This window comes from Variovorax multivorans (assembly GCF_051216835.1).
Classification (GTDB): domain Bacteria; phylum Pseudomonadota; class Gammaproteobacteria; order Burkholderiales; family Burkholderiaceae_C; genus Variovorax.
In genome coordinates this window covers 1-114080 of the sequence record NZ_JBPJZL010000008.1, presented here as the reverse complement: position 1 = coordinate 114080, position 114080 = coordinate 1, and the positions used below count along the sequence as shown (strand labels likewise).

The 114080-nt window shown below is 66.7% G+C and carries 100 protein-coding genes, 1 tRNA gene and 1 pseudogene (1 of these 102 running past the window's edge); 40 read left to right on the top strand and 62 right to left on the bottom strand.

The window, feature by feature from the left end:
• Window positions 1-241, bottom strand: partial view of a surface-behavior sensor histidine kinase ShkS gene (gene shkS, locus ACSFCA_RS22125; RefSeq protein WP_093058602.1) — the 5' end (the start) only. Its footprint begins 1175 nt before the window's first position; the window shows 241 of its 1416 coding nt (coding positions 1-241); the start codon lies at window positions 239-241; the stop codon falls past the left edge of the window.
• 101 nt (window positions 242-342) lie between these two features.
• Between shkS and ACSFCA_RS22120 the strand changes: the two genes are divergently transcribed.
• The 3 genes from ACSFCA_RS22120 (at window position 343) to ACSFCA_RS22110 (ending at window position 2197) form a co-directional block, all read left to right on the top strand.
• Entirely contained in the window at window positions 343-741 is a 399-nt protein-coding gene (locus ACSFCA_RS22120; protein WP_435461195.1) for a VOC family protein, read from the top strand.
• Window positions 735-1136 carry a phage holin family protein gene (locus ACSFCA_RS22115; protein ID WP_093058600.1) on the top strand — a complete coding sequence of 134 codons (402 nt, stop codon included), beginning with the start codon at window positions 735-737 and terminating at the stop codon, window positions 1134-1136. Before ACSFCA_RS22120 ends, ACSFCA_RS22115 begins: the two co-directional genes overlap by 7 nt.
• A 116-nt stretch (window positions 1137-1252) precedes the next feature.
• Entirely contained in the window at window positions 1253-2197 is a 945-nt protein-coding gene (locus tag ACSFCA_RS22110; protein WP_435461194.1) for an alkaline phosphatase D family protein, read from the top strand.
• A 36-nt stretch (window positions 2198-2233) separates the two neighbouring features.
• Here the strand turns inward: ACSFCA_RS22110 and ACSFCA_RS22105 are convergent, their stop codons facing one another.
• The 4 genes from ACSFCA_RS22105 to ACSFCA_RS22090 are packed head-to-tail and all read right to left on the bottom strand — an operon-like array spanning window position 2234 to window position 6909.
• Entirely contained in the window at window positions 2234-3349 is a 1116-nt protein-coding gene (locus tag ACSFCA_RS22105) for an ABC transporter substrate-binding protein (RefSeq protein WP_258353425.1), read from the bottom strand.
• Between the two features lie 28 nt (window positions 3350-3377).
• Window positions 3378-4466, bottom strand: a complete 1089-nt coding sequence (locus tag ACSFCA_RS22100) for an ABC transporter permease (RefSeq protein WP_258353424.1) — start codon at window positions 4464-4466, stop codon at window positions 3378-3380.
• On the bottom strand, window positions 4463-5989 hold the full coding sequence (locus ACSFCA_RS22095; RefSeq protein WP_435461193.1) for a sugar ABC transporter ATP-binding protein: 1527 nt from the start codon (window positions 5987-5989) through the stop codon (window positions 4463-4465). Before ACSFCA_RS22095 ends, ACSFCA_RS22100 begins: the two co-directional genes overlap by 4 nt.
• Window positions 5986-6909: an SMP-30/gluconolactonase/LRE family protein gene (locus tag ACSFCA_RS22090; protein WP_435461192.1), complete on the bottom strand. Its 924-nt coding sequence runs from the start codon at window positions 6907-6909 to the stop codon at window positions 5986-5988. The genes ACSFCA_RS22095 and ACSFCA_RS22090 overlap by 4 nt, the downstream gene beginning before the upstream one ends.
• Before the next feature lie 278 nt (window positions 6910-7187).
• On the opposite strand from ACSFCA_RS22090, the gene ACSFCA_RS22085 reads away from it, so the two are divergent.
• Window positions 7188-8198, top strand: coding sequence for a LacI family DNA-binding transcriptional regulator (locus tag ACSFCA_RS22085; protein ID WP_435461364.1), 1011 nt, complete (start codon window positions 7188-7190; stop codon window positions 8196-8198).
• Window positions 8199-8217: 19 nt separating this feature from the next.
• Here ACSFCA_RS22085 and ACSFCA_RS22080 read toward each other — a convergent pair whose 3' ends face one another.
• The 3 genes from ACSFCA_RS22080 to ACSFCA_RS22070 are packed head-to-tail and all read right to left on the bottom strand — an operon-like array spanning window position 8218 to window position 20874.
• Window positions 8218-8520, bottom strand: a complete 303-nt coding sequence (locus ACSFCA_RS22080; RefSeq protein WP_435461191.1) for a hypothetical protein — start codon at window positions 8518-8520, stop codon at window positions 8218-8220.
• 13 nt (window positions 8521-8533) lie between these two features.
• Complete coding sequence (locus ACSFCA_RS22075) at window positions 8534-12808, bottom strand: OmpA family protein (RefSeq protein WP_435461190.1); 4275 nt, start codon at window positions 12806-12808, stop codon at window positions 8534-8536.
• Window positions 12805-20874 carry an SdrD B-like domain-containing protein gene (locus ACSFCA_RS22070; RefSeq protein ID WP_435461189.1) on the bottom strand — a complete coding sequence of 2690 codons (8070 nt, stop codon included), beginning with the start codon at window positions 20872-20874 and terminating at the stop codon, window positions 12805-12807. The genes ACSFCA_RS22075 and ACSFCA_RS22070 overlap by 4 nt, the downstream gene beginning before the upstream one ends.
• A 224-nt stretch (window positions 20875-21098) precedes the next feature.
• On the opposite strand from ACSFCA_RS22070, the gene ACSFCA_RS22065 reads away from it, so the two are divergent.
• On the top strand, window positions 21099-21959 hold the full coding sequence (locus ACSFCA_RS22065; protein WP_435461188.1) for a response regulator: 861 nt from the start codon (window positions 21099-21101) through the stop codon (window positions 21957-21959).
• Between the two features lie 18 nt (window positions 21960-21977).
• On the top strand, window positions 21978-24305 hold the full coding sequence (locus tag ACSFCA_RS22060; protein WP_435461187.1) for a sensor histidine kinase: 2328 nt from the start codon (window positions 21978-21980) through the stop codon (window positions 24303-24305).
• A gap of 26 nt (window positions 24306-24331) precedes the next feature.
• Here ACSFCA_RS22060 and ACSFCA_RS22055 read toward each other — a convergent pair whose 3' ends face one another.
• The gene (locus tag ACSFCA_RS22055) at window positions 24332-25405 is read right to left on the bottom strand and encodes an L-idonate 5-dehydrogenase (RefSeq protein ID WP_093058588.1); all 1074 of its coding nucleotides are present in this window, start codon (window positions 25403-25405) and stop codon (window positions 24332-24334) included.
• 19 nt (window positions 25406-25424) lie between these two features.
• On the bottom strand, window positions 25425-26378 hold the full coding sequence (locus ACSFCA_RS22050; RefSeq protein ID WP_435461186.1) for a 2-hydroxyacid dehydrogenase: 954 nt from the start codon (window positions 26376-26378) through the stop codon (window positions 25425-25427).
• A gap of 133 nt (window positions 26379-26511) precedes the next feature.
• On the opposite strand from ACSFCA_RS22050, the gene ACSFCA_RS22045 reads away from it, so the two are divergent.
• The 4 genes from ACSFCA_RS22045 to ACSFCA_RS22030 are packed head-to-tail and all read left to right on the top strand — an operon-like array spanning window position 26512 to window position 29135.
• Complete coding sequence (locus ACSFCA_RS22045; protein WP_435461363.1) at window positions 26512-27291, top strand: SDR family oxidoreductase; 780 nt, start codon at window positions 26512-26514, stop codon at window positions 27289-27291.
• Between the two features lie 4 nt (window positions 27292-27295).
• The gene (locus ACSFCA_RS22040) at window positions 27296-27853 is read left to right on the top strand and encodes a gluconokinase (RefSeq protein ID WP_435461185.1); all 558 of its coding nucleotides are present in this window, start codon (window positions 27296-27298) and stop codon (window positions 27851-27853) included.
• Entirely contained in the window at window positions 27850-28749 is a 900-nt protein-coding gene (locus ACSFCA_RS22035) for an NAD(P)-dependent oxidoreductase (protein WP_435461184.1), read from the top strand. The genes ACSFCA_RS22040 and ACSFCA_RS22035 overlap by 4 nt, the downstream gene beginning before the upstream one ends.
• A 47-nt stretch (window positions 28750-28796) precedes the next feature.
• A complete protein-coding gene (locus ACSFCA_RS22030) occupies window positions 28797-29135 on the top strand; it encodes a putative antibiotic biosynthesis monooxygenase (protein WP_435461183.1) in 339 nt (112 codons plus the stop codon).
• Here the strand turns inward: ACSFCA_RS22030 and ACSFCA_RS22025 are convergent.
• Window positions 29022-31043 carry a glycoside hydrolase family 15 protein gene (locus tag ACSFCA_RS22025; RefSeq protein ID WP_435461182.1) on the bottom strand — a complete coding sequence of 674 codons (2022 nt, stop codon included), beginning with the start codon at window positions 31041-31043 and terminating at the stop codon, window positions 29022-29024. The genes ACSFCA_RS22030 and ACSFCA_RS22025 overlap by 114 nt on opposite strands.
• A 265-nt stretch (window positions 31044-31308) precedes the next feature.
• Between ACSFCA_RS22025 and ACSFCA_RS22020 the strand changes: the two genes are divergently transcribed.
• On the top strand, window positions 31309-31965 hold the full coding sequence (locus ACSFCA_RS22020) for a hypothetical protein (RefSeq protein ID WP_435461181.1): 657 nt from the start codon (window positions 31309-31311) through the stop codon (window positions 31963-31965).
• Between the two features lie 30 nt (window positions 31966-31995).
• Here ACSFCA_RS22020 and ACSFCA_RS22015 read toward each other — a convergent pair whose 3' ends face one another.
• From ACSFCA_RS22015 to fliE, 24 genes are all read right to left on the bottom strand, one after another.
• Window positions 31996-32730, bottom strand: a complete 735-nt coding sequence (locus ACSFCA_RS22015; RefSeq protein ID WP_435461180.1) for an RNA polymerase sigma factor FliA — start codon at window positions 32728-32730, stop codon at window positions 31996-31998.
• A gap of 34 nt (window positions 32731-32764) precedes the next feature.
• On the bottom strand, window positions 32765-33571 hold the full coding sequence (locus ACSFCA_RS22010) for a MinD/ParA family ATP-binding protein (protein WP_435461179.1): 807 nt from the start codon (window positions 33569-33571) through the stop codon (window positions 32765-32767).
• 10 nt (window positions 33572-33581) lie between these two features.
• Window positions 33582-36017: a flagellar biosynthesis GTPase FlhF gene (flhF, locus tag ACSFCA_RS22005; RefSeq protein ID WP_435461178.1), complete on the bottom strand. Its 2436-nt coding sequence runs from the start codon at window positions 36015-36017 to the stop codon at window positions 33582-33584.
• Window positions 36014-38113: a flagellar biosynthesis protein FlhA gene (flhA, locus tag ACSFCA_RS22000; RefSeq protein WP_093058577.1), complete on the bottom strand. Its 2100-nt coding sequence runs from the start codon at window positions 38111-38113 to the stop codon at window positions 36014-36016. The genes flhF and flhA overlap by 4 nt, the downstream gene beginning before the upstream one ends.
• Window positions 38110-39252 carry a flagellar biosynthesis protein FlhB gene (gene flhB, locus ACSFCA_RS21995; protein ID WP_435461177.1) on the bottom strand — a complete coding sequence of 381 codons (1143 nt, stop codon included), beginning with the start codon at window positions 39250-39252 and terminating at the stop codon, window positions 38110-38112. The genes flhA and flhB overlap by 4 nt, the downstream gene beginning before the upstream one ends.
• A gap of 143 nt (window positions 39253-39395) precedes the next feature.
• A complete protein-coding gene (cheZ, locus tag ACSFCA_RS21990; protein WP_258353406.1) occupies window positions 39396-40037 on the bottom strand; it encodes a protein phosphatase CheZ in 642 nt (213 codons plus the stop codon).
• A 1-nt stretch (window position 40038) separates the two neighbouring features.
• Window positions 40039-40434 (bottom strand): chemotaxis response regulator CheY, encoded by a 396-nt coding sequence (gene cheY, locus ACSFCA_RS21985; RefSeq protein WP_172839779.1) that lies wholly within the window; start codon window positions 40432-40434, stop codon window positions 40039-40041.
• A 31-nt stretch (window positions 40435-40465) separates the two neighbouring features.
• The gene (locus ACSFCA_RS21980) at window positions 40466-41551 is read right to left on the bottom strand and encodes a protein-glutamate methylesterase/protein-glutamine glutaminase (protein WP_435461176.1); all 1086 of its coding nucleotides are present in this window, start codon (window positions 41549-41551) and stop codon (window positions 40466-40468) included.
• Window positions 41548-42186 (bottom strand): chemoreceptor glutamine deamidase CheD, encoded by a 639-nt coding sequence (gene cheD / locus ACSFCA_RS21975; protein ID WP_375338440.1) that lies wholly within the window; start codon window positions 42184-42186, stop codon window positions 41548-41550. The genes ACSFCA_RS21980 and cheD overlap by 4 nt, the downstream gene beginning before the upstream one ends.
• Complete coding sequence (locus ACSFCA_RS21970; protein ID WP_375338439.1) at window positions 42183-43022, bottom strand: CheR family methyltransferase; 840 nt, start codon at window positions 43020-43022, stop codon at window positions 42183-42185. The genes cheD and ACSFCA_RS21970 overlap by 4 nt, the downstream gene beginning before the upstream one ends.
• Before the next feature lie 94 nt (window positions 43023-43116).
• Window positions 43117-44436 carry an EAL and HDOD domain-containing protein gene (locus tag ACSFCA_RS21965; protein WP_435461175.1) on the bottom strand — a complete coding sequence of 440 codons (1320 nt, stop codon included), beginning with the start codon at window positions 44434-44436 and terminating at the stop codon, window positions 43117-43119.
• A 29-nt stretch (window positions 44437-44465) separates the two neighbouring features.
• Complete coding sequence (cheA, locus tag ACSFCA_RS21960; protein ID WP_258353402.1) at window positions 44466-46532, bottom strand: chemotaxis protein CheA; 2067 nt, start codon at window positions 46530-46532, stop codon at window positions 44466-44468.
• Window positions 46533-46557: 25 nt separating this feature from the next.
• Window positions 46558-47433: a flagellar motor protein MotB gene (gene motB / locus ACSFCA_RS21955; RefSeq protein WP_435461174.1), complete on the bottom strand. Its 876-nt coding sequence runs from the start codon at window positions 47431-47433 to the stop codon at window positions 46558-46560.
• A 44-nt stretch (window positions 47434-47477) separates the two neighbouring features.
• Window positions 47478-48338 (bottom strand): flagellar motor stator protein MotA, encoded by an 861-nt coding sequence (gene motA, locus ACSFCA_RS21950; protein ID WP_258353400.1) that lies wholly within the window; start codon window positions 48336-48338, stop codon window positions 47478-47480.
• Window positions 48339-48417: 79 nt separating this feature from the next.
• The gene (gene flhC, locus ACSFCA_RS21945; RefSeq protein ID WP_093058567.1) at window positions 48418-49005 is read right to left on the bottom strand and encodes a flagellar transcriptional regulator FlhC; all 588 of its coding nucleotides are present in this window, start codon (window positions 49003-49005) and stop codon (window positions 48418-48420) included.
• The gene (flhD, locus tag ACSFCA_RS21940; protein ID WP_258355248.1) at window positions 49002-49376 is read right to left on the bottom strand and encodes a flagellar transcriptional regulator FlhD; all 375 of its coding nucleotides are present in this window, start codon (window positions 49374-49376) and stop codon (window positions 49002-49004) included. The genes flhC and flhD overlap by 4 nt, the downstream gene beginning before the upstream one ends.
• Window positions 49377-49698: 322 nt before the next feature.
• Window positions 49699-49974, bottom strand: a complete 276-nt coding sequence (locus ACSFCA_RS21935) for an EscU/YscU/HrcU family type III secretion system export apparatus switch protein (RefSeq protein ID WP_258353399.1) — start codon at window positions 49972-49974, stop codon at window positions 49699-49701.
• Window positions 49971-51266, bottom strand: a complete 1296-nt coding sequence (fliK, locus tag ACSFCA_RS21930) for a flagellar hook-length control protein FliK (RefSeq protein WP_435461173.1) — start codon at window positions 51264-51266, stop codon at window positions 49971-49973. Before fliK ends, ACSFCA_RS21935 begins: the two co-directional genes overlap by 4 nt.
• Before the next feature lie 34 nt (window positions 51267-51300).
• Window positions 51301-51633 (bottom strand): flagellar protein FliT, encoded by a 333-nt coding sequence (locus ACSFCA_RS21925; RefSeq protein ID WP_258353397.1) that lies wholly within the window; start codon window positions 51631-51633, stop codon window positions 51301-51303.
• Between the two features lie 30 nt (window positions 51634-51663).
• Window positions 51664-52083 (bottom strand): flagellar export chaperone FliS, encoded by a 420-nt coding sequence (gene fliS, locus ACSFCA_RS21920; RefSeq protein WP_258353396.1) that lies wholly within the window; start codon window positions 52081-52083, stop codon window positions 51664-51666.
• 30 nt (window positions 52084-52113) lie between these two features.
• A complete protein-coding gene (gene fliD, locus ACSFCA_RS21915; RefSeq protein WP_435461172.1) occupies window positions 52114-53559 on the bottom strand; it encodes a flagellar filament capping protein FliD in 1446 nt (481 codons plus the stop codon).
• Between the two features lie 55 nt (window positions 53560-53614).
• Window positions 53615-53977: a flagellar protein FlaG gene (locus tag ACSFCA_RS21910; protein WP_258353394.1), complete on the bottom strand. Its 363-nt coding sequence runs from the start codon at window positions 53975-53977 to the stop codon at window positions 53615-53617.
• 181 nt (window positions 53978-54158) lie between these two features.
• On the bottom strand, window positions 54159-55817 hold the full coding sequence (locus tag ACSFCA_RS21905; protein WP_258353393.1) for a FliC/FljB family flagellin: 1659 nt from the start codon (window positions 55815-55817) through the stop codon (window positions 54159-54161).
• Between the two features lie 175 nt (window positions 55818-55992).
• Entirely contained in the window at window positions 55993-56316 is a 324-nt protein-coding gene (fliE, locus tag ACSFCA_RS21900) for a flagellar hook-basal body complex protein FliE (protein WP_093077280.1), read from the bottom strand.
• A 285-nt stretch (window positions 56317-56601) separates the two neighbouring features.
• On the opposite strand from fliE, the gene fliF reads away from it, so the two are divergent.
• The 17 genes from fliF (at window position 56602) to ACSFCA_RS21815 (ending at window position 71625) form a co-directional block, all read left to right on the top strand.
• Window positions 56602-58338 carry a flagellar basal-body MS-ring/collar protein FliF gene (gene fliF, locus ACSFCA_RS21895; RefSeq protein WP_435461171.1) on the top strand — a complete coding sequence of 579 codons (1737 nt, stop codon included), beginning with the start codon at window positions 56602-56604 and terminating at the stop codon, window positions 58336-58338.
• Window positions 58331-59329, top strand: a complete 999-nt coding sequence (fliG, locus tag ACSFCA_RS21890; RefSeq protein ID WP_093058557.1) for a flagellar motor switch protein FliG — start codon at window positions 58331-58333, stop codon at window positions 59327-59329. Before fliF ends, fliG begins: the two co-directional genes overlap by 8 nt.
• A complete protein-coding gene (gene fliH / locus ACSFCA_RS21885) occupies window positions 59316-60104 on the top strand; it encodes a flagellar assembly protein FliH (protein WP_435461170.1) in 789 nt (262 codons plus the stop codon). The genes fliG and fliH overlap by 14 nt, the downstream gene beginning before the upstream one ends.
• A gap of 5 nt (window positions 60105-60109) precedes the next feature.
• A complete protein-coding gene (fliI, locus tag ACSFCA_RS21880) occupies window positions 60110-61573 on the top strand; it encodes a flagellar protein export ATPase FliI (RefSeq protein ID WP_435461169.1) in 1464 nt (487 codons plus the stop codon).
• Window positions 61570-62025, top strand: a complete 456-nt coding sequence (gene fliJ, locus ACSFCA_RS21875) for a flagellar export protein FliJ (protein WP_258353389.1) — start codon at window positions 61570-61572, stop codon at window positions 62023-62025. The genes fliI and fliJ overlap by 4 nt, the downstream gene beginning before the upstream one ends.
• A 42-nt stretch (window positions 62026-62067) precedes the next feature.
• On the top strand, window positions 62068-63480 hold the full coding sequence (locus tag ACSFCA_RS21870; protein ID WP_435461168.1) for a flagellar hook-length control protein FliK: 1413 nt from the start codon (window positions 62068-62070) through the stop codon (window positions 63478-63480).
• Between the two features lie 152 nt (window positions 63481-63632).
• Complete coding sequence (gene fliL / locus ACSFCA_RS21865; RefSeq protein ID WP_258353387.1) at window positions 63633-64145, top strand: flagellar basal body-associated protein FliL; 513 nt, start codon at window positions 63633-63635, stop codon at window positions 64143-64145.
• A 27-nt stretch (window positions 64146-64172) separates the two neighbouring features.
• Window positions 64173-65174, top strand: a complete 1002-nt coding sequence (gene fliM / locus ACSFCA_RS21860; RefSeq protein ID WP_093058551.1) for a flagellar motor switch protein FliM — start codon at window positions 64173-64175, stop codon at window positions 65172-65174.
• Window positions 65167-65619, top strand: a complete 453-nt coding sequence (fliN, locus tag ACSFCA_RS21855; protein WP_258353386.1) for a flagellar motor switch protein FliN — start codon at window positions 65167-65169, stop codon at window positions 65617-65619. The genes fliM and fliN overlap by 8 nt, the downstream gene beginning before the upstream one ends.
• Window positions 65616-66032, top strand: coding sequence for a flagellar biosynthetic protein FliO (fliO, locus tag ACSFCA_RS21850; protein WP_435461167.1), 417 nt, complete (start codon window positions 65616-65618; stop codon window positions 66030-66032). Before fliN ends, fliO begins: the two co-directional genes overlap by 4 nt.
• Window positions 66029-66790, top strand: a complete 762-nt coding sequence (fliP, locus tag ACSFCA_RS21845) for a flagellar type III secretion system pore protein FliP (protein WP_435461166.1) — start codon at window positions 66029-66031, stop codon at window positions 66788-66790. Before fliO ends, fliP begins: the two co-directional genes overlap by 4 nt.
• A gap of 10 nt (window positions 66791-66800) precedes the next feature.
• Window positions 66801-67070, top strand: a complete 270-nt coding sequence (fliQ, locus tag ACSFCA_RS21840; protein WP_093178182.1) for a flagellar biosynthesis protein FliQ — start codon at window positions 66801-66803, stop codon at window positions 67068-67070.
• A 33-nt stretch (window positions 67071-67103) separates the two neighbouring features.
• Window positions 67104-67889: a flagellar biosynthetic protein FliR gene (fliR, locus tag ACSFCA_RS21835; protein ID WP_435461362.1), complete on the top strand. Its 786-nt coding sequence runs from the start codon at window positions 67104-67106 to the stop codon at window positions 67887-67889.
• Between the two features lie 96 nt (window positions 67890-67985).
• Window positions 67986-68669, top strand: coding sequence for a GntR family transcriptional regulator (locus ACSFCA_RS21830; RefSeq protein ID WP_435461165.1), 684 nt, complete (start codon window positions 67986-67988; stop codon window positions 68667-68669).
• A 77-nt stretch (window positions 68670-68746) separates the two neighbouring features.
• The gene (locus tag ACSFCA_RS21825) at window positions 68747-69538 is read left to right on the top strand and encodes a transporter substrate-binding domain-containing protein (protein ID WP_435461164.1); all 792 of its coding nucleotides are present in this window, start codon (window positions 68747-68749) and stop codon (window positions 69536-69538) included.
• Between the two features lie 14 nt (window positions 69539-69552).
• A complete protein-coding gene (locus tag ACSFCA_RS21820; RefSeq protein ID WP_435461163.1) occupies window positions 69553-70965 on the top strand; it encodes an amidase in 1413 nt (470 codons plus the stop codon).
• 345 nt (window positions 70966-71310) lie between these two features.
• Window positions 71311-71625: a hypothetical protein gene (locus ACSFCA_RS21815; RefSeq protein ID WP_435461162.1), complete on the top strand. Its 315-nt coding sequence runs from the start codon at window positions 71311-71313 to the stop codon at window positions 71623-71625.
• Between the two features lie 147 nt (window positions 71626-71772).
• On the opposite strand, the gene ACSFCA_RS21810 is transcribed toward ACSFCA_RS21815, so the two are convergent.
• The 21 genes from ACSFCA_RS21810 to flgB all read right to left on the bottom strand — a co-directional run bounded on the left by ACSFCA_RS21810 (window position 71773) and on the right by flgB (window position 96083).
• Entirely contained in the window at window positions 71773-73350 is a 1578-nt protein-coding gene (locus ACSFCA_RS21810; protein ID WP_435461161.1) for a fascin domain-containing protein, read from the bottom strand.
• 18 nt (window positions 73351-73368) lie between these two features.
• Complete coding sequence (gene flgL / locus ACSFCA_RS21805; protein WP_435461160.1) at window positions 73369-74580, bottom strand: flagellar hook-associated protein FlgL; 1212 nt, start codon at window positions 74578-74580, stop codon at window positions 73369-73371.
• A gap of 38 nt (window positions 74581-74618) precedes the next feature.
• Window positions 74619-76583 carry a flagellar hook-associated protein FlgK gene (gene flgK / locus ACSFCA_RS21800; protein ID WP_435461159.1) on the bottom strand — a complete coding sequence of 655 codons (1965 nt, stop codon included), beginning with the start codon at window positions 76581-76583 and terminating at the stop codon, window positions 74619-74621.
• A 102-nt stretch (window positions 76584-76685) separates the two neighbouring features.
• Entirely contained in the window at window positions 76686-78401 is a 1716-nt protein-coding gene (locus ACSFCA_RS21795; RefSeq protein WP_435461158.1) for a methyl-accepting chemotaxis protein, read from the bottom strand.
• Between the two features lie 19 nt (window positions 78402-78420).
• Window positions 78421-80139 carry a methyl-accepting chemotaxis protein gene (locus tag ACSFCA_RS21790; RefSeq protein WP_435461361.1) on the bottom strand — a complete coding sequence of 573 codons (1719 nt, stop codon included), beginning with the start codon at window positions 80137-80139 and terminating at the stop codon, window positions 78421-78423.
• A 10-nt stretch (window positions 80140-80149) separates the two neighbouring features.
• Window positions 80150-82090 carry a methyl-accepting chemotaxis protein gene (locus ACSFCA_RS21785; protein ID WP_435461157.1) on the bottom strand — a complete coding sequence of 647 codons (1941 nt, stop codon included), beginning with the start codon at window positions 82088-82090 and terminating at the stop codon, window positions 80150-80152.
• Window positions 82091-82167: 77 nt separating this feature from the next.
• Window positions 82168-83835 (bottom strand): methyl-accepting chemotaxis protein, encoded by a 1668-nt coding sequence (locus ACSFCA_RS21780; protein WP_435461156.1) that lies wholly within the window; start codon window positions 83833-83835, stop codon window positions 82168-82170.
• Between the two features lie 63 nt (window positions 83836-83898).
• Window positions 83899-84423, bottom strand: a complete 525-nt coding sequence (locus ACSFCA_RS21775) for a chemotaxis protein CheW (RefSeq protein WP_435461155.1) — start codon at window positions 84421-84423, stop codon at window positions 83899-83901.
• A gap of 77 nt (window positions 84424-84500) precedes the next feature.
• Window positions 84501-86219 (bottom strand): methyl-accepting chemotaxis protein, encoded by a 1719-nt coding sequence (locus ACSFCA_RS21770; RefSeq protein WP_435461154.1) that lies wholly within the window; start codon window positions 86217-86219, stop codon window positions 84501-84503.
• A gap of 18 nt (window positions 86220-86237) precedes the next feature.
• Window positions 86238-86519 (bottom strand): hypothetical protein, encoded by a 282-nt coding sequence (locus tag ACSFCA_RS21765; RefSeq protein WP_093057943.1) that lies wholly within the window; start codon window positions 86517-86519, stop codon window positions 86238-86240.
• 7 nt (window positions 86520-86526) lie between these two features.
• Window positions 86527-88092, bottom strand: a complete 1566-nt coding sequence (locus tag ACSFCA_RS21760; protein ID WP_093178598.1) for a methyl-accepting chemotaxis protein — start codon at window positions 88090-88092, stop codon at window positions 86527-86529.
• A gap of 64 nt (window positions 88093-88156) precedes the next feature.
• The gene (locus ACSFCA_RS21755) at window positions 88157-88639 is read right to left on the bottom strand and encodes a chemotaxis protein CheW (RefSeq protein ID WP_435461153.1); all 483 of its coding nucleotides are present in this window, start codon (window positions 88637-88639) and stop codon (window positions 88157-88159) included.
• A 34-nt stretch (window positions 88640-88673) separates the two neighbouring features.
• Window positions 88674-89654, bottom strand: a complete 981-nt coding sequence (gene flgJ, locus ACSFCA_RS21750) for a flagellar assembly peptidoglycan hydrolase FlgJ (protein WP_093057945.1) — start codon at window positions 89652-89654, stop codon at window positions 88674-88676.
• A 10-nt stretch (window positions 89655-89664) separates the two neighbouring features.
• Complete coding sequence (locus tag ACSFCA_RS21745) at window positions 89665-90756, bottom strand: flagellar basal body P-ring protein FlgI (RefSeq protein ID WP_093178601.1); 1092 nt, start codon at window positions 90754-90756, stop codon at window positions 89665-89667.
• A 119-nt stretch (window positions 90757-90875) separates the two neighbouring features.
• Window positions 90876-91595 (bottom strand): flagellar basal body L-ring protein FlgH, encoded by a 720-nt coding sequence (locus ACSFCA_RS21740; protein ID WP_435461360.1) that lies wholly within the window; start codon window positions 91593-91595, stop codon window positions 90876-90878.
• Window positions 91595-92377 (bottom strand): flagellar basal-body rod protein FlgG, encoded by a 783-nt coding sequence (gene flgG, locus ACSFCA_RS21735; RefSeq protein WP_093077317.1) that lies wholly within the window; start codon window positions 92375-92377, stop codon window positions 91595-91597. Before flgG ends, ACSFCA_RS21740 begins: the two co-directional genes overlap by 1 nt.
• A gap of 54 nt (window positions 92378-92431) precedes the next feature.
• Window positions 92432-93178 (bottom strand): flagellar basal-body rod protein FlgF, encoded by a 747-nt coding sequence (gene flgF, locus ACSFCA_RS21730; protein WP_435461152.1) that lies wholly within the window; start codon window positions 93176-93178, stop codon window positions 92432-92434.
• 43 nt (window positions 93179-93221) lie between these two features.
• Complete coding sequence (flgE, locus tag ACSFCA_RS21725) at window positions 93222-94442, bottom strand: flagellar hook protein FlgE (RefSeq protein ID WP_093057949.1); 1221 nt, start codon at window positions 94440-94442, stop codon at window positions 93222-93224.
• 49 nt (window positions 94443-94491) lie between these two features.
• Complete coding sequence (locus tag ACSFCA_RS21720) at window positions 94492-95175, bottom strand: flagellar hook assembly protein FlgD (protein ID WP_258353362.1); 684 nt, start codon at window positions 95173-95175, stop codon at window positions 94492-94494.
• Between the two features lie 50 nt (window positions 95176-95225).
• The gene (gene flgC / locus ACSFCA_RS21715; protein ID WP_093057951.1) at window positions 95226-95648 is read right to left on the bottom strand and encodes a flagellar basal body rod protein FlgC; all 423 of its coding nucleotides are present in this window, start codon (window positions 95646-95648) and stop codon (window positions 95226-95228) included.
• 24 nt (window positions 95649-95672) lie between these two features.
• Window positions 95673-96083, bottom strand: coding sequence for a flagellar basal body rod protein FlgB (gene flgB, locus ACSFCA_RS21710; RefSeq protein ID WP_258353361.1), 411 nt, complete (start codon window positions 96081-96083; stop codon window positions 95673-95675).
• A 219-nt stretch (window positions 96084-96302) separates the two neighbouring features.
• Here flgB and flgA point away from each other — a divergent pair, with 219 nt between their 5' ends.
• The 6 genes from flgA (at window position 96303) to ACSFCA_RS21680 (ending at window position 100249) form a co-directional block, all read left to right on the top strand.
• Window positions 96303-96995: a flagellar basal body P-ring formation chaperone FlgA gene (gene flgA, locus ACSFCA_RS21705; RefSeq protein ID WP_435461151.1), complete on the top strand. Its 693-nt coding sequence runs from the start codon at window positions 96303-96305 to the stop codon at window positions 96993-96995.
• 74 nt (window positions 96996-97069) lie between these two features.
• Window positions 97070-97405, top strand: coding sequence for a flagellar biosynthesis anti-sigma factor FlgM (gene flgM / locus ACSFCA_RS21700; protein WP_435461150.1), 336 nt, complete (start codon window positions 97070-97072; stop codon window positions 97403-97405).
• Window positions 97402-97860 carry a flagella synthesis protein FlgN gene (locus ACSFCA_RS21695; protein WP_435461149.1) on the top strand — a complete coding sequence of 153 codons (459 nt, stop codon included), beginning with the start codon at window positions 97402-97404 and terminating at the stop codon, window positions 97858-97860. Before flgM ends, ACSFCA_RS21695 begins: the two co-directional genes overlap by 4 nt.
• 5 nt (window positions 97861-97865) lie before the next feature.
• Window positions 97866-98288 (top strand): YadA-like family protein, encoded by a 423-nt coding sequence (locus ACSFCA_RS21690; RefSeq protein ID WP_435461148.1) that lies wholly within the window; start codon window positions 97866-97868, stop codon window positions 98286-98288.
• A gap of 50 nt (window positions 98289-98338) precedes the next feature.
• Window positions 98339-99178: a winged helix-turn-helix domain-containing protein gene (locus ACSFCA_RS21685; RefSeq protein WP_435461147.1), complete on the top strand. Its 840-nt coding sequence runs from the start codon at window positions 98339-98341 to the stop codon at window positions 99176-99178.
• A 279-nt stretch (window positions 99179-99457) separates the two neighbouring features.
• The gene (locus ACSFCA_RS21680; protein ID WP_435461146.1) at window positions 99458-100249 is read left to right on the top strand and encodes a 4'-phosphopantetheinyl transferase family protein; all 792 of its coding nucleotides are present in this window, start codon (window positions 99458-99460) and stop codon (window positions 100247-100249) included.
• Here the strand turns inward: ACSFCA_RS21680 and ACSFCA_RS21675 are convergent, their stop codons facing one another.
• Window positions 100250-101077 (bottom strand): DUF7822 domain-containing protein, encoded by an 828-nt coding sequence (locus tag ACSFCA_RS21675; protein ID WP_258353354.1) that lies wholly within the window; start codon window positions 101075-101077, stop codon window positions 100250-100252.
• A 438-nt stretch (window positions 101078-101515) separates the two neighbouring features.
• On the opposite strand from ACSFCA_RS21675, the gene ACSFCA_RS21670 reads away from it, so the two are divergent.
• From ACSFCA_RS21670 to ACSFCA_RS21655, 4 genes are all read left to right on the top strand, one after another.
• Window positions 101516-105694: an ESPR-type extended signal peptide-containing protein gene (locus tag ACSFCA_RS21670; RefSeq protein ID WP_435461145.1), complete on the top strand. Its 4179-nt coding sequence runs from the start codon at window positions 101516-101518 to the stop codon at window positions 105692-105694.
• 32 nt (window positions 105695-105726) lie between these two features.
• Window positions 105727-106596 carry an OmpA family protein gene (locus tag ACSFCA_RS21665; RefSeq protein WP_435461144.1) on the top strand — a complete coding sequence of 290 codons (870 nt, stop codon included), beginning with the start codon at window positions 105727-105729 and terminating at the stop codon, window positions 106594-106596.
• A 129-nt stretch (window positions 106597-106725) separates the two neighbouring features.
• Complete coding sequence (locus ACSFCA_RS21660) at window positions 106726-107697, top strand: Bug family tripartite tricarboxylate transporter substrate binding protein (protein ID WP_435461143.1); 972 nt, start codon at window positions 106726-106728, stop codon at window positions 107695-107697.
• Between the two features lie 137 nt (window positions 107698-107834).
• Window positions 107835-108884 carry a porin gene (locus ACSFCA_RS21655; RefSeq protein ID WP_435461142.1) on the top strand — a complete coding sequence of 350 codons (1050 nt, stop codon included), beginning with the start codon at window positions 107835-107837 and terminating at the stop codon, window positions 108882-108884.
• A 121-nt stretch (window positions 108885-109005) separates the two neighbouring features.
• On the opposite strand, the gene ACSFCA_RS21650 is transcribed toward ACSFCA_RS21655, so the two are convergent.
• Together ACSFCA_RS21650 and serS are read right to left on the bottom strand one after the other, a co-directional pair.
• A tRNA-Ser gene (locus ACSFCA_RS21650) sits at window positions 109006-109095 on the bottom strand.
• Between the two features lie 58 nt (window positions 109096-109153).
• Window positions 109154-110485, bottom strand: a complete 1332-nt coding sequence (gene serS, locus ACSFCA_RS21645; protein ID WP_093057963.1) for a serine--tRNA ligase — start codon at window positions 110483-110485, stop codon at window positions 109154-109156.
• Between the two features lie 61 nt (window positions 110486-110546).
• Here serS and ACSFCA_RS21640 point away from each other — a divergent pair, with 61 nt between their 5' ends.
• Window positions 110547-110948 carry a VOC family protein gene (locus ACSFCA_RS21640; RefSeq protein WP_435461141.1) on the top strand — a complete coding sequence of 134 codons (402 nt, stop codon included), beginning with the start codon at window positions 110547-110549 and terminating at the stop codon, window positions 110946-110948.
• A 7-nt stretch (window positions 110949-110955) separates the two neighbouring features.
• On the opposite strand, the gene ACSFCA_RS21635 is transcribed toward ACSFCA_RS21640, so the two are convergent.
• The 3 genes from ACSFCA_RS21635 to ACSFCA_RS21625 are packed head-to-tail and all read right to left on the bottom strand — an operon-like array spanning window position 110956 to window position 113326.
• On the bottom strand, window positions 110956-111921 hold the full coding sequence (locus ACSFCA_RS21635) for a threonine/serine dehydratase (RefSeq protein WP_258353348.1): 966 nt from the start codon (window positions 111919-111921) through the stop codon (window positions 110956-110958).
• Window positions 111918-112886 (bottom strand): 4-hydroxy-3-methylbut-2-enyl diphosphate reductase, encoded by a 969-nt coding sequence (gene ispH / locus ACSFCA_RS21630; protein WP_435461140.1) that lies wholly within the window; start codon window positions 112884-112886, stop codon window positions 111918-111920. Before ispH ends, ACSFCA_RS21635 begins: the two co-directional genes overlap by 4 nt.
• Complete coding sequence (locus ACSFCA_RS21625) at window positions 112883-113326, bottom strand: FKBP-type peptidyl-prolyl cis-trans isomerase (RefSeq protein WP_258353346.1); 444 nt, start codon at window positions 113324-113326, stop codon at window positions 112883-112885. Before ACSFCA_RS21625 ends, ispH begins: the two co-directional genes overlap by 4 nt.
• Before the next feature lie 109 nt (window positions 113327-113435).
• Here ACSFCA_RS21625 and radC point away from each other — a divergent pair.
• Window positions 113436-113966, top strand: a pseudogene (radC, locus tag ACSFCA_RS21620) (RadC family protein); the annotation flags it as partial.
• Window positions 113967-114080 lie beyond the last annotated feature (114 nt).

Here is a 114080-nt window from a genome sequence, read left to right as displayed (position 1 = left end):
GCGCGCCCCATGCGCGGCACGCGGTGGCGATGAGGCCGGCCACGAGCCATGTGAGCAGCTCCCACCGGGGCACGTAGGCCCAGTTCAGGCCGACCATCGCGGGCATGAGCGCGGCCGAGACAAAATACGAGCCCCGCGCGGAGCGCATCAGGCTGCGGATGAGCTCGCCGCGCACCCACGATTCGGCCTCGTCGGCCGAAGCCGGGGCGGGGGTCATGCTGGCGATAGACGCGTTGGCCATAAGAGCGGCGATCTTAACGGCCAGCCCGCAATTGTTTCCCGGGGTGACAATCGAAAACAACGCTCAACAATTCAAAGGCTAACCAGGAAGAATTCACTCGCATGCTGTCTCACGTCTACATCGGCGCGAACGACTTCGAGCGCGCCTTCTCCTTCTATTCGGCGCTCATGAATGAGCTGGGCCTCAAGCTGAGGTTTCGCGATGACGGCAAGCCCTGGGCCGGTTGGCAAAGCCCTGATGCGCCCCGCCCGCTCTTCCTGGTGGGTACCCCGTACGACGACCAAGCCGCTTCGCCCGGCAACGGACAGATGGTGGCGCTGATGGCCGCCGACCGGGCCACGGTGGACCGCGCCCATGCCACCGCCCTCGCGCATGGCGGCGTGTGCGAAGGCCCGCCCGGCCTCAGGCCGCACTACCACCCGGACTACTATGGCGCCTACTTCCGCGATCCGGACGGAAACAAACTCTGCATCTGCTGCCACACACCAAACCCATGCTGAACAACCTGACCCCCTTCCTCATCCACTGGGCCATTACCGCCATCTCGCTGTGGGTGGCCAGCCACCTGTTTCGCGGACTCAAGTTCGACAGCACCGGCGCGCTGGTGGTCTCGGCGCTGCTGCTGGGCCTGGCCAACGCCGTCGTCAAGCCGCTGCTGATCGTGCTCACGCTGCCGCTGACGCTGGTGACCTTCGGGCTGTTCCTGCTGGTCATCAACGCGCTGATGATCCTGCTGGTGGCGGCACTGGTGAAGGGCTTCAAGGTGTCGGGCTTCTGGACCGCGCTGTTCGCAAGCATCTTCATCTCGCTGCTGAGCATCGCCATCGGCTCGTTCGTGACCAGCGACGACCCGGCCGAGAAGGTGCAGATGCCGCAAAGCGGCAACTGGCTCTGAACTGAGCGCGCACGCCTGAGCACACGGCGCCATCCCATGTTTTGCGGAGAGACAACGCGCAAGGGCTGCCTATGATCCGCCTCACCCGGCATACAGACCGGTGAATGAGGAGCCCCATGAAGATCGCCTTCACGTCGTGCATGAACTTCGAGTCCGGCCCCGGCGGCTACCAGCATGTCTGGGACCGCATTGCGCAGGAGCAGCCGGACTACCTGTTCCTGCTGGGCGACCAGATCTACATGGATTTCTTTCCCAAACTTGGCGAACCGTCCAAGTGGGACGCCGCCAAGTTCGCCGACGTGATGCAGGGAAAGTACGAAGCGCAATGGAACGTGCCGAATTTCAAGGCGCTGCGAACCGCGCTGCGCCAGCGGCAGGACAACGGCGGCGGCGTGTACGGCACCTGGGACGACCACGACTTTGCCTGGAACAACGCGCACGGCTCGGACGTCAAGGCGCCGGTGAAGCAGGAAACCCGCCGGCTGTTCACCAAATACATGGAGATCGAGCAGCTGCGCAACCCCGCGCACCTCGACCCCAAGACCGACGGCATCTACTACTCGGTGCCCCTGATGCACCAGCAGCAGCGCGTCGGCAGGGCGATCTTTCTCGACACCCGCTGGTACAGCAAAGACCCCGGCGACGCGAGCCCGTTGCTCGGGCAGAAGCAGCTCGACTATCTCAAGCAGGAACTGGCCAACGAGCAAGGCTACGTGCTGATCTGCGCCGGCATGCCGATCCGCGCAACCGGCAACGGCTGGATGCGCTACCGAGACGACTACGCGAAATTCCGCGAAATCATCTACAAGCGCAACGTGATCTTCCTGACCGGCGACATCCACGAGAACGCGTTCCTGCCGCCAGCCGGCGAGACGAAAATGTTCGAGGTCGTCTCCTCGGGCGCCTTCGTCACCAAGTACTACTACACCGGCGAACGCGAGAACTTCGGCATCCTCGAATACTCGCCAGCGAGCACCGACATCAAGCTGTTCAACAAGCGCGGGCTCGAGAGGCACAACGTCATCGACAACACCACCTTCGTGCACAAGGAGATCCGATGAAGGCACCTGGGGTGCCTCTCGGCACCCTTGCGGCAGTTACTTGCCCCACACGGTCTTGTACTGCGTGCGATAGCCGTTGTCCGGGTCGAACACGTTCTTCGGCCCGCCGTCCTTGCCCACATTGCCCACCGTCACAAGGTGCACCTTGGGCACGTAGCCCGACCACTTCTCCTTGGCGAAGGCGCGGTTGAGTTCGTCCACGATCTGCCAGCCCTGCATGTTCAGCGGCTCCGGCACGGTACCGGCCTGGAAGCGCTGCGTGCGGATGCGCTGGTAGGCAGCCTCGGAGCCGTCGCCGGCCGACACGGCCTTGGGCGAACCGTCGCCCTTCTTGCCTGCCGCCGTGAGCGAGGGGCCCATGAAGTCGAAGTACAGGTCGTTGATGGCCAGCGAGTGCGTCCACTTGTCGCCGAAGCGCTGCAGCAGCGAGGTGGTGAGCTGCGGCATGCGGGTGGAGCTTTCGGCGATGGGGCTGTCCTCGAAGCTCAGCACGGTGCAGCCGCCGCACTTCTTGATGACGGCCTCCATGGCGCGCGCCTTGTACAGCGCAATGGCGTACTGCGAGTCGGTGAAGATCACCACGCCGGCCTTGCCGCCCGAATCGGCCACCACCCACGAGGCGGCGACGTCGGCCACGTCGTCGGTCACGGTGGTCACGTTGGCGTACAGGCCCGCCTTGTCGTTCGGGCCCGGCTGCTCGCCCGAGTGCCAGCCGACCAGCGGAATGCCCGACTTCGCGGCGCCCGCGAACGCAGCCTTCTGCTCGGTGGTGTCGAAGCCGCCGACCACGATGCCCGCGGGCTTGACGGCCAGCGCCTGATTGAGCGCGGCGGTGCGCCCGCTCACGGTGCCCTGCCCGTCGATGACGCGCACCGTCCAGCCGATGGCGCGGGCTGCTTCTTCCACGCCCTTGCTGACGCCGACGATGCCGCCGTTCTTCATGTCGCCCGCGACGAAGACGATGGTCTTTCCGGCGCTGGCCTTGGGGCCGGTGGTGGGGCCGTCCCACTTTTCCTTGGTCATGGTCGCGATCTCGACCTTCTTCTTCGCAGCATCGAGAAAGTCATCGGCCATGGCCTTGGGTGCCAGCGTGGCGGCGCACAGGGCCAGCACGGCAGCGGCGACGGTGCGTGCGGGAACACTCTTCTTCATGCTTGTCTCCAGTCGTTGTGATGAACCGTCATTCCGACGGCGTTGAGGGAACGGGTTGCGCGTGATCGAGCTGCCGCTCGGCAATGCGCCGCTTGATCGAACGGTTGCGCCGCTGCTGCGCCCAGCCCGCGATGCCGATGGACACCAGCAGCGTCAGGCCGTTGAAAAGCGGCTCCACATAGAAGGCGCCGCCGAACTGCTGGATGCCCGAGATGCCGATGGCAAGAATCGCCACGCCAACCAGCGTGCCCCACACGTTCACGCGACCGGGCCGGATGGTGGTCGAACCAAGGAACGCACCCACCAGCGCAGGCAGCAGGAATTCGAGCCCCACGCTCGCCTGCCCGATCTGCAGCCGCGAAGCCAGCAGCACGCCCGCAAAGCCCGACAGCAGCCCCGACGCGACGAACGCGCCCATCACATGCCTGCGCACCGAAATGCCGTTGAGCTGCGCCGCCTTCGGGTTCGCGCCAATCACGTACAGCGCGCGGCCCAGCGGCGTGAACTCGGTGACGACCCACAGCGTGACGCTCACCGCAAGCACATAGAACGCGCCCACCGGCAGCCCCAGCAGGTTGCCGCCCGCGATGCCGACAAAACCGTCGGGCAACTCGCCCACCACCTGCCGCCCGCCGCTGTGCCACATGGCCACCGCGTAGATCACGGTGCCCGTACCCAGCGTGGCGATGAACGAATCGATCTGCGCCAGTTCGACCAGCAGTCCGTTGAGCACGCCGAACAGCGCCGCGCACGCCAGTACCACCAGCACTGCCGCCGGCCACGGCAGGCCGAGCTGCGTCTGCAGGCTGATCGCGAGGATGTGCCACAGCACAATGCCGTAGCCCACCGTGAGATCGATCTTGCCGGTGATCATCGGGATGGTCGCGGCCAGTGCCAGCAGTGCAATCACCGACTTGTCGGCCAGGATCGCGCGCAGGTTGAACAGCGTCGGAAAGGTGTCGGGCAGCAGCACCGAGAACAGCAGCGCCAGCGCCACCATCAGCACCACGAGCCCGTAGACCGGCATCGCGCGGCCGATGCTCTGCGCAAGGGAAATGGCCTCGCCGTCGAGGGACTTGTCGGGCTCCAGCGCCGTGGACCGGATGGAACTGCTCATGCGTGAATCTCCTCGCGCGTTGCCGCGCCTGCTGCCAATGCCAATAGCTTTTCGACCGTGATCGCGTCGCCCGTGAGTTCGGCCGCGATCAGGCCGTCGCGGAACACGAGCACGCGGGTACACACGGTCGCGATTTCCTCGAAGTCGGTGGAGACGACGACCAGCGCCGTGCCGGCCTCGGCGCGCTCACGCAGCACGCCGTAGATCTGCCGCTTGGCGCCAACGTCCACGCCTGCGGTGGGTTCTTCGAGCACTACCAGCGGCTTGTCCAGGTGGAACCAGCGCGCCAGCACCACCTTCTGCTGGTTGCCGCCGGAGAGCTGCTGCACTTCGGCGGACGGCGCGGGCGGATTGACGTCGAAGCGCCGGATGAGCGCGAGTGCCTGGTCGTTCTCCCGGCGCGGGCGGTCGAAGGCAAGGCCGCGGTCGCCATGCAATGCGGCGTTGGGAAAGAGGTTCTCCAGCACGGTCATCGAACCGGCAAGGTTTTCTTCAAGGCGCTCGCCGGCAACGTAGGCCACGCCGGCGCGAATGGCGTCGGCGGAACACGTGAAGGCGCATGCGTTGCCGAGCAGTCGCATGCGGCCGGCCGACAGCGGCTCGCGGCCGAAGATCGCGCGGCTGATGGCCTCGTGGCCCGCGCCGCGCAGGCCGACGAGGCCCAGCACTTCGCCGCGGTGCACGTCGAGGCTCAACGGGCCGGCGTTGCCGCTGGCCGCGCCGTCGAGCTGCAGCACAGGCTCGCCGCTCCCGGGTTCAGGTGCCTTCGCCTTCTGCACCGAAGCCGACAGCGCCTTGCCCACGATCAGCCCGACGAGTTCGCCCTCGTTCGTCTGCGCCGTGTCCTTCACCGCCACCAGCTTGCCGTCGCGCATCACGGCCGCGCGGTCGGAAATGGCCATCACCTCGTCGAGCCGGTGCGACACGTACAGCATTGCCATGCCCTGCCGGCGCAATTCGCGCAGCACGCCGAACATGCGCTCCACGTCGCTCATCGGAAGGCTGGCCGAGGGCTCGTCGAGCACCAGCAGCCGCGCCTTCACTTCAAGCGCGCGGCCGATGGCCAGCAGCGACTTCTCGGCGCGCGTGAGCGAGAACACGCGGCGGCCTGGATCGATGTCGCAGCCCACGCGCGCCATCACGCGGCGCGCCGTGTCGTTCGCGGCGGACCAGTCGATGAGGCCGAAGCGGCACGGATAACCGGTGCCCAGGCCCACGTTCTCGGCAACCGTCATCCATTCGACAAGGCCCAGGTCCTGGTGGATGAACGCAACCGGCTGCTCGCGCCGGTCGCTGCGCCGCCAGTCGGCTTGCGGTCGGCCGTCGAAAAGAATCTCGCCCTGGTCCGCGGGATAGATACCCGCGAGCAGCTTGATGAGCGTGGACTTGCCCGCACCGTTCTCGCCGAGCAGCGCGAGGATTTCTCCGGCGCGCACGTCGAGCGTGACGTTGTCGACCGCCTGCGTGCCGCCGAAGCGTTTGCTGATGCCCTGGAACTGCAGCAAGGCAGAAGCGGTGCTCATGCGCGCACCGCCCCGCGGGTGTTCAGGCGAATGCGGTAGAGCGATGTCGAGGCGCACACGAACAGCTCGTTGCCGTCATTGCCACCGAAGGTCAGGTTGCCCACCTTCTCCGGCACCGCAATGCGCGCCATGCGCGTGCCGTCAGGGTGATAGACCTGTACGCTGTCGGCGCTGCTCGTGTAGACGAAGCCGTGCACGTCGACGCGAAAGCCGTCCGCAAGCCCCGGGTTCACGACCGCGAACACGCGCGGGCTGGCAAGGTCCTGCCCGCCGATCACCTCGAAGGCGACGATATGGTGATGCCCCGAGCCGTCGGTGCGCAAGGCGGCCGATGTGTCGCTCACATAGAGGATGCTTTCGTCGGGCGAGAAGGCCAGCCCGTTGGGCTCTTCGACGAAATCGCTCACCGAGCGCAACGCGCCGCTTGCGGGGTCGAAGCGGAACACATGGTTGCGGCCCAGTTCGCTCTGGGCCTTGTGCCCTTCATGGTCGGACACGATGCCGTACGGCGGATCGGTGAACCAGATGCTGCCGTCGCGCTTCACGACGATGTCGTTGGGCGAGTTGAGCCGGCGGCCCTGATAGCGGTCGATCACCACCTCGTCGGCCAGCGGCAGCAGGCCCGGGCCGAAGCGCGTGCGCACGATGGCGCGCTGGCCGTGTGAGCAATGCAGCAAAGCGCCGTCGGCCTCGCGGGTGTGGCCGTTGGTGAACTCCGCGCCCTCGCGCCACACGCTCATGCCGCCTTCGGCATGCCAGCGCAGCATGCGGTTGTTGGGAATGTCGCTCCACAGCACCGCGCCGTCTTCGCGTATCCACACCGGGCCTTCGCTCCAGGCGGCGCCGGTGCACAGGCGCTCGAGCGGGCCGGCATCGCGGGCCACGGGGGCAAAACGGGAATCGAAGACTTCGATGGTCATGGCCACGGCGCTGGTTTCCCTGAACTTGGGGCTCGCAGTGTGGCACCGTAAAAGATACCGGTAACTTAGGCTTTTCCCGTACGCTGATTGCGCTATTTTTCATTCTTGTAAAAGAATCAATCGCTGTATTCTTTACATACCTAAATCGGCGATTTGCATGTTATCGGTATCTGACCCCGCGTCGCATATCCTCGAACCCGCATTTCCGAGAGAGAAAGAAGCCCTTGCCTCCAAACAAAGCCACCGCTGCTGCCGCCCCCCTCACCCGCCCCGCGACGATGGCCGACGTGGCCGCGCGCGTCGGTGTGTCGAAGATGACGGTGTCGCGCGCGCTCAACCGCGGCGCGAGCAGCGACCGCGTGACCTCCGAGGCGCTGCGCCAGCGCATCCTGCAGGCCTGCGAGGAGATGGGCTACGTCATCGACCAGACGGCACGCACCTTCTCCAGCAAGCGCTCGGGCTTCATCGCGGTGCTGATTCCGTCGCTCAACAACTCCAACTTCTCGGAAACCGCGCAGGGCATCACCGCGGCGGTGGAAGCACGCGGCCTGCAACTGCTGCTGGGCTACACCGACTACCGCGTGGAAACAGAAGAGCGCCTGCTGCGCGCCATGCTCGCGCGCCGGCCCGAAGGCGTGATCCTCACGGGCGGCTCGCACACGCCCGCCGCGCGCTCGATGCTGCAGGCCGCCGGCGTACCGGTGGTCGAGACCTGGGACCTGCCCGTCACGCCCATCGAACACACGGTCGGCTTCTCGAACGCGCAGGCTGCGGCCGCGATGGTGCGCCACCTGCACGGCAAGGGCTACCGGCGAATCGCCTTCATCGGCGGCACATCGAACCGCGACACGCGCGGCGCGGACCGTCAGCGCGGTTACGCGGAGGCAATTCGCGAACTCGGGCTGCCCGACGGCCGCGTCATCAGCTTCGGCCAGCCGCCGATCTCGATGGCGCAAGGCGGCGAGGCGGTGGTGCAGCTGGTGCGTCAGTGGCCCGACGTGGATGCGGTGATCTGCGTGTCAGACCTCTCGGCCTTCGGCGCGCTGATGGAATGCCAGCGCCGAGGCTGGAACGTGCCGGGCCGCATCGCGATTGCGGGCTTCGGTGACTTCGAAGTGGCGCGTGCCTGCCATCCGCGCATCACCACCGTGGCGGTGGATTGCGTGGGCATCGGCAAGGCGGCGGGCGAACTGCTGCTGCGCGTGATCGACGGTGCGCGCGAGGGCCATCGGCCGCCTGCGGAGACAGTGTTGATCCCGTTCCGCATCGAGCAGCGCGAAAGCTCCTAGGTACCGGGTTCTTCCAGGGTCAGCGAACGCCGGCAACCAGCCGTGCCTCGCTGCACAGCCGTGCGCCGAAGTCCTCGCAGCGCGCGTCGAACCCGTAGGCCGCCGCCCGGCGCAACGCGAAGGCCGTCACGTCGTGCAGGTAGGTGCGCTCCGGCTTGCGGCCGGCCGCGGTGCGGGCCTCGAAGTCGGCCTGAAAATCGCGCGCCCACTCCTCGTAGAGCCGGTAGCGGTCGCAACGGTTGCCGGGGCAGCCCGCCCGCGCCAGCGCCTGCGCGATGTCGACCAGCGGAACCGTGATGGGCATGTCGTGTCCTTCGCGCATGGCACGGGCTTCGTCAGAACTTGCCGAGCACGTTCAGGAACCACCCCTTGCTGCGGTAGCTCATGTCGGTGAGGTTGTCGGAGTAGTCAGTGAAGTTGTAGCCCACGCCCACCTTCAGGTTCTCGTTGACGTGGTAGTACGCGGCGGTGACCCAGCCGCTCTTGCGGTCCTTGAGTTCCTTGGCGCGCAGCGTGCGCCACTCGAGCATCCAGTCCCAGTTGCGCACCAGCTTCCAGTCGACGCGCAGCACGGCGAGTTCGGCCGAGCTCTTGAACCACGGCGACGAGTTGTCGCGGCTCGCACGCAGTTCGCCGCGGCGCCAGGCGTACTTGCCGCCGATGGTCCAGCGCGGGTCGATGTCGTAGGTGGCGTCGATCGCGAACACGTGGCTGCGCTGCTGGTAGTCGATGCCGGTGGTCGACACGGTGCCCAGGCTCGAGTCGACACCGCTCGACACCACCTGCCCCGGCGACGACAGGTCGTACAGGTAGGTGTACTTGAAGAGCAGGTTGAGCCGGTCGTTCAGCGCCGGGCGCAGTGCGTAGCCGAGCATGGCTTCGGTGTACTTGGCGGCGGCCAGCGTGCCGGTGGTGCTGTCGCTGTCGGCCCAGTTGAACTTGCCGACCCAGCGCGCGTCGTCGTCCACCTTCCAGCTGAAGGAGTTCTTCACCAGCCAGCTGGTGCGCGTCTCGGCCGTGGTGCGGTCCTTGCGGTATTCGAGGCCGCCGCTGTACTTCATGCGCTCGCTCGAATAGCCGGTGGTGAAGGCCACCGCCTCGCGGCGCGTGGCGCCCAGGGTCTCGGCGCCGATCCAGCCGTTCTCGAAGTTGACGCCGAAGGTCCAGCGCGTGTCGGGCGCGTACTGCACGCCGTAGGCATGCGTGAGGCCCGGCTGCGTGCCGGTGGCCTGGCGGTGCTCGGTGAACATGGTCAGGCCGTCGCCCACGCGGGAGCGCACGCCGGTCACGAGGCTGCCGCCGCGGCCGATGAGGTTCTCGTCGGTGCGGCCGGTGTCGGCCACGTAGGTCATGTAGAGGTTGGAGCGGTCGTCGTACTGGTAGTCGACGCCAGCCTTGCCGGCCAGTCCGCCGTCGCCGGTGGAGACCTCTCCGCGCAGCGCGAGCTTGTCGTTGACGCGGTAGCGCCCGCCGAAGCCCAGCCGGTCGTTCTCCAGCCGCGTGCCGGTGCGCCGCAGCGTCTTCTGCGCAAAACCGTAGGCGCTCCAGCGGTCGCTGCCGGTGTATTCGAGCTGCACGGCCGCATCGGCGCGCTCGCCCGACACCGCCTGCGTGGTCGGCAACGACGGGCTGGTGATGAGCGCGTCGCCGGTCTTGTCGTCGTAGCGCAGGCCGAGGCCGAGCTTCCACTCGGGCGACAGGGTCAGGGCGTACTGCGCGTCGAGCACGCTGCTGTTGTAGCCGTCGCGCTCGTCGCGGCGGTCGGCCTTCAGGCGCAGCTCGCCCGCTCCGCTCTGGCCCTTCTCGCCGAAGGGCACGGTGGCCTGCACGCCGGTCTGGCGCGTGGCGTTGCTCGCGTACTGGCCCGGCGCCGAGAAGCCGGCGTCGCGCGACTGCGCGTAGGCACTCACGCGCCCGCCGCCGCGGATGTCGAAGTCGCCCAGATCGGCCTGGCCTTCGAGGCGCCATGCGTTGGCGTTGCCGGTGGGTCCGTTGCCCAGCGTATTGCCGATGGCACCGTTGCGCCCCGTGAAGCTGAAGCCGCCGTCCAGCGAGTCGAGCTGGCTGGTGCCCGGGCCCTTGCTGCGCGCGAACTCGCCCTTGAAGTAGGTGTTCTCGGTCTTGCGCAGCGTGATGTCGGCGCCGGCCAGGCGCTGGTCGCCGCCGATCTGGTCCTGCCTCGACGCGGTCACGCCCACGCCCACGTGGTCGTTGGCCCACCACGACACGCGGCCGCCCACGGCGAGCGTGTCGGGCGAGGAGGTCAGCGGCGTGTATTCGTAGTCCACCACCAGGTAGGTCGGCATGCCGGTGAAGCCGCCGGCGCGCACCAGCGAGCCGTCGTCCGACAGACTGGGCAGCGGCGCCGACAGCAGCACGCGGCCCTGCAGGTAGTCGATCTCGTAGTCGGAGCTCGGCACGAGCTGCGTGCGCTTGAGCACGAAGCCGGAGTCGCGGTCGCGGATCTCCAGCGTCACGCGTTCGGCGCCGCGCGTGATGTCCTGGTTGCGCAGGTAGTAGAGCGAGCCGCCAGTGCCGCGGAATTCCTCGCGCGCTGCCAGCGTGCCGGGCTCGGCCGCGAAGGCGTCGACCTTCAGGCGCGCCTCGCCGAAGGCGGTCGACTCCTCGCCCAGGTAGCGGCCATGAAAGCCGTAGAGGCCGCGGCTCACGCGGGTGAGTTCGGTGTCACCGAAATTGAGCTTGAAGTTGCCCCACATGGCCTGCGAGCGGCCGTCGTCCACGCGCAGGTAGAAGCGGCCCTGCGTGGGCGCGTCTTCGATGGTGGTGGAGTCGTCGCCGAAGGTGCTCCACGAGTCCTCGGGGTCGAACCGGCGGAACAGCGAGGTCGGGTCCTTGCGGTCGAGGTTGCGGAACAGTTCCTTCAGCGGGCGTTCTTCAGTGTCGACGCTGGCCGTGAGCGTCCAGCGGTCGTTGAGCTGGCCCTTGGCGTAGCCGGCGATGCGGCCTTCGCTCCAGCCGCCACCGCCGTAGCGGTTCTTGTCGTTGGTCATGATCGCGGCCGGGCCGCTCACGCTGTTGCTGCCCACGGTGAGGTCAGCCTGGCCCACGAAGAACCAGTCGCTCGCGGGCAGTTCGAAGTCGCGGCGGTAGGCACGCGTGGCGCCCTGCGCGTCGGTAACGGCGATCTCGCCGGTTTGCACGCGGCGCGGCACCAGCTGCTGGAACACGAAGCGGCCGCTTTCGTCCACCGGCACCGCAAAGCCGAGCGCGCGCACGCTCTCGCCGGGGCGAATGGCCGCGCCGCTGGCGGTAACGGTGCCGGCGCTCAACGGAATGTTGGCAATGGCGATGTTGTTCTGGCCATAGCCGCGCAGCAGCTCGCGCGCCGGATCGGGCGGCGTGCCGGTCTCGGGCTTGTGGCGCTGGGCCAGCGTGAGCGAGAGGTCGTCGGTTTCGTCGAAGCGGCCCTGGCGGTCGTACACGCGCACGCGGTAGTACAGCTTGCCGCTCGCGCCTTCGGCGAGGCGGTTCAGCAGCCCTTCGGGCACCTGCCATTCGCCGCGCAATGCGGCGTCCAGCGGCACGGTTGCGACCAGGCGGCGCTGCATCACGTCGTTGGCGGTGAACACGCGCAGCTCCGCCTTGCTGGTGAACAGCAGGTAGTTGCTGTAGCCGGCAAAGCGCACGGTGTCGCCCGCCACCACGGTGGTGGGCCAGGCGCTGGCGCTCAGGCGGCGCGGCTGCGAGAGGTTGTCGTATTGCAGGCGCAGCTGGTTGCGCTCGAGCTGCACGTCGACGCAGCGCTGGCGATCGGCACTCGTCGTGCCTTCGGCGGACGGGAGCTTGCCGTCGGCGGACAGCAGCTGGCCGTCCACGCTCAGGCGCAGCGGCGCGTCGTCGGTGCCGAAGGCGGTGAAGGTGCGACACACACCGGGGTCGGCCGGTGCGGGTGACGGTGCCACGATTGCATCGCGCCAGTACACGCGCACTTCCACGCGCCTGTTGGCGGCCCAGTTGCCGGGGTCGGCGGCGGGAGTGGCCACGGGTGCGTCGGGGCCGCGCGAAGTTGCGGAGGCCGCGGCCTCCGGCAAGCCCAGGCGCTGCGTGAGGTAGCGACCGGCCTGCTGCGCGCGGGCCAGGCCCAGCGCGTGGTTGTCGGCGAAGCGCTCGCGCGACTTCGCGCTCAGGGGCTGCGTATCGGTGTGGCCGACGATCTCGAAGCGCAGGCCGTCGCGGCCCTTCACCTGGTCGGCGATGCGGTCGAGCTGCGCGCGGTCGGCGGGCAGCAGGCCGTCTGCACCGGAATCGAAATGCGGCGTGCTGGTGTCGCTGCGCTCGTTGGGCGATGCGGCCACGGCGGCCGTCGCCGCGCGGGGCTCGACCGCATCGCCGAGCACGAAGGTCGCCTTCGGCAGCTCGCGCTCGCTGCTGCGCGGCAGGCGACGTGCGCCGTCGATATCCACGGCGCGCGGGTCGGCCGTGGCCTGGTCGAGCATGCGGCCGCGCACCGCGGTCTCCTGCGCGGCGGCCAGCCCCATGTTCAGGCAGGCGGCGGTCACGGCACCTGCAAGGGCCATGCGCTTCGGAAGCGTCTTTCTTCTTCTCATGTTGGCTCGCTGGATCGGGTTCGGTGTCTGTGGGCGGGTCATGGCTTCGCCTCGTCCGAGGCGGCGGTGGCAGGCACCAGCTCGACCTCGATGTCCAGGTTGAAAAGCGGCGGCTCGTTGCGCCCGGCGCGTTGTTCGCCAAGCTGCTTCCAGCGCGCGAGCACCGCGGCCTTCACCGCGTCGGTGCGCTGACGGCCCAGCGATGCGGGCTCGCCCGGCGCGGCCTTGTAGGCCAGCCGCAGCACTGCCGTCTTCTCGGCCAGCACGCTCACGGTGCGGTCGAGTTCGCCCGCGAAGCCGGCGCGCAGTGAGCTGTTGCCGTCTTCGAAGGCCGCACCCTGCAGCGCGAGCCGCACCACGCGGTGCACGGTGGCGCCGAAGTTGATCTTCAGCACCTTGCCGCGCGTGGCGCGCTCGGCCGCCGGGTTCTCGCTGGTGGTGCGATAGCCCGAGGGCAGCGTGCGCTCGTCGAGCTTGAGCACCAGGTTGCTGCCGGTGCCTTCCTTCGGAATGGCGGCGCAGGCGATGTGGTAGCGGCCTTCGGCGTCGGTGGTGGCCAGCACGCCGTTGACCGTTGCGATGCGCACGTTGGCCAGGCCCGGTTCACCGTCGTCCTGGTAGCCGTTGGCGTTCTTGTCGTCGTAGACCTTGCCGATCACGTCGGTGCAGTCGAACAGCGCATCGGGCACCACGCGCACGGTGGCCGTGGCAAGGTTCGACAGCGTTCGGCCGCCCACGCCCTGCAGGGCGACGACCTGGTTGACGAACTCGCCCTCGCCCACGCCGACCCCCACGCCCGCGACCATCAGGTATTCCTTGGTCTCGTTGGGCGCGAAGTTCTGGCCGGGCACCACGACCTGGCGGCCGTTGATCTGCGGCACCAGCGGCAGTGCCACGCCGCCGGGCATGGTGCGCACGGTGAGCGAGCCCTGGATGTAGCGGAAGCCCGGCGGCAGCGTGTCGACCACGGCCACGCCCGGCACGGGGTTGCCGCGCGTGTTGCGCGCCGTGATGCGGTACGGCAGCAGCTCGCCCTTCTTCACGGTGAGCTTCGATGTCGTCTTGCGCAGCTCGATGAGCGTGGCGTCCGACGGGTCGAGCGGGATGTTGTTGGCCACCACGTGCTGGCCGCCGCCACCCGGCATCTTGAACAGCAGGTAGTAGCCCGCGCCGGTGACCAGCGCCGCGCCCGGGCTCACCACGCAGGGGTTGGTCTGCGCGGGTGCCGGGCCGTTGGCCGGCGCCGCGCACGACTGCGTGCCCAGCGCGCCGGCCGCGGCCGGGTACATCGACGACGGCAGGTAGGCGCCCGGCGGCGTGATGGCCAGGCGGTAGTCGCCGGCCGGCGCGCCCGGCAGCAGGAAGAAGTCGTAGTAGCCGTTGGGGCCGGTCGTGTAGCTGTCGCGCCCGTCCAGCAGGTGCTGCGCGGGGTCGAAGCCGGGCGGGCCGACCAGGCGCACCACGGCGCCCGGCACCGGCGTGCCGCTGACGCTGTCGTACACCACGCCGCCCGGGTCGTACGGCAGGTCTTGCTTCTGCACGTTGGCGCCTGCGTTCACGCGCACCTTGATGGTGAAGCGCGGATCGCTCGCGGCGGGCGTGGGATACGGTCCGCTCGCGCCGTTCTGCGACGCGTCGGTCGGCCACACGCCGCCCACGACGCGGCCGTCAGGCGCGCGGAAGCGCACGCGGTATTCGCCGGGCACGAGGTCGCCGAAGCGGTAGCTGCCGTTGGCGCTCGTGGTCACGGTGTAGAGCACGGTGGCCGCGGTTTCCGCGCAGGCGTTGCCGCCGTCGGCGCAGCGCAGCAGCTCGACCGTCCAGCCTTCGCCCTGGCCCTCGCCCGACTCGCGAGTGCGGTTGTGGTTCTGGTCGAACCACACGGTGCCTGTGAGCGAGGCGGGCTGGTTGCTGTGCTCGTTGAAGTCGTAGCCGGTGCCGTGGGCGTCCAGGCCAGTGAAGTTCACGCGGATCTGGTTCGGTCCCTGCGCGGTGCCGCCCAGCGTGCCGGGCACGGCAATGCCTTCGTCGTAGCCGGTGGGCTGCGTCTCGGTGACGGTGTAGCCGCCGCTGCCGGGCAAGGGCAGGCCGGGCAGTTCGTAGCGGCCGTTGGCGTCGGTGACGGCGGTGCGCGTCACCGGCTGGCCCGCGGCATCGGTGCCGGTGAGCGTGATGGTCACGCCCGGGATCGGCAAGTCTTGCGGCTCGCGCGTGCCGTTGCGGTTGGCGTCGTTGTAGACGGTGCCCGCCAGCGATGCGCCGCGTTCGCCGAAGTTGTAGTTGTCGCCGTTGCCGCCGCGGTACGCAATGGCGCCGATGACGTCGTTGCCCAGCGTGCCGCTGGCCGTGCCCTCGAGCGTGCCCACGGCGTCGAGGCCGTCGGCATACGTCACGGGCTGCGTCTCGCGGATGGTGTAGCCCGCGGCGTCGGCCGGCAGCAGGCCGGTGAAGACGTAGCGGCCGCTGGCGTCGGTGACCACGGTGGCGTTCACCACCAGGCCGCTGGCCGAGCGGCCGGTGAGCGTGAGCGTCACGCCGGCAATGCCGACCTCGGTGGGCTGGCGAACGCCGTCGTTGTTGGTGTCGACGTACACCCAGCCGGCAATCTGGCCGCCGCGCTCGCCGAAGTTGTAGTCGATGCCCACGTCTTCCGACACCAGCGCGAGGCCGCCGAAGCGGTCGTTGGTGCCGCCGGGGTTGACGGTGCCGCGCGCGGCGCCGCCCACGGTGCCGAGCGACTCGGGGCCGTCGGCCACGCCGGCGGGTTGCGTCTCGTCGATCTGGTAGGTGCCGGGCGTCAGCGCGTCGACCAGGTAGCGGCCGTCCGCAGCGGTCTGCACCGTGCGATCGACGGCGTTGCCCTGGAAGTCGGTGCCGGTCACGCGCACGGTGGTGCCGGCGATGCCGGGCTCGCCGCTGTCCTTGGTGCCGTTGGACGGCGCCACGTCGGCATACACGTAGCCCGAGAGGCTGGCCGGCTTCACGGCCGAGAAGTTGTTGCCGGCCGAGCCCGCGCCCGCGGCGCCGAGCACGATGTTCTGGATGACGTTGGCCGTCGAGCCGTTGGGGCCGTTGGTCACGCCGGTTCCGCCGGTTGGCACGGCACCAGGCGTGCTGCCTGCGCCGCTGACGTTGCCGGCGCGCGTGATGCCGGGCAGGTAGCCCGTGGGCCGCGTCTCGGTCACGGTGTAGCTGCCGGGCGCGAGGTTCGGAAAGCTGTAGTCGCCGCTGGCGTCGGTGATGGTGGTGCGCGACACCGTCTGGCCGTTGACGTCGGTGCCCGTGAGCGTGATCGTCACGCCCGCCAGGCCCGGTTCGGTGGCCGGCGCGCCCTGCGCGCCGCTGCCGTCGCGGTCGTAGTACACGCGGCCCGAGATACCGCCGGGCAGCAGCTCGCCGAACCAGTACTCGCCCTGCGTGGTCGGCACGCTGGTGCCCGAGACGGTCACGCCGGTGATGACGTTGCCGCCGCCTTGCGGCGTGCCGGGTTGGCCGTTGTTGTTGGCCTTGCCCGGCGCGTAGTTGGCCGGCTGCGTCTCGGTGATGGTGTAGCCGCCCGCGCCCGACGGGGGCACGTTGCGGAACTCGTAGCCGCCGACCGTGCCGGTGGGCACGGCCAGGATATTCACCGCGTTGCCCGCGGCGTCGGTGCCCGTGAGGCGCAGCTCGACGTTCGGGATGCCGGTGTCGCCGGCCTGCGGCACGCCGTCGTTGTTGGCGTCGACGAACACCCGCGTCGTGATGCGGGTGAGCAGCTCGCCGAAGTCGTAGCCGGTACCCGTGACGTTGGAGCGCAGCGCGATCGCGCTCACCACGTCGTTGCCTGCGGTGCCGCCTGCGGTGCCGGCCGCGTCGCTGCCATCGGCGAAGGCCGCGGGCTGCGTTTCGGTCAGCGTGTAGTTGCCGGGCGTGAGGTTGTTGAAGGCGTAGTTGCCGGTGGTCGCGGCCGTGGTGGTGGTCAGCGACACCGGGTTGCCGAACATGTCGGTGCCGGTGAGCGTGACGGTCACGCCGGCGATGCCGGGGTCGCCCGCGCTGGCGGCGTTGTTGTAGTCGGCGTCCTGGTAGACGCGGCCGGCCAGGCTGGACGCGCGCACTTCACCGAAGTTGTTGGCAGTGGAAGCACCGCCCGTGCCGAGCACGATGTTGTCGATGCGGTTGGCATTGGAGCCGTTCGGGCCGTTGCTGGTGCCGGGCGGCACGGTGCCTGCCGTGCTGCCCACGCCGCTGACGGTGCCCGCGCGCGTGATGCCGGGCTGGTAGGCCGCGGGCTGGTCTTCCACCACGCTGTAGGTGCCTGCGGGCACGGTAAAGCCCCAGTTGCCGTTGGCATCGGTGGTGGTGGTCATGACGACCGCGTTGCCCGCGCTGTCGGTGCCGCTCAGGCGCATGGTGACGCCGGCGATGCCGGGCTCGCCGCTGTCGATCAGGCCGTTGCCGTTCAGGTCTTCGTACACGCGGCCGGACAGCGCGCTGTTCTGCACCGTGACCTGGCCGTCGTTGAAGTTGTTGCCGGCGTCCGGATCGGCGCCGCCGTTGGTGTCGCCCGAGCCGGTGGTGACGATGTGCGCGCGGTTCGTGAGCACGGTGCCGTTGGCTGGCGCCGCGCCGCTGAAGCGCACCGGAATGCGCACGGTGGCCGTGCCGTTGGCCGGCATCGAGGTGATGGCACAGCTCACGGCGGTGCCGCCGGCAACGCCGGTGCAGGTGGGCGCGGCGGGCGTGAAGGCGCCGCTCGTGACGGTGAACACCGGCGTACCCGTCAGCACCAGCGGCGCGGGCAGCGTGTCGGTGAAGCTGGTGGTCTCGGCGCTGTCGGGGCCGTTGTTGCGCAGCTGCACGAGCCAGTCGAAGGTCTGGGCCGACGACACGGTGGCCAGCGGCGTGGCGGTGCCGGTCGTGACGGCGGCCTTGGAGACCACCTGTACGTCGGCCTTGAAGCGGAAGGTGGTGTTCTCTGCCACCGCGTTGTTGCCCTGCGCGGTGTCGAAGGCGTTGCGCGTGGCGTCGAAGAAGTCGACCTTCGCGTTGTTCTGGAAAGTGCCGCGCGACGTGCCCCTGAGCACCACGCGGAACTGCAGCGAACTGAGCTCGCCTGTAGACGTGGGGCCCGTGCCGCCCAGCGTCGGGATGGTGAACACGATCTGCCCGCCGGCAGAGCCGACGGCCGCGCCGCCGGCCAGCGCGAAGCTGGTGCCCGCCGGGGCATTCGACGGAATGCTCACCGACACCAGCGTGGGCGGTGTCTCGCCGCCGGGGCCGGGCAACGGCAGCGTGTCGATCAGGCGCACGTCTTCCGCGGTCGACGCGCTGTTGTTCGACACGGTGATGGTGTAGCCCACGTCGTCGCCCACGTTCACCGGGTCGGCGTCGTCGCGCTTGGTCACGACCAGGTCGTACACCGGCGCGGTAACGGTCGCGGGCACGGTGGCGTCGTTGTTGGTGGTGAGCAGCTCGGGCGTGTCGGTGGCAACGTGCGCGCCGTTGGTCACCGCGGTGCCGTTGAGCGCGTACAGCGGCCGCACGCGCACCGTGACGGTCTGCTGCACATTGCGGTTGAGCGAGTTCCAGCTGCACACGAGCTGGTTGTTGGTGGTGCCGGTGCCCGTGGGCTGCGTGGTGACCGGCGTCGTACCGCAAGTACCTCCGCCGGAGGCGACGGCCGTGAGGAACATCAGGTTGGCCGGCAACGTGTCGGTCACGCTCACGGCATACGCACGGCTCAGGCTGTTCGGTACGTTGCGGTTGACGACGGTCAGTGTGTAGGTGAGCAGCTGGCCGACCGGCACCGAGGCCGGGCTGGCCGACTTGGTGACCGTCACGTCGCTGCGCGCCACCAGGTAAGCAATGGTGCTGCCGTCGTTGTTGGCCAGGTTCGGGTCGGCCGGCGTGACCGCCAGGGCGTTGGCCGTGTTGTTGATCTCGAAGCCGTGGTCGGTGGCCGAGCGGCCGTCGCCGTAGTGTGACGCGACGACGCGTATCACCGGGCACAGCGGCAGCGCGCTGGCGGCGTCGGTGCTCGCGCGGCAGACCGGCAGGGTCGACAGCGTGCAGTTGGACAGCGATGCCTGGCCGAAGCCGCCGCCGTTGGCCGGCAGCGCGCAGGTGCCGGCGAAGGTGCCGCCGTTGGGCGTCTGCGTAACGTTGCCGGCGCCGATCACCTGCGCGAAGCTGTCGGTGACGACCACGTTCTGTGCTTCGGAAGGACCGGTGTTGACCACCTCGATTTCCCAGGTCACGGGCTGGCCCGCGATCTGGCGGTTGCCGGCGCTGTCGCCGATGCCCACCACGCGCTTGAGCACCTTCACGTCGGCGGCGGTGGCTGTGTCGTCCACGCCGGTGCCGAGGTTCACGCAGTCGTTGCCGGTGTTGGCGTCCGGGTCGGTGCCGAGCGTGGGCGCGCTCGCGGGCAACGCCACGTTCACGCACATCCTGTTGACGATCTGGCCGCCGCCCGACGGCAGCGCCGGGATGGTGGCGTTCACGATGATGTAGCCGCCGTTGCGCGCGCTGGCACCGTTCGACAGGTCGACATCGATGTCGGTGGCGAGCGTGCGCGTGCAGGTCACGGTCGCGGGGCCGGGCACCGGCGTGGCGGGCGTCGGGACGACGGTAGTGCCGCCCTGGGTCACCGTGCAGGTGTAACCGTCGCGCTGCGTGACGCTGTTGATCTGCACGCCGGCCGGCAGGTCGTCCACCAGCTGGATGGTGCTGCCCGCCAGCAGGCGCGTGCTGCCGAGGTTGGTGCTGCCGACCTGGTAGTCGAAGGCCTGGCCCAGCGGCACGTTGTTCTGCGGCCAGCCACGGCGCTTGTCGGCGCGGAAGTCGGTGGCGGAGACCGCCACGTCGGCGGGCACGCTGCCCGTGGCGGAGTTGGCGATGGGCCCGGTCGCGCTCACGGTGGCCTGGTTGACGACGCCGGTGCCGGCAGACGAGGCGATCACGGGAACGAGGATGTCGCCGAGCGCCACGTTGGCGCCGCCGGTGCCGCCGATGTCGGTGCGCGTGCAGCTCACCGTCTGGCCGCTGACCGAGCAGCTCCAGCCGGTGGCCGGGTTGACCGGCGGCTGGATCGTGAAGTTGGCCGGCAGCGTGTCGCTCAGCGTGACGCCAGTGGGAGCGGTGCCGCTGAAGCTCGGGCTCAGCCGGAAGTTGAAGCGCTGCCCCACCAGCAGCTGGCCGCCGTCATGGCTCTTGGCGAGCGCGAGCACATAGCCCGCCGTCACGGTGGTGTTGGCGGTGGCGCTGTTGTTGGTGGAAACGCCATCGCCGATCGAACCCGCCGACGCCACGGCCGGCTGGTGCGTGATGGTGGAGCCCGCGCCCGCGGTGACCACGCCGTTGACGGTGAATGTGCGCGTGTTGCTGCCCGGGGTGGCTGGCGTGGCCGGCACGTTGCAGGTCAGCAGGCTGCCGCTGATCGAGCAGCCCGAAGGCAGGCCGGAGCCCGACACCGACAGGCCCGTGGGAATGGAATAGGTCAGCGTCGAGCCCGAGCTGGTGTCGGGGCCGTTGTTGGTGAGCGTGAAGACGATCGGCACCGTGCTGCCGCTCGGCGCGGTGGCCGGCGCGCTGATGGCCACCGACACGTCGGCGCCCTGGTTCACCGTGATGATCTTGGTTTCGCTCGAGCTGCCCCCGCTGATCGCGGCGGTGACGCTCAGCGTGCCCTGGCTGACCGTGCGCAGCAGCACCTGGAAGTCGCGCAGCTGGTTGGCGCCGAGCGTGATGCCCGAACAGGTCAGCGTGCCCGGGCCGGCTGCGCCTACAACCACGTCGGCCGAGCAGCTGCCCACAGGAACCGCGCCGGTGCCCATGTAGATGCTGTTCGCGGGGATCGTGTAGGTGAACGAGGCGCCCGGCGCGCCGATCGGCAGGCTGTCGGTCTCGGCGATGGTGACGGTGCTGGTCACCGTGCCGCCGGCGGGAAGGATGTCGGGCGAATGAACCAGGCTCGACACCTGCGGCACGGCATGCGCGGCCGCGGCGAACAGCAGCCCCGCCAGAGGCGCGGCCACGCGCGTCAGGCAGCGGCGCAAGCGCGCGGCGTTGGAAGGCACGTCGCGACGCGCCGACGCGTGCGACAGATTCGTTGGGGTCCTGAACATCCCGTCCCTCGTGATTGCTCTGATGGACCGGGCACCGTTTCTTTTGTCGCCGCTCGATGCGGCGGGGTGCTCCGGAAAGGGCGCGATTCTTGGACCCCACTCACCAGTGCACTTTTGGCATTCAGGACAAAAGCTTTGCTGTTAATGACATTTGTTTACGAATGCAACATAATGTGAACTAAATCACACAGCGTTTCGGCGACGCACTCCTACGCTCGACGCCCATGTCTTACTGGTCGACCACGCCGCCCCGGCGCGCGCACATCCTCGTCATCGACGACAACGTCGAAGAACTGCAGTTGCTGCTGGGAGTGCTGCGCGAAGCCGGGCACCGCATCAGCCTGGCGTTCAACGCGCTGGAGGGCTACCGCAGGGCCACGGCGCTGCAGCCCGACCTGATACTGCTGGACGTGCGCATGGGCGCCACCGACGGCTTCGCGACCTGCCGGCTGCTGAAGGCCGACCGCGCGACGACGCGCATTCCTGTGATCTTCGTGACCTCGTCGAGCTCGGTGCAGGAGCGGCTCACCGGCCTGCGCGAAGGCGCGGTCGACTACATCCTGAAGCCCTTCGAGCCCGCGGAAGTGCTGGCGCGCGTGGCCGTGCACCTTGCACTGTCAAGCAGCCGGCAACAGGCGCAGGCCTGCATCGCGCAGGCCGAGAGCGCAGTGGAAAACGCGAAACGGGAATGCGGCACCAGCACCCCGGGCGCCGACCACACCGACCGCGTGCTCGCGCAGGCCGTCGAACGCCTGGTGCGCGCCGACCTGGCGAACGTGCCCGCCCTGCCCGAGCTGGCGGCGCGCGTGGGCACGCACGAGAAGCGGCTGTCGCGCGTGTTCCGCGAACAGACGGGCCGCACGGTGTTCGAGTTCGCACGCGAGGCACGCCTTGCCGAAGCGCAGCGGCTGCTTGCGGAGTCGGCGCTCAGCGTGGAAGAAGTCGCGCTGGCCGTGGGCTTCTCCAGCGCGGCCAACTTCTCGACCGCATTCCGCGAGCGCTTTGGCTGCACGCCCACGGCGTTTCGCCAGGCGCCTGCCACCACGACCTCTCCGCCATCGGTGCCATCGGTGCCATCGGCCTGATGCGGCGTTGAGAAGGCGGTGACCACCCCGGCCCTGCGCGGCATCCGCACGTTGCTGCTGTGCTGCGCCTTCTGGCTGGCGGGGTCGTCCGCGGCGCAGGCTGGCATGCTGCACGTCGACGACGCGACCCGCTGGCCGGTGGCGCTCGACACGCGCGTCGAGGTGTTCGAAGACACCAGCACGCGGCTGTCGCTCGACGAAGTCGATGCACTGGAAAGCGGCGTGCCCGGCGGCTTCCAGCCCGGCAACGCGGCGCGCATGCGGCCGGGCTTTTCGCGTTCGGCCTTCTGGCTGCGGCTCACGCTGGTGAATGAGACAGGTGCGATACAGCCGCTTCGGCTGGTGCTCGATGCCACGTGGCTGCAGCACGTTGATTTCCACGCACGCCGCGAGCTGGCAGGCTGGGCCACGTGGACACATGAACGGGCCGGCGTGTCGGTGCGGTCACGCACCGGACGGGACCGCGAGCGCGTGCCGACGCTGGCCCTCGACCTGCAGCCCGGCGAACAGGCCCGCGTGCTGGTGCGGGTTCAGACGAACAGCAGCGTCAAGCTCGCGCCGGCGCTGTACTCGGCCGACGCCTGGCGCGAAGCAGAAAGCGGCCATGCACTGCTCGACGGCCTGCTGATCGGCGGGCTGCTGGTGCTCTCCGTGTATTCGCTGGCGCTGTGGTTCATTTCGCGCGACCTGGCAACGGCGCTGCAGAGCCTGGGCTTCGCGCTCGTGGCGCTCTACGAGGGCGCCTACCGCGGCCACGCACGGCTCGCGCTGTGGCCCGACAGCATCGAATGGAGCTACCGCGCGGCCGGCGTCACCGCGGGCTGCTGCGTGCTCTCGCTGATGTTCTACCTGTACGCGGTGTCGCGGCGCAGCCCGGTGCGCGCGCCCGGACTGTCGTTGTTCGTGGTGCTCGCGGCAGGGCAATGCGTCGTGGTGCTGGGCACGCTGCTGGGGCCGTACGCGCCCTTCGCGCTGGCCGGCACGCTGAGCGCGCCGGTGGTGGTTCTCGCGTTGACAGTTGCCACCTTCATCTACATGCGGCGCGCGGGACCGGGCGGGCGGCTGGCCTTCCCGGTGATGAGCATCGTCACCGTCGGCGTGTGCCTGCGGCTCACCGAACTCGCGATGCCGGCGCACGTGATTCCCGGCTTCGACGCCTATGCGCTGGGCTTCCCGGGCATGCTGGTCGGCCTGGTGGCGCTGGCGGCATGGGCGCACCACCTGTCGCGGCAGCAGCGCGTCGCGCAGCGCACGCTGGTGCACTGGCAGGCCGAGGAACAGCAACGGCTGCAGGAAGAAGTGAAGCGCAAGACGCACGCGCTGAACGCGGCGCTGGAGCAGGCCGAACACCAGGCACGCGAGCAGACACAGTTGCTGGCCTACATCAGCCACGACCTGCGCGCACCGCTGTCGACCATCATCGGCAACGCGCGCCTGCTGCATGGCGACAGCTCGCCGCCGCCCGAGCGGCTGCAGGCCATCGAGCGCAGCGTGGCCTACCAGCTCGCGCTGATCGACGACCTGCTCGACTACGCGAAGAGCGAGCTGCTGCCCTTCGCCTTCGAGCCCCGGCCGGTGCACCTGCGCGCGCTGATCGACGACGTCGCGCAGTACGCAGACACGCTCGCGCAGCGGCAGCACAACCGGTTCGAGCTGGAGGTGCTGGGCGCGCTGCCGGTCGCGGTGTATCTCGACAGCAAGCGCTTCCAGCAGTTGCTGCTGAACCTGCTGTCGAACGCCGCGAAGTTCACGCGCGACGGCAAGATCGGCCTGCGCGTGCAGGCGCGGCCGCGCGCGGACTCGTGGCGGCTCAGGTTCGACGTGTGGGACAGCGGCATCGGCATCGACAAGGAAGAGCAGGCGCGCATCGTCCAGGCCATCGCGCAGGGCGCGCCCAGCGCCAACGGCCACGGACTCGGGCTGGCGATCGCGCGGCGCATCGTGCAGCACATGGGCGGGCGCCTGCTGCTGGAGAGCCACCGCAACCTGGGAACGCGTGTGCACTTCTCGGTGATCGTGAAGGACGCGCCGAAAGAGTTGCTGCCCCTGGCCACCAAGTCGCAGCAGCCGCAGCAGCCGCGCCATGCACCGCCCGTGCCCGTACCGGGCCACAGGGCGAGACGTCCACCGGTGCCCGCGATCGCACCGCTTCCCGCACCGGTGCGCGACGAACTCGAAATGCTCGCGCGCGACGGCCGTTGGAGCGACCTGCACGAATGGGCCGACCGGCTCGCGGCCGACGCGCGCCACGGGGCGCTGGTCGACGCGGTGCGGCATGCGCTGGACATGCTGGACTTCGAACACATCCGCCTGCTGGCGCGCGCAACGCCTAACGCGAGCCAATAACGCTGCGAGCGTCTGCGGAAAACCCGTCAGGCCGCAACAGCCTCCGCGCCCACATCCGCAAAGTCGATCAGCACCTTCATCGCCTTCTGCCTGTCGCTCGCCAGTTCGAAGGCCTGCCGCGCCTGCAGCATCGGGAAGGTGTGCGTCACCACGGGCGACAGGTCCACGCGCCCTTCGTTGATGAGCCGCACCGCGAGCGCGAACTCCGCATGGAAGCGGAACGAGCCGCAGATGCTGAGCTCTTTCGCCACCACCATGTTCTGCGGAATGCTCACGTCGCCGCCCAGGCCTAGCTGCACGACCACACCGCGCGGGCGCATCACCTCCAGTCCGTCGCGCAGCGCGCGCTCGTTGCCGGAGCATTCGAGCATCACGTCGAAAGTGCCCTTGTCGGCCGAGTAGCGCGACACCCAGGTCTTGTCCTGCGCGACGTTGATGACGTTGTCGGCGCCCATGGCACGCGCAATGGCCAGCGGCTCGTCGACCACGTCGGTGGCGGTGATCTCGGCCGCGCCATGCGCGCGTGCCGCCGCGATGGCCAGCACGCCGATGGGCCCGCAGCCCGACACCAGCACGCGCTTGCCCAGCAGCGGACCGGCGCGCGACACGCCGTGCAGCCCCACCGAGAACGGCTCGGCCAGTGCGGCCAGGCGCAGCGGCACATGCTCGGCCACCTTCACGCACTGGGTGGCCTCGCACAGCAGCATGTTGCGGAACGCGCCCTGCACGTGCGGCGTGCGCATCGCGCTGCCGTAGAAGCGCATGTCGAGGCACTGGTTGGGCAGGCCTTCGAGGCAGAACTTGCAGGCGCCGCAGGGGCGGCTCGGGTTGATGGCCACCTTGTCGCCGATGCGCACGCTCTCCACGCCGGGCGCCACCGCCACCACGGTGCCGGCCACTTCATGGCCCAGCACCATCGGCTCCTTGATGCGCACGGTGCCGAAGCCGCCGTTGTGAAAGTAATGCAGGTCGGAGCCGCAGATGCCGCCCATGCCGACCTTCACCAGCACCTGGCCGGGGCCGATCTCGCCAGCGTCCTGTTCGTCCAGACGCAGGTCGTCGGGGGCGTGGATCACGAGGCACATACAACGCAAACGCATGATTCTTTCCTTCGGGCAATCAGGCCACTGGAGTGATGAGGGGCTGGCCCGCGAAGTGGGCCTCGAGGTTGCGGCGCACCAGCTCGCCCATGGCGCGGCGCGTCTGTTCGGTGCCGCTGCCATGATGCGGATGCAGCACCACGTTGTCGAGCGCGGCAAAGCGCGGGTCGATGCGCGGCTCGTTGAGGAACACGTCGAGCGCCGCGCCGGCAATGCCGCGCGCCTCCAGCGCCTGCAGCAGCGCGCCTTCGTCGACGGTGGTGCCGCGCGACACGTTCACGAGCCAGCCCTTGGGGCCCAGCGCCTGCAGCACCTCGGCATTGACGATGCCGCGGGTGGCCTCGCCGCCGGGCAGGATGACGATGAGCACGTCGCACCAGTCGGCCATGGCGCTCAGGCTGGCGAAGTGGCGGTGCGGGCTGTCGGCCTTCGGCGTGCGGCTGAAGTAACCCAGCTCCACGTCGAAGCCCGAGAGCCGCCGCGCGATGGTGCTGCCGATGCGGCCGAAGCCCGCGATGCCGATGCGCTGGCCGAAGACGCGGGTGGTCAGCGGCATGCCGCCATTGGCCCACGCGCCGCTGCGCACGAACTGGTCGCCCGCCGGAATGCGCCGCTGCACCGCCAGCGTGAGCCCCACGGCGAGGTCGGCCACGTCGCCGTTGAGCACGTCGGGTGTGTTGGTCACGCGGATGCCGCGCGCGCGGCAGGCGGCAAGGTCGATGCCGTCGGTGCCCACGCCGTAGCAGGTGATCAGCTCCAGCGCAGGCAGCGCGGCGATCAGTTCGGCGTTGGCACCCAGCTCGCCGCGCGTTGCGACCGCGCGGATGTTCGGCGCGTGCTCGGCAATGAAGGCCTGCCGGTCCGGCGCCTCCCAGAGGCGATGCAGCGTGTAGGCCGCCCGCATCGGCGCCATGTCCCATTCCGGGTAGGTGCCTGGCATCAGCACGTGCGGGGATGTAGCGGTAGCGGTCAAGCGGGTGTCTCCTCGGATAGCGGTTGCGATTCAATAAGATACCGGTAACTTTAATTGATGAAAGAAAATAATGCCAGCGGAGGTTTTACCGGTTGACGATCTCAAAAGATACCGGTAACTTATGCCGTCAGTCATGTACTCGGAGCCTCCTTTGAAACTCTTCGATCTTTCCGGGCGCACTGCCCTCGTCACCGGCTCCAGCAAAGGCATCGGCTTTGCGCTGGCGGCTGCGCTCGGCAACGCCGGCGCGCGCGTGGTGCTCAATGCACGCGATGCCGCATCGCTCACCGCCGCCCGCGACGCCCTGCGCGCCAAGGGCATCGCGGCCGAGGCCATGGCCTTCGACGTGACCGACGCCGCAGCGGTGGAAGCCGGCGTGGCCGCCATCGAGGCCGACATCGGCGCCATCGACATCCTTGTGAACAACGCCGGCATGCAGCACCGCGGCGCGTTCGCCGAATTCCCGATCGACGCGTGGCACAAGATCACCACCACCAACATCGACAGCGTTTTCCTGGTCGGCCGCTTCGTCGCGCAACGCATGATCGAACGCAAGCGCGGCAAGATCATCAACGTGTGCTCGGTGCAAAGCGAGCTGGGCCGCCCGGGCATCGCACCCTACGCCGCCACCAAGGGCGCGGTGAAGATGCTCACCAAGGGCATGGCGATCGACCTGGGCAAGTACGGCATCCAGGTCAACGGCCTCGGGCCGGGCTACTTCAAGACCGAACTCACTCAGGCGCTGGTGGCCGATGAAGCCTTCACGGCGTGGCTCTCGGGCCGCACGCCCGCCGGCCGCTGGGGCGACGTGGAAGAGCTCGGCGGCGCGGCCATCTTCCTGGCCTCGGATGCGTCGAGCTTCGTCAACGGCCACATCCTGTATGTGGATGGCGGCATCACCTCGAGCCTGTAGCACCGTGCAGCATCCAGAGCAGCCGCAGCGCCTGAGCGTGGTGGTAATGGGCGTGTCGGGCACCGGCAAGAGCAGTGTGGCCGCCGGGCTCGCGCAGTTGTTCGGCCTGCCGTGGGTCGACGCCGATGACCTGCACGTGCCCGAGGCCGTGGCGCGCATGCGCGCCGGCCTGCCGCTCTCCGATGAAGACCGCTGGCCCTGGCTCGACCGCGTCGGTGCAAGCCTTGCCGACTGCACGGCCGCGCCGCGTGGCGTGGTGGTGGCCTGCTCCGCCCTGCGGCGCGCCTACCGCGACCGGCTGCGCGGCGCGTCACCCGAGCTGCAGTTCGTGTTTCTCGACGGGTCGCCCGCGCTCGTGCGGCAGCGAATGGAACAACGCACCGGGCACTACATGCCGCCGGCGCTGCTCGACAGCCAGCTGAAGACGCTGGAGAGGCCCGACGCGAGCGAACCCGGCGTGCTGCACGCCGACATCGCCGTGCCCGTGCAACAGATCGTGGCCGACATCGGCGCACGGCTCGTTCAACGCTCGAAGGATGCTTCCATGAAAGTCTCTGCATGACAGCAGCATCCAGCCAGCGCGCGGCCGTGATCGGCGTGGGCATCATGGGCTCGGCCATCGCGCGCCGGCTGCTCGAATGCGGCCACCGGGTGAACGTGTTCGACCTCGATGCGGCCAAGGTGGCCGCGCTGGTAGCGCAAGGCGCACAAGCGGCCGACACCGCGCAAGCGGCAGCGGCGGCCAGCGACTTCGTCATCACCAGCCTCAACTCTGCGGCGGTGGTGGAGCGCGCAATCTTCGGCGAGGCCGGCATTGCCGCCGCCGCACCTGCCGATGCGAAGCGGCTGCTGATCGACATGTCGTCCATCGACCCGCCTTCCACGCGCCGGCTCGCACAGTCGCTGCGCGAGCGCACGGGCATGGGCTTCGTCGATGCGCCGCTGTCCGGCGGCGCGCCCAAGGCCCTGCTCGGGCAACTCACAGTGATGGCAGGCGGCAGCGCCGACGACGTGCAGCGCGCACGCGCCGTGATGGACAGCCTGTGCGCCAACTACACCCACATGGGCGACAGCGGCGCGGGCCAGACCACCAAGCTCGTCAACCAGTTGCTCTGCGCCATCGGCTTCCAGGCCGTGGCCGAGGCGGTGCGGCTGGCCGAAGCCGGTGGCGTCGATGCATCGAAGCTGTCCGCCGCACTGGCCGGCGGCCGCGCCGACAGCCAGATCCTGCGCGAGTTCGGCCCCAAGATGGCCGCGCGCGACTACACGCCCACCGGCCGCATCGACAACATGCTCAAGGACCTCGAAGCGGTGCAGGCCTTCTCGCAAGGCCAGCGCCTGCCGATGCCGCTGGCGGGCGCCGTCTCGGAGCTGCACCGAGCCCTCGTCGCGGCCGGGCTCGGCGCCGAAGACACGGCGGCCATGATGCGGCAGTTCGACGGCTACGGGCGCGGCTGAAGCGCCTCCCGCCACACACGGCTTTCACCCAGGAAAGAAGAGACACCATGTTCATCCGCTGCGCGTTTTTCAGGGGCCGGGTCAAGGCCGGCATGGAAGAAGCCTTCGACCGCCACATGCACGAAAAACTCGTGCCGCTGTGGACCCGCTTCCCCGGTGCGCTCGAAGTGCGCGTGCTGCGCCAGCTCGAAAGCGATGTGAGCGACCCCGAACTGGCGATGGTGCTGTCGATCCGCTATGCGAGTCGCGAGGACATCGCCCGCGCACTCGACTCACCCGTTCGCCATGAAAGCCGCGAGGTCTCGAAGAAGCTGTTCGAGATGTTCGACGGCACGGTCTTCCACACGGTGTTCAGCGCCGAGGAGTTCGCGCTGCCGACCGCCTGAGCGGCGTCTTTCTTGCCGTCCTCTTCGGCGCCGCTCTCTTCGGCGCCGTCTTCTTCGACAGCGCCTTGCCATCGAGGTCCGCCAGCTCCCACCGGCCGCCGACACCAGCGCATGCGCGCTGTTGATCAGCCCGATGTGCGAAAACGCCTGCGGAAAATTGCCGAGCTGCCGCTGCGCCACCGGGTCGTATTCCTCCGCGAACAGGCCCAGGTCGTTGCCCAGTGCCAGCAGGCGCTTGAACAGGGCTCGCGCCTTGCGCAGCTTGCCCATGGCCACGTACACGTTCGACAGCCAGAAGCTGCACGCGAGAAACGCGCCCTCCCCGCCTTCGAGGCCGTCCACGCCTTTCTCTGTGCGATAGCGGTACACCAGCCCGTTGAAGATCAGCTCCTTCTCGATGCGCGCGATGGTGCCCTGCACCCGCGCGTCATGGATCGGCAGAAAGCCGATCAGCGGCATCCACAGCAGCGCCGCATCCACCGTGTCGGCGCCGTAGTACTGCACGAATGAATTGCTCGCGGCGTCGTAGCCGCAGGCGCAGACCTCGGCGTGGATCTCGTCGCGCACCTCGCGCCAGCGCTCGACGGGGCCTTCGAGCCCGTACTCCGTGGCGCTCGCGATCATCCGGTCGAAGGCCAGCCAGCACATGATCTTGGAATGCACGAAGTGGCGCGGCTCGCCGCGCACTTCCCACAGGCTGCAGTCGGGCTCCTTCCACAGCACCATCAGGTGCTTCGCGATGGCGCGCTCCAGCGGCCACACCTTTTCCATGTCCGCGAGCCCCGCCTTGCGCGCCGCATGAAAGGCCGCGATGACCGAGCCGTACACATCGAGCTGCCGCTGCCCGTGCGCACCGTTGCCGATGCGCACCGGGCGGCTGTCTTCGTAGCCCGGCAGCCAGCCGAGTTCGAGTTCAGTGAGCGAGCGTTCGCCGTGCAGGCCGTACATCACCTGCAGCTCTTCGGGCGAGCCCCCCACCGCGCGCATCAGCCACCAGCGCCAGGCGCTGGCTTCTTCTACATAGCCCGAACCGATCAGCGCGTAGAGCGTGAGCGCCGCATCGCGCAGCCAGCAGAAGCGGTAGTCCCAGTTGCGCTCGCCGCCCGGCAGTTCGGGCAGCGAGGTGCTCGGCGCGGCGACGATGCCGCCGGTGGGCTCGTAGGTGAGCGCCTTGAGCGTGAGCAGCGAGCGCATCACCGGCTCGCGAAACTCGCCGTCGTAGCCGCAACGGCCGGTCCACGCGCTCCATTCGGCGACGGTGCGCGCCAGCAGCGCACTGGCGTCGCGCGTCACCGGCGGCTTCAGGTGCGAGGGAAACCAGTCGAGGCTGAACGCGATGGCCTGCCCCGCGGACACGGTGAAGTCGGCAAAGCTCGCGAAGTTCTCGTTGGTCAGCGGCACGCCAGAACTGATGCGCACCGAGTCCGGCCCGGCCGTGGCAAACACCGCGCCGTCGCGCCGCTCCATCCAGGGGCACCACTCGCCGTAATTGAAGCGGATACGGAACTCGGTGTGCATGGCGACCGTGCCGCGCACGCCCTGCACGATGCGCACGACCTCGTGCGTGCCGTCGAGCGCGGGTCGGGGCATGAAGTCGGTGACGATGGCCGTCCCCTTGGCCGTGCGAATCGTGGTCTCGAGCACCACGGTGCCGGGCAGGTAGCGACGCGTGACGCGCGCCTTGCGGTCTTTGGCACGCATCGTCCAATGCCCGTTGCGCTCGTCGCCGAGCAGGCTGGCGAACATCGCGGCTGAATCGAAGCGCGGCAGGCACAGCCACTCGATATCACCACCGCAATGCACCAGGGCCGCGCTGTGGGTCGAGCCGATGAGCGCGTAGTCGCCAATGGGGCGGTTCGGGCGGTCGGCGTGGAGCCGTGAGGAGGGTTGCTTGGGAGTCTTTGGCAAGAGGCCGAGCTTTGCCGTGCGCGCGGGCGTGGCACGCCAGCGGCGGGCGCGGATTGCTGACGGACAACGCCTAATGGCGCATGACAAATGAGGCACCCATCTACTTGTTCCTGGGGATGGCCTTCGCACCGTCGCGCTCCTACCATCAGCCGCGCACGAAATGACAAGAGGCTCGTGAAGATGAAACGGCACAGGTCGCCGCTTGGGCCCCATGGTGCAGCGCTCTACTTTGCCCCTCCCATTCCAACGCAAATAGACATCACACGTGAACGGACACAACCAACTCTTCCGAGCCGATCCCGTTGCGTACGCGCAGCTTCGCGCGATCAACGGCGTTTCGTGGTTCATGCAGAACGCGCAGGCGCAGCAGAATCCCGCTTTCGCCATGCAGGTCCTGGTACTCAACACGGCCAAGATGGGCTCGTTCGATCTGCAGGGCACCGCGCAAGCCCTCCAGGTCACCTTGAGGCCGGTGGGAAATGTCCTCCATCAGGATCAGCCGATCTCGGCGTATTGGTGTCCTTTCATCCAGGGCAACGTGATGCCCGGATTCGTCGACGTACCTCGACACAACCCGCAGCACAGGTTCGTCTTCACCGCCGCCATGAATGGCTGCGCCCTGATGGTGACGAACTCGCCGCTCGGTGCGCATCTGATCAGGGTGTATCACCACCAGCACCCCGGGCAAGCCAACATCAATCAGATGATCCAGGCGCAAGGGCAGGAAGTGATCTCGTACATCGGCTTCGACGACTACGGCCACGCCAACCAGCATATTCCGCTGCCGAACGCCTTCAACTTCCTGTACTACAGGAACGGCGCCTGGAAGTACGTTCTGCAACCGCAACTGTTCGATCCACTCACGAACAATGTGACGCTCAACGGCCTCATCCCCTCGCAGGTGCTCGATGCGACTTTCTGATTCAGGCGGCGGCCCCGGCCCCGGAGCCCGCTAGAGCACGTCCTTCAGCTTCGCCCGCAGCCTGCTGATCGCCTGGCTGTGCAGCTGGCACACCCGCGACTGGCTCACCTCCAGGATCGCGCCGATCTCGCGCAGGTTCAGCTCTTCCTCGTAGTAGAGGTTCAGCAGCAGCTGGTCGCGCTCCGGCAGCGCACCGATGGCGTCCACCAGCTGATGCCGGAAGCCGCTTTCCAGCAGCTGCTCCAGCGGATCGTCGCTGCCGCGCCGGTCCTTGCGCGCGTCCTGCGAATGGCTGTCGAGAAACGGGCTGTCCGGGTCGTCCTTGGAGAAGTCTTCGACATACACCAGCTGGCAGCCCTGGATCTCCTGCAGCAACGACTGATACGCCTCCAGGTCCATCTTCAGCTCCTTGGCGATCTCCCCTTCGGAGGGAGAGCGCCCGAGCTTGTGGCCCAGCGCCTGGATCGCCTTCTCGACGCCGCGCGCCGACTGGCGCAGGCCGCGCGAGCCCCAGTCGCTGGCGCGCAGCTCGTCGAGCATGGCGCCGCGGATGCGCTGGCTGACGAAGGTCTCGAACTGCGCGCCGCGGTTGTCCTGGTAGCGGCTGGAGGCGTCCAGCAGGCCCAGCATGCCGGCCTGGATCAGGTCGTCCAGCTCCACGCTGGCCGGCAGCTTGGCCATCATCTGCAGCGCGATGCGGCGCACCAGCGGCTGGTGCTGTGCCAGCAGATGTGATTTTTCGATGGTTCCCTGTGCGGTGTACACGGCCGTCCTTCTTGGGTTGTCCGGGTCGGCGGGCTCAGGCCACGGCCTGCAGCGGCTCGGCCGTGCGCCACGGCCAGCGGTCCATCTCGCCGGCAATGCGCCGGAAGTCGACAGCGGCATGGCTCGCGGGAAAGGCCTCGACGATGGTCTTCTTCAGGCGCCACGCATCGGCAACGAGCGGGTCGAAGCGCACCCAGCCCGCGGGCTGCAGCAACAGCGCGAGATAGCGGCTGGCGGCATGCGCGAGGTTGCTCATGATCTGGCGCGCAGCCACCGCGTCGGCCGCGCCGTTGACCAGGAAGCGCATCTGCTTGAGGCCGTGCGCATGGTGCAGCCGCTTGATGCCCGCATAGGCCGCGGTGATCGACGCGGGGTGCGGCTGCAGCACCAGCAGCAGGTCGTCCGCGCCCTGCGCGAGCGCCGACAGCCGGCCTTCGGCGTCGAAAGCCGCATCGACGATGACGACGCCGTCGTGCCAGAACTTGCGCGGGTCGATTTCGCCATCCGCACCATTCACCGCGCCGTGCGGCGCGGGTAGCACGTGCACGCCGCAGGCTGCCCTGACCTCTGCACCATCCAGCGTCAGGCGCTGGCTTGCTACATCGGCCAGGTTCCCCAGCGGATCGATGTCCCACACCTCGCAGGCCGAACCCACAGTCGGGCAGTGCTCGTCCAGCAGCAGCACGTTGCGCCCCTGCAGGGTCAGTGCCACACCGAGATTCATCGCGGCCGTGGTACTCCCCGCGCCCTGCCCCAGGCCGGCGACGGCCACCACGCGCGCATGCGTCGGTGCGAGCATGCGCCGCAGTCCGTCGGCCTGATCGGCAACCAGCTTGTTCATTCCTGCTCCCTCAACCCAGCTTCTCCAGCGCACGCGGCGCCTGCGTGGGAGCGGTCGACTCGGTGCCCAGCGCCTCCAGCAGCAGAAAGAGCTTGCCCACGCCCGCATACAGCGCACTGCCGCTCATGGCCCGTCCGTTGCGCGCCGGGCGCCCCGTGAGCTGGCCCAGCAGCGCGCGCGCGCGGTCGGCCCACTCGCCCTCGGCCTGCAGCAGGCGCCAAACGGTGGTGGTCATCTGGCCGGCGATCAGCAGCCGCTTCATGATGTCCGGATCGCCCAGCTCGCCGATGCCGCCGACCATCTGCACACCGTCGCGCAGCAGTCGGAAGCAGGGCTCGGCGTCGCTGGCCCAGCCCAGCCATTGCGCGAGCTGCTGCGTGGAAACGTCCGCGCCGATGTTGGTCAATGCATGGCCCTGCGCCAGCACGTTGCCGGTGCGCGCATCGACCACCCGCGTGGCGACGCAGCGCAGCGCGGGCATCGCATCGCGCCCGATGCCCGCCGCCATGGCGGCCGCGTTGAAGCGCAGCACCACATCGGCATGCGCCTCGCTGCGCAGCGCGGCCTTGCCGCGAAAGCGCACGGGCCGCCCCCCGCCGAATTCGAAGTCCATGCGCGCGAGCGTGTCGGGTGCGCCGGTGCGCACGTCGATCACCGCGGTGGAGCCCGGCGCGCGCGCCAGCCAGCGCTGGCCCGCGGCCTGCCACTGCACCATGGCCTCGATGCCGGGCAATCTCGTCAACAGATGCACCAGCGGCTTGTGACCTAAGTCTTGCAGGCGCAGCCACGGCACCTGGCGTGCACCGGGCTTGCGCGCGGCGTCTTTCATGCCGCGGGTGGCGGCGGTCGACAGCCACTGGTTCGGCGCGGCCAGCGGCAGGCCCGTGCGGTCCGACAGCAGCAGGCTGCCATGGCATTCATAAGCATCGCCGCCTTCGTTCGAGCGCAGCCCGACCTGCCCGCACAGCGCGAGCACATGGGTCTCGCAGCCAGCCGCCACTTCGCTGCGCGCATGCACCATCAGGTCGTGCAGCACGGCCTTCTGGCCGGAGCCTTCGTCGCCGGCCTGGCGCCACAGTGCGCGCGAACGCTCGAAGCCGATCTGCGCGCCGGCCAGCGCGCTCGCGGTGGTGGCGAGTTCTTGCGCGTCGTGCGCCATGGCGCGAATCAGGTTCTGGTACTTCAGCCGCAGGCGGTCGGTCTCGCCCTGCGCCTGCACCACCTGCACCGAGGGGCCTGCGCCTGCCGGCTCTTCGTGCAGATCGCTTTCCGCGGGCACAAACAGCGGGCTGTGCTGGCGCGGCTGGAAGACGCTGTCCACCAGCTGCGCGCGGTCGGCCTGCATCAGGTTCTCAGGCACCTTCTGACCGCTGGAGATGTAGTGCACCGGCAGGCGATGACGGATCACGGTGTCGATCAGCGCGCCCGGATGCGTGGCCTCGTCGACCTTGGTGAAGATGCAGCCGGTGAGCTCGTTGCCGTGGCGGTAGGCGTGCACCACCTCGTTGAGCGTGTCGCCGTGGCTGGTGGCGTTGAGCAGCAGCAGCCGCTTCACGGGCCGCTGGCTCTGGCCGAGCATCGCGATCTGTTCCGACACGGCGCGGTCGCGCTGGCTCATGCCGACGGTGTCGATCAGCACCATGTGCTTGTCGCGCAGGTCCTGCAGCACCAGGTGCAGGTCGGCCGCATCCTTCACGGCGTACACCGGCACGTTGAGAATCTGGCCGTAGATGCGCAGCTGCTCGTAGGCACCGATGCGGTAGCTGTCTGTGGTCACCAGCGCGAGCTTGTCTGCACCGAAGCGCATCACGCAGCGTGCGGCCAGCTTGGCGGTGGTGGTGGTCTTGCCGACGCCGGTCGGGCCCATCAGGGCATACACGCCGCCTTGCGCGAACAGCGCGTCTTCATCTTCATGAACGGGCACGGCGCGGATCAGCTCCGAACGCACATAGGCCATGCCTTCGGCGTATGTCTGGCCGGTGGGCATCTTCTCCAGCATGGCCTTCGACAGGCCCGCGCTGAAGCCGGCGCCGAGCAGCGTGCGCAGCAGGCGGCCGCGCACCGGGTCACGGCGCTGCTTGTCGTTCCACACGACGCTGGCGAGCTGCTCTTCGATCATTCCGCGCATGGAGTGCAGTTCGGTGAGCACGCTGTCGGCGGGTGCGGGTACCGGGGCCGGCATCGCAGGCGCAACCGGTGCGGCAGGCGCTGCGATTGCCACGGACTTCGCGGGCACAGGTGCAGGCGCAGGTGCGGTGTCTTTCAAAACCCCCTGCACTTCGCCCTCGACCATGGCGACGATTTCCACTCCCTCGGCCATCTGCCGATGCGTCAGCACGATGGCGTCGGCGCCCAGCGCCTCCCTCACCATCCTCAGGACTTCGCGGCTGGTGGCCGCGACGAATTTGCGCGCGGTGGTGCGCACGTCGGTCTGCTTGGAATTCAACCTCGTCCTCCGATGGCGGTGGTGATCTTGATGGTGCGGGAGTCAGGAATCTCCGCATGCGAAAGAACCTTCAGCTGCGGCAGGCTGCGCCGCAGGAATCTGGACAGCAGCACGCGCAGTGCGTGCTGCACCACGAGCACCGGCGCCAGGCCCATCTGCTCCTGGCGCAGGATCGCGGCCTGCGCCTGCCGCAGCAGGTTGTCGGCAATGCCCGGCTCGATGCCGCTGCTGTTGGTCAAGGCCTGCTGCAGCACGCCGTCGAGCGAGCCGTCGAGGCCGATCACCTGCATTTCGGTGTCGCCCGGGAACAGCTGCTGTGTGATGGCGCGGCCCAGCGCCAGGCGCGTGAGCGTGGTCAGTTCGGTCGGGTCCTTGATGGTCGGCGCGTGCTCGGCCATCACGTCGAGGATGGTGCGCATGTCGCGGATGGGCACCTCTTCGTCGAGCAGGTTCTGCAGCACCTTGTGCAGCGTGCTCAGCGACAGCACCTTGGGCACCAGGTCTTCCGTGAGCTTGGGTGCGGTCTTGGCGATCTGGTCGAGCAGCTGCTGCACTTCCTGGCGGCCCAGCAGTTCGGCAGCATGCGTCTGTATCAGGTGGTTCAGGTGCGTGGCCATCACCGTGCAGGCATCGACCACCGTGTAGCCCTGCACCTGCGCCTGTTGCCGCAGGCTGGCGTCGATCCACACCGCCGCCAGGCCAAAGGCCGGGTCGCGCGTGGGCGTGCCGGGCAGCGTGCCCGTCACCTGCCCCGGGTTGATGGCCATCCATTGGTTCGGGAAGGCCTCGCCGCGACCGATCTCCACGTCCTTCAGGCTGATGACGTAGGTGTTGGGCTTGATCTCCAGGTTGTCGCGGATGTGCACCACCGGCACCAGGAAGCCGATCTCCTGCGCAATCTTCTTGCGGATGCTCTTGATGCGGCCCAGCAGCTCGCCCTGCTGCGACTGGTCTACCAGCGGAATGAGCCGGTAGCCGACCTGCATGCCCAGCGGGTCGACCATTGCAACGTCGTCCCACGTCGCTTCTTCCATCTCGGCCGAGGGCGCGGGGTTCGCGGCCTGCGCGGCGGCGGCGGCCTTCTGCGCGGCCTCCTGCGGCTTGCGCATCACCAGCCGGCGGCCCAGCCACACCAGGCCGCCCGCGATCAGCAGGAAGGCCAGGTTCGGCATGCCCGGGATCATGCCCAGCAGGCCGACGATGCCCGCCGTGAGAAACAGCACCTGCGGGTTCGAAAAGAGCTGGCCCGTGAGCTGGCTGCCCACGTCTTCGTCGGTGGTCACGCGCGACACGATCACGCCGGCGGCAGTGGAGATAACGAGCGCCGGAATCTGCGCCACCAGGCCGTCGCCGATGGCCAGCAGCGTGTAGGTCTTGCCGGCGGTGGAAAAGTCGAGCCCGTGCTGCAGCATGCCGACCACCAGCCCGCCGATGATGTTGATCACCATGATGAGAAGGCCCGCGATCGCGTCGCCGCGAACGAACTTGCTGGCGCCGTCCATCGAGCCGTAGAAGTCGGCCTCTTGCGCAACCTCGGTGCGGCGCTTGCGGGCAACGTCCTCGCCGATCAGGCCGGCGTTGAGGTCGGCGTCGATGGCCATCTGCTTGCCCGGCATCGCGTCGAGCATGAAGCGCGCACCCACCTCGGCAATGCGCCCCGCGCCCTTGGTGATCACCATGAAGTTGATGAGCACGAGGATGATGAAGACCATCACGCCCACCGCGAAGTTGCCGCCGACCAGAAAGTGCCCGAAGGCCTCGATCACCTTGCCAGCTGCGTCGGGCCCGGTGTGGCCGTGCATCAGCACCACGCGCGTGGACGCCACGTTGAGCGACAGGCGCAGCAGCGTCGAGAACAGCAGCACGGCGGGGAAGGCCGCGAAGTCCAGCGCCTTCATCGTGTACATGCTCACCAGCAGCACCATCACCGACATGGCGATGTTGAAGGTGAACAGCAGGTCGAGCAGGAAGGGCGGCAGCGGCAGCACCATCATGCTCAGGATGAGGATGATGAGAATCGGCCCGGCCAGCCCCTTGAACTGCGAGCCGGAGAACAGACGCGTCGGCAGACGCATCAGGTTTGTCATCGCGTTCATGCGGCTTCCACTGTGTATTGAAGGTCTGCGGGAACCGGCAGGTCGGTCGGCGTGCGCGGGGCGTCGCCGCCCTCGGTCTTCCAGCGCCTGAGCTGGTACACCCAGGCCAGCACCTCGGCCACCGCGGTGTACAGGCCCGCCGGAATCTCATCGCCCAGCTTCGTGTGCTTGTAGAGAGCGCGCGCGAGCGGCGGCGCTTCGAGAATCGCGACCTTGTGCTCCAGCGCCATCTCGCGGATGCGTGCGGCCACCAGCTCGGTGCCCTTGGCCACCACGCGCGGCGCGCGCATGCCGCTGTCGGTGTACTTCAGCGCCACCGCGAAGTGCGTGGGATTGGTCAGCACGATGTCTGCCTTGGGCACCTCGGCCATCATCCGGCGGCGCGCCATCTGCTGTTGCTGGCGGCGAATCGCGGCCTTGATGTGCGGATCGCCTTCGCTTTCCTTGTGCTCCTGGCGCAGGTCTTCGCGCGACATGCGCAGCTTGCGGTAGTAGCTCCAGAGCTGGAAGGGCACGTCGATCAGCGCCACGAGAAACAGCGTGGCCGCGATCAGCGCGCAATGCTTGGCCACCAGCACCATTGCGTGCGGCAGCGCGTAATGCGCGGGCTGCGCCATCAGGTCCATCAGCGCACCGATATCGCGCGACACGACCCACCACGCCACGCCGCCGATCAGCGCGGACTTGGCAAGCGCCTTGACCAGCTCGGCCAGCGACTGCGCGGAAAACATGCGGCCGATGCCGGCCAGCGGATTGAGCTTGCTGAAGTTCGGCCCCACCGATTTGGTGGAGAACAGCCAGCCGCCGAGCATCAGCGGCGCGACCACGGCGGCGACGATCATCATCGCGAACAGCGGGCCGATGGCCGTGAGCGTGTGCATCGCCATCAGCCCGGTCTGGGCCAGCATGTGCGAAGGATCGAAGGCGCTGGCGCGGTCGAACTGCAGGCCGCGGTGCAGTGCGCCGCTCATGCTCGTGCCCAGCGACTCCCCTGCGAACCACAGCCCCGCGCATGCGGTGCCCAGCATGACGAAGGTGGTGAGCTCGCGCGAACGGGCTACGTTGCCTTCCTCGCGCGCCTTCTCCAGGCGTCGCTCGGAGGCGGGTTCCGTTTTTTCGAGATCGCTTTCCTCAGACATTCATGCTCCGAACCAGCAGTGGCGAAGGACGCCTTGCTCATGACCAAATTATTGAATTCGGTCGTCCGGAACAATCTGCCGATAAGGGCCCTTATCGCCCTGCTATTCGGACAATAGGCAGGGCCTGGAGCCCGGCCCCAGGCTCAGAAGCCGAGGCTCTCCAGCAGGTCGTCGACCTGTGCCTGGTCGGTCACCGCATCGGGGTTGCCGGGCTTGACCTGCGGGCCGTTCTGCAGGCTGTGCGCGGCCTCCTGGCGCTTCTCGGGCGCGGAGTTGTCGATCAGCACTTGCAGCAGTTGCGTCTCCACGTCGTTGACCACTTCCATCATCTTCTTGATGACCTGGCCGGTCAGGTCCTGGAAGTCTTGCGCCATCAGGATTTCCATCAGCTGCGAGTTGATCGCGCCGGCACGCTCCGGCACCTCGTTGAGGTAGCTGCGCGTGTCGAGCACGAGTTCGCGCGCATGGTCGAGCTCGATGGGGTTCTCGAACCACAGGTCCCATCGCTTGCTGAGGCCCTTGGCATCGCTGGCCAGTGCTTCCTGCAGCGGCTGTGCAACGTCGATGGCGTTGAGCGCGCGGTGCGCGGCACGCTCGGTGGTGGCAGCCACGTAGCTCAGGCGGTCGCGCGCATCCGGAATGGCTTGCGCGGCCTTGGCCACCTGCTTGTCGAGGCCCAGCTCGCGCAGGCCCTCGCGCAGCTGGCGCGTGAGCTGGCCGATGCGGCCCAGCAGTTCTTCGGCGGTGTTGGTGGGGTCCGCGGTCCCGGCAGCGTTCTGGCTCATGTCAGGCCGCTTCCTTGGCGAGCTTCTCGAAGATCTTGGTGATCTTCTCTTCGAGCGTGGCAGCGGTGAAGGGCTTGACCACATAGCCGTTGGCGCCAGCTTGCGCGGCCGCCACGATGTTTTCTTTCTTCGCCTCTGCCGTGACCATCAGCACCGGCAGCTTCTTCAGCTCGGGGTCGGCGCGAATGGTCTGCAGCATGGTCAGGCCGTCCATGTTCGGCATGTTCCAGTCGGACACCACGAAACCGAAGTTGCCGCCGCGCAGCTTCTCGATGCCGGCCGCGCCGTCTTCCGCTTCGTCGACGTTGAGGAACTCCAGCTCCTTCAGCAGGTTGCGCACGATGCGGCGCATGGTCGGGAAGTCGTCCACAACCAGGATTTTGATGCTCTTGTCGATCACGATATTTCCAACTCCAACAGGTCGTTTTTCAAACTCGGTTCGCACGTTCGCCGAACGTGCGAAGGTGCGCCATCACCCGGCGGCTCACTTCGCTCAATGGGGACACGTCGTCCACCGCGCCCAGCGCGATGGCTTCGCGCGGCATGCCGAAGACAACGCAGCTGGCCTCGTCCTGCGCCAGCGTGTGCGCGCCCGCGCGCTTCATTCGCAGCAGGCCTTCGGCGCCGTCCCTTCCCATGCCGGTCAGGATGATTCCGATGGCGTTCTTGCCCGCGTGCTTGGCCGCCGAATCGAACAGCACGTCGATCGACGGCCGGTGGCGGTTCACCGGCGGCTCCTGGTCGAGGTGGGCCACGTAGTTGGCACCGCTTCGCGCGAGCGACAGGTGAAAGCCGCCTGGCGCGATGTAGGCATAGCCGGGCAGCACGCGCTCGCCATGCTCGGCCTCTTTCACGTTGATGCGGCACAGGCCGTCGAGCCGCTGCGCGAACGAGCGGGTGAAGCCGGCCGGCATATGCTGCGCGATCATCACCGCGGGCGAATCGGGCGGCAGCGGCTGCAGCACTTCGCGAATGGCCTCGGTGCCGCCGGTGGAGGCGCCGATGATGATGAGCTTCTCGGTGCTCAGTAGCGGGCTGCGCAACAGCGATTCGTGCGGCGCGTCGCCGCCGGGGCGCGGGGCCGCGGCATGCCGGCTGGGCTGCAGCCGCGCGCTCGCGGCCGTGCGGATCTTGCCGGCGATCAGTTCGGTGTAGTTGAGCAGGCCGTCGCGCACGCCCAGGCGTGGCTTGGTCACGAAGTCGATGGCGCCCAGCTCGAGCGCGCGCAGCGCGATCTCCGAGCCGCGCTCGGTCAGCGACGACACCATGACCACGGGCATGGGCCGCAGCCGCATGAGCTTTTCGAGAAACTCCAGCCCGTCCATGCGCGGCATTTCCACATCGAGCGTGAGCACGTCGGGGTTCGTGACCTTGATGAGGTCGCGCGCCACCAGCGGATCGGCCGCGGTGCCCACCACGGTCATGTCGCTCTGGCTGTTGATGATCTCCGTCATCACGCTGCGAATCAGTGCCGAATCGTCGACGCACAGCACCTTGATTTTTTTATTGCTCACGGATTTCCCTTGGTTGCGGCAGCCGGCGCCGCGCGAAGGCCGGACAGCCTGCGCAGCAACTCGCCCTCTTCGTTCTGCACCTGCGTCACTTCTGTCTGCGCGCGCAGCTTGCGCACGATGGCCTTGCCGGTCGCCGGCACGAAGCACACGCGGCGCGCATGCGGCCCGCGCAGGTCTTGCGCGGCGACTTCGATGCGTTCGTTGCGCAGGTAGCGCAGCACGAAGTCGGCGTTGCGGTCGCCGATGTTGAGCGTGGTCATGTTGGCCAGCACGGCGCCGCCGCCGAACACCTTGGCGCGCAGCCGGTCGCGGCGCGCGCCCGCGCGCACCAGTTCGCGGATCAGGGTGTCCATGGCGTAGGCGCCATAGCGCATCGACTCGGATGCGTCGCGGGTGCCGGTGCTGGCTGCTTCGCCGTCGTCGGGCAGCATGAAATGGTTCATGCCGGCCACGCCGGCTTCCCTGTCGTGCAGGCATGCGGCCACGCACGAGCCGAGCACTGTGCTCAGCACGGTGTTGCTCGAAGTCACGTAGTACTCGGAGGGCAGCAGCTTCACGGCCATGAGGCCGACGTCGCGGTCGAAGTAGTGGTGGCTGGCCACCGAGTCCGGTGCGGCAGGGTTCGAGGCCATCATGGAACGCCCGTGGCACGCGCGCGCGCCAGCTCGTACACGGTCTGGCCCAGCGGCCGGAAGGCCTGGTTGACGAGCGACGCGTTCTCCGAGTGCCCCGCGAACAGCAGGCCGTTCGGCTTGAGCAGCGGCGCGAAGCGGTCGAGCACCTTCTTCTGCGTGGGCTTGTCGAAATAGATCATCACGTTGCGGCAGAAGATCGCGTCCACCGGCTCCTTCACCGCCCACGCGCTGTCGAGCAGGTTGAGCCGCGAGAACTTCACCAGCGCCGCCACCTCAGGGCGAATGCGTGCCTTGCCCGCGTTCGCCCCGGTGCCCTTGTTGAAGAAGCGCCGCAGCCGATCGGGCGCTAGCCTGCGCACTTGCTCGGCGGTGAACACGCCGGTGGCGGCCTTGGCCAGCACCGAGGTGTCGATGTCGGTGGCGATCACGCGCGCCGAGCCCGCCTTGTCGCCCAGCGCCTCCATCAGCGTGATGGCAATCGAATAGGGCTCCTCGCCCGTCGAGGCCGCCGCGCACCACACGGTGACGGGCTGCTTCGCCTTGCGCGCGTGCTCGGCCAGCGTGGGAAAGTGATGGGCCTCGCGGAAGAACGAGGTCAGGTTGGTGGTGAGCGAGTTGATGAACAACTGCCACTCCTCGCCGTCCTGCCGCCCTTCGAGCCAGTCGAGATACGTGGCGAAGTCGGGCACCTGGAGCTCCCTCAGCCGGCGCGAGAGCCGGCTGTACACCATCTGCCGCTTCTGCTCGCCCAGGGCGATGCCGGCGCGGCGGTGGATGAGGGTGCGTATCCGGGAGAAGTCGCTGTCGGTAAAAAGGAACTCGGTAGTCACGGCCATCCTGGAAGCTTGGCTTTCAATGTACATAGCGTCCGCCGTTTCCAATGGACCGATCAAACGAACAAATGCCCTGCACTTCCGGCCTCGCGCGCGTTCAGGGGCCGGTCGCGGCCGGGCTCGCGTCCTGCGCCCACACCAGCGCGGACAGCTGCGCCGCATTGACCTGGTCCGCGCTCAGGAACAGCGCCTCCGACAGGCGCGAAGCCTCTGCGTCGTCACGCTCGCAGCTTTCGGCCAGCGCCACGAAGGGGCCGTACAGGCCGCCGCGCGAAAGAATGGCCTGCTGCACCGACTCGGTGAGCTGCACCTTGCGCAGCACGCCTTCCATCGACACACCCAGCAGCTGGTCGAGCAGCGAGAACATGCCGGCCACGAACAGGTTGTCGGCCTCGCTGGCCGGCAGCATGCCCTGCCCCATCAGCTCGACGAAGCGTCCGCGCAGGATCGCCTTCTTCATCATGAAGGGCGAGCCGCCCTTGTTGCTGGTGGCCAGCAGCAGCGACAGCCAGCGATACAGCGGCGAGTAGCCGAGCATGGCCACCGCATGGCGCAGCGAATGGATTTCCACCGCCATGCCGACCGATGGCGAGTTGATGTAGCGCAGCAGCCGGTAGGTGAGCGCGGCGTCGTGCTTGAGCGCGGCCTCGATGGCGCGCACGTCCTCGTTGCGCTGGAGCATCTGCATCAGCTGCACGATCAGCAACGCCTCGGGCTGCAGCGCATCTTCGGTCTCGCGCACCGGCGGGTTGCGGAACGCGCCTTCGATGAACACGTTCACGCGGCGCCCGGTGCATGCGTCGAATTCGTCCCAGTTCTCCACGCGCGAGGCGATCGGCTCGACCGCCGGATGGCCCAGCTCCGCGTCCCGGCGCAGCCGTGCCACGGTGTCGGCATCGCGCGCATCCACCTCGAAGTGGGTGACGATGGCGCGCAGCTCCGGGTCTTCGGGCAGCGCGGTGGCGCCGCACAGCATGAAGCCGAAGCCCTGCTCACGCAGGAACAGCAGGATGGAACGCATGTCCGCGTCCATCAGTTCGTCCACGCCCATGCACAGCACCATGTGCTGTGGCGGCAGCGATTGCAGCTCGCTCTGGAACAGCGCATCGACCGTCACGTCGACGAACACCAGCTGCGGCCCCAGCAACCAGCCCGCGGGCGTGGGGTTCAGGTGCATGGCGAGCGTGTCCATCAGCGCCTTGACGCCGGCAGCTCCGGACACGCCGGAGCCCTCTCCGCCCGCCGCGCGCCAGGCCATGCGATAGCCCATGACGCGCCGCTGCGCATCGAGCAGCATGGCGTAGGCCACGTGGCCGTCGGGCCCCGCGTCGGGCTGTGCCAACCCGTCGGTGCCGGCGCCGGGATCGGGATTGGCCCCTGTGTCGCCGGAGGACCGCCGGAAGAAATCAAACCGCATTCAGCTGTCTCCGTGGGGTATCAGTGCGATCAGAGCGCGATGGCATCGGAGGCAGTCCTCCGGGCGGCGCCCGCCAGCGCGACCGCGCTCGCGGCCTGCGCTCGCTGGATGCGCGGCATGGCGCCCACGTCGATGATGAAAGCCACGCTGCCGTCGCCGAGGATGGTCGCGGCGGAAATGCCGGGCACCTTGCGGTAGTTGGTCTCCAGGTTCTTCACCACCACCTGGTGCTGGCCGAGCAGCTCGTCCACCAGCAGCGCGAAGCGGCTGTCGTCGGCCTGCACGATCACCAGGATGCCCTGCGTGGGATGCGTCTGCGCGCCCGACACGTCGAACACGCGGTGCAGCTCGATCAGCGGCAGGTATTCGCCGCGCACGCGGATCACGTGGCCGTCGGCGGTAATGGAATGCAGGTGCTCCGGCAGCGGCTGCAGCGACTCGATGACGTAGCTCAGCGGCAGGATGTAGGCCTCGCTGCCCACCTTCACCGACATGCCGTTGAGGATGGCCAGCGTGAGCGGCAGAACGATGCGCGTGGTGGTGCCCTGCCCGCCGCGCGAGTGGATCTCCACGTGGCCGCCCATCTCCTGGATATTGCGCTTGACCACGTCCATGCCCACGCCACGGCCCGAGATGTCGGTGACCTGCTCGGCGGTGGAGAAGCCGGGCGCGAAGATGAGCTGCCACACCTCTTCGTCGGGCATCGACTCGCTGACCGGCATGCCCTGCTGCAAGGCCTTGGCGAGGATGCGCTCGCGGTTGAGGCCGGCACCGTCGTCGCTCACCTCGATCACGATGTTGCCGCCGTGGTGCTGCGCCGACAGCAGCAGCTGGCCGGTGGCGTCCTTGCCCTTGGCCAGGCGCACTTCTGGCGTCTCGATGCCGTGGTCTAGGCTGTTGCGCACCAGGTGCGTGAGCGGGTCGACGATGCGTTCGATGAGGCCCTTGTCGAGCTCGGTTTCCTTGCCGTAGGTGTCCAGTCGAACCTGCTTGCCGAGCTTGGCGCTGACGTCGCGGATCACGCGCGGGAAGCGGCTGAACACGTAGTCCATCGGCATCATGCGGATGGACATGACCGATTCCTGCAGGTCGCGCGCATTGCGCTCCAGGTGGCCGAGGCCGCTCAGGAAGCGCTCGTAGGCCACCGGGTCGAGCATGGTCGCGGCCTGCGTGAGCATCGACTGCGTGATGACGAGTTCGCCCACGAGGTTGATGAGCTGATCGACCTTCTCTACATCGACGCGGATGGAGCTGGATTCCTTGGCGGCGGGTGCGGCGACCGATGCCGCTGCCTGCGGCTTCGATGCCTCGGCGACTACAGCCGGCTCGGGCACTGGCGCGGCCACGGGTGCCGGGGCTTCGACCACGGCCACAGCCTCGGGGGCGGCAGCAGCGGCTTCGTGCGTGATGTCGATCTGCGACTCGTCGATGACGAAGCAGCAGACCGCGACGATGTCGTCGGGCGCACAAGTGGTTTCCAGCAGCACGGTCAGCTGGTCGTTGCTGCGCGTGCGCGACAGCACCTTGCCGAGGTTGGCCAGCTCGCCCGCGAGCAGATCGCATTCGCTGTCGGACAGGCGCGCAAAGCGGATCCGCAGCGCACCGCTGCCGCCAGATGCGGACGATGCGACCGGCGCCGCGGGCGCGGCCACCGGCGCAGGGGCGGGAGCAGGCGCCGGTGCGGGCACGTGCGCCACCGCGCTGTCGTCGCCGCTTTCGAGCGCGAGTTGCTGAAGCACGCCACAGATGTGCGCGACCATGTCCGGGTCCGGCTCCTTGCCGGCCTGGTAGGCAGTGAGTTGTTCTTGCAAGGCGTCCTTCGTTTCCAGGAATGCATCGATCATTCGGCCGTTCAAGCGCAGCTGCCCATGGCGGGCGCGGTCCAGAAGCGACTCGAGGACGTGCGTGGTGTTGGTCAGGGCGACGAATCCGAAAGTCGCGGCGCCGCCCTTGATCGAGTGCGCCGCGCGGAAGATGGCGTTGAGCTGTTCGCTGTCGGGTGCCTCGACGTCGAGCTCCAGCAGCAGCTGCTCCATCTCCGCGAGCAGCTCGACGGCTTCGACAAAAAAGGCTTGGGTGAATTGACTGAGGTCCATCTCTTGAGCTCTTGTTGTTTTGTTGTTACGACGCCTTCGCGGCCGCCTTGCCGATGCGCGTGCCAGCAGGCTCGACGCTGTTCTCGCGCTCGATGCGCTCCTGCGTGCGGTGGTTGAGCAGGATGATGCTGATGCGCCGGTTGATGGGGTTGCGCGGATCGGCCTTGTCCAGGTGCATGCTGTCGGCCAGGCCGATCACGCGCAGCACCTTGTCCTCGGTCATGCCGCCGGCCACGAGCTCGCGCCGCGAGGCGTTGGCGCGGTCGGACGACAGCTCCCAGTTGCCGTACGAGCGGTCGTTGGTGTAGACGATGGCGTCGGTGTGGCCCGACAGCGTGATCTTGTTGGGCAGGCCGTTGAGCGCGGGCGCCAGCTCGCGCAGGATGGCGCGCATGTGCGGCACCACGTGGGCGCTGGCCAGCTCGAACATCGGGCGGTTCTCGGTATCGACGATCTGCAGGCGCAGGCCCTCGGTGGTGATGTCGATCAGGATCTGCGAGCGGAACTGCTGGAACACCGGGCTCTTCTCGATCAGCTGGTCGATCTTCTTCTTCATGTCGGCCAGGCGGGCGGCATCAGCCTCGTCCTCGCTGGCCGTTTCGGTGAGCTTGACCTCGCCCTCGACGTGCATCGGATCGGCACCGCCGCCGGGAATCATGCTGGTGCTGAGGCTGGATTTTTCTCCGCCGTTCAGCGCCACGCGCAGCGGCATGCGGAAGTGCTCGGCAATGCCTTCGCGCTGCTTCGGGCTCGAGATGGAGAGCAGCCACATCACGAGGAAGAAAGCCATCATGGCGGTCATGAAGTCGGCATAGGCAATCTTCCAGCCGCCGCCATGATGGGCGCCACCGCCGCCCTTGCTGACGTGCTTGATGATGATCCGTGGCTTGCCTTCGCTCATGGTCGTTCGCTCGTTCGCTGTTTTCGCTCGCCGCGCGGGACGCGTCAGCGCGCCTTGACTTCGCGGACGTGGCTGTCCAGTTCGGAGAACGACGGGCGCTCGGTCGAGAACAGCACCTTGCGGCCGAACTCCACCGCGAGCTGCGGCGCATAGCCGTTGAGGTTGGCCAGCAGCGTGACCTTGGCGCACTGGTAGATCTTCATGCCCTCTTCCACCTTCTGCTCGATCAGCGAGGCCAGCGGCGACACGAAGCCGTAGGCCAGCAGCACGCCGAGGAAGGTGCCCACCATCGCGTGGGCGATGAGTGCGCCCATCTCCGAAGGCGGCAGGTTGGCCGAGGCGAGCGCGTGCACCACGCCCATGACGGCGGCGACGATGCCCAGCGCGGGCAGCGCGTCGCCCACGCGCGAAAGGCTGTGGCCGGGCACTTCAGCCTCATGGCGGATGGTTTCGATCTCGTGGTCCATCAGCGCCTCGATCTCGTGCGCGTCGGTGTTGCCGCTGATGACCAGGCGCAGGTAGTCGCACAGGAAGACGGTGATGCCCTCGTGCGCCATGATGCTCGGGTAGCGCATGAAGATCTCGCTCTGGGCCGGGTCTTCCACGTCGGACTCCAGCTTCATCATCCCTTCCTTGCGAGCCTTGGCGAGCAGCTCGTACAGCAGCGCCAGCAGGTCCATGTAGAGCTGCCGGTTGTGCTTGGAAGTGCGCAGCAGCAGCGGCAGCTCCTTGATGGTGGCTTTGATGGTCTTGCCGTTGTTGCCGGCAATGAACGCGCCCAGCGCGGAGCCGCCGATCATGAGCAACTCCACCGGCTGGAACAGGACGCCGAAGTGCCCGCCCATGAGGCCGTAGCCACCGAACACGGCACCTATCACCACGAGATATCCAGCCAGAACCAGCACGCGCTTCCCCTATCGCCCTGCGGCGTCGATTCAACAAACCCCGAGCCTCCGGACACCGCAGGCGTGGGGCACTTTTTCCCTAGACGGCGCCGCCGATGTCGAGCACCGGCGCCACGGCGACGAGCCCACCCCGGCGCACCTCGGACAGCTTTGGCTTGCGCGCCTTGCCCGCGCGCGAAGGCGGGCGGCACAGCACGCACACATAGCCGTTCTTGTTGTCATGTGCATGGGCCACGAAGTGGCCGCCGCAGCGGCTGCAGGTGCTCAGCTGCAGCATGTCGCTGTCGAAGAAGCGCACCATGGTTTCGGCGCGGGTGAAGTCGAGCACCACCTCGCCGCCTTGCGACTCGACCTGCTCGGTGTAGAGGCGGTAGGCCTTGATGAGCGCGGGCAATTCGTTCTCGTCGGCTTCGTCGAGCATGAAGCGGTAGATGTTGTAGAACATCGACGAGTGGATGTTGGCCAGCCACGTCATGTACCAGTCGGTAGAGAACGGCAGCAGGCCCTTGGGCGGAGAGACGCCCTTGAGTTCCTTGTAGAGGCGTATCAGGCGCTCCCGGCTCAGCTTGACTGCCGCCTCCAGGAACTGCAGCCGGGCGCCGAGACCGATCAGCTCGATCGCGAGCTGGACCTGCCGGACCTCGCCCAGAACGCTCTTGCTGCTCACGCCGCGCTCGCTCCGCGCATCGGCGCCTGGGCTTGGGCCTGCGCCTGTCGCGCGGCCATCAGGATCGACATATGCGCCTGCTGCAGCGCCGGCTCCTTGCCCTCGCCGACCACCGCGAACATCGGTCGGTCGTCCAGGCGGAAGCTGCACAGCAGGAAGTTGGAAGCAGCCAGCTTCACGATCTGGCTGAGCGACATGTTCGCCAGCAGATCGGCAAGCTCGCGCCCCACTCCCAGGCGGAACATGGCCTCGGCCTTGTCCTGCTTGACCAGCTTCTGCGCCAGCAGCATATAGGCCAGATTCAGCTCGCCGATTTCTCTCGAAATCACGCCGCTTGCGGTGATATTGCAATTTTCCACGTCTGATTCCATTTCCGATTCAAAGCTCACTTCGTGCTCCTATCAATCGTGTATACATTATATACACAAAGTTTTACATGTTGAAGCGTTTTGTATGACAGGAGGGCAAAAAAGGTAGGAAGCGTCTGACAGGAACGCCACTTGTCCCCACGGAGAGTGAGGGTCATAGGCGTTACACAATCACGTAACAAGTTGTTCCAATCGTGGGGTTTTGGGCAGTAATTTATTCATCGGAGCTATCGAATCAATAAATACTATGGCCTTGTTTTGATTCACTGATAAATCTCTTGCATGAATATCCGTATTCATGATTTGCCATTGATTCGTTGTTCAATTAGTCGCCTGCGCGACCTTCGAGGCCGTAGACCCACGCCATGACCTCGGCCACCGCGAGGTACAGCTGCGGCGGAATCTGCTGGTCGAGGTCGACCTGCATCAGCAGCTTCACGAGGTCGGCCGACGAATGCACGTACAGCCCGTTCTCGCGCGCCTCGCGCATGATCGATTCGGCCACCACGCCATAGCCCTTGGCCACGACAACCGGGGCCCGTGTCTTGTCCGCATACGAAAGCGCGACGGCGCTGTTGCGGTTGTCGAGCACTTCGTTCATGCGGCCGCCTTCGCCATGACCTGCACTTGCTGCAGCCGCAGGCCCGCTGCGTCGAAGCGCTTCACGAGCCGGCCCGTGTCGCCGCGCAGGCGTGCCATGGTGGCGGTCTCGCGCGCAAAGAGATGCGCTTGCACGGCAGGGCCTTCGAGGCTCAGGCGCAGATCGACTTCGCCGAGTCGCGGCAGCGCCAGCGACACCGTGGTCGACCAGCGGCGCGTGCCCTCTTCTTGCACCGCGGCGCCATCGCGCTGCTGCGCCTGCTCTTCCTCGATGGACCAGCTCATCGGCACATCGGGCCAGGCCTGGCCGCTCCAGCGGAAGACTGAGCTGGCCAGCAGGTCGAGCTGCTGATGCACGATCGTGACGGCTTGCGGATGGATCACTTCTGCGCCGCGCGATGCCGATGCGACAGCTGCGCTGTCGGCCTGGCGTGCGGATTCGCCGGCACGATGCGCGGACATCGAATCGAGCATGCCGCCGACCTGCGCGCTTTCGGGTTGGCGATAAGCCGCCTGCACGCGCGCGGCATCGTTCGCGACGGCTTGCCCGGGAGCCTGGGCCGGGTCTTGTGCGGAGCGTGCGGCTTCCTGTGGCTGCGCATCGGTAGCGGGCGCCTGCGGCACGGGCGCATTCTCAACAGTGCGGAATGCATCGCCCTGTGGTACCGATACCACCATGGCTTGCACCAAGAGCGCCGGCGACACACCAGACACCCCCACGGAGGTCACAGAGGCCGGCCCCTGCGCAACCGCAGCCACGGAAGCTGCCAATGTCGCCACATCAGACCTCGCAGCCACCGGCGCCGACCAGCGCGCCTGCGGCTCCTGCGTCATCTGCGCGAGCGTGCGGCCACCGGCTGCGAACTCCGCCAGATGCGACTCATAGAAGAGACCGCTGTCCGACACCGTCTGCGCCAGCGCGCCTGCCAACGCCGCGGCGCTGGCAGGCTGCCCGCGCGACGACAGCAGCGGCGCCGTGCCGCGCACCGGTCCCGGCTGCGCCTGCAGGTCGGCCAGCACCGCGCCGATGACGCGCGCCGCCACCGACAGCCGCATGGCCACCGACGGCGTCGCACCCGCACCCGCATGCGCCGCGCCGCCGGCTGTCGCGCCCGGCAGTTGCCGGTCGAGCGCGGCGTTGGAAGGCAGCCGCACGTCGTTGTCGACCTTGCCGACAGGCACGGCCGGCCCCGGCGCGCCGATGACGACCTCCGCCTTGATGCCCAGCACGTCGAGCCGCGGCGCCAGCCTTGCGGCCAGCAGCGCATCGAGTAGTCCGGCGAGTGCAGTCATGGTGCGGCTTCTTCGGCGTTTGTTCGGGCCGCGCTCAGTGCGGCGGCCCGTAGGCTCTGCCGAGGTTCTTCTGCTGGGTGAGGTACCCCATCCGGCCGATCAGGTCTTCGATCTGCGGCTTGATGAGGCCCGACACCTCGGCCTGGTCCGAGCGGATGCGTTCGAGCAAATTGAGCACGTGCTCGACCTGCATCGAATCCAGCGTCTCGAACGGTTCGATGGCGCGCAATCGCTCGACCATGGCCGCGCAACGCTCTTCGAGCGCGGGGAGCCGGCCCCATTCCTTGGCGCGTGCCAGCACCAGCATCGATGCAATGCTGGTTGCCAGCTCCTCGTAGCAATGAACGACCTCACTCCGGAATGCCATGTTGTCCTGTCTCATTTTTGCGGTTGCATTTCAGCTGCGAGCCCGGTCGTCGATCTCCCGCCAGGCGGACGCGACGTTCTCGAGCAGCCGGTCGGCCTCGTCCAGGGCCTGCACGTCGTTGTGCAGGTTGGCGCGGAACAGCCGCTGCACGATGTAGTCGTACAGCGCCGACAGGTTGCGCACGAGTTCGGCGCCGGCATCGCCGGCTGCCTGGGCATCGAGCGCGGCCTTCAGGCCGTTGTCGACGATGCCGATGGCCTTGGAGATCGCGTTGCCCTTGGCTTCGATATCGCCGGCCGCCATGTGGTGGCGGGCCATGCCGATGGCGGTCTTCGCGCCATCGAAGAGCATCACGATGAGCTGGTGCGGCGACGCGCTCATCGCGGTCGTTTCCACACCGACGCGCGCATAAGCGCCGGCGCCGGTGCGCATGTTGTGGGGGGTGTACATCGGCTGGTGCTCCGGTCTGCGTCTTCTGACTTACTTGCTGCTGCTGTTCGTCAGCGCTTCGAACTGCTGCGTAAGGTAGGTCTTGGTGTTGTTCATTTTGTTGATCAACACGTCGAGCTGGTTGAACTGCGTGCGGTAGCGGTCCACCGCGGCGTCCACCCGCAACTGCATCGCGTCGTACTGGTCGTCAAGCTGCTTGATCGTCGATGTCACGCCGTCGCTGGCCACCTTCAGGGCGCCGGTGTTGAGGTCGTCCACCATCGCGTCGATCTGCTTGCCGTAGCCGGCCGTGCTGCCGGTGGCGCTCGAGAAGAGGTTTGCCACGCCCTTCAGGTTGTCGGCGAGGGCCTTGTCGAGCTTGTCGGAATCCACGGCCAGGGTGCCGTCCTTCTGGAAGGCCACGCCGATCTCGGTGAGCACCTTCATGTCGTTGGTGCCGCCGGCCTGCGGCGTGGTGAGCGCCTGGCGAATGCGCGTCTGCAGGTTGCGCAGCGTGCTGTCGCCCACCAGCGCGGCGGCGGTGTTGGTGTCGGCGTCGTATGAGGTCAGCGTCTTGGCGGTGCTCTGCAGGCTGTTGTAGGCCTTCACGAAGTCGTTGATGGCCGTCTTCACGCCGGCCGTGTTTTCCTTCATCGACAGGCCGGTCTTGCCGGTGTTCACCAGCGTCAGCGTGGCGCCCTGGATGGCTTCCTTCACGGTGTTGCTCGCGCTGGTGACGTCGATGCCGTTGACGTTGAGCTTGGCGTTCTGCGCCGCTGCCGTCTGCTTCAGGTTCTGCGTGCCGGCCGGGTCGTTGTTCAGCAGGTTCTGCAGCGCCGCGTCGCCGTCGACAGAGATGCGCATGCTCGACTTCTCGCCGGTCTGCGTGGAGGTCAGCACAAGCCGGTTGGGCGAGCCGCTGCCGTCGTTCACGATGGTGGCCGTCACGCCGGCACTGGCGCCGTTGATCGCGTTGCGGATGCCTTCCAGCGTGTTGTTGGTCGGGTCGATGGTGATCGACTTCGCGGTCTGGCTCGCATCCGCGGTGAAAGTGGCGCCGGTGTACTGGCCGGTCGTGGCGTTGAGCGTGCCACCCGTGATCGCGCCGAAGTCGATGGTGATCTTGCCGTTGCCGATCGCGGTCTTGGTGTCGACCTGGCCCGCGGTAATCACGGTCTGCGCCTGCGCGAGCTGCGACACGTCGATGGTGTAGTTGCCGGCCGCGCTCACGTCCGTGGCGGATGCCGACAGGATGCCGCTGACCGTCGGCGTGCCGGTCACGCTCTGGAACAGCGTCGGGTCGCCCAGCTTCTTGGCGGCCGTCTGCAGCGTGCTGAGCGCGCTCTGGATCGTGCCGTAGGCGGACAGCTTGCTCGTGTAGCTCTTGGCCTTCGCCTGCAGCGCCACCAGGGGCTGGCTCTCGGCGGTCTGGAGCTGCGTGAGCAAGGAGGCAAGGTCGAGGTTGGAGCCGACGCCGAGGCTGCTGATGGTTGCCATGTGAAAGCTTTCCTGAATTGGGTGTTCTGCTACGAATGAAGAATCTGGTGCGGTCTCAGGCCGCGTGGTCCACCAGCAGGCCGTTGCCGTCGCTCATCAGCTTCGCGATGCGCACGACGTCTTCATTGGGAATCTGGCGAATGACCTCGCCGCTGACGCGATCCACCACCTTGACGATGACCTTGTCGGTGTCCTTGTCGACCTCGAACTGCAGCCCGACCTCGCGCAGCGCGAACGCTTCGTTCACCTGGCGCACTGCCTGCTCGACCTGCACGGGTGTCGCGTCGTCCTTCGCGTCGGCCGCGGCATCGCCCTTCGCACCGGCCACCAGGCCCCGCACGGCCGCGGCGCCGCCGACGAGCAGCTGCGTCCACTGGTTCTCCATCACGGGGTTAGCCGGCACGGGGTTCAACATCATTTCCACCTTGTTTTGCTGGTTCGCTGTCCTCTGCGGCCTCATCCCTTGGGGCATGGCCGCAGAGGACAGCGCAGGCGGCCCCGGCTTTCCCCGGGAACCTGCGCCAGCCGGACTCCACCCTTGCGGGAGGGGCCCGGCATTCCTTTGCTTCTGTTCTGACTAACTAACTAGACCTTGTCGATCAACGCAGGAGCGACAGCACGCCTTGCGTGGTCTGGTTGGCTTGCGACAGCACCGAGGTACCTGCTTGTTGCAGGATCTGGGCGCGCGTCATGTTCGACACTTCAACGGCGTAGTCAGCGTCTTCGATGCGCGAACGCGACGAGGACAGGTTGGTCACCGTGGTGCCGAGGTTGGCGATCACCGAGTCGAAACGGTTTTGCACCGCACCCAGCGAGCTGCGCAGCTTGTCGACTTGCGACAGGGCGGCGTCCAGGGCCTTCAGCGGATCGACAGTCGACTTTGCGTCGCTGACGGCATTGGTCGTCAGCTTGCCGGGCTTGGTGGAATCGGCATACACGGTGCTGCCTTGCGAATCGGTCACCACGCCGTTGGCGTTCAGGTTGATCGATTCAGCAGCGGTCGTCGTCAGGCCGCTCACGCCGATATAGGCGCCGGTCACGGCACCGCCGGCTGCTGCCACTGCGTAGGCAGTGGTGGCGCCAGCACCGTCGATGTCGATGGAACCTGCACCAGCGTTGATCTTGGCTGCGACCTGGTCGGCCGTGGCGCGCTCGCCGGCAACCGCGAAGGTGCTGGCGCCGGCAGCTGCCGTCACCACCGTGTACGAAGCGCCGGTTGCGCCGATGGTGATCGAGTCGCCGGTAGCGGACATGCCGGTGGCTTGCTCGAGCACCGCCGACAGCGTGGCGGCGGTCGTCGTGCCGGTGCCCGTCTTGGTCAGGTTCTTCGAAGCGTCGAGGTACAGGGCCGAGCCGTCGGCAGCGTCGGTCATTGCACCGTTGCTGTCGATCTTGACGTCCATCGAACGGGTGCCGAGCTTGACCGTGGCGGTCACGCTGGTGCCGGCTGCCGGGGTCAGCGAAGCGAGCGTGTTGGCCTGGCTGCGTGCAGCTTCCGTGGCGGTGTAGCTCTTGGTAGCTGCGCTGTAGGTGTAGGTTGCGCCGCCGGTCATGGAGACCGTGCCGCCGTCTTGCATCTTGGCCAACACGTCATTGGCCGTAGCGCCGTTGGCGGCCGTGGTCAGCGTGCGGCTGTAAGCCGTGATGCCGTTCGTGGTGGCACCTGCGGTGAAGCCAGCGACCAGCAGGTCGGAAGCCGTTGCACTCTTGTTCTTCGAACCGGTGTTGTTGACGTTGAAGCCGTCCAGACCGAGGGTCTTGGCGCTGATTTCTTGCAAGTCGATGTCGATGGTTTCGCCATCGTTCGCGCCGACTTGAACGGTCAGCTTGCCGGCGTCGGCCGACAGGACCTTCACGCCGTTGAACTGGGTCTGTTCCGACACGCGGTTGATTTCGTCCAGGCGCTGGCCGATTTCCGACTGGATCGAGTCCAGGTCGCTGGCCGAGTTCGTGCCCGTGGCGGCTTGCACCGACAGTTCGCGGATGCGTTGCAGGTTGTTGTTGACTTCGGTCAGCGCGCCTTCGGTCGTCTGAGCGATCGAGATGCCGTCGTTGGCGTTGCGCGTTGCTTGCGTCAGGCCCTTGATGTTGGCCGTGAAGCGGTTGGCAATGGCTTGGCCGGCAGCGTCATCCTTGGCGCTGTTGATGCGCATGCCCGAAGACAGGCGCTCGATGGCGCTGTTCAACGCCGACTGCGACTTGTTGAGGTTGTTTTGCGTGACCAGCGAGAGGCTGTTCGTGTTGATGACTTGCGCCATGTTCGACTCCTGATTGAAAAAAGGTTGTGGACTCCGGCCTTCGGCCGTAACGCTGGACCCGCTTCCACTGTGAGACTCAAGCCATCGTTGACTTGGTTATCGGCGGGGTCTCACGAACCTTTAGGGCCACGTACAAAAAAGTTGCACAGGCGGCCCACACCACCAACCCTCCCCCTCAGGCCTGCAGGTTCATCACTTCCTGATAGGCGGTCACCAGGCGGTTGCGCACCTGCAGCCCGGTCTGGAACGCGACGTTGGCCTTCTGCAGGTCGACCATCACGTCGTTGAGCGCGACACCGGGCTTGCCCAGTTCGAACGACTCGGCCTGCGCATAGGCCTGTTGCTGCGCGCCGCTGATGTTGGAAAGCGAGCGCTGGAGCTCGGCTGCGAAACCGCCGGCTTCGACCGGCGTACCGGCAGCGGCCGCGGGCGCAATGCCCGTGTGCAGCGCGGTGGCGCGCATCTGCTGCAGGACGGATTCGATGGCACTGATCGACATGGGAGATCCCTCTTCCTTTGTTTGAAGACTTCTGCGTGACTTGACATGGAGGGACAAAAGCCCTCCTGCCTGCTTGCAGCGTATCAAGGGAAGACCCCGATTCAAGCGCGCAACTGAGGGCAAAAACCCCGGCTGTTCGGGCATTCGAATTCCGGGTGACTGTTGACAATCGTCGGCGAAACGAACAGGCCGCGGACGACATCACGGGCCATCCGGAATGAAATCTCTACACCGAATCTCCACTCCCACCATGGCAACGGCAACCGCCACGACGAAGGTGCACCCATGAGCACGGCGGCGCCCGCGGGTGCTTTGCCTGCGGCCGGCAACGGCCAGCCTGCGCTACTGGACCGCATGCGCGCACAGCCCCGGCTGCCGCTGATCATCGGAGGCGCGGCCCTGGTGGCCGCCGCTGCCGCGTTCATGCTCTGGAGCCGCGGGCCCGACTACAAGGTGCTCTACACCAACGTGTCGGACCGCGACGGCGGCGCGATCATCGCGTCGCTGCAGCAGATGAACGTGCCCTACAAGTTCGCCGACGGCGGCGGCGCGATCCTGATCGCGGGCGACAAGGTGGCCGAGACGCGCCTGAAGCTCGCGGCGCAGGGCCTGCCCAAGGCGGGCGGCGTGGGCTTCGAACTGATGGACAACCAGAAGTTCGGCACCAGCCAGTTCGCCGAGCAGGTCAACTACCAGCGCGGCCTCGAAGGCGAGCTGGCGCGCTCCATCGAATCCATCGGCGCCATCGAATCGGCCCGCGTGCACCTGGCGCTGCCCAAGCCGTCGCTCTTCGTGCGCGACCAGAAGAAGCCATCGGCATCGGTGGTGCTCGCGCTGGCGCGCGGACGCAGCATCGACGAAGGCCAGGTCAGCGCCATCGTGCACATGGTGTCCAGCAGCGTGCCCGACCTCGACGCCAAGAGCGTGACCGTGGTCGACCAGCGCGGCAACCTGCTGTCTTCGGCGCGCGGCGGCGACCGCGGGCTGGACGTGAGCCAGCTCAAGTACGCGCAGGAGATCGAGCAGGGCTACATCCGCCGCATCGAGGCGATCCTGCAGCCCATCGTGGGCACGAACAATGTGCGCGCGCAGGTGGCGGCCGACATCGACTTCTCGGTGGTCGAGCACACCGACGAGAAATACAAGCCCAACCAGGACCCGACGCAGGTCGCCATCCGCAGCCAGCAGAGCAGCGAATCGGCGCAGCACGGCGGCGGCCAGCCCGGCGGCGTGCCGGGCGCGCTGTCGAACCAGCCTCCGGTAAACCCGACCGCGCCGATCACCGGCCCGCGCGCGCCGAACGCCCCGGGCACGCCGCCCGCGCCAGGAACACCCGGCGCTCCGGGTGCACCGGGCGTGGCGGCCTCCACGGCCAGCACCGCCCCCACCGGCCCGAGCAGCACGCGCAAGGACACCACCACCAACTACGAGCTCGACCGCACCATTCGCCACGTGCAGCAGGCCGCCGGCGGCGTGAAGCGCCTGTCGGTCGCCGTGGTGGTGAACAACCGCGATGCGGTGGATGCATCGGGCAAGAGCAGCAGCCGCGCGCTGACCCCGGCCGAGCTGGAGCAGATCCGCAACCTCGCGAAGGAGGCCATGGGCTTCAGCCAGGATCGCGGCGACTCGCTCAACGTGGTCAACAGCGCCTTCGCCCGCGACGCCGACAGCGCCCCCGCACCCGAGGTGCCGTTCTGGCGCGACCGCGAGAACATCGAGCTTGGCAAGACGGCGGGCCAGTACCTGCTGTACGCCCTGATCGCGCTCTTCGCCTGGTTCGCCGTGCTGCGCCCGCTGATGCGCCGGCACCTGGCTCCCCCGGCTGCGGCTGCGGCATCCACCGGCCCCGCCTTCGCACCAGCCGCAGAGCCAGACCCGAACGCGCCCTCTCCCGACGAAAGCCTGCGCGAGCGCGAGGCCAACCGCCGCAAGGCCGACATGGAATACGCCCACCAGGCCGCGGACAAAGACCCGAAGCTGGTGGCCACCCTGATCCAGCACTGGATGCACAACGATGAATAGCGAAATGGGAACCCGCAAAAGCGCCATCCTGCTGATGGCGCTGGGCGAAGACCGCGCCGCCGCCGCGCTGCACCAGCTGCCCACCTCCGAGGTGCAGGCGCTGGGCCTTGCAATGTCGAAGCTCAGCTCCGTCTCCAAGGACGAGCTGGCCGCCGTACTCTCCGAATTCCGCCACGAGACCGAGCAGCTCTCGGCCCTGCACCTGGGCTCGACCAGCTACATCCGCGCCGTGCTGAAGAAGGCGCTGGGCGACGACCGCGCCAGCAACCTGCTCGAAGACATCCTGCAGCCCGACGAGCCGCACGGCGGCATCGAGCGGCTCAACGAGCTGGAAGCCGGCGAAGTGGCAGAGCTCATCCGCGACGAGCACCCGCAGATCCTGGCAACGCTGCTCGTGCACCTGGACCGCATGAAGGCATCGGAAGTGCTGGAGAAGCTGCCGGCGCGACTGCGCCACGACGTGATCATGCGCGTGGCCACCTTCGGCGGCGTGCAGCCGTCGGCGCTGAACGAGCTGACCGACGTGCTCACCGAAATGCTCGCGGGCCAGGGCGTGCGCCGCAGCCGCCTGGGCGGCGTGCGCACCGCGGCCGAGATCGTCAACCTGATGAGCACCGGCGTGGAAGAAGAAGCCATCGCCCATGTGCGCGAGCAGGACGAGGCGCTGGCCCAGCGCATCGTCGACGAGATGTTCGTGTTCGAGAACCTGCTGGGCCTGGAAGACCGCAGCATCCAGCGCCTGCTCAAGGACATCGAGTCCGACTCGCTCATCATCGCGCTCAAGGGCGCGCCGATGGAGCTGCGCGACAAGTTCCTCAACAACATGTCGCAACGCGCCGCCGAGACGCTGCGCGAAGACATGGAGCTGCGCGGCCCCGTGCGCGTGTCGCAGGTCGAGACCGAGCAGAAGGCCATCCTGCAAGTCGCCCGCCGTCTGGCGGAGGCTGGCGAAATCGTGATCGCGGCGCCTGGCACCGATGACTTCGTCTGACACCAACGGCGCCTTCGGCGAGTCGCGCGAACGGCTTGCCGCCATCCATGCCGCCGCGCGCCATGCGGCGGCCGGACCGAAGCCCGCCCCATCGCCCACGCTTTCGGCCTGGGAGCGCTGGGAGATGGGCACCATCGACGGCAAGGCGCCCGCCAGCCGCAAGGGTGCTGAACGCAACGGCCCGCCACCTGCACCGCCCGCACCCAGGGTCGACCTTGCCGACATCGCGCGCATCCGCAGGGAAGCCCGCATAGACGGCGAGGCCGAGGGCCGCGCCGCCGGCCTCGCTGAAGGCCGCAAGGTCGGCCACACCGAAGGGCTGGCCACCGGCCTCGCAGCCGCCAGCGTGCATGCCGAACGCCTGCGCGCGCTGGCCCAGTCGCTGCCCGATGCACTGCGCCGCGCAGAAGAAGAGCTTTCGCAGGCCGTGCTCGCGCTCGCGCTCGACGTGGCCCGCCAGGTGGTGCACCGCACGCTGAAGGCCGAGCCCGAATGGGTGCTGCCCGTGGTGCGCGACCTGCTCAACACCGAGCCCGCGCTGCGCGGTGAGCCGCGCCTGCTGCTGAACCCCGATGACGTGGCACTGGTGAAGAACAGCCTGGGCAACGAGATCGAAGCAGCCGGCTGGCAGGTGCGCGCAGACGACACCATCGCGCGCGGCGGCTGCCGCGTGCAGTCCGCCACCGGTGAACTCGACGGCACGCTCGGCACGCGCTGGAAACGCGTGACCGCCTCGCTGCACGGCGACGCCGACGGGCAGGCCGACTCGCTCTGACGCCCATGCAAACCACCGCCGCCCCCAACGCCCATCTGCAATCGGTGCGCGCTGCGCTGGAGAAGGCGCGCGCCAACGTCGCGCATTGCGAGACCACCATTGCCTCGGGTCGCCTCACACGCGCCGTCGGATTGGTGCTCGAAGCCGTGGGCCTGCAACTGCCCGTGGGCAGCGACTGCCTGATCGAACTGCCGCCCGGCCATCCGCAGCGCCACGCCGAAGCCGAGGTCGTGGGCTTTGCTGGTGACCGCCTGTTCTTGATGTCGCAGACCGAAGTGGCAGGCCTCGTGCCCGGAGCGCGCGTGTTCGCGCGGCCCGGCTCGCCGGAGCCCGACGCAGCCGGCATGATCGGCAACGCACACACCAAGCGCCTGCCCGTGGGCGAAGGCATGCTCGGCCGCGTGGTCGATGCGGCCGGCCGTCCGCTCGACGGGCTCGGTCCGCTCGACATTGCGCGCAAGGTGCCGCTGAGCTCGCCGCCCGTCAACCCGCTGTCGCGTGCGCCCATCGACTCGGTGCTCGACGTCGGCGTGCGCGCCATCAACGCGATGCTCACCGTCGGCCGCGGCCAGCGCATGGGCCTGTTCGCCGGCTCCGGCGTGGGCAAGAGCGTGCTGCTGGGCATGATGGCGCGTTACACCAGCGCCGAAGTCATCGTGGTCGGCCTGATCGGCGAACGCGGCCGCGAGGTGAAAGACTTCATCGAGAACACGCTGGGCGAAGAAGGCCTGGCCCGCGCGGTGGTGGTGGCCGCGCCTGCCGACAACTCGCCGCTGCTACGCCTGCAGGGTGCGGCCTATGCGACCTGCCTGGCCGAATACTTCCGCGACCGCGGCAAAGACGTGCTGCTCATCATGGACTCGCTCACTCGCTACGCGATGGCGCAGCGCGAGATTGCGCTGGCCGTGGGCGAGCCGCCCGCCACCAAGGGCTATCCGCCTTCGGTGTTCGCCAAGCTGCCGGCATTAGTGGAGCGCGCGGGCAACGGCGCGCGCGATGCGCAGGGACGCGGCGGCTCGATCACCGCCTTCTATACGGTGCTGTCCGAGGGCGACGACCAGCAGGACCCGATTGCCGACTCGGCGCGCGCGATTCTCGACGGGCACGTGGTGCTCTCGCGCACGCTGGCCGAGGCCGGGCACTACCCCGCCATCGACATCGAAGCCTCCATCAGCCGCGCCATGACCGCGCTGATTCCGTCCTCGCAGTACGACTCGGTGCGCCGCTTCAAGCAGATGCTCTCGCGCTACCAGCGCAACCGCGACCTGATCAGCGTGGGCGCCTACGCGCCCGGGCACGACCTGCAGCTCGACCAGGCCATTGCGATGTACCCGCGCATCGAAGGCTTCCTTCAGCAGTCGATGGACGAACGCGCGGGCTATGCCGAGTCGATTGGGCACCTCGAAGGCCTGTTCGCGCCCGAACAGCGCGCATCCACGACGACAACAACACAAAGATTCAAGACATGACACGCAAGCTCCCCCTTGGCATGCTGATCGACCTGGCGCATACGCAGACCGACGACGCCGCACGGCGCCTGGGCGCGCTGCAGAACGCGCACCTCAACGCCAGCCAGAAGCTCGAACTGCTGCTGCAGTACCGGCAGGACTATCACGACCAGCTCGATGCGCTGATGCGCGACGGCCTGCCCTCGTCGCAGTGGCGCAACTACCGCAACTTTCTGGGCACGCTGGACGGCGCCATCGAGCAGCAGCGCGCCATCGCGGCGCAGACCGAGACCCGGCTCGACACCGGCCGCACCGACTGGCAGCAGCAGAAGCGCCGCCTGAGCTCCTTCGACACGCTGGCCGAGCGCGTGCGCATGCAGGAAATGATGGCCGAGGCCAAGCGCGAGCAGCGCGACAGCGACGAGCGCTCGGCGCGCAAGTTCTTCGACCGCGCCTCGCACCCGACTCTTTGAGTCCCCTGATTGAATTTCCACGCAGGAACCGACATGACTCCCATGATCACGCCCCCCGTCATGACGAACGCCACCAGCCAGACGGCTGCGCAAGCCGGCGTGCGCAACCGCGGCGCTGACGAAGACCAGGGCCGCAGCTTCGGCGCGGCGCTGGAGCGCTCGCGTGCGAACAACGGCAACCGCGCCGACGCGACGCCGAAAGACGGCGCGCAGGATGTCGCCACCATCGACCGCAAGCCTGTGCGCAAGCCCGGCGCGGATGAAGACACGAAGAAAGAAGACGCGCTGCCCGCGGACCCGAACCTCGCCTTTCTCGCGACGGCGCACACGCCACTGCACGCGCTGACGCTCGCGGGGCGCTCTGCTCAACAGCAGCAAGGTGAAGGCGCAGCCGATGCCACCGCCGCAACGGCGCCCGCCGGTACAGCAGCAGACATTCCGCTGGACCCCGCTCTGCAGACCGCTGCCGCGAAGGTGCTTGGTGCCGATGCGGCCGTCGCCGATGCATCGGCCGCACCCGAAACCGCCGTGGCCTCGAAAGACGCCGCAGCGAAGCCGGCGACGCCCGCCCTGTCGGCCGCGCCTCTCCAGGACAACGCCGCGCCGGCCACCTCGCTGCACGAACTTGCCCGTGCCGCCATCGCGGCACAGACCATGTCCGTCGGCATCGCGAAGCCCGCATCCGCCCCCGCCGGTTCGCCAGTCGGCACCGCTGCGACCGGCCGCGGCGCAGCAGCGCGCACGCCCGTGAGCGCCACCACCGCCGAGCAACTGGCCAGCGCTGCGCAGCAACCGGAGGCGGCCGACGATGCGCAAGCCAAGGCCGCGCCCATTGCGGCAGTGGCAGCCGCGACCGCCAGCGACACGGACGCCCAGCCACCCGTGGCACCCATCGCGCTCCAGCAGCCCGCCGCGATAGCAACCGCTTCATCAGACGGCACAAACGACACGGCAGCCACACGCGCCCCCGTGCACACCATCGCCCCCGAAGTCGGCGGCGACAAATGGGCGCCGGCCCTCGGCCAGCAGCTGGCGCGCATGAGCACCAGCGGCAATCACACGGCCGAACTCAACCTGAACCCCGCTGGTCTCGGCCCGCTCAAGGTGACGCTGTCGATGGGCGACAACCAGGCGCAGGCCATGTTCGTATCGGCCCATGAGAGCGTGCGCAAGGCCATCGAGGCCGCGCTGCCGCAGCTGCGCAATTCGCTGTCGGAGCAAGGCATCACGCTGGGCCAGACCTCGGTCGGCGCGGAAAACCGCCAGCCCTTCGGCAACGACGCCGCCTTCGCACAGCAGCAAAGCCAGCAACAGCAGCAGAACGCCGCGCGGCAGCAGGCAGCCTCCCCGTATCCCGGCGCGGGCCGCACCACGGCCAGCGCTCCGGTGGCGCCCCTGGCCGTCGTGCGCGCGGGTGCTTCCAGCAACGCAGCAGGGGTGGACACCTTCGCCTGAGGCCCGGCAACACATACACGCCCCCGCCCGCGACGGCGCCCTGTGCGGCGCCCCGCAATGAACGGATATGAAACGCCTTTGTGCGCTTGTTCGGCCGTTCGTCAGCGAGGGACTTCGCAAAGAATAGATCGGACAAGAAAAACCGCTTAACCATGGCTACCTCATCACCCGCCGCAACTGTCGCACCGGCCATCTCCGCAACGCTGGCCCCACGCCGCTCCTCGAAGCTGCTGATCGGAATCGTGATCGCCGTCGGCCTGATCGCTGCCGGCGGCGCGGCCGCGTATGTCTTCCTGCCCCGCTTCATGGGCACCGCCTCCACCGAAACGGCCAAGGCGCCGACACCCGAGAAGCCCATCTTCCTGACGCTCGAGCCGTTGACCGTCAACCTGCAGTCGGAAGGCCGCGGCCGCTTCCTGCAGATCGGCATGGCGCTGCGCGTGCGCGACGAGCAGACCAAGGCGCAGCTCGTCGAATTCATGCCCGAAGTGCGCAGCCGCCTGCTGCTCCTGCTGTCGAACCGCGCGCCCGAATCGGTGGTGGCGCCGGAAGACAAGGCCAAGCTGGCCGAGGAGATCCGCAAGGCGCTGAGCACACCGCTCGCGCCGGACACGCCCGAACTGGGCATCTCCAGCGTCTCTTTCAACACGTTCGTCGTGCAGTGACCACCTCTTCCTTCGGACAAGCGATCCATGGCGTATGAACAGGTGCTCTCCCAGGACGAGGTCGATGCGCTTCTGCAAGGCGTCACCGGCGGAGACCTCGACCAGGCGGCCTCCCCCGCACCGCCGAAGGACGGCCTGCCGGCCTACGACCTCGGTGCGCCCGACCGCGTGGTGCGCAACCGCATGCACACGCTGGAGGTCATCAACGACCGCTTTGCTCGCGGCCTGCGCGGCGCGCTGCTGAACTTCATGCGCCGCAGCCCCGACATCTCGGTGGGGCCCGTGCAAATTCAGCAGTACGGCGAGTTCGTGCGGCACCTGCCGGTGCCCGCGAACATCAACATGATCCACATGAAGCCGCTGCGCGGCACCGCGCTCTTCGTGTTCGACCCGAAGCTGGTATTTCTCGTGGTGGACAACCTGTTCGGCAGCGACGGCCGCTACCACGTGCGCGTGGAAGGCCGCGACTTCACGCGCACCGAGCAGCGCATCATCAAGCGCCTGCTCGACCTGTCGCTGCAGTGCTATGGCGACGCATGGCAGCCGGTGTTTCCGCTCGACTTTGACTACGTGCGCGCCGAGATGCACGGCAAGCTCGCCAACATCGTCGCGCCCAACGAGGTGGTGATCAACACCACGCTGCAGATCGAGTTCGGCCCCGTCGGCGGCTTCCTGCACGTGTGCATTCCCTACTCGATGATCGAGCCGATCCGCGACCTGCTGTCCAACCCGATCCAGGACGAGGTCGAGGTAGACAAGCGCTGGGTCAAGCAGATGTCGCGCCAGATGCAGGCCGCCGACGTCGAGCTGGTGGCCGACTTCGTGACCATGCCATCGACGCTGGGCGAAGTGATGAAGCTGCAGATCGGCGACGTCATTCCCATCGAGCTGCCCGAGACGGTCGTCGCCAAGGTCGGCGGCGTGCCGGTGATGGAGTGCGGCTACGGCACCTCCAACGAGCGCTATGCGCTGCGCGTGCAACACATGATCTCCCACCAAGACAGCGATTTGAAGAACGACCATGACTGACAACACCTCTTCCGGCAGCAGCGACGCGGACGACTGGGCCAGCGCCCTGGCCGAGCAGACGGCCGCCTCGGCCCCTGCCGCCGCCGAACCCGCCCCTGCACCCACATTCGCGCCCGCCACCGCGCAGGTTTTCCAGCAGATCCAGGACGCACCGCCTCCCGCGCACTCGTCCTCCACGCCGGTGGACATCGCGCGCGTGCTCGACGTGCCGGTGCAGCTCACCGCCGAGATCGGCCGCACGCGCATCACCATCAAGAACCTGCTGCAGCTGTCGCAGGGCTCGGTGGTGGAGCTCGACGGCCTGGCCGGCCAGCCGCTGGACGTGCTGATCAATGGCTACCTCATTGCGCAAGGCGAGGTGGTGGTGGTGAACGAGAAGTACGGCATTCGCCTGACCGACATCGTCACGCCCTCCGAGCGCATGCAGAAGCTCGCGCGCGCATGAGCCTTCCCACCGTGCCCACGCCCGTTCACGACGTGGCTCCGGCCGCCGTCGGCGCCTCGGGCCTGCTGCAGGCCGGCTTCGGCATGGCGGCGGTGGTCGGCCTGATTTTTCTGTGCGCCTGGCTGGCGCGGCGCTTCGGCCTCCAGCGCCTGGGCAGCGGTCAGTTGGTGAAAGTGGTGTCGAGCGCCGCAGTCGGCCAGCGCGAACGCGTGGTCGTGGTGGAAGTGGGCGACACCTGGCTGGTGCTGGGCGTCACGCCGAGCCAGGTCAACACACTGCACACGCTGCCGGCACAGGCCCATGCGGCTGCTGCAGCGCCGGCGTCGTCCTCGGTCGCACCCACACCCGTCGAACTCTTCGCCCGCAAGCTGCGCGAAGCCCTCTCGGGCAAGCCGCATCGTCCTGCCCCATGAAGAACCCCGCATTGCGCCGCGGCTTGCGCGCCGCGCTGCTGTTGCTCGCCGCCACGCTGCTGCCCGCCGTTGCATGGACTCAGGGCCTGCCCGGCATCACCAGCACGCCCGGCCCCGGCGGCAGCCAGACCTGGTCGCTGAGCGTGCAGACCATGGGGCTGCTGACCTCGCTCACCTTCCTGCCCGCGCTGCTGCTGTCGATGACCAGCTTCACGCGCATCCTCATCGTGCTGGGCCTGCTGCGCACCGCCATCGGCACGCAGACCTCGCCACCCAACCAGATTCTGGTGGGGCTGTCGCTCTTCCTCACCTTCTTCGTGATGTCACCGGTGCTCGACAAGGCCTACAACGAGGCCTACAAGCCCTTCTCCGAGAACAAGATCAGCGTCGACACCGCGCTGGAGCGCGGCATTGCGCCCTTCAAGACATTCATGCTCAAGCAGACCCGCGAGAACGACCTGGCCCTGTTCGCCCGGCTCGCCAAGGTGCCCGAGATGCAGGGCCCCGAAGACGTGCCGCTGCGCATACTGCTGCCCTCCTTCGTCATCAGCGAGCTGAAGACCGCGTTCCAGATCGGCTTCACCATCTTCATACCGTTTCTCATCATCGACCTTGTGGTGGCCAGCGTGCTGATGTCCATGGGCATGATGATGGTGCCGCCCGCTTCCATCGCGCTGCCCTTCAAGCTCATGCTCTTCGTGCTGGCCGACGGCTGGCAACTTCTGATAGGCGCGCTCGCGCAAAGCTTCTACCTCTAGGTACGCAGAGATGAACCCCGAATCCGTCATGACCATGGGCTACAGGGCCATGGAAATCTCGCTGCTCATCGGCGCACCGCTGCTGCTGGTGGCACTGGTCATCGGCCTGATCGTGAGCATCTTCCAGGCAGCCACGCAGATCAACGAAGCCACGCTGTCCTTCATTCCCAAGCTGCTCGCCGTGTTCGCGACGCTGGTGATTGCAGGGCCATGGATGCTCGACCGCATGCTCGACTACATCCGCGCGCTGTTCGCCGGCATTCCGCAGATGCTGGCGTGACGTGACGTAACGTGATTTGACGTGACCCCGTCGATCATCTCGGTCACCTCGGCCCAGCTCGAGGGCTGGATGGTGGCCTTTCTCTGGCCCTTTGTGCGCATGCTCGCGCTGGTGAGCACCGCGCCGATCTTCGGTGAAGCATGGGTGCCACGGCCCGTGAAAGTGGCCATTGCCGCCATGCTGGCCTTCGTGATCTCGCCCACCATCGGGCCGTTGCCCACGGTGCCGGTGGTGTCCGCAGGTGGCGTGTGGATCATCGTGCAGCAGGTGTTGATCGGCGTGGCCATGGGCTTCACCGTGCGGCTGGTGTTCACCGCCGTGCTGGCCGCGGGCGAATACATCGGCCTGCAGATGGGCTTGTCGTTCGCATCGTTCTTCGACCCGATGAGCCATGGCAGCACCATGGTGGTGTCGCGCCTGCTGAACATGCTGGCGATGCTGATCTTTCTGGCGCTCGACGGGCATCTGCTGATGGTGAATGCGCTGGCAGAGAGCTTTCACACACTGCCGATTGCCGATGCGCCGCTTGCGTCTGGTGGGTGGATGTTTCTGGTGCTGGCCGGGGGCGACATCTTTGCCAGCGGGCTGATGCTGGCGTTGCCGCTGATTACCGCGCTGCTTACGCTGAACCTGGCGATGGGCATCCTGAACCGCGCATCGCCGCAGTTCAGCATCTTCGCGGTGGGGTTCCCGCTGACGCTGCTGGCGGGGATTTTCATGATGCAGCTGTTGATGCCGAATCTGGGGGCGTTTCTGGAGCCGCGGTTCGGGGAGGCCATTGCCAACATGCTGCGGGTTACGCAGGGGTTGCGGCCTTGATTCGAAGGTGATGCAAAGGACCCGGATCGCATGAAGATCCAAACTGGTGCATCAAACTGATTAATCAGTTGGCATGGGATCTGCTTGACCAGATGCATGCCATCTTCCATCGACATCAGCGAGCGCATCGTCGAGGCCGTCCTCGCCAAGAAGCTGGCACCGGGTGCCCGCCTCGGCGAACAGCAACTGTGCGATCTCTTCGATGCACCGCGCGCGGTGGTGCGCGAAGCGCTCACCACCTTGTCGGTCCGCGGCATGGTGAAGGCCAGCGCGCGTCGCGGGTGGTACCTGGTCGAGCTGTCCCAGGAGGAGGCCCAGGCCGCCTTCGACGCGCGCCTCGTGATCGAGACCGGCCTCATCCGGTGCAGCAAGCCTCTGGCCTCCAAGGCGCTGCAGCGGCTGCGCACGCACCTGAAGCGTCAGCGCGAAGCGGTCGAAGGCACCGATGTGGGAGCGCGCAGCTTCCTGCTGGGAGACTTTCACGTCTGCCTGGCCGAATGCCTGGGGAACAGCGTGCTCGCGGCCGCGGTTCGCGACCTCACCGCACGCACGATGCTGATCGCCTTGCGCTACCAGTCGCAGGACGAGGCTGCGCACTCCTTCAGCGAGCACAGCGCCATCGTCGAGGCGCTGGAAGCCGGCGACATGGCCCTGGCCGAACAGCGCGTCTTCGCCCACCTGTCGACCTGGCAACTCAAGCTGCAGGTGCCCGCTGACCAGACGCCCGACCCGTTGGCCGGGCTGCGGCTCGCGCTCACGCCGCTGTCTGCGCCCCGGTGAAGCATCCCCTGCCACGCGCCCCCGATTTCCCTGCCGACTTCTTCTCAACGCCCATCCCAACCTCGGAGCACGCCATCATGTTCAGCAAACGCCACCTTTCCCTCGGCCTCGCAGCCGCCCTCACCTTTCTCGCCGCCGGCGCCTCGCACGCACAGAGCGCGCTGGACACGATCACGAAGAGCAAGACGGTCCGGATCGCGATTCCCACCGACTTTCCGCCCTACGGCTCGGTCGGCCCGGACATGGCACCCCAGGGGCTGGACATCGAGGTCGCGCGGCTGATCGCCGGCAAGCTCGGCGCCAAGGTCGAATTGATTCCGGTCTCGACGGCGAACCGCATCCCTTATCTGCAGACCAAGAAGGCCGACCTCGTGATCTCCACGCTGGGCAAGAACCCGGAGCGCGAGAAAGTCATCGACTTCACCGTGGCCTACTCGCCCTTCTTCATCGCCGTGTTCGGCCCGAAGACGCTGCCCGTGAAGGCGCCGGCTGAGCTCGCGGGCAAGTCCATCTCCGTCACGCGCGGCTCCGTGGACGACGCAGAACTCACCAAGGTGGCACCGGCCTCCGTGGAGTTGCGCCGCTTCGAGGACAACAACGCGACCATCTCGGCCTTTGTCGCCGGACAGACGCAGCTGGTGGCAACCAGCGCCCAGGTGGCGAGCACCATGATGGCGAAGAACCCGCAACTTGGGAGCGAGCTCAAGTTCGTGCTGAAGGATTCCCCGAACTTCGTCGGCGTGGCCAAGGGAGAGGACGCGCTGCGGCTCAAGGTCAACGAGATCTTGCTCGATGCGAAGAAGAGCGGCGAACTCGACAAGCTGGCTGTCAAGTGGCTGGGCCGCCCCGCCGGCGAATTGCCGCAGTAAGGCGCGCCCACGACATGAACGAGCCATGGCGCCTCAGTGCGGCGCAGTTGACCGCTGGGTACGCAAAGCAGCTGTTCACGCCCCTCGACGCGCTGCAGGCGTGCCTGGCACGCACCGAGGTTTGCGAGCCGTCGCTCAACGCCTTCGTTGCAGTCGACCGTGAAGGCGCACTGCGCGCGGCGGCGTCCAGCGCGGCACGCTGGGCCACCGGCCGGCCGCTGGGCCCGCTCGACGGCGTGCCAATGAGCGTCAAGGACAACATGCACGTCGCGGGTCTTCCCACGTCGTGGGGAAGCAAGCTGCTGCAGGGCTTTGTCGCATCGCACGACGAGCTGCCCGTGGCGCGCCTGCGCGCGGCAGGCGCCGTGCTGTTCGGCAAATCGAACCTGCCTGAATTCGCGATGCAGGGCTACACCTCCAACGCCCTGCACGGCACCACCCGCAACCCCTGGGACACCGCGCTGACGCCGGGCGGATCGTCGGGCGGTGCCGCAGCGGCAGTCGCGGCGGGCCTGGGGCCGCTGGCCCTGGCTACCGATGGCGGCGGCTCCATCCGCCGGCCTGCATCGCATTGCGGTCTTGTGGGGTTCAAGCCTTCGCGTGGCCTCGTGCGCAGGGAGTGCGGCTTGCCCGAGATATTCCTCGACTACGAAGTGGCCGGCGGAATCGGTCGCTGCGTGAAAGACGTACAGCATCTGACGGCGACGATAGCGGGATCGCGCCTGGAGGCCAGCCAGCCCTCGCCGTCTCGCATTCTTTTCGTGCCCCGCTTCGGCACCCATGCCGTCGACCCCAACATTGCCGCGTCGGTGCGTCGCGCGGCCGAGGGTTTCGCCGCGTTGGGGCACGCGGTGGACGAAGCACAGCAGCAGGTGAACTGGTCGGAGGCGATCAACGCGCTGTGGCCAACGCTTTCCAATGCAGGGCTCGCCTGGATGCTCCAGCGCGCATGGCAGTGGCCCGAGTTCAGGTTGCCCGATGGCGTTCACCCGGATCTCTCACTCTGCGGCGCGGTCGCGCAGGCGAATTTCGACGCCGGCCTGAAGCTCGATGCATCCGGCCTGTTCGACGTGCTGGCGGAAGTGCGTGAGCTCGAGCGACAGATGGAAGCCGTCTTCGCCCGCTACGACTTCATCCTCACACCGGCGACGGCCGCCCTGCCCTGGCCCTGCGAGCAAAGCCACCCCGAGCGGATAGCGGACACGGAAGTCGGCCCGCGCGGGCATGCCGTCTTCACCGCCTTCGCCAATGCCGCGGGCCTGCCGGCCATTGCACTGCCAAGCGCGCATGCAGAGGGCCTGCGGACTGGCATTCAGCTGGTCGCATCGGCCGGCCGCGATGCCGAACTGCTGGCATTGGCCATGCAGTATGAGGAGGCCTTTCCATGGCCTGCGCTGTGGGACGAAGGCTTTCACTCAACGGGCTGAAATGAGGAGGTTCCACCCGGTATTTGGGTTGGAACTGCGGGCCGTAGGGGCATCGCGCTCCTCTCGATCGCAGATGTCTGCGTGGCTATACTGCGCCCGTCATGTCAAAAACAGGCGTGATCGGGATTGGCGTCCCGCTGAAATCACTGCGACGAAAGCCGCAGTCACCCCGCAGGGTCTGCGGCTTCGTCGTTCGTGCCTCCAGTTTTGGCGGCTCGATGGGCGGGCGCGAGCCCGGCCGGTTTCACGCAAGTGGTTTCCCGGTACGCCAACCCGTCGAGCCGCCGCCCTCAATTGGCGTTGAGTGCGTCGGTTTCAGCAAACCGAAACCCTTGGAGGCCATTCATGGCTGCATCCGCTCGCGCATCCGCGCACGTTCAATCACTTCCCGACTCTTCTGAAGCCGCCAGCGTTGAGTCGCTTGCGCTGCAGGCATGCGATGACATCGACAGTCTTCACGAGGTGCAGCGTGCGTATGCCGGCCTCGAGAAACTCATCGTTCCACAGGGCGTGAATGACACGGAAGAGGTTTATCCGACCCGCACCGAACTCGGCGCGCTGGTGCGGGTGGTCAATGAGGAACTGCGGCGGCGGATTGAAATAGCCGACACCACGGTTCAGTCATTGCGTGTTGCGTTGAGTGAAGGCGGCGTTCGATGAGCACCTTCAAGGTTGTCGATGCTCGGCTGCGTCAGTCCAACAGAGTTCAAGAAAGCTTGGGTCGGCGTCTACGGAACCGGCAGCGACCCATTGCGGTGATATCAGCGAATACGCTGCGATCTAAGGCAGAGGGGCCGCCAATAGACATCAAGGCGTATAGGCAATCAGATTCATGTTATGAACATTGGAGCCATAGTGGCAAAGCCCACCGGCAGAGTTGGCACCTTTGGGAATCTGCATTTCGGGTCCTGCGGTGATGAAATGGACCCAATAGTCGTTCGGATTGATCGACGCCTGCGGCTTCCCAGCGGCTGGCGCCTGTGCGTTGTACGCATTGATGACGGAAAGCATGTGGTTCCAGGTGATGTACGCGGCGTACCAATGCGGCTGGCCGTCCGTCACTGACGTTCCGCTGACTGTCGAATTGGATTCGGACGTCGCGTAGGCCGTTCCTGCACCATAGAAGGTGTTCACGTTCATGAGTGCCGTCCCCAGATCCGGTGCGATGTATTCGCGAATCGAACCGGAGCGGCTGTCCCACACGAAGAAAACGAACTGGAAGGTTACATTGGCCGAACCCACGACAAGTGCGCCTGGAAAATAGGCAATGCAGTCCGGCTTGCTGCTGGAGAAATGCTGGATCTGTACGTCGTATTGCAGTCGCAGACGAGCATCCTGCCCCAGCGTTGCCCACGGCTTGATCGTGTTCCCAGGGAAGGTGTACGCCAGATGCGCGCCACCTAACCAACCCGGGTCCGACGGATGTCCTGGCGGCAACAGATCCGACTGAATCATGAAACCCGCAGTCGTTCCATAGAGTTGAAATGCGGTTGAACCATAGCTGGTCCCGCTATAGCCGCGCTGGAACGTGGGGGCCAGCGCTGAAGGAACCTCGAACCCCGTGAACGCGCCGACGTTCCAGCCGATCGGCGTCTCGGCCGCTTGCCCGAGGTCATAGATATGGATGACCGTCTTGTTATCTGGCCATGCGCCATATGTGTAGCGATCTGCGAGGCCGTCGGTGATGTTTTCAGGACGGTAGTAAAACGAAGTGACGCCCGATATCGTCCAGGCAAAAGACTCCCATCCACCTATTGCGGTTCGGGCCGCGTACAGCCAAGTATCCCCGCCGTTCTCTGCCGTGACGTACAAGCCGTTGGCATCTGCGCGCAGCGCGAAATTCCCGTTCGGCAGCGAGACCCAAGTAAAGGTCTCCCAGCCGAGAGCTTGATCCCTATTGGCGACGAGCGGGCTTTGTCCAAAATTGTCGGCGGAGACGAACTTGTTATTGGCCAATGCGCGTAGAGCCACTTTGCCCGCGCCCATGTCAACGACCAGGAATTTTTCCCATCCGCCAACCGCTGTTCGATTGGCGATCAGCGGGTCGGCTCCACCAGTTTCGGCAGTGACGATTTTCCCGTTGGCATTCGCACGGATTGTGATGACCTGGCCAATCGGTACGCCATTGACCAGTGGCATCGGCGCGGGTTGGCTCGCCACATTGTGCGAAACCATCGCCATCACAACGAGTGTCAGCAGGCACCCCAGTGCCCTGAGGAGGGGATGGAACGCACCGCGTCCCGAGCTAAAGCCGAAGCCGAAATTTTGGAATTCCATGATTGTTTGCACCACCTTGTTAGAAAAAGGCCGTGCGAACTCCTGTAGACCCTCTCTTTCGACATCGGCCGGATGGAGATTTTGAATGGTCCAGAGCCTCCTTTCCATCACACCTGCGTGCCACGCCTACAAATAGTTAAACAACGAAATACTATTCAACTTAGCAAACGTCATCTGCGTAGCCTGCAACGAAGACTGCCGCTGATAGAACTCCGCAATCGCGCTATACGGGTCCAAGTCTTCAATGGAAGACAGATAAGACTCTTCCTGCAGCTTGCGATCCCCCCCACCCGAATCCAGCGCATCGATCTCGCTCTGCCTTGAGCCCACCGACGACAACACCGTCAGCACGTTGTCATGCGCGTTCGTCACCTTCACGTTGGCTGTGGCCAGTGCGTTCTGCAGCTTCGCCTGCGCAGCCGCGCCGCCACCGCTCAGCGGCGTGCGCAGCGCACTCACCAGTTCGCCGATAGCAGCGAATACATCAGTGCCTGCATTCTTCGCAGTAGACACATCGAAGCTGTCCCCAGCCGCCGGCGTGCCGGTGATCTTGATCTGCACGCCGCCGAAGTTGATGGGCGTGTCCGCCGAGATGGGGCCGGTGGCTGCCACCACGGGCGGGGTGTCCTTGGTCGTCACCGTGTAGTCGGTGGCGGTGAAGGTGATGGTGAAGTCCTTGCCGTAGTTAGGCGCGGTGGCGTCGGTCACGCTGACGGAGCCGAACACGCCGGTGCCGGTGTTGCCCGCGGCGCCTGACGCAACATAGCCCGCGCCGCCCTGCACCGACTGGAAGACGCTGCGGCCGTCGTCCGATGTAGACATCTGGCGCGCCACGTCGACCTGCATCAGCCGCTGGCCCTGGTCGCCCACGTACTGCACGCCGCCGCTGGTCGTGGCCACGAAGGGCGGGGAGCCGCTCTTGAAGCCCGCGAACAGGTACTGGCCGTTGCCGTCGTCGGAGTTGGCGATACCCACCAGCTGGTCGTAGCTGCTCTGGATGGTGGTGGCGAGCGATGCGCGGTCGGCGTCCGACAGCGTGCCGTTGCCGGCCTGCACGGTCAGGGCCTTGATGTTCTGCAGGATCGACGTCACCGAGTTGAGCGCGTTCTCTTCGGTGGAGAGCGAGCGCGACGCGCGCTGGCGGCTGGTGGCGTACTGCGAAATTTCCGACAGCGTCTGGCTCACGCCGAGCGCGCGGGCCGCGCCCACAGGGTCGTCGCCGGCCGTGAGGAACTTCGAGTTGGTCGCCAGCTGCTGCTGGACCCTGAACAGTTTCTGCTGCTGCTGGCCCATGGCCAGTACGTTCTGTTCGTAGAAGGATTGGGTGCTGATGCGCATCGCTTTGCCTTGTTGGATCTGCTGGACGTTGGGCGGGCTCAGCTGCCGATGCCGAGGATGGTGTCGAAGATGGTCGAGGCGGTCTGGATCACCTTCGCATTGGCCTGGTACATCTGCTGGAACATCAGCAGGTTGGCGGTTTCCTCGTCCTGGTTCACGCCCGAGATGGCCTGCTGGCTGGCCTTGATCTGGCTGGTAACGCTGTCTTGCGTGGTGCCCGCCACCTTCACTGCCATGGCGCGGTTGCCGACTTCGCTGACGATCTGCGAGTAGGCGCCGTTGAAGGTGGCCGTGCCGTTGGCCATGGTGGTCTTGCGCTGCAGCGCGCCCAGCAGCAGCGCGTTGCTGCCGTCTGACACGCCCGCGGTGTTCTTGCCGATGGTGAAGGTGTCGCCCTGCGCGGGCGCGCCGGTCATGGCAACGGTGACGCCATCGAAGCTCATCTTCGCGCCGGCGGTGTAGGGCACGGGCGTGCCGGCCGCGTAGCTGGTGCTGGTGCCATCGGCCAGCGTGACGGTCACGGCCGAGGTGGCCGGAAAGCCGGTCAGGTTGCCGGTGGTCGCGTCGTAGCTCAGCGTGACAGTGCCGCCCAGCGGCGTTGCGGGGTAGCTCGCATCCACCGTGGCTGCGCCCAGCGCGCCGGAGCCCTTGTTGCCGACTGTGTTGCCGGTGACGATGGGCGATGCCGCGGCCACCTTGGCCGGGTCGAGCGTCACCACGTCGAGGTCGCGCGCGCCGGTGCGCGTGGGCTGCACCAGAAACGAGTCGCCGGCCTGCGCGGTGCCGCTGGCGGCCGTGAGGCTCACGCCGTCGAAGGTAATGGGGAAGGTGGTGAAGGAGCCCATCGACTGCTTGTCCGACAGGCGGGTGACCGAGTAGGTCAGCGTGCCGGCCACGTCGGTAACGCTCACGTTGTAGTCGCTGGTCGTGAGCTGCGACGCGTTCGAGAGCGTGCCGGTGAGCTCGAGGTTGCCCGTGTTCTTTGCATTGGAGAGCACGCCCGGCACGGACTGCGTGAAAAAGTCTTTGCCCAGTGCGCCGCTGAGGTCCACACCCAGCTTGCTCTGCGCATTCACGGCGTCGGCCACCGACATGGCGAGCCGGCCGATGGAATTCTGCGTGGGAATGAGCGTGTCGCGCCGAAAGCTCATGAGCCCGCCCAGCGTGCCGCCGGTAATCACGCCGTCAGACAGCTCGGTCGTGTTGCCCGCAAAGCCCTGCAGCGCCACGGCCTTGCGCGACGGGTCGGCCGCGGAGTTCACCGCGGCCATGGTGGAGGCGTAGTCGCCCGTCACCAAAGACTGGCCGGTGGCGATGAACACGTTGTACTTGCCGTTGTCCTGCTGCAGCACCTTCACGTCGACCACCTGGCTCAGCTCGCTCACGAGCTGGTCGCGCTGGTCGAGCAGGTCGTTGGGCGGCTGGCCGCCGGCCATGGCGCTGATCTGACTGATCTGCTGGTTGAGGCTGGCGATCTTGCCGGCGTAGGTGTTGATCTGGTCCACGCTGCCGACGATCTGCTCGTTGACGGAGGAGTTCAGGTCCGACAGGTACTGGTCGGTCGCGCGAAACTTGCTGGCCAACGCCTGCGCCGAGCTGATCATCTGCTGGCGCGCGGCCGGGTCGGCCGGCGTGTTGGCCACGCCCTGCACGCTGGTGAAAAAGCTCTGCATCAGCGGCGCGATGCCCGAGGTCTTGTCGGCCAGCAGGGTGTCGATGCGGTTGATCTGCGTGCTGTTGGTGGCAAGCGCGGCCGAGGCTGACTGCGCAATGGAGAGCTGCGCCGTCAGGTAGCGGTCGTAGCTGCGCGAGACGGTCGTGACGTTGGCGCCCGAGCCGATAAAGCCCGAGCCTGTGCCAGTGGCGTTGCCCGTGGCGATCTCTGCCACCTGGCGGCTGTAGCCGGCGGTGTACACGTTGGCTGTGTTGTGGGCCGTGGTCATCAGCGCGGTGCGTGCAACGCCAAGGCCGCTCAGACCCGTGTAGAACAAACTTCCGGACATATGGCTTTACCTGTCGATGAGGTGTGTGAAGTGGAGTGGCACCGTCTCGATGCCTCAAGGTCTATATCGGCAGCGCCTGCCGAAAGTTGAGGGTCGATCGGGTCAGAACTCGGTCCAGTCACCCTTGGCGTCGTTGGCCATGGCGAGTTGCGGAGCGCCAGAAGGCTCGCGTCGGGTGGGCAAGGCCTTGGCGGGGCGCTTCGGTGCTGGCTTTGCGGGCTTCGGAATCGGCGTGATGCGCGTGAAACCGGGACGCACGGTAGCCACGGCGTTGGCGTCGAGCTTGAAGACGCTCACTGCCTGCACGAGGCTGCTGGCCTGCTCTTGCAGCGACTGGGCGGCTGCCGAAGCCTCTTCGACCAGTGCGGCGTTCTGCTGCGTGACCTGGTCCATCTGCGTGATGGCCTGGTTGATCTGCTCGATGCCTGACGTTTGTTCCTGGCTCGCTGCAGTGATCTCGCCCATGATGTCAGTCACGCGCTTCACGCTGCCGACGATTTCTTCCATCGTGCGGCCAGCTTCTTCCACCTGCTTGCTGCCTTCTTCGACCTTTTCGACCGAGTCGCCGATCAGCGTCTTGATCTCCTTGGCTGCAGCAGCGGAGCGTTGTGCCAGGCTGCGCACTTCGGAGGCGACGACGGCAAAGCCGCGGCCTTGTTCACCGGCACGTGCGGCTTCGACCGCCGCGTTCAGCGCGAGGATGTTGGTCTGGAAGGCAATGCCGTCGATCACGCCGATGATGTCGACGATCTTCTTGGATGAAGCATCGATCGAACCCATCGTGTCCACCACCTGCGAGACGACACTGCCGCCCTTCACTGCAACCTCGGAGGCCGAGACGGCCAACTGGTTTGCCTGCCGCGCGTTGTCGGCGTTCTGCTTCACCGTCGAAGTCAGCTCTTCCATAGAAGCGGCGGTTTGCTCCAGCGAGCTCGCCTGCTCTTCCGTGCGAGACGACAGATCCTGATTCCCCGCCGCAATCTGCCCCGAAGCCGTCGCGATCGTGTCCGTGCCCGTGCGAACCTCGCCCACCACCTTCGCCAGGCTCGCATTCATTTCCCGCAGCGCATGCATCAGCTGCCCCGTTTCGTCGCGGCTCTCCACCTCGATGTGCATGCTCAGGTCACCGGCAGCCACCGTCTCGGCCACTTCCACCGCATGCCCCAGCGGGCGCACGATGCCCAGTGTCAGGCGCCATGCAAACAGCGCCCCCAGCACCAGCGCAATGCCCGACAGCACCAGCAGCGTGGTCTCGCCGGTCGTATGGTTGGCTTCGATGCCCTTTGCCAGTTCATCGATGCGATCGCGCTGATGCGCGGCGAGCTTGGCAACGGCTTCTTCATAGACGACGAGCGCGGGCGCCCACTGGTTGTCGGCCATCTCCATGGCCTCCTCGTTCTTTCCCTCGGTCTTGAGCTTGTTGATCTTGGCGATGGTCTCCACAGCGAACACGCGAACCTCTGCCGCTCCGGCATACAGCTTCTTCTCCTCTGGGGAGGTCAGCAGTTCCTCGAGCTTCTTCTGCACCGGGGTGATCAGCACAGACTTGTCGACCCGCGCTTTCTCGAAGTAGGCGACCGCCTTGGGGTCGGTCGCCTTGACCATCGCGAACGAGTTCACGATTGCCGGCCCGAGCAGGTTGGACCACCGGTTGGCCAGGCGCTCCTTGACCAGCGCGTTCTGCATCATGTCCTCCGTGGCATTGCCCACACTCGCAAGGCGCAGCACGCCGGTGATGGCGATGACCAGCATCAGGAGCAGCACGACTGCAAAGCCGAGGCCCAGGCGGGTGCCGATTTTCAGGTTCTTCAAGTTCATTTGATTTCCTCCAGCAGACTCAGAATTCCGTCCAGTCGCCCTTCGCATCCCCAGCTACGGCGAGCTGTGGGGCGGCGGTGGGCTCGCGGTGGGTGGGCAAGGCCTTGGCCGGGCGCTTCGGCTCCGGCTTGACAGGCTTCGGGATCGGGGTAATGCGCGTGAAGCCTGTGCGTGTTGTGGCCGCGGCGTTGGTGTCGAGCTTGAAGATGCTGACGGACTGCACGAGGCTGCCGGCTTGTTCCTGCAGCGATTGAGCGGCTGCCGAAGCCTCTTCGACCAGCGCGGCGTTCTGCTGCGTGACCTGGTCCATCTGCGTGATGGCCTGGTTGATCTGCTCGATGCCCGAGGTCTGTTCCTGGCTGGCAGCGGTGATCTCGCCCATGATGTCTGTCACGCGCTTCACGCTGCCGACGATTTCGTCCATCGTGCGACCGGCTTCTTCCACCTGCTTGCTGCCCTCTTCGACCTTCTCCACCGAGTCGCCGATCAGGGTCTTGATCTCTTTGGCTGCGGCAGCGGAGCGCTGTGCAAGGCTGCGCACTTCAGAGGCAACGACGGCAAAGCCACGGCCTTGCTCACCCGCACGGGCAGCTTCAACTGCTGCGTTCAGCGCCAGGATGTTGGTCTGGAACGCGATGCCGTCGATCACGCCGATGATGTCGACGATCTTCTTGGACGACGCATTGATCGAACCCATCGTGTCGACCACTTGCGATACGACGCTGCCACCCTTCACCGCAACTTCCGAGGCAGAGACAGCAAGCTGGTTGGCTTGACGAGCGTTGTCCGCGTTCTGCTTGACGGTGCTGGTCAACTCTTCCATCGAAGCCGCTGTCTGCTCCAATGAACTCGCCTGCTCTTCGGTACGCGAAGACAAATCCTGATTCCCCGAAGCAATCTGGCTCGAAGCCGTAGCGATCGTGTCGGTCCCCGTGCGCACTTCGCTCACGATCTTCACGAGGCTGTCGTTCATGCCCTTCAGGGCCTCCAGCAGTTGCCCGGTTTCGTCCGTCGTGTGCGCCTCGATGTGGCTGGTCAGGTCGCCCGCGGCCACCGACTGCGCCACCTTCACGGCTTGCGCCAGTGGCCGCGCGACGATGCGGGCGATCCACAGCGCCAGCCCCAGGCCGAGCGCGATGCTGCCCAGCAGAAGGCCCAGCACCCAGAGCCTGGCTCGCCCGTGCACCGCATCGGCCGTCTGGCTTGCGCGCAGGGCGCCCGCCAGGTTCATCTGCGTCAGCTTGTCGAGTGTCGCGTTCATCTCGCGGCTCAATGTCTGCGACTTGCCGCGAATCAGATTGGCCGTCTGGTCGATGTCCTGCGTATTGGAGATGGCGACGATCTTGTTGTGCTCGAGCGCGTATTGCGCGAGCAGCTTCTCGAACACCGGATAGAGCTCGCGCTCCTCTGGTTCCGTGATGAGCGCCGCATATTCGGCGCGCTTCTTCTGCAGCGCCGCCCACGACTCGTCCATCGTCTTCTCATGCGCAGTCATTTCGGTGAACGAACCCAACAGGACGTGCTCCGTCTCCTGCGCGCGGTAGCTCGCCACCAGGCCCTTCAGCTCCAGCAGCGAGCGCGTGGCGGGCAGCCAGTTGGTCGAGAGGTCGGTGGACATCTGGTGGACCTTGCCGAGCTGCATCACCGAAATCACGCCGAGGCAGGCCGTCAGCACGAGGACCGCCATGAACGACACAAGCAGCTTGGTCGCAATCCTGAGGTTGTAGAAAGACTTGATCACTTTTTCTTCAGGCCGTCGAGGCCGATATCGCGTGTTGCCGGCCTTCGCCGAGTTTGAAAATGCTGACGGCCTGCACAAGGTTGCCGGCCTGCTCCTGCAGCGACTGGGCTGCGGCCGAGGCTTCCTCGACCAGTGCCGCGTTCTGCTGCGTGACCTGGTCCATCTGCGTGATGGCCTGGTTGATCTGCTCGATGCCTGATGTCTGCTCGTGGCTCGCAGCGCTGATCTCACCGATGATGTCGGTGACCCGCTTCACGCTGCCCACGATCTCTTCCATGGTCCTTCCGGCCTGGCCCACCAGGGCAGTGCCTGCATCGACCTTGCCGACCGAGTCATCGATCAGGCCCTTGATTTCCTTGGCCGCTGCTGCCGAGCGCTGCGCGAGGTTGCGCACTTCGGCGGCCACCACGGCGAAGCCCCTGCCCTGCTCGCCTGCGCGCGCGGCTTCGACCGCTGCGTTCAGCGCGAGGATGTTGGTCTGGAAGGCAATGCCGTCGATCACGCCGGTGATGTCCACGATCTTTTTCGACGAGGCATGAATCGAGGCCATGGTGTCCACCACCTGGCTGACCACATCGCCGCCCTTGAGCGCCACCTCGGAGGCCGACAGCGCCAGCTGGTTGGCCTGCCGCGCGTTGTCTGCGTTCTGCTTGACGGTGCTGGTGAGCTCTTCCATCGATGCAGCGGTCTGCTGCAGCGAGCTCGCCTGTTCCTCCGTGCGCGTCGAAAGGTCCTGGTTGCCGGCAGAGATCTGGCCCGAGGCGGTGGCGATGGCATCGGTGCCTTCGCGCACGCCGCCCACAACGCCGGCCAGGCCCTCGCGCATGCTTTCCACGGCGCGGGTGATCACGCCCATCTCGTCGCGACGGGCCGAGTCCAATCGCTGCGACAGGTCGCCCTGGCCGAGTGCCTGTACGTGCTCGCTCAGCACGCTCAGCGGCCGCACGGTGCGGCGGATGAAGACGATCAGCGCCGCCCCCAACACGAGGGCCGCCAGCGCAATGCAGGCGCCGATCCAGGCCATCTGGCGATAGAGCCCGGCGAGCACCTCCGAAGCGGGAAGCTCGGCCACCACCAGCCAGCCCGTCGCTTCGCTCCTGGCCACAGAGGCATAGCGCCGCTGCCCGTTCGCCGCTGACGCGAGCACCGCCCGCGCGTCGTCGATCCACATCGCGCTAGGCGCCGCGACTCGCGACAGCCAGGCGACCGACTCATCGCCCGGCAGAAGCTCGCTCAGCTTCTTGCCGGCCGCAGTCGGATGAAAGACCAGCGTCGCCGCATCGGCACCGCCGCTGGGGTTGACGATGTAGAGCCCGCCAGTCTCGAATATCCGCGTCTTGCCCACGGCTTCGCCGAAGGAAGCCTGCTGTTGCGAGATGTCCAGCCCGATGTAGAGCACCGCCACGACGCGGCCGGCCGTATCGCGCACCGGCTCGTAGACCGTCATGTAGGGGCGCCCGAACAGCATGACGCGCCCCACGAAGCGCTTGCCCTCGCGCAGGACCGGATAGGCACCACTCTTGCGGTCCAGCAGCGTGCCGACGGCGCGTTCGCCGCTTTCCTTCTTCACCGAGGTGGTGACGCGGCGGAAATCTTCGCCTTGCGCTACGAACACAGTGGCATTGGCGCCGGGGAAATCGCGCGCGAAGGCATCCACTTCCGCGATGCGCGTGGCGTCGATGGGCGTGCCGTTGCTGCTCAACGCCCCTTGCGCGGCTGCGTCGAGAACGAAGCTGGACGCGAACTGGCGCCGGAAGACGCCGAAGGCGTTCTCCGCCGTAAGGCGCATGGTCTGGTCGAAGATGTCCAGCGAGCGGGCGATGGCTTCGGCCTTGGCATTGGCGTACTGCGCGGCACTGCGCTGCTGCTGCGAAGAGGCCAGCGCGTAGAAGACAGCCAGCACCAGCGTCACCACCAGGAGCATTCCCGCGACGGTGCCGAGGGTCATGGTGCGAGCCAGGGAGACGAAGGCGGGATCACGCCTCGCGGGGTTCGCAGTTTTCATAACTACAGAGGACCTATGGCTCAGAACTCGCGCCAGTCGCCGGCACCGGCCACCGCGAGTTGCGGCGTCGCTGGCAACGATGGCTTGATGCGCGCAGCCGGCTGCGTCCTGGCCTGCGCGCGGGGCGCAGCCTGCTGGCCTTCGCCGAGCTTGAAGATGCTGACGGCCTGCACGAGGGCGCCGGCTTGCTCTTGCAGTGATTGAGCTGCTGCCGAAGCCTCTTCGACCAGCGCGGCGTTCTGCTGCGTGACCTGGTCCATCTGCGTGATGGCCTGGTTGATCTGTTCGATGCCGGAGGTCTGCTCCTGGCTCGCGGCGGTGATCTCGCCCATGATGTCGGTCACGCGCTTCACGCTGCCGACGATCTCGTCCATCGTGCGGCCGGCTTCTTCGACCTGCTTGCTGCCTTCTTCGACCTTTTCGACCGAGTCGCCGATCAGCGTCTTGATTTCCTTGGCTGCTGCGGCAGAGCGTTGGGCCAGGCTGCGGACTTCCGAAGCCACCACTGCGAAGCCACGGCCTTGTTCGCCGGCGCGTGCGGCTTCCACCGCTGCGTTGAGCGCCAGGATGTTGGTCTGGAAGGCAATGCCATCGATCACGCCGATGATGTCGACGATCTTCTTGGAAGACGCATTGATCGAGCCCATCGTGTCTACCACCTGGGAGACAACGCTGCCGCCCTTCACCGCAACTTCCGAAGCGGAAACCGCTAGCTGGTTGGCTTGACGTGCGTTGTCGGCGTTCTGCTTCACCGTCGAAGTCAGCTCTTCCATCGAAGCAGCCGTCTGCTCCAGCGAGCTCGCCTGTTCCTCGGTACGCGAAGACAGATCCTGGTTCCCCGAAGCAATCTGCCCCGAAGCCGTCGCGATCGTCTCGGTGCCCGTGCGCACCTCGCCGACAACCTTCGCCAGATTGGCATTCATGTTCTTCAGCGCCTGCATGAGCTGCCCCGCCTCATCGCGGCTTTCCACTTCGATGTGCGCGCTCAGATCGCCCGAGGCCACCGTCTCGGCCACCTGCACGGCCTGCGCCAGCGGGCGCACGATGCTGCGCGAGATGAAGAACGCGAAGATGCCGCCGCTGACCACCGTCAGCACCGTCAGCAGCAATTGCAGGTTGAAGCTGCGCGTGTTCGCAGCATCGATGGCCTGGCTCATGTCGTCGATGGCCTTGCGTTCCATCGACAGCAGTTCGAGCACGCGGGTCTCATAGGCCTTGGCGGCCGGCTGGAACGTTTCCTTGAAGACGCGCGTGGTGTCCACCGCATTGCCACTGGCCTTGGCCTTGCCCACGTCGTCCTTCGCCGCCTGGTACTTCGCGCGCAGCTCGACGATGGACTTGAAGGTTGTCTTCTCCTCGTCCGTCACCAGCAGCTTCTCGACCTTCGCCATGGTCTCGCTGCCCCTCTTCGTGCTGTCGGAGATCACGTCGGCAAAAACGACAGGCAGGGTCTCGTCGCTCGTGCGGGCGATCATCGATGTGCGGGCGATGGCCGAGTAGGTGAGCACGTACCAGTCGGAGATGAGCCGCTCCTTCGCGAGCGGGCTCTGCATCATGACCCGGGTGGCTTCCGCGTTGCTGCGCGCGGAAACCAGCGCGATGGCGGTCGAGATGATGGTCAGGCCCAGCACGATGGCGAAGGCCATAGCCAGCCGGTTGCCGATGCGGAGGTTGGAGAGGAATTTCATGGTGCAGGCGTTGAAATGTGAGGTTGTGGAACCGAACCAGGCCGTGCGGCCATGGCGCAAGGGTCAGGTGGTTGCGGCAGCTTCGACGAGCCCCATTTCTTCGCTGGACATCAGCCGGTCGATGTCCACCAGGATCAGCATCCGCTCGTCCAGCGTGCCCAGACCGATCAGGTAGTCGGCGTCCAGCACCGAGCCCATCTCCGGTGCAGGCTTGATCTGGTCGCCTGTGAGCGTGATCACGTCCGACACGCTGTCCACCACCATGCCCACCACGCGCCCGCCGATGTTCAGCACGATCACCACCGTGAACTGGTCGTACGTCGGGTCGCCCAGCTTGAACTTGATGCGCATGTCGATGATCGGCACGATGATCCCGCGCAGGTTCACCACACCCTTGATGTATTCCGGCGCATTTGCAATGCGCGTCACCGCGTCGTAGCCGCGCAGCTCCTGCACCTTCTGGATGTCTATGCCGTATTCCTCTTCGCCCAGCTTGAAGGTCACGACCTCCAGGCGGTTCACGCCGGTGGACGCGGGCGAAGCCGAGGTGGCTTGCTGCAGTGGATCTCTTGCCTTGTTCAGACTCATTGCTCTCTTCCTTCGATAACAGGGAACGGGTTCATCCTGTTATCGGCATCGGATCGCTGAACTTGAGTCCTTTTTTCTCAAAACTCGGTCCAGTCGCCCTTGGCGTTGCCGGCCATGGCGAGTTGTGGCGCTGCTGCAGGTTCGCGGCGGGTAGGCAAGGCCTTGGCCGGGCGCTTCGGTGCTGGCTTGGCTGGCTTGGGGATCGGCGTGATGCGCGTGAAACTGGGGCGCACGGTAGCCACGGCGTTGGCGTCGAGCTTGAAGACGCTCACAGCGCGCACGAGGCTGCTGGCTTGCTCCTGCAACGACTGGGCTGCGGCCGAGGCTTCTTCGACCAGTGCTGCGTTCTGTTGCGTGACCTGGTCCATCTGCGTGATGGCCTGGTTGATCTGTTCGATGCCCGAGGTCTGCTCCTGGCTCGCTGCAGTGATCTCGCCCATGATGTCCGTCACGCGCTTCACGCTGCCGACGATTTCGTCCATCGTGCGGCCTGCTTCTTCCACCTGCTTGCTGCCCTCTTCGACCTTCTCCACCGAGTCGCCGATCAGCGTCTTGATCTCTTTGGCTGCGGCGGCGGAGCGTTGAGCCAGGCTGCGGACTTCCGATGCCACCACTGCGAAGCCACGGCCCTGCTCACCGGCGCGGGCGGCTTCGACTGCTGCGTTCAGCGCAAGGATGTTGGTCTGGAAAGCGATGCCGTCGATCACGCCGATGATGTCGACGATCTTTTTCGACGACGTATTGATCGAACCCATGGTGTCGACCACTTGCGAGACGACACTGCCGCCCTTCACAGCCACTTCCGAAGCCGAGACCGCAAGCTGGTTCGCCTGCCGTGCGTTGTCGGCGTTCTGCTTCACCGTCGAGGTCAGCTCCTCCATCGAGGCAGCCGTCTGCTCCAGCGAGCTCGCCTGCTCTTCCGTGCGCGAAGACAAGTCCTGATTGCCAGAGGCGATCTGGTTCGAAGCCGTCGCAATCGTCTCAGTGCCCGTGCGCACTTCACCAACGATCTTCACCAGGCTCTCGTTCATTTCCTTGAGCGCGAGCATCAGCCGGCCGGTCTCGTCCTTCGACTGCACCTCGATGCGCGAGCTGATGTCGCCCGCCGCCACCTTCTCGGCCACCTGCACAGCCTCGCCGATGGGCCGGGTGATCGAGCGCGTGATGAGCCATGCAATGGCCGCACCAACCAGGACTGCGAGAGCGCCCAGTGCCAGCATCAGATTGCGCGACCATACGTAGCCGGCGTGGGCCTCCGCCTCGGCCTCCTGCGACAGCTTGCTCTGGCGTTGGCTCATGGCGTCGAGCTCCTCGAGCAGCGCCCGCGTGGCCGGCTGGAACTTCGAGATGAAGATTGCGGTTGCCTCGTCGCTCCTGTTCTGCAACGCGAATTCGGACAGCTGAGCGCTCAGCGGCACGAGCGCGGCCACCTTCTCGTCGATGCGCGCGAGCAGCGCCTTGCCATCGGAAGTGGCCAGCAGCTTCGCCAGCACGGCGCGGTTTTCGGTGAAGCGGTCGCGCGCGGCGGCAACCTTCTTCGCCTCTTCGCGCATGGCGTCAGCATCGCTCAGCAGGATCAGGTTGCCATCGAGGATGGCGATGTCGCGGACCGCGTCCAGCATCTTGTTGACCGAGGCCACCTTGGCGTTGTTGCCATTGACGATGCCGTCCAGCCGCAACTGGATGTCCGACATCGCGCTGAGGCCGAGGCCGGCAATGCCGGCGAGCAGCAGGAGCACGGTGGCAAAGCCCGCGCCGAGACGGGTACCGATCTTGAGATTGATGAATGAGTTCATGGGGTGGAGAGCTTGTTTTCAGGAATCCTGGGCATTGACGTGCTGGAAGACCCTGTCGAGCCGGTCGGAGACCTTCGCGGCGTCGTGGGTCGAACGGGTGACCGAACTCGTGACGAGCCATGCGACGACACCGGCGGTGAGCAATGCAGCCACGCCCAATGCACACACCGTCAGGCGCGCCCATTCGTAGCCGGCACCGGCCTTGAAGCCGAGGCTCAGCGCGACGGCCAGCAAGAGCAACAGAATGGCGAAGCCCACGCCAAGGCGCAGGGCAAGCCTGGGGCTGAGACGTGTGCGCATGGGTGCTTCAGACCGTCTCTACTTCTTCGACGTCGGCGTCGAGCTTGAAGGTGCTGACGGCGCGCACGAGGTTGTCGGCCTGCTCCTGCAGCGACTGGGCAGCGGCCGAGGCTTCTTCAACCAGCGCGGCGTTCTGCTGCGTGACCTGGTCCATCTGCGTGATGGCCTGGTTGATCTGCTCGATGCCCGACGTTTGCTCCTGGCTGGCAGCGGTGATCTCGCCCATGATGTCGGTCACGCGACGCACGCTGCCCACGATTTCCTGCATCGTGCGGCCGGCTTCACCAACCTGCTTGCTGCCGGCCTCGACTTTTTCGACCGAGTCGCCGATGAGCGTCTTGATTTCCTTGGCCGCCGCTGCCGAGCGCTGCGCCAGGTTGCGCACTTCCGACGCGACAACGGCAAAGCCCTTGCCCTGCTCGCCGGCACGCGCGGCTTCGACCGCCGCGTTCAGCGCGAGGATGTTGGTCTGGAACGCAATGCCGTCGATCACGCCGATGATGTCGACGATCTTTTTCGACGACGCATTGATCGAGCTCATGGTGTCGACCACTTGCGACACGACACTGCCGCCCTTCACCGCGACCTCGGAGGCCGAGACGGCCAACTGGTTCGCCTGACGTGCGTTGTCGGCGTTCTGCTTCACCGTCGAAGTCAGCTCTTCCATCGAAGCCGCCGTCTGTTCCAGCGAGCTGGCCTGCTGCTCGGTGCGCGACGACAAGTCCTGGTTGCCGGCCGCAATCTGCCGCGAGGCCACCGCGATCGAATCGGTCGAAGCCTTGATGCGCGTCACCAGATCGGTGAGCGTGTCTTCCATCTCGCCCATGCCGCGCAGCAGCCGGCCGAAGTCGCCTCCGCGCTCGGTCTCGAATTCCTGGCTCAGGTCGCCGGAGGCCACGGTCTCGGCGATCAGCAGTGCCTCGGCGATGGGCTGCACGATGCTGCGCGTCAGCAGCCATGCGATCACCGATCCGGCAACGACCGCGAAAGCAGCCAGCCCGACGAGCCAGGCCCGACCCGACCGGTACTGCGCGCCGATGCCGGCAGCGGTCCTGTCGATCTCCTTCTGCTGATGGCCCACCATGGCGCGGATGCTCGCGTCGTAGCCGTCGAGCGCGGGCAGCAGTTGCGTGTCGGTCAACTTCGTGGCCTCTTCCTTGCGGCCGTCGGCCTTGAGCTTGAGGATCTGGTTGCGCAGCTCGACGTATTCGCCGCGCTTCTTCTTGATGTCGGCGCTCAGCGCCAGCTCTTCTGGCGAGACCAGCATGGCCTCGAGCTTCTTTTGCGTTTCGGTGATGACAGCGCTGGTGGCCGTGATGTTCTTCTGCAGATACTCCTGCACGGCCACGTCGTCGCTCTTGAGCAGGGAGAAGGTGCGCACGCTGTTGGTGTTGGTGCCCAGCTGCCAGGCGGCCGCCAGCCGTTCCTTTGTCAGCGACTGTCCGGCCATGGCCTCCGTCGCGTCGCCCACGCCCTGCAGGCGCAGCACGCCGATGGCCGCGGTGATCACCACCAGCGCCAGCACCAGTGCAAAGCCGGCACCCAGGCGCCGTCCGATCTTCCAGTCTTTCATGTGCGTCTCCTCGCGGAACCTCTGTGTGTCGTTGTTCTGATTGGCGTTGGCGTGCGCCCGGCCGTCAGGCGGCGATCTTCTCGACGAGGCCCATCTCGTCGCTGGACATCAGCCGGTCGATGTCCACCAGGATCAGCATCCGCTCTTCCAGCGTGCCCAGCCCGATCAGGTAGTCGGCGTCCAGCACCGAGCCCATCTCCGGCGCAGGCTTGATCTGCTCGCCCGTCAGCGTGATCACGTCCGACACGCTGTCCACCACCATGCCCACCACGCGCCCGCCGATGTTCAGCACGATCACCACCGTGAACTGGTCGTACGTCGGGTCGCCCAGCTTGAACTTGATGCGCATGTCGATGATCGGCACGATGATCCCGCGCAGGTTCACCACACCCTTGATGTATTCCGGCGCATTTGCAATGCGCGTCACCGCGTCGTAGCCGCGCAGCTCCTGCACCTTCTGGATGTCTATGCCGTATTCCTCTTCGCCCAGCTTGAAGGTCACGACCTCCAGGCGGCTGCCTGCTGCGGTTTCTTGGGTCTTTGCCATGGGGTTTCCTTGATGTGGTGGGCGCGAGCGCGGCTCACCCGAATTTCTGCATGATGCGAACGAGCTTCTCGCCGTAGCGCGGATCGGTGGCGTAGCCCGCGCGCTGCAGGCCGTGCGCGGCCTCGGTCGGGTCGTCGGTGGCCAGCACGTTCGCGTAGCGCGGATTGCGGGTGATGAAGCGTGCGTAGTCGGTGAAGGCTTCTTCGTACGAGGCGTAGGCGCGGAACTTGGCGCGCACCTTCTGCGGCTCGCCGTCGACGTATTCGGTGGTGGTGGTTTCGACCGTTGCGCCCTTCCAGCTGCGGTCGGCCTTGATGCCGAACAGGTTGAAGCTCTGCGTGCCGTCGTCGGCGCGAATCTCCCGCTTGCCCCAGCCGGATTCGAGCGCGGCCTGCGCAAGGATCAGCGGCGCCGGCACGCCGCTGGCCGTGCTCGCGGCCTGCGCAGACGCACCCATGCGGCCCACGAAATCATCGACCTGCCCTTGCAGCGAGGCATTCGCACTACCAGCACCGGGTGCGCGGCGCTCGCTGTTGAATTGATAGACGCTCAGGTCGGCCCCCACGCGGGCGGTCGGTGCCGAGCCAATGGGAATGCCCGCGCGCGGACCGTACGGCAAGCCGCCGCGCGGTTCGAGCGACATGGGCTTGGTGCCGATCTCGGCGTCGGCATCCGCATCGGGCGGACCCGACGGCATGCTGCGCCGCAGCTGCGCGAGCATGGCCTCGGCCAGCCCCACGCCGCGCCCCGAAAGGTTCTGCGTGAGCTGCTGGTCGAACATCGAGAGATACACCTTCTGGTCCTGGCTCTCGAACAGCCCGCTGGAGGGCGTTGCCTCGCGCATGCTCTTGAGCACCATGTTCATGAACAGCGCCTCGAACTGCCGCGAGACCTGCTGCAGGCCTTCTTCCGGCGAAGTGCGCACGGTGCGCCGCAGGGCATCGACGCCCTGCACGTCGAGCGCGAAGCGCTGGTCGAGCGCGCCGCTGCGGTCGGTAGTGGCCGGTAGCGTCATCGCATCGACCTCAGATGATTTCCAGCTCGGCGCTCAGTGCGCCGGCCGACTTCATGGCCTGGAGGATGGACACCAGGTCCTGCGGATTCGCGCCCAGGCTGTTGAGGCCCTTGACCACGTCCGACAGCGAAGCACCGCCGCGCACCATCTGGATCGCACCGCCGCCCTGGTTCACCGAGATCTGCGATGTCTGCGCCACCACCGTGCTGCCGCCCGAAAGCGCCCCCGGCTGACTGATGACTGGCTCGGTGTTGATGACCACCGACAGGTTGCCGTGCGCAACGGCGCAGTCCTTCACGCGAACGGCCTGGTTCATCACCACCGACCCGGTGCGCGCATTCACCACCACCCGCGCCCCGGCCTGCGTGGGCGTTACTTCAATATCTTCGAGCCGCGCGAGAAAACCCACGCGCTGCTGCGGCTCCGGCGCACGCACGCGAATCGACCGCGCATCGACCGCTTCGGCCGTGCCCGAGCCGAACTGCCGGTTGATCGCATCGACCGCGCGCTGCGTGGTGCCGAAGTCCGACCGGTTGAGCTCGATCGAGAACGTGCCTTCAGCACCAACGGGCGCTTCCACCGTTCGCTCCACCAGCGCCCCGGCCGGAATGCGCCCCGAGCTCAGCTGGTTGACCTGCACCTTGCTCCCGTTGGCCGCGGCACCCGCGCCGCCAACCACCATGTTTCCTTGCGCCACCGCATAGGTCGCCCCATCGACACCCTTCAGCGGCGTCATCAGCAGCGTGCCCCCGCGCAGGCTCTTCGCATTGCCCATCGAAGACACAGTCACGTCGATGTTCTGCCCCGGCCGCGCGAACGAAGGCAGCGTAGCCGTCACCATCACCGCCGCCACGTTCTTCAACTGCATGTTCACGCCCTGCGGAATCGTGATGCCCAGCTGCTGCAGCATGTTGTTCAGGCTCTGCGTGGTGAATGGCGTCTGCATCGTCTGGTCGCCAGTGCCGTCCAGACCCACCATCAGCCCGTACCCGATCAACGGGTTGTCGCGCACCCCCTGAATGCTGGCGAGCTCCTTGAGCCGCTCCGCATGCACAGGCGCAAAAAACAAAGCACCCAACACGGCCAACGCCGCGATGCGCAAGCGAGCCGAAAAATTCGTGGAATGCCGCGGAACCGGCTCTGCCGGGCCGCAGGCGTTGCCCCCTGCAAGGGGGGGGGAGTAGCGACACGAAGTGCGCGAAGCCTGGGGGTTTTTCATATTCAGAATGGCATGACGTTGAGGAAGATGCGCTGCATCCATCCCATGGTCTGCGCCTCGTCGATATAGCCCTTGGCCGAGTACTCGATGCGCGCATCGGCCACCAGCGTCGAGGGCACGGTGTTGTTGCCCGACACGGTGCGCGGGTTCACCACGCCCGAGAAGCGGATGTACTCGGTGCCCTGGTTGATGCCCATCTGCTTCTCGCCGCTCACCAGCAGGTTGCCGTTGCCCATCACATCCGTCACCGTGACCGTGATCACGCCGTTGAAGGTGTTGTTGGCGTTGGCTCCGCCCTTGGCGTCGAGTTTGTTGGTGCCCGAGAGATTCGTGCCCTGCCCGTCGAGCAGGCCGCCGATGAGCTTGGGAATGGCGGAGAACACGCCGGTCGTGCTGCCCGTGCGGCTGGCGTTGGCGCCGGAATTCTTGGTGGCGTTGACCTTCTCGCTGATGACGATGGTCAGGATGTCGCCTACGTTGCGCGGGCGGCGGTCTTCGAACAGTGCATTGGCGCCGGGGCCGTCCTGGAAGATCGCGCCGGGCGCGCGCCGCGGCTGCATAGCCGCGTAGTTGTCGGCGCGCGCAGTCATCGGCTGGTGCACCAGCGGCTCGCGCGGAATCTGCGCGCAGCCGGTGGCCAGCACCGCGGCGGCAAGCATCGGGAGCAGCAGCGCCCTCGCGGCCGCGCCACTCCCACGAAGAAGACGCACACACCGCAACATCACAGCTGGGCCAGGCGCTGCAGCATCTGGTCCGAAGTCTGGACCGCCTTGCTGTTGATTTCGTACGAACGCTGGGTCGCGATCATGTTGACCAGCTCTTCCACCACGTTCACGTTCGAGGCTTCGACGTAGCCCTGGCTCAGCACGCCCGCGCCGTCGATGCCGGGGTTCACCTGGTTGGGCGCACCGGAAGCGTCGGTCTCGGCATACAGGTTCTCGCCCTTGCTCTGCAGGCCCGTCGGGTTCACGAAGGTCGCGAGCTGAAGCTGGCCGACCTGCACGGTGTTCGTGCTGCCCGCCTGCACCACCGAGACGATGCCGTCGCGGCCCACGGTGATGCTGGTGGCGTTGGCCGGAATGGTGATGGCCGGCTGCACGGGAAAGCCGCTGGCCGTAACAAGCTGGCCGTCGCGGTCGGTCTGGAACGAGCCGTCGCGCGTGTACGAGGTGGTGCCGTCGGGCATCAGCACCTGGAAGAAGCCGCTGCCGTTGATGGCCACGTCGGTGGGCTTGTCGGTCTTGGTGAGGTTGCCTTGCGAGTGGATGCGCTCGGTGGCGACCACGTGCACGCCGGTGCCGACCTGCAGGCCCGAAGGCAGGCGGGTCTGGTCCGACGACTGGCCACCGACCTGGCGCAGGTTCTGGTAGACCAGGTCTTCGAACACGGCGCGGCTGCGCTTGAAGCCGGTGGTGCCGACGTTGGCAAGGTTGTTGGAAACCACGTCGAGCTGCGTCTGCTGCGCGTCGAGGCCGGTCTTGGCGATGTAGAGGGAGCGAATCATTTTTTGAAGAATCCTGCGGGTGTGTTGCGGGGCGGGCTGCTACGGATCAGCGGATCAGCCGTAGGCCAGCAGCTTGTTGGCGGCCTGCGCGTTGGTGTCGGCGGTCTGCAGAGACTTCATCTGCATCTCGAAGCTGCGCGCGTTGGCGATCATTGCCACCATGGCCTCGACCGGGTTGACGTTGCTGCCCTCGACCACGCCGGTAACGAGCGTGACGGCCTCGTCGGCCTCGGCGGGCGGCTGGCCGGCGCGCATGCGGAACAGGCCGTCGTCGCCGCGTTCGAGATCGGCGACCGGCGGGTTGACCAGCTTGAGGCGGCCAACTTCGGCAATGCCCGTGAGCGTGGTCGAAGATGCGTCACGCGAACCCACCAGCCCGTTGGTGGCAATGCTCACGCTGGAGCCGGGCGGAACGGTGAGCGCGCCGTTGTCGCCGACCACCGGGCGCCCACCCATGGTGGTGAGCTGGCCGTCGGCGCTGATCTGCAGGTTGCCCACGCGGGTGTAGGCCTCAGCGCCATCGGCCGTCTGCACCACCAGCCAGCCCTCGCCGCTCACGGCCACGTCGAGCTCGCGGCCGGTTTCGGTCAGCGGGCCGTGGGTGAAGTCGGCGCCGGGCGTGGTGGCCGCCACGAAGGCGCGCGTGGGCGCCTCCTGCCCGACCACGGGCACCGCGCGGAAGTTGGCAATCTGCGCGCGGAAGCCCGGCGTAGAAACGTTCGCCATGTTGTTGGCAACCGAGGCCTGCTGTTCCATGACCTGCTTGGCGCCGCTCATGGCGACATACAACATTCGATCCACTGGGTGCTCCTGGTGTCAGTCGTTCTGCGTTGCTGTTGCCGCGTCAACGGATGTTCATCAGCGTCTGCATGACCTGGTCCTGCGTCTTCACGGTCTGCGCATTGGCCTGATAGTTGCGCTGCGCGACGATCAGGTTGACCAGCTCGGAGGTGAGGTCGACGTTGGACGATTCGAGCGCGCCCGACTGCAGCGCGCCGAGCTTGGTGCCTTCGCCCGGGGTGCCGGTGAGCGCGTTGCCCGAGGCCTGCGTTTCGGCCCACACGTTGTCGCCCTTGGGCTCAAGGCCGTTCGGGTTGGCGAACGACGACAGCACGATCTGGCCCAGCAGCTTGGTCTGTTCGTTGGAGAACTTGCCGGTGATGGTGCCGTCGGCATTGATCGAGAACGAGGTGAGTTCGCCCGAGCGGTAGCCGTCCTGCGCGAGCTTGCTCATGGCGTTGGCCGCGCCGAACTGCGTGGTGCCCGAGAGGTCGACCGTTGCGCTCAGCGCCGCGGCACCGTTGGTGAAGGTGATCGGGCCGATGTTCAGCTGGCCGTTGGCCGGCGCGGTCATCTTGCCGGCGGAGTCGAAGGTCAGCGTGGTGAGCGCTGCGCCGGCGTTGAGCGCCGCGCCGTCGGAGGTGCCGTACACGCTCCAGGTGTTGGCGGGGGTGGCGCTCTTCACGAAGTACACGGACACGTCGTGCGGGTTGCCCAGCGAGTCGTAGATGGGGCCGACGGCGTTCGAGTAGTTGAAGGTGTCGGAGTCGGCCGCGTTGAAGGGCGTCTTGGTGGGCGTGGTGAGGCGCGCGTCGAGGTTGAACTCGGCGTTGATGCCGGTCGTGGCCTTGGGCGTCATGGCCGCGGTCGGGATCTGGATGGCCGCCGGCGTGCCGCCGCTGATGCCGCCGCTGGCGTTCACGCCGAAGCCGGTGAGGCGCAGGCCCGATGCGTTGACGATGTAGCCGTCCTTGTCGCGCGTGAACTGGCCGTTGCGCGAGTACATGACTTCGCCGCTGGGGCTGCTCAGGCGGAAGAAGCCGTCGCCGTTGAGGATGGCCACGTCCAGCGGGCGGCTGCTCGACTGCGTCACGCCCTGCGTGAAGTTCTGCGTCACGCCCGACACCGATGCGCCCAGGCCGACGCGCGAGCCGGCGTACACGTCCTGGAAGGTGGCGGCGGCCGACTTGAAGCCGACGGTGCCCGAGTTGGCGATGTTGTTGCCGATGACGTCGAGGTTGGCTGCGGCCACGCCGAGTCCGCTGATGCCCTGGGAAAAAGCCATGTTGGTTCCTTGGTTCGATGCTGCGTTGAATGCGTTTTGAGGAAAAAGCTCAGAGGAACAGCCGCACGTCGGACAGGCTGATGTTGTTGCCCGTCATCAGTTCGAGCGAGACCCCGCTGGTGCCCTGCTTGACCGCGGCCACCTGCGAGAAGGTGAGCGAGGTGGCCTTCACGGTCGCGCTGCCGTTGGTGGCGTCCACGGTGAAGCGGTAGGCACCCGCCGGCACCACAGCGCCCGTGTCGTCCTTGCCGTCCCAGGTGACGGCGTTGACGCCTTCGGTCATGGAACCGGCGCTGATGGTGCGAACGACCTTGCCGGTGCCGTCGACGATCTTGATGTCGACGTCGGAGGCGGTGCCGGGCAGCTCCACGGCAAAGGCCTGCGAGGCAGGTTCCTTGCCGTCTTCGGGAGCCTTGGTGGTGAGCGTGTCGCCCGGCGACAGCACGTTGTAGCCAATCAGCGAGGTAGCCTGCAGCAGCTGGTTGGAGCTGGTCTGGTTCACCAGGCCCGAGAGCGTGCTGTTGAGCTTCTCGATGCCGCTCACGGTGCTCATCTGTGCGAGCTGCGAAGTGAGCTCTGCGTTCTGCATCGGGTTGAGCGGGTCCTGGTTGTTCAGCTGCGTGACGAGCAGCTTGAGAAAGCGCTGCTCGCTGTCTTCGTTCGAGACGTTGCTGCTGGTCGCCGCTGAAGTGGCGTTCTGACCGGTGATGGACGAGGTGTCGGAGATGGCCATGGCGTGGTGCCTGTTCTGTTCTGGTGGATCTGATGAATCTGGCGAGAGGTCTACTGGCCGATGGACAGCGTCTTGACCATCAGCGTCTTGGCCGTGTTGAGCACCTCGACGTTGGCCTGGTAGCTGCGCGAGGCGGAGATCATGTTGGTCATCTCTTCGACCACGTTGACGTTGGGCATCGCCACGTAGCCTTCGGCGTTGGCGTGCGGGCTCTTCGGGTCGAACACGAGCCGCGGCGGCGACTGGTCTTCGATGACGCCCGCGACCTTGACGCCGCCGATGTCCCCGGCGCCGTATGCCGATGGCTCGACCTGGAACACCACCTGCTTCGCGCGGTAGGGCATGCCGTCGGGGCCGGCCACGCTCTCGGCGTTGGCCATGTTGCTGGCGGTCACGTTCATGCGCTGCGATTGCGCGGTCATGGCGGAGCCCGCCACGTTGAAGATGTTCATGGAAGTGCTGTTGAAGGGCATGGTGGCGGCCGCTCTTCTTTCTTGTTACTGCTGGATCGCCGAGAGCAGCGACTTAATCTTCGAATTGATGACGGTGAGGTTCGACTCGTAGCGCAGCGCGTTGTCGGCAAAGGCGATGCGCTCGACGTCCATCTCGACGGTGTTGCCGTCGAGGCTCGACTGGTTGGGCACGCGGTAGAGCAGGTCTTTGTCGGACATGGCTTGCGCCTGTCCTGCAAGGTGGCGCGACGAAGTGGTAGCCAGCGACACCGACTGCGCCGACGCGCGGCCGCGCTCGACGGCTTCGCTCAGGCGCGAGCCGAAGTCGAAGTCGCGCGCCTTGTAGTTGGGCGTGTCTGCATGGGCGATATTGGCCGCGAGCACCTCCTGGCGCTCGGCGCGGAGGTTGAGGGCTTCGCGGTTGAAACGAAGCGCCGCATCCAGCTTGTCGATCATCTTTTTTCCATCCGTTGAGGCGTCGCCAATGCGCAAGCGCAGCGACAGATGGAAAGCGAGTCTATGCATGCATCGCGTTTGCAATCGCCCGAACAAAGGGGGTTTTCGCCTGCTGCTCGCACCTTCGATCGGCGGGCGGATTTCTAGAATTTCCGGGCGGCGGCATGCGTCCTCTTGTCATGACGCGCCGCTATACAAGCCATTCTTTTGCACACACCGATGACCTTTTTCAAGCTTCGCAACTGCGGCCTGCCGGCACTGGTGGCCGTGGCCTGCACGGCGTCCGCGTTCGCCGCCGACACTGCCGACGCCAACAAGGTCATCGAGAAATACCTGCAGGTGCAGACGGCGGGTTTGCCGGGCAAGGTGTCGATCAACATCGACGCACGCAGCACCTCCAACCTGCCCGCCTGCGATGCGCCCGAAGCCTTTCTGCCGCCGGGCGCGACGCCCTGGGGGCGCGTGTCGGTGGGCGTTCGCTGCCAGGCGGAGCGGCCGTGGACGCGCTTCGTGCAGGCGCACGTGGCGGTGGAAGGCAGCTATTTCGTGGCCGCGCGCGCCATCGATTCGGGCCGGCCGCTGGGCGCGGGCGACGTTACCGAGCGCACCGGCGACCTCACGAAGCTGCCGCGCTCGGTCATCACCAGCGCGGCCGAATTGGCTGGCGTGGTGACGGTCAACCGGGTGGCGCCGGGCGCGCCGCTGCGCAAGGAGCTGGTACGCGGCATTACCGTCATCCAGCAGGGGCAGGCGGTGAAGGTCGTGGCGCAGGGCCAGGGCTTTGTCGTCAGCACCGAGGGCAAGGCCATGACCGGGGCCGTCGTCGGCGCCGTGGTGCAGGCCAAGACCCGCGACGGGCGGCTGGTCAGCGGCGTGGCGGACGAAGAGGGACAGATCCAGCTCGCCCAGTAAGCAGCTTCGTGCACGCCCTGCCTAAAGTTCTTGCCCAAGCTGCCGATATACGGGTCAGCCCCTGAGGAATCACCTTGAAAATCGATCAACCCGCCCCTTCGGCCACGCCCCCTCATCGCCCGACGCCCGCGCCGGCCGCGGCTCCGGTGACCGGCGCCGATGCCGCCCAGCGCCCCAAGGAGGCGGCGCCGGCTTCCGCGCACGTTCATTCGCTGCCCAGCGCCACGGGCACTGCCAGCGATTTCGACGCGGCCCGCGTGGCGGCGATCCGCGAGGACATCCGCGCGGGGCGCTACCAGATCCGCCCCGAGCGCATCGCCGACGGCCTGCTGGCAAGCGTGCGCGACCTGCTGGACCCAGCTTCCGACCCCAAGCTCGACCCGAACAGCGGCAAGGGCGGCAGCGAATGAAACCCACCCTGCTGACCCACCTGCGCACCGAGACTGCCTGCATCGAGGAATTCCTGTCGGTACTGGACCGCGAGGCCCAGGCAATGTCGGACGGCGCGTTCACCGACCTGGCGGCCATTGCCGGCCAGAAAACCGTGCTGCTCGACCGCATGGCCGAGCTGGACACGCAGCGCGAAGCCCAGCAGGCGGCGCTGGGCTTCGAGCCCGGCCGCATGGGTGCCGATGCTGCCGCAGCAGCCGGCGGCCCAGACGCAGCGCAAGCCTGGGCGGCGCTGCTGGAGCTTGCCGGGCAGGCAAGAGGCCACAACCTGCGCAACGGCTCGTTGGTCTACGCACATCTCGATTTCACGCAACAGGCCCTGCACTTCCTGCAAGCCAGCGCGCAGCTGTTCTACGGACCGGACGGCGTGCGCAAGACACAGGCGGGCAGCGGCAACCGCCTCGCGGCGGGCTGATCGCCGTGCGGGTCGGGCTGCTGGTCATGCTGTGGCTGTGCGCCACCGCCCTGCATGGCGTGGCCAGCGCGGCGGACGGCGTGCTTGTCACCAACGTGGCGCCGGGCGTCCTGCCGGGCGACGCGGTCAACCTCGGCCAGCTGAACCAAGTGCCCGCGGTCCTGCGCGACGTGGAACGCATCGCTTACTCGGGCACGGCGATGGCCGTGGCCATGTCGGCTGCGTACGTGCCCACGCTCTACCCCGGCGAGAAGACAGTGGGCCTGGCCGTCGGCACCTACAAGGGCTACACGGCGACGAGCCTCGGCTTCAAGACCCTGTCGGACGACGGACAGATGGCCTGGGGCATGGCCATCGCCAACGCAGGCCGGGACTGGGGCTTCAACGCCGGCATCGGCTGGAAGCTGCCGCGCGCGGGCGACCGCTGAGGCGGCCCTTCCACCCTCACCACCACCAACACACGGAAGCCTTCGACATCATGAACAACGACACTCACGGCGGCTCGCGCCAGGTGGCCATGGTGGGTTGCGACGAGGCCCAGGCGCAGGCGTGGGGCCACAGGCTGGGCCTGATGGGCTGCACGCCGGTTCCCTTCGACAGCAGCGACGACTTTCTGCGCGCGGTAACGCGTACGCACGGCAGCCACTTCGACCTGCTGCTGGTCGTGCTGAAGGACGAGGGCGCGTGGCCGGTGCTGACGTCGATGTGCAAGGCGCTGCGCCTGCCGGTCTTCCTGGTTGCCAACGCACTGCAGCGCGATCTGCTGGCCGAGGTGCTGCTGGCGGCGGAGCCCGAAGCACAGGGCGCGAGCATCGACTTTGCAGTGCTGCCGGTCGACGACTTCGAGGTGGAGCTGCGCGTGCGCGAAGCGCTGCGACGCAACGAAACGCTGCTGCATCCGCCATCGGTGAATGCGCTGTTCGGCGACTACCAGTTCATCGGCAGCCGCAAGGTGGTGGTTCACAAGGGGCAGGACATCCGCCTGAAGCCGCGCGAGTTCGAACTGGCGCTGCTGCTGTTTCGCAATACCGGCCGGCTGCTGGAGCGCGACTGGCTGCTGGGCTCGCTATGGATGGACTCGCAGGTCGAGCGCAGGAGCCGGGTGCTCGACTGCTGCGTGGCGAACATCCGCCGAAAGCTGTCGCTGCACAAGGACAGCGAGTTCGTGCTGCACTCGGTGTACGGACGGGGCTACGAGCTTCGCCATGTGCCGGCCTCGCCGATTGCGGGCACCGTGGACGACTCGGGTTTTCCGGATACGTCGAACGAGCCGATCTGGCTGGGGGAAATCTCCCGGGCCTCCCAGGCCCGGGCGTAGGAACCTGTCAGGCCTGGGAGTCGTCCCCACGGTCCCCGCGGCGGCGCCGGGTCGTCCATTCGTCGACGAAATACCGGGCGTGGAACCGGGGCCGCTTGAAAATGTGACGATCGCCAGCCTCGAGGAACCGCCACCAATGGGCGGGTGCCTGGGCGACCTCTACCAACGCCAGCAGACCGTCGACCCGAGTATCGGCCGGCAACCTTAAGCCGAACTGAAGGCCGGAAAATAAGAACGCTGGCGTCATGGAAGATCGCGCCACCCGAGCAAGAATTGCGAATGCAACAACTGCAGATCGACTCGCACCAGGTCCACCTGTGGCACCTGTACGTCCCCGAACAGGACGACGACGCCACCTGCGAAGAAAAGGGCATGGCTCTGCTGGCGCCCGAAGAGCGCGAAAGGCACGGGCGCTTTCACTTCTCCCGGGACCGGCGCCGGTATCTCATGACGCGGGGGCTGATCCGTTCGCTTCTCTCCTGCTATGCGCCCATCGCTCCCAAGGACTGGCAATTCGAGAACAACGCTTATGGGCGCCCGCGGATCGCCAACGCACTGCCTCAGGCGCAGCGCCTTCGCTTCAATATTTCGCACAGCGCATCGCTCATCGTGGCGGCGCTGACGGTGGAGCGCGAAGTGGGCGTGGACGTCGAGCACACGGCAAGGAATGCCCCGCTGGAGATTGCGGAGAACTTCTTCTCCGCCAGGGAAGCGAAGGCACTCCAGCAGCTTCCGGCCGAGCTTCAGCCTTCACGCTTCTGGGATCTCTGGACGCTCAAGGAAAGCTATATCAAGGCGCGCGGAATGGGGCTGTCTCTGCCGCTGGACCGGTTTTCCTTCAGTTTCGATGGTGCCCACAGCGTGGCAATCGACTTCGAGGACGGCCTCGAAGATTCCGCGGCGCGATGGCAGTTCTGGCAGCTTCAGCCGGACAACGCGCATGCCGTGGCCCTCTGTCTTGAGCGAACTCAACCGCAAGACGTGCAAGTCTTGTGCTGGAAGGCAACGCCGCTGCTTGCGTCGTTCGGGGAATTTCAGGGCACGGTGACGCGCCGGTCAGCGGGCAGCTGACTACTCAGCGGCTGACTGACCGCGCTCCGCCTCGAATTCGGCCCGGTTCCACAGGCCGAAATACAGCACCTCCGACCACTGCAAGCCGAGCGGGTGTTCCGTGGCGCCAGTGCGGGTGCTGTCACAGTCATCGTCCAGCCGCAGCCCGAAAAAGGCGTCGAGCGGGGCGGCGCACTTCTGCGTGGTTGCCTGTTTCAGCTGTCGCCCCGCCTCAGCGATGTCGGCCGGCAGGGCATCGATGGCGGCGCCCACGCGCAGGCATCGCGCGATCTCCTGCTCCACGCAGGCTCGCAGCGCCGCCTCATCTGACTCGGACATGGTGTCGAGCTCGATCGTCTCCAACAGCAGGTAGCGGTCGCGATGGGCTTCGAGGAAGGCGATCGTCTCGTCGAGCCAGACCGGCAGATGCACCGATGCCGTGGACGCACTCGCTGGCTCAGCGGGGGCGGTTTCCGTCTGTGGCGAAACAAGCCGCTTGAGACGCCCGAGGAAAGACACCGGCTGCGCTGCAACGGCAGGCTGTGGCTCGGGCGCCGATGCTTGCGCCGCCAGGAGAGACCGCACGACGTCGATGAAACGCCGCACGCGCTCGAAGCCCGGGTCGAAGCTGCTGCTGATCGCATGGAGCCTGACCTTGTGCTCCGGCTCGTCGTCATCGAAGCCGTCCGACACCAGCGAGGCACACAACTGCGGATCGCCCGACATGAGAAGCCGGTACATGAACGGAACGTCGTACGGCCATTCGGACAGGCCCGAAATTGTTTCCGGGCGGTCGGCATATGAGCCGGGCCGATTGCTGACGCTGTAGAGATAGGAACGGTTGGCCATCTGGAACTCCCTGATTCGCGCGCCATTGTTCGAGCGCTACTGCCCGATTCTAGGAGGCGGGCCCGGTTGAATGACTATTCACAGGAAATCGCAAATTAAGAAAAAACTTCAACAAAATCAATGATGCACCAATATGTGGCATCACGTTTTTATCGCTACTGATATCAAAATAGTGATTCAGAAAAATAACTACATTGAAAAAATAAAGCGACTGTGATAACCATTTAATTCATTAGTATTTTAATATTACTATTCATTAACAATATCCAATATAGAATTTAAATCAATTCAACACAATGGCTCCAAAATGCAACACGACTAGTTGCAAATGCCTGACTTCCTCCTAAGATTTATTTAGAAATAATGATTTCCAAGTGTTTCTTAAAGTGGAATGGCCTCACGACCATTCAGTAGTTTTCCAACGGATGGATGGGGCTCATGAACACAACTTATCGCTCGCTCTGGAACGAATCCCTTGGCGCCTGGGTAGCGGCGTCGGAAAACACTCGCGCCTGCGGCAAGCGCAGCGGTAGTCGTGCCGCGCTTACATTGCCCCCGTCGGGGCGCCTGCGCGCGGGGCTCATGACCGCGCTGCTGGCGATGGGCGGGGCCGGATGGTCCTCGCTGGCGCAGGCGCAGTCGGTCGACTGCTCGGCATCACCCTTCAACGCGTACAACAGCACCGCCTCGTGCATGGGCCTCAGCTCCCAGGCTTCGGGGATCGGGGCCACGGCGCTTGGTTCTCTCTCGCAAGCCCAACAACTCGGCGGGCTCGCAGTGGGGTACAACGCCCTCAGTTCTGCACAGAATTCCATTTCTCTGGGTTTTCAGGCCTACACCACGGGCGTCAATTCCATCTATCTGGGCGCCCGCACCGGGGCCACCACGGGCGCCTTGGGCGGGGGCTCCATCGGAATCGGCACGGACGTGACCGCGAGTGGCGGCAATGCCATCGCCGTTGGCAGTCAGGCCCTCACCAGCGGGGACAACGCAACCTCCATCGGCGTTACCGCGAGGGCAACCGGGTTGCGCAGCCTCGCCCTTGGATTCCAGGCAAATGCCGCCGCATTGGATTCCGTTGCCCAGGGCAACACCGCAACCGCAGGCGCCCAGAACGCCATCGCTGTCGGCTTCCAGTCGATCGCGTCCCAGCTGAACTCTGTTTACATCGGCTCGCGTACCGTCGCGGGAACGGGGGCCACCGCGGTTGGCGCCATTGCCATCGGCACGGATGTGACGGCGTCCCAGCTCAACGCCTCAGCCATAGGCTTCCAGAGCAAGGCGACCGGGCAAAGCGCGGTGGCTGTCGGGCCGACTGCGGTCGCTTCGGGCACCTCTGCAATGGCGCTGGGGACGGGCACGCTCGCAAACAACGTCAATGCTGTCGCGCTCGGCGCTTCCGCCAATGCCACCGCGGCCGGCGCCAGCGCCCTGGGCACCTTTGCCAATGCTTCGGGCGCGAACTCCACAGCGGTCGGTGTCAGCTCGACGGCCAGCGGCTTGCGCGGGCTCGCTGGCGGCTGGGGGAGCAACGCCGTAGGCGCCGATGCCGCAGCCATCGGCACGTCGGCCAATGCGGCAGGAACAAGCTCGGCAGCGCTCGGCAACCTCGCCAATGCTTCGGCGGATTTCTCGCTGGCCATGGGCAATCAAGCCCTCTCGAGCGGAGTCGGCTCGGTCGCGGCGGGGTCGGGAGCCAACGCCGCGGCCGACGGGACCGTGGCGATGGGCAACAACGCTGCTGCAACCGTCACGCGCGCAACCGCACTGGGATTCGGCTCGGCTGCGAGCGGCCAGAACGCCACCGCAGTGGGTTCGCTCGCCAATGCATCCGCGGCGCAGGCGGTCGCGATCGGCAACAGCGCCAAGGCCTCTGCAGCCAATGCAATCGCAATGGGCACCAGCACCGTCGCCGACTCCGCAGATGCAGTCGCGATCGGCAACAGTTCCAGGGCCACCGGTGGCAAGGCGGTGGCCATCGGCTCGGGCAACGTCGCCAGCGGCAATGGCGCCGTTGCAATCGGCGACCCGAACACCGCAACCGGTGACGGCGCGATCGCGAATGGCCTGGACAACACCGCCACCGGCAACGGCTCCGTGGCCATGGGCAACACCAACAAGGTCGGCGGCGGCGGCCAGGACGTGAGCGTGCCCGGCACGGCGGCGCAGGGCGCGGTCGGCATCGGCTACCAGAACACCGTGGTCGGCCAGGGCAGCGTGGCCATCGGCAGCACCAGCAAGGCGCTGGCTGCGGGCGCGGTAGCGTTCGGCGACACGGCGGTGGCGAACAACGCTCGCGACGTGGCGCTGGGCTCGGGTTCAGTGACGGCGACAGCGGTGGGAACCGCTGGCATCACGATCAACGGCACGCCTTACACCTTCCAGGGCACCACGCCAACGAGCACGGTCAGCGTCGGCTCGGCAGGCGCCGAACGCACGATCACCAACGTGGCGGCCGGCAGGATTTCCGGCACCTCGACCGATGCCATCAACGGCTCGCAGCTGTCCGCCACCAACTCGGCGATCGCCGACGTGGCAACGACGGCGGGCAAGGGGTGGAACCTGAGCGCCAACGGCGGGGCGCCGCAAAATATTGCGCCGGGCGGGACCGCGGACTTCGCCAACGGCAGCAACACGACCGTCACGCGCACGGGCAACCAGATCAGGGTCGATGTGGTGGCGGATCCGACCTTCAATTCCGTGACCACCGGCAACACGAAGATCGACAACAACGGCCTGACCATCGTGGGCGGTCCGAGCGTGACGCTGACCGGCATCGACGCCGGCAGCAAGGTGATCACCAATGTGGCTCCCGGCGTGGCAGGTACCGATGCCGTGAATATCGACCAGCTGACCACCACGGTGGCCGGCAGCAAGACCAGGTACTACCAGGTCAACTCCACAGGCGGGGGCAACGAAGCCAACGACGGCGCTACCGGCGCCGATGCCATCGCATCGGGCAAGAACGCAACGGCCGCAGGTGCCTCGAGCGTGGCCATGGGTTTGGGCGCCACGGCCGGCACCGCCAACAGCGTGGCACTGGGCGCGGGCTCGGTCACGGCAACGGCAGTGGCGACGCCGAGCACGACGATCAACGGCACGGTCTACAACTTCCAGGGCATTGCACCGGTGGGCACTGTCAGCGTCGGCACGTTCGGCGGCGAGCGCACGATCACCAACGTGGCGGCCGGCCGGATCTCCGGCAGCTCGACCGATGCGATCAACGGCTCGCAGTTGTCCGCAACCAATCAGTCGATCGAGGACCTCAGCACCACCGTCACTGCCAACAAGATCAGGTACTTCAGCGTCCAATCCACCGGTGGCGGCAATGAAGACAACCTCGGCGCGCAGGCTGCCGACGCTGTCGCCGTGGGCAAGGACGCCAACTCGACCGTCAACGGCGGGGTCGCCCTCGGCGCGGGTTCCGTCTCCGACCGCGCGATCGCAGGCAGCACAGGCAACATTCCCGCAGGCAGTTCGCTGATCCCCTTCAACACGACCGACCGCACGCTGCTTGGCGCCCTCTCGGTCGGCAGTGCCACCACCTACCGCCAGATCACCAACGTGGCGGACGGCACCCAGGCGCAGGACGCCGTCACGGTGCGCCAGCTCAGCGGCGCGCTGCAGTCGTTCGCGGTCACGCCCATCCAGTACTTCCACGCCAACTCCACCGCGGCCGACTCGCTGGCCATCGGCGCGGAGTCGGTGGCGGTCGGCCCGCAGACCGTGGTCAACGGCAACAACGGCGTGGGCATCGGCAATGGCGCCATCGTGCAGCAGAGCGCACCGGGCGGCATTGCAATCGGCCAGGGTGCGACCTCGCACCTGGCCGACTCCATCGCGCTGGGCACGCAGTCGTCGGCCGCCGCGGTGCAGGGCGTGGCGCTGGGTGCGGGCACCAGCGTGACGCAGGCCGGCGGCGTGGCGCTGGGGGCTGGCTCGGTAGCTTCGACTGCTGCAGGCGTGGCGGGCTATGTGCCGCCCACCGCCACAGATGCGCAGCGCATTGCCATCGGCGCGACCACCAGCACGCTGGCGGCCGTGTCGGTGGGCGATGCGGCCAACGGCCAGTTCCGGCAGATCACCGGCGTGGCCGCGGGCACGGCCGACAGCGACGCGGTCAACGTCTCGCAACTGCGGGGCGTGCAAGGCCAGGTGGCAGTGATCGACCAGTCGACGGTCAAGTACGACACCAACGCGGACGGTACGACCAACTACAACAGCGTGACCATGGGCGGCAGCAATGCCACCGGCCCCGTCACCGTGCACAACGTGGCGCCGGGCGTGGCGGGCACCGACGCGGTCAACGTCAATCAGCTCAATGCGGTCAGCGGCGGCCTGAACAACCGCATCAACGCCCTCAGCGACCGCCTCGACGGAGTCGAGAAGAACGCCTATGCAGGCGTTGCCGCGGCCATGGCGCTGCAGATGCCCGGAAGCTACGTTCCGGGCAAGACGGTCATGCGCATCGGCGCGGGCTCCTTCAAGGGCCAGAGCGCGGTGGGCGTCAGTTTCCGGCGCACATCCGAGAACAATGCCTGGAGCATCACCGGCGGCGTGGCCACCAGCCGTGCCGGCGTGGGCGCCACCGTGGGCGCGGAATGGGTCTTCAACTGATCGCCGTACGAATGAACTGGACGAACTCCATCATGAACAAGCTTCTTCAAGCCAAGACCCCTTTCACTGTTCTCTGCCTCGCGGCACTGCTGGCCGGCGGCTGCGCCAGCCCGAGCTACACCATCACGCCGGAGATGCAGGCCCGGGCCGCTGCGGAGAACCCGCCCCCACCGAAGGACGACGACTTTCCCGCACTGAACTCGGCCAAATGGCAGCAGGGCGCGTTCCCGAGCATCGAGGCCCTGCGCAACATGCGCACCGGCCTGGGCAAGGACCAGGTGCGCGAGCTGCTGAGCTTTCCGCACTTCAGCGAAGGGCTGGGCGGCGTGCGCGAATGGAACTACATCTTTCACTTCCGCACGGGCGCGGGCCCGGAGTACATCACCTGCCAGTACATGGTTCGCTTCAATGCAGACGTGCTGACCAACGGGATGTATTGGAAGGGGCCGGGCTGCGCGGATGTGCTCAGGCCACCCGTGGTGACGAGATCTGCCGCGGCCGCTCAGCCGGCGGTTGCTCCTGCGAAGACGACGCTCGGCGCCGACGGCCTCTTCCGCTTCGACGGCCGCTCGCTGGCCGACTTGCTGCCTGAAGGGCGACGCAAGCTGGACGCACTGGCAAGCGACATCAAGGGCAGCGTCAAGTCAGTGGACACGATCAGGGTCACTGGCCACACCGACCGGCTCGGCAGCAGCACCTACAACCAGGCACTCTCGCTGGCGCGCGCCAACACCGTACGCGACTACCTCGTGCAGGCCGGCGTGTCCGCGCAGAACATGCAGGTGCAGGGCAAGGGCGAATCGGAACCGAAGGTGCAATGCGCGCAGACACGGCGGGCAGAACTGATCGACTGTCTTGCTCCGAACCGCCGCGTCGAGATCGAGGTCTTCGCGCAGCGATGAACTCTTCGGCGGGCCTCGCTTACTCATTCATCAATACGAAGGAGGTATAAAAAAGCATCTTGAATGAGTATTTCCAGATATGGATTTGTCTCCCTAGGATGCGCCCACAACTATCAGAAGACGAGACATATGAAGAGGATCACCACTCTGGCTTTTCTATGGGCCGCCGGCTTGCAATGCACCATGGGCGCTGCGTTTGCACAGAACGGGCCCTGGCCCCAACGAGCCATCAAGATCGTGACGCCAACGCCACCCGGCGTGGGCTCCGACATCTTCGCGCGCAGCTATGCCGACCAGCTCTCGCGATTGCTGAAGGTGCCCGTGATCGTGGAGAACAAACCGGGCGCACTGTCGACCATCGGCACGGACGCAGTGGCCAAGGCAACACCCGACGGCTACACGGTGCTGTTCTCGACGAGCAACCCGTTCACCATGACACCGTTCCTTCTCTCGAAGCTTCCCTACAACCCGAAGGAAGACCTTGTGCCGGTGACGCAGGCGCTCAAGGGCGGCTCCTTCATCGTGGCGAACAACGCAGTGCCCGCGCGCAACACGGAAGAACTGGTCGCACTGGCCAAGCGCCAGCCGGGTCATGTGAGCTTCGCGTCTTACGGCTCCGGCAGCACATCGCACCTTGGCTTTGAACTGCTGCAGGAAGCGGCGTCCATCGAGATGCTGCACGTTCCCTACAAGCAGGGTGCCATGCCCGATGTGATCGGCGGGCAGGTAATGCTGGGCTTCGAGCCTCCAATCTCGGCGTTGCCGAACATCAAGGCGGGCCGGGTGAAGGCCCTGGCCTATACCGGCAGCCAGCGCAGCGCGGCACTGCCCGACGTGCCGACCGTAGCCGAGCGCTATCCCGGCTACGACGTGTCGACCTGGCTCGGCTTCTGGGTGCCCGCACGCACGCCCGATGCCATCGTCGAACAGTTGAACCGGGCGATCACCACCGTGACGCGTTCGCCGGAGATGGCGCGGCAGATCGCCGATGCCGGGCTGGAGCCGATGACGACCAATTCCGCCGACACCCGCGCCATCATCGAACGCGAGGCCCAGACCATGGGCCGGCTGATCAAGGCCAAGGGCATCCGCATCGACTGACGATGCCCCGGCGCGGCTGAACAAACGCCGCTCCCCATTCTTCTTCTGAGGTTTTCACGCCGCGGTGCTTGCAGCGCAAGCACCGCGCGCCAACACGCGCCATTTCTGCACGCCATTTCTACAACGAGGAGACACGCATGAAGACAACAACCACCCTACCCTTTCGCCGCCGGCTGCCGCACACCATTGCGGGCGCACTCTGTATCGCCGCCAGCGCCGGCGCGACAGCGCAATCGAGCGTCCAGCTCTTCGGCACGCTGGACATGAACCTCACGTACACGAAAAGCGACGGGCGCTCCGTCAAATCGATGGACCAGGGAGGCAACATCTTCCCCAGCCGGCTCGGCTTTCGCGGCACGGAGGACCTGGGCGGCGGGCTGGCCGCGAGCTTCTGGCTGGAAATGGCACTGCTGCCCGACACGGGCGAGGTTCAGGGCGTCGGCTTCCACCGGCGCTCGACGGTGAGCCTGTCGCACAACAGCTTCGGCGAGTTGCGGCTCGGGCGCGACTACACGCCCACGTTCTGGAACATCTCGCAGTTCTCGCCCTTCGGCACCGTGGGCGTCGGCGGCTCGGCCAACATCGTCGAAGGCTGGCCCTTCGGCCTGGGCGGTGCGCGCACGCTGGCGCGGGCCAACAACTCCGTGGGCTACTTCCTGCCCAAGGGCCTGGGCGGCTTCTACGGCCAGGCGATGTACGCCCTGCCCGAAGGCGAGGACGGTGCCCGCTACCGCGGCGGGCGGCTGGGCTGGACCAACGGCACCGTCGATGTCGCGGCCGCCTACGGCGTGACACCGGTCGGCCCCAACGACTACAGCGTGGCGAGCCTGGGCGGCACCTACGACTTCGGGCTCGCAAAGCTCTACGCGAACTACTACCGGCAAAAGACCGAGGGCGACAGGCAGGTCAACGTGATGCTGGGCCTGAGCGTGCCGGTCGGCCCGGGCGTGATCAAGGCCTCGGTGGCACGCTCCAACCGCTCCGGGCCGGGCCTCGACAGCGACGACGCGACGCAATATGCCGTCGGCTACGTGCACTACCTCAGCAAGCGCACCGCGCTGTACGGCACCTACTCGCTCGTCCGCAATCGTGGCAATGCGGCCTACACCGTTGCCGACTCGGCGCCGGCCACCACGCCGGGACGCGCAGCGCGCGGGTTGCAGTTGGGCATTTCGCACAACTTCTGATTGGGTCAGTTGCAAGAAAAAAGCCGCAGTGAAAAATCACTGCGGCTTTTGATAGTGGCTTTGCCAGCAGAAGAGTGAAAAGCCAGAAGGCCTTTAGCAATCAACCGCTTGCAAGCGTATTTGGAGGAGAGGGAGGGATTCGAACCCTCGGTACTATCGCTAGTACGCCTGATTTCGAGTCAGGTACATTCGACCACTCTGCCACCTCTCCGGTGCTGTCGAGCCTACGATTCTAGCAGACAAAAATGGGGCTTTTTAAGCCCCTGCGATCAACCGCGCAGAACTTCGAGCCCGCCGAGGTACGGACGCAACGCCGCAGGCACGTTGATCGAGCCGTCTTCGTTCTGGTGGTTTTCCAGCACGGCCACCAGCGTGCGGCCGACCGCGAGGCCGGAGCCGTTGAGCGTGTGCACGAGTTCGTTCTTGCCCTGCGCGTTCTTGAAACGTGCCTGCAGGCGGCGCGCCTGGAAGGCCTCGCAGTTCGAGACGGAGCTGATCTCGCGGTAGGTGTCCTGCGCCGGCAGCCAGACTTCGAGGTCGTAGGTCTTGCCGGCGGTAAAGCCCATGTCGCCGGTGCACAGCAGCACGACGCGGTACGGCAGTTCCAGCGCCTGCAGCACGGCCTCGGCGTGGCCGGTCATCTGCTCGAGTGCGTCGTAGCTCTTCTCGGGGTGCACGATCTGCACCATCTCGACCTTGTCGAACTGGTGCTGGCGGATCATGCCGCGCGTGTCGCGGCCCGCGCTGCCAGCTTCGGAGCGGAAGCACGGCGTGTGGGCCGTGAGCTTGATCGGCAATTGCGACTCGGCCACCACCTCGTCGCGCACGAAGTTGGTCAGCGGCACTTCGCTGGTGGGAATGAGGTACAGCGCCGAATGGTCGGGCGCGGGTTCGCCGTCCTGGCCGCCCTTTTTCGCGGCGAACAGGTCGCCTTCGAACTTGGGCAGCTGGCCGGTGCCGCTGAGCGTGGCGGCATTGACGATGTAGGGCACGTAGCACTCGCTGTAGCCGTGCTTCTCGGTCTGGATATCGAGCATGAACTGCGCGAGCGCGCGGTGCAGGCGGGCAATCGGGCCCTTCATGACGGTGAAGCGCGAGCCCGCGAGCTTGGCGCCCATCTCGAAGTCGAGGCCCAGCGGCGCGCCCAGGTCGACGTGGTCCTTCGGCGCGAAGGCCAGCGGCGTGGCATTGGCGCCGGCGCCGCCTTGCGGGCTCCAGCGGCGCATTTCGACGTTGCCTGTCTCGTCCTCGCCGACCGGCACGCTGGCGTGCGGCAGGTTGGGCACGGCGAGCAGCAGCGCGTGCAACTCAGGCTGGATTTCTTCGAGGCGCTTCGATTGCGACTCTTGCTCGGCCTTCAGCGCATTGACCTCGGCCATCAGCGCGTCGACCGACTCGCCCTTGGCCTTGAGCGGGCCGATCTGCTTGTTCAGCGTATTGCGGCGCGCCTGGATTTCCTCGGTGCGGGTTTGCAGCGTCTTGCGTTCGGCCTCGAGCGCGGTGAACGCCGACACGTCGAGGTACGGCTGGTTCTTCTTGCGTTTTTCGAGGCCGGCCACAGCGGAGGCCAAGTCTTTGCGGAGCAGGGTGATGTCAAGCATGGGGTGATTTTAGGTGGGCGTAGCATCGCGGTCCCACTGACCCACCTCGAAGGGAAAAACGATGGAAGCCTATCTGACATTCAACGGCAATGCCGCCGAAGCACTCGCGTTCTACGCCAAGGCACTGGACGGCAAGGTCGTCTTCAGCATGACCTTCGGCGAAAGCCCTGCAGGCGCCCAGACGCCGGCCTCGTACAAGGACAAGATCATGCACGCCACGCTCGAGGCACGCGGCCACAAGCTGATGGCCTCGGATGCCCCACCCGAGTGGCCCTTCGAGGGCTACAAGGGCTTTTCGCTATCGGTGCAGGCCGATAACATCGACGAGGGCAAGAAGCTGTTCGACGCGCTGGCCGAAGGCGGCAAAGTAACGATGCCCTATGGCCCACAGTTCTGGGCCACGGGCTTCGGCATGCTCACCGACAAGTTCGGCGTCGCCTGGATGGTCAACTGCGAAAAGTAAGAACCGATCAGGCGACCGTCGCAGGATCGACGTTCGCCCCGCAGACGATCAGGCACACCTTTTCGCCTTCGCGCGGCACGTAGGCGCCGGTCTGCAGTGCGGCCAGCGGCAGCGCTGCGGCCGGCTCCACCGCCAGCTTCAGCTCTTTCCAGAGCCACTGCTGGGCCGCGCGAATGGATTCGTCGGACAGCAGCAGTGCGTCTTGCACCTGCTGCTGCGTGATCTCCCAGGAAATGGCACCGATGCGGCGTGCGCCGAGCGAATCGGCCGCGATGCCGCTCACTTCCACATCGACCGGTTCGCCGGCTTCGCGGGCGCGGAACAGCGTGGGCGCCTTCTCGGGTTCGAGCGCCACCACGCGGGCGCGCTTCTCGAACCAGCCGGCGAGGCCGCCGATCAGGCCGCCACCGCCCACGCTCACGAGCACCGAATCGGGCAGACCGCCCTGCTGCTCGATCTCGCGGCCAAGCGTGCCGGCGCCGGCCACCACTTCGGGCTGGTCGTAGGCATGCGTGAGCAAGGCGCCGGATTCCTTCTGGCGCGTCAGGCAGGCGGCTAGCGCGTCGGGATACAGCTCGCCGACCACGACCACTTCCGCCCCCAGCGCCCGCAGGCGCGCGCGCTTGGCTTCGGGCGACACGCCCGGCAGGAACACCTGGCAAGGCACGCCCAGCGCGCGCGCAGCGGCCGCCGTGGCAATGCCCGCATTGCCGCCGGAAGCCACGACCACGCCGCTTTGCGGAATGTCGTTGGCCAGCAGCCGGTTCATCATGCCGCGCGCCTTGAAGCTGCCGCTGACCTGCATGTGCTCGAGCTTGAGCCAGACCTCCGCGCCTGGCACCGCGATGCCGAAGGCACTTGCCGGCAGCTTCCACAGCGGGGTTTCGCGCAGGAAATGGCCGGCGCGTTCGCTCAGCCTTCGGGCGGCGCTGTCTATTTCAGAGCGCCAGTCGGTTGTTTTCGTGTCGTTCAAGAGATGTGTCCTGGAGGCGGAATGTCGTCGAGCTTGAGGCCCTTGGGGAGCGGAAACTTGATGGTTTCCTCGATGCCGTCCATCTTGCGGACCGACACCGCGCCGAACGCGCGCACGCGATCGATCACCTCGCGCACCAGCACTTCGGGGGCCGAAGCACCGGCCGTGAGGCCGATGCGCGTCTTGCCCTCGAACCACTCGGGCTTGAGTTCTTCGGCCGAATCGACCATGTAGCTCTCGGTGCCCAGCCGCTGCGCCAGCTCGCGCAGCCGGTTGCTGTTGGAGCTGGTGGGGCTGCCGACCACGATCACGAGGTCGACCTGCGGGCTCATGATCTTCACCGCGTCCTGGCGGTTCTGGGTGGCGTAGCAGATGTCCTGCTGCTTAGGCTCGCGCACTTCCGGGAAGCGCGCGCGCACCGCGGCGGCGATCTCGGCGGCGTCGTCCACGCTCAGCGTGGTCTGGGTGACTACCGCCAGCTTGGAGGTCTGCGCCGGCGAAACCTTCGCCACGTCACCCACGTCCTCTACAAGGTGGATGCCGCTCGAAAGCTGCCCCATCGTGCCCTCGACCTCGGGGTGACCCTTGTGGCCGATCATGATGAACTCGTAGCCCTCTTTCGCGAGCTTGGCCACCTCGACGTGCACCTTGGTCACCAGCGGGCATGTGGCATCGAAGATCTCGAAGCCGCGGTCGCGCGCCTCCTGCTCCACGGCCTTGCTCACGCCGTGCGCGCTGAACACCAGCGTGGCGCCGGGAGGCACGTCGGACAGTTCCTCGATGAAGATCGCACCCTTGGCCTTGAGCTCGTTCACCACGTAGGTGTTGTGCACGATCTCGTGACGCACGTAGATCGGCGCGCCAAACTTGGCGATGGCACGCTCGACGATCTCGATGGCGCGGTCGACACCCGCGCAGAAGCCGCGCGGCTCGGCCAGGATGACTTCTGATATCTCGGAGTTCATAGCACCCCGATCAGCTTCACTTCGAAGGTGACGGGCTGGCCGGCCAGCGGATGGTTGAAGTCGAAGCGCACACCGGTCTCGTTCGACTCGATCACCGCGCCGGCGTAGCTGCCGGTGCCGTCGGGCGTGGGGAACTGCACGACGTCGCCAACGGCGTACTGCTCGTCGGGGTCGCCCATCTGCGCGAGCAGCTTCCTGGCCACCCACTGCTGCATGTCGGGGTTGCGGTCGCCGAAAGCCTCGCCGGCGGGCAGCTCGAAGGTGGCGTGCGTGCCCTCTTCCAGGCCCATCAGGCGCTGCTCCATGGCAGGAGAAAGCTCGCCGGTGCCGAGTGACAGGGTCGCGGGTTTGTCGGTAAAAGTATTGATGATGTCGCCCGCCGGGCCGGCCAGCCGGTAGTGCAGGGTCAGAAAGGAGCCGGAAGTCACGACTTGGGACATGGGGGCAGCGGAGGTGGGCAAAGACAAGGTGGGTGTCCCGATAAACTGGGCCTCATTTTAAGGACCGGGGCTTCCACCCGGCTCCGCCAAGGTTTCACCCCAGGGTTTCATGTCATTCAAGGATCTCCCCCTAGACGCCCGTCCCCGCGAAAAACTCATCTCGCGGGGAGCGTCCGCGCTGGCCGATGCCGAGCTGCTGGCCCTGCTGCTGCGCACCGGTGTGGCGGGCAAGAACGTGCTGCAGCTGGCGCAGCAACTGCTCGAACGCTTCGGCGGGCTCTCGGGGCTGCTGCACACCGGCGCCGAAGACCTCAAGGCCGTCAAGGGCATGGGCGGCAGCGCCAAGCGCTCCGAGCTGATCGCAGTGCTCGAGCTGGCACGTCGCGCCATGGGCGAAAAGCTCAAGGAACGCGCCGTGTTCGACTCGCCCGACGCGGTCAAGCAATACTTGCAGCTGCACATCGGCTCATGCCCCTATGAAGTGTTCGCGGTGGTGTTCCTCGACGTGCAGCACCGCATGATCGCGCTGGAGGAAATGTTCCGCGGCACGCTCACGCAAACCAGCGTGTATCCGCGCGAGGTCGTCACGCGCGCCATCCATCACCAGGCCGCGGCCGTGGTGCTGGCGCACAACCATCCATTATGTTGATTTCGAGGGTGTCAACACGGGGGAGCCTGTGACCCCCGTATTCGTCTATTTACGTATTGAAACCAGCTTTGGCTTGGCATTTCGGCGCAGGTCGGCGAGTTCGCG

Bases quoted from the DNA above. Each gene is read 5' to 3' on its own strand.
- ACSFCA_RS22105 (WP_258353425.1), bottom strand. From the start codon at position 3,349: ATGAAGAAGAGTGTTCCCGCACGCACCGTCGCCGCTGCCGTGCTGGCC.
- fliL (WP_258353387.1), top strand. From the start codon at position 63,633: ATGGCTACCTCATCACCCGCCGCAACTGTCGCACCGGCCATCTCCGCA.
- ACSFCA_RS22110 (WP_435461194.1), top strand. From the start codon at position 1,253: ATGAAGATCGCCTTCACGTCGTGCATGAACTTCGAGTCCGGCCCCGGC.
- cheZ (WP_258353406.1), bottom strand. From the start codon at position 40,037: ATGAGCCAGAACGCTGCCGGGACCGCGGACCCCACCAACACCGCCGAA.
- fliO (WP_435461167.1), top strand. From the start codon at position 65,616: ATGAGCCTTCCCACCGTGCCCACGCCCGTTCACGACGTGGCTCCGGCC.
- ACSFCA_RS22115 (WP_093058600.1), top strand. From the start codon at position 735: ATGCTGAACAACCTGACCCCCTTCCTCATCCACTGGGCCATTACCGCC.
- ACSFCA_RS22070 (WP_435461189.1), bottom strand. From the start codon at position 20,874: ATGTTCAGGACCCCAACGAATCTGTCGCACGCGTCGGCGCGTCGCGAC.
- ACSFCA_RS21965 (WP_435461175.1), bottom strand. From the start codon at position 44,436: ATGCGGTTTGATTTCTTCCGGCGGTCCTCCGGCGACACAGGGGCCAAT.
- motB (WP_435461174.1), bottom strand. From the start codon at position 47,433: ATGAGCGAAGGCAAGCCACGGATCATCATCAAGCACGTCAGCAAGGGC.
- ACSFCA_RS21830 (WP_435461165.1), top strand. From the start codon at position 67,986: ATGCCATCTTCCATCGACATCAGCGAGCGCATCGTCGAGGCCGTCCTC.
- ACSFCA_RS22035 (WP_435461184.1), top strand. From the start codon at position 27,850: ATGACAGCAGCATCCAGCCAGCGCGCGGCCGTGATCGGCGTGGGCATC.
- ACSFCA_RS22085 (WP_435461364.1), top strand. From the start codon at position 7,188: ATGGCCGACGTGGCCGCGCGCGTCGGTGTGTCGAAGATGACGGTGTCG.
- fliE (WP_093077280.1), bottom strand. From the start codon at position 56,316: ATGTCGATCAGTGCCATCGAATCCGTCCTGCAGCAGATGCGCGCCACC.
- ACSFCA_RS21810 (WP_435461161.1), bottom strand. From the start codon at position 73,350: ATGGAAAGGAGGCTCTGGACCATTCAAAATCTCCATCCGGCCGATGTC.
- fliF (WP_435461171.1), top strand. From the start codon at position 56,602: ATGAGCACGGCGGCGCCCGCGGGTGCTTTGCCTGCGGCCGGCAACGGC.
- fliI (WP_435461169.1), top strand. From the start codon at position 60,110: ATGCAAACCACCGCCGCCCCCAACGCCCATCTGCAATCGGTGCGCGCT.
- flgL (WP_435461160.1), bottom strand. From the start codon at position 74,580: ATGCGCATCAGCACCCAATCCTTCTACGAACAGAACGTACTGGCCATG.
- fliS (WP_258353396.1), bottom strand. From the start codon at position 52,083: ATGTACACCCCCCACAACATGCGCACCGGCGCCGGCGCTTATGCGCGC.
- ACSFCA_RS21870 (WP_435461168.1), top strand. From the start codon at position 62,068: ATGATCACGCCCCCCGTCATGACGAACGCCACCAGCCAGACGGCTGCG.
- ACSFCA_RS21760 (WP_093178598.1), bottom strand. From the start codon at position 88,092: ATGAAAGACTGGAAGATCGGACGGCGCCTGGGTGCCGGCTTTGCACTG.
- ACSFCA_RS22055 (WP_093058588.1), bottom strand. From the start codon at position 25,405: ATGCGTTTGCGTTGTATGTGCCTCGTGATCCACGCCCCCGACGACCTG.
- flgJ (WP_093057945.1), bottom strand. From the start codon at position 89,654: ATGACGCTACCGGCCACTACCGACCGCAGCGGCGCGCTCGACCAGCGC.
- ACSFCA_RS21720 (WP_258353362.1), bottom strand. From the start codon at position 95,175: ATGGCCATCTCCGACACCTCGTCCATCACCGGTCAGAACGCCACTTCA.
- ACSFCA_RS21765 (WP_093057943.1), bottom strand. From the start codon at position 86,519: ATGCGCACACGTCTCAGCCCCAGGCTTGCCCTGCGCCTTGGCGTGGGC.
- flhD (WP_258355248.1), bottom strand. From the start codon at position 49,376: ATGGAATCAGACGTGGAAAATTGCAATATCACCGCAAGCGGCGTGATT.
- ACSFCA_RS22080 (WP_435461191.1), bottom strand. From the start codon at position 8,520: ATGCGCGAAGGACACGACATGCCCATCACGGTTCCGCTGGTCGACATC.
- cheD (WP_375338440.1), bottom strand. From the start codon at position 42,186: ATGATGGCCTCGAACCCTGCCGCACCGGACTCGGTGGCCAGCCACCAC.
- ACSFCA_RS21815 (WP_435461162.1), top strand. From the start codon at position 71,311: ATGGCTGCATCCGCTCGCGCATCCGCGCACGTTCAATCACTTCCCGAC.
- serS (WP_093057963.1), bottom strand. From the start codon at position 110,485: ATGCTTGACATCACCCTGCTCCGCAAAGACTTGGCCTCCGCTGTGGCC.
- flgE (WP_093057949.1), bottom strand. From the start codon at position 94,442: ATGGCTTTTTCCCAGGGCATCAGCGGACTCGGCGTGGCCGCAGCCAAC.
- ACSFCA_RS22095 (WP_435461193.1), bottom strand. From the start codon at position 5,989: ATGAGCACCGCTTCTGCCTTGCTGCAGTTCCAGGGCATCAGCAAACGC.
- fliN (WP_258353386.1), top strand. From the start codon at position 65,167: ATGACTGACAACACCTCTTCCGGCAGCAGCGACGCGGACGACTGGGCC.
- fliQ (WP_093178182.1), top strand. From the start codon at position 66,801: ATGAACCCCGAATCCGTCATGACCATGGGCTACAGGGCCATGGAAATC.
- ACSFCA_RS21970 (WP_375338439.1), bottom strand. From the start codon at position 43,022: ATGGCCGTGACTACCGAGTTCCTTTTTACCGACAGCGACTTCTCCCGG.
- ACSFCA_RS22100 (WP_258353424.1), bottom strand. From the start codon at position 4,466: ATGAGCAGTTCCATCCGGTCCACGGCGCTGGAGCCCGACAAGTCCCTC.
- fliK (WP_435461173.1), bottom strand. From the start codon at position 51,266: ATGACTGCACTCGCCGGACTACTCGATGCGCTGCTGGCCGCAAGGCTG.
- fliD (WP_435461172.1), bottom strand. From the start codon at position 53,559: ATGGCAACCATCAGCAGCCTCGGCGTCGGCTCCAACCTCGACCTTGCC.
- ispH (WP_435461140.1), bottom strand. From the start codon at position 112,886: ATGAACTCCGAGATATCAGAAGTCATCCTGGCCGAGCCGCGCGGCTTC.
- flgB (WP_258353361.1), bottom strand. From the start codon at position 96,083: ATGATCGACAAGCTGGATGCGGCGCTTCGTTTCAACCGCGAAGCCCTC.
- ACSFCA_RS22120 (WP_435461195.1), top strand. From the start codon at position 343: ATGCTGTCTCACGTCTACATCGGCGCGAACGACTTCGAGCGCGCCTTC.
- ACSFCA_RS21665 (WP_435461144.1), top strand. From the start codon at position 105,727: ATGAACAAGCTTCTTCAAGCCAAGACCCCTTTCACTGTTCTCTGCCTC.
- ACSFCA_RS22075 (WP_435461190.1), bottom strand. From the start codon at position 12,808: ATGACCCGCCCACAGACACCGAACCCGATCCAGCGAGCCAACATGAGA.
- ACSFCA_RS21905 (WP_258353393.1), bottom strand. From the start codon at position 55,817: ATGGCGCAAGTCATCAACACGAACAGCCTCTCGCTGGTCACGCAAAAC.
- ACSFCA_RS22090 (WP_435461192.1), bottom strand. From the start codon at position 6,909: ATGACCATCGAAGTCTTCGATTCCCGTTTTGCCCCCGTGGCCCGCGAT.
- ACSFCA_RS22030 (WP_435461183.1), top strand. From the start codon at position 28,797: ATGTTCATCCGCTGCGCGTTTTTCAGGGGCCGGGTCAAGGCCGGCATG.
- ACSFCA_RS21755 (WP_435461153.1), bottom strand. From the start codon at position 88,639: ATGGCAAAGACCCAAGAAACCGCAGCAGGCAGCCGCCTGGAGGTCGTG.
- ACSFCA_RS21685 (WP_435461147.1), top strand. From the start codon at position 98,339: ATGAACAACGACACTCACGGCGGCTCGCGCCAGGTGGCCATGGTGGGT.
- ACSFCA_RS21695 (WP_435461149.1), top strand. From the start codon at position 97,402: ATGAAACCCACCCTGCTGACCCACCTGCGCACCGAGACTGCCTGCATC.
- fliP (WP_435461166.1), top strand. From the start codon at position 66,029: ATGAAGAACCCCGCATTGCGCCGCGGCTTGCGCGCCGCGCTGCTGTTG.
- ACSFCA_RS21795 (WP_435461158.1), bottom strand. From the start codon at position 78,401: ATGAACTTGAAGAACCTGAAAATCGGCACCCGCCTGGGCCTCGGCTTT.
- flgA (WP_435461151.1), top strand. From the start codon at position 96,303: ATGACCTTTTTCAAGCTTCGCAACTGCGGCCTGCCGGCACTGGTGGCC.
- ACSFCA_RS21910 (WP_258353394.1), bottom strand. From the start codon at position 53,977: ATGATGTTGAACCCCGTGCCGGCTAACCCCGTGATGGAGAACCAGTGG.
- ACSFCA_RS21640 (WP_435461141.1), top strand. From the start codon at position 110,547: ATGGAAGCCTATCTGACATTCAACGGCAATGCCGCCGAAGCACTCGCG.
- ACSFCA_RS21770 (WP_435461154.1), bottom strand. From the start codon at position 86,219: ATGAACTCATTCATCAATCTCAAGATCGGTACCCGTCTCGGCGCGGGC.
- fliM (WP_093058551.1), top strand. From the start codon at position 64,173: ATGGCGTATGAACAGGTGCTCTCCCAGGACGAGGTCGATGCGCTTCTG.
- ACSFCA_RS21670 (WP_435461145.1), top strand. From the start codon at position 101,516: ATGAACACAACTTATCGCTCGCTCTGGAACGAATCCCTTGGCGCCTGG.
- flhB (WP_435461177.1), bottom strand. From the start codon at position 39,252: ATGTCTGAGGAAAGCGATCTCGAAAAAACGGAACCCGCCTCCGAGCGA.
- fliH (WP_435461170.1), top strand. From the start codon at position 59,316: ATGACTTCGTCTGACACCAACGGCGCCTTCGGCGAGTCGCGCGAACGG.
- cheA (WP_258353402.1), bottom strand. From the start codon at position 46,532: ATGGACCTCAGTCAATTCACCCAAGCCTTTTTTGTCGAAGCCGTCGAG.
- ACSFCA_RS21655 (WP_435461142.1), top strand. From the start codon at position 107,835: ATGAAGACAACAACCACCCTACCCTTTCGCCGCCGGCTGCCGCACACC.
- flgG (WP_093077317.1), bottom strand. From the start codon at position 92,377: ATGATTCGCTCCCTCTACATCGCCAAGACCGGCCTCGACGCGCAGCAG.
- ACSFCA_RS21825 (WP_435461164.1), top strand. From the start codon at position 68,747: ATGTTCAGCAAACGCCACCTTTCCCTCGGCCTCGCAGCCGCCCTCACC.
- ACSFCA_RS22045 (WP_435461363.1), top strand. From the start codon at position 26,512: ATGTACTCGGAGCCTCCTTTGAAACTCTTCGATCTTTCCGGGCGCACT.
- ACSFCA_RS21680 (WP_435461146.1), top strand. From the start codon at position 99,458: ATGCAACAACTGCAGATCGACTCGCACCAGGTCCACCTGTGGCACCTG.
- ACSFCA_RS21740 (WP_435461360.1), bottom strand. From the start codon at position 91,595: ATGTTGCGGTGTGTGCGTCTTCTTCGTGGGAGTGGCGCGGCCGCGAGG.
- ACSFCA_RS21785 (WP_435461157.1), bottom strand. From the start codon at position 82,090: ATGACCCTCGGCACCGTCGCGGGAATGCTCCTGGTGGTGACGCTGGTG.
- fliG (WP_093058557.1), top strand. From the start codon at position 58,331: ATGAATAGCGAAATGGGAACCCGCAAAAGCGCCATCCTGCTGATGGCG.
- ACSFCA_RS21820 (WP_435461163.1), top strand. From the start codon at position 69,553: ATGAACGAGCCATGGCGCCTCAGTGCGGCGCAGTTGACCGCTGGGTAC.
- flgK (WP_435461159.1), bottom strand. From the start codon at position 76,583: ATGTCCGGAAGTTTGTTCTACACGGGTCTGAGCGGCCTTGGCGTTGCA.
- ACSFCA_RS22065 (WP_435461188.1), top strand. From the start codon at position 21,099: ATGTCTTACTGGTCGACCACGCCGCCCCGGCGCGCGCACATCCTCGTC.
- ACSFCA_RS21780 (WP_435461156.1), bottom strand. From the start codon at position 83,835: ATGAAATTCCTCTCCAACCTCCGCATCGGCAACCGGCTGGCTATGGCC.
- ACSFCA_RS21675 (WP_258353354.1), bottom strand. From the start codon at position 101,077: ATGGCCAACCGTTCCTATCTCTACAGCGTCAGCAATCGGCCCGGCTCA.
- fliJ (WP_258353389.1), top strand. From the start codon at position 61,570: ATGACACGCAAGCTCCCCCTTGGCATGCTGATCGACCTGGCGCATACG.
- ACSFCA_RS22010 (WP_435461179.1), bottom strand. From the start codon at position 33,571: ATGAACAAGCTGGTTGCCGATCAGGCCGACGGACTGCGGCGCATGCTC.
- ACSFCA_RS21925 (WP_258353397.1), bottom strand. From the start codon at position 51,633: ATGGCATTCCGGAGTGAGGTCGTTCATTGCTACGAGGAGCTGGCAACC.
- flgC (WP_093057951.1), bottom strand. From the start codon at position 95,648: ATGCCCTTCAACAGCACTTCCATGAACATCTTCAACGTGGCGGGCTCC.
- ACSFCA_RS21775 (WP_435461155.1), bottom strand. From the start codon at position 84,423: ATGAGTCTGAACAAGGCAAGAGATCCACTGCAGCAAGCCACCTCGGCT.
- flhA (WP_093058577.1), bottom strand. From the start codon at position 38,113: ATGAACGCGATGACAAACCTGATGCGTCTGCCGACGCGTCTGTTCTCC.
- ACSFCA_RS21660 (WP_435461143.1), top strand. From the start codon at position 106,726: ATGAAGAGGATCACCACTCTGGCTTTTCTATGGGCCGCCGGCTTGCAA.
- ACSFCA_RS21935 (WP_258353399.1), bottom strand. From the start codon at position 49,974: ATGAACGAAGTGCTCGACAACCGCAACAGCGCCGTCGCGCTTTCGTAT.
- ACSFCA_RS21625 (WP_258353346.1), bottom strand. From the start codon at position 113,326: ATGTCCCAAGTCGTGACTTCCGGCTCCTTTCTGACCCTGCACTACCGG.